At 32.3% G+C, this 115,343-nt stretch carries 97 protein-coding genes, 25 pseudogenes and 3 riboswitches (2 of these 125 running past the window's edge); of the genes and pseudogenes, 55 read left to right on the forward strand and 67 right to left on the reverse strand.

The genetic code is table 11. From position 1 onward, the window contains the following. On the forward strand, positions 1-135 hold the final stretch of the coding sequence (locus MHH59_RS29120) for a hypothetical protein (protein ID WP_033728670.1). It extends 147 nt beyond the left edge of the window; 135 of the gene's 282 nt are visible here — the last part of the coding sequence; its start codon lies off the left edge, out of view; it ends in the stop codon at positions 133-135. A 286-nt stretch (positions 136-421) separates the two neighbouring features. On the opposite strand, the gene MHH59_RS29125 is transcribed toward MHH59_RS29120, so the two are convergent. Next, a complete protein-coding gene (locus MHH59_RS29125; RefSeq protein WP_201055318.1) occupies positions 422-616 on the reverse strand; it encodes a hypothetical protein in 195 nt (64 codons plus the stop codon). Positions 617-700: 84 nt separating this feature from the next. Here MHH59_RS29125 and MHH59_RS29130 point away from each other — a divergent pair. The 6 genes and pseudogenes from MHH59_RS29130 to MHH59_RS29155 form a co-directional block, all read left to right on the forward strand. Further along, positions 701-1,301: pseudogene (locus tag MHH59_RS29130) on the forward strand (Holliday junction resolvase RecU). A gap of 138 nt (positions 1,302-1,439) precedes the next feature. After that, positions 1,440-1,811, forward strand: a complete 372-nt coding sequence (locus MHH59_RS29135) for an ArpU family phage packaging/lysis transcriptional regulator (RefSeq protein ID WP_078179034.1) — start codon at positions 1,440-1,442, stop codon at positions 1,809-1,811. An 887-nt stretch (positions 1,812-2,698) separates the two neighbouring features. Next, a complete protein-coding gene (locus tag MHH59_RS29140; protein ID WP_033729712.1) occupies positions 2,699-2,977 on the forward strand; it encodes a hypothetical protein in 279 nt (92 codons plus the stop codon). Positions 2,978-3,348: 371 nt separating this feature from the next. Further along, a pseudogene (locus tag MHH59_RS29145) lies at positions 3,349-3,622 on the forward strand (hypothetical protein). 214 nt (positions 3,623-3,836) lie between these two features. Next, positions 3,837-4,031 carry a hypothetical protein gene (locus MHH59_RS29150; RefSeq protein WP_071748230.1) on the forward strand — a complete coding sequence of 65 codons (195 nt, stop codon included), beginning with the start codon at positions 3,837-3,839 and terminating at the stop codon, positions 4,029-4,031. A gap of 326 nt (positions 4,032-4,357) precedes the next feature. Next, positions 4,358-4,579 (forward strand): annotated as a pseudogene (locus MHH59_RS29155) (recombinase family protein); the annotation flags it as partial. Between the two features lie 143 nt (positions 4,580-4,722). On the opposite strand, the gene MHH59_RS29160 reads toward MHH59_RS29155, so the two are convergent. Then, positions 4,723-4,917, reverse strand: a complete 195-nt coding sequence (locus MHH59_RS29160) for a hypothetical protein (RefSeq protein ID WP_016096711.1) — start codon at positions 4,915-4,917, stop codon at positions 4,723-4,725. Positions 4,918-5,733: 816 nt separating this feature from the next. Here MHH59_RS29160 and MHH59_RS29165 point away from each other — a divergent pair. Continuing rightward, on the forward strand, positions 5,734-5,901 hold the full coding sequence (locus tag MHH59_RS29165) for a hypothetical protein (protein ID WP_158080635.1): 168 nt from the start codon (positions 5,734-5,736) through the stop codon (positions 5,899-5,901). A 135-nt stretch (positions 5,902-6,036) separates the two neighbouring features. Continuing rightward, entirely contained in the window at positions 6,037-6,267 is a 231-nt protein-coding gene (locus MHH59_RS29170) for a hypothetical protein (RefSeq protein WP_235661810.1), read from the forward strand. A gap of 1,401 nt (positions 6,268-7,668) precedes the next feature. On the opposite strand, the gene MHH59_RS29175 is transcribed toward MHH59_RS29170, so the two are convergent. Together MHH59_RS29175 and MHH59_RS29180 are read right to left on the reverse strand one after the other, a co-directional pair. Beyond that, positions 7,669-8,364 (reverse strand): IS6 family transposase, encoded by a 696-nt coding sequence (locus MHH59_RS29175; protein WP_113937274.1) that lies wholly within the window; start codon positions 8,362-8,364, stop codon positions 7,669-7,671. 100 nt (positions 8,365-8,464) lie between these two features. Then, the gene (locus MHH59_RS29180) at positions 8,465-9,322 is read right to left on the reverse strand and encodes a glycine betaine ABC transporter substrate-binding protein (RefSeq protein WP_002187328.1); all 858 of its coding nucleotides are present in this window, start codon (positions 9,320-9,322) and stop codon (positions 8,465-8,467) included. Between the two features lie 247 nt (positions 9,323-9,569). Here MHH59_RS29180 and MHH59_RS29185 point away from each other — a divergent pair, with 247 nt between their 5' ends. Both MHH59_RS29185 and MHH59_RS29190 read left to right on the forward strand, forming a co-directional pair. Continuing rightward, positions 9,570-10,775 (forward strand): quaternary amine ABC transporter ATP-binding protein, encoded by a 1,206-nt coding sequence (locus tag MHH59_RS29185; RefSeq protein WP_113937273.1) that lies wholly within the window; start codon positions 9,570-9,572, stop codon positions 10,773-10,775. Then, positions 10,768-11,598 (forward strand): ABC transporter permease, encoded by an 831-nt coding sequence (locus tag MHH59_RS29190; RefSeq protein WP_002144230.1) that lies wholly within the window; start codon positions 10,768-10,770, stop codon positions 11,596-11,598. The genes MHH59_RS29185 and MHH59_RS29190 overlap by 8 nt, the downstream gene beginning before the upstream one ends. A gap of 252 nt (positions 11,599-11,850) precedes the next feature. Here MHH59_RS29190 and MHH59_RS29195 read toward each other — a convergent pair whose 3' ends face one another. The 3 genes and pseudogenes from MHH59_RS29195 to MHH59_RS29205 form a co-directional block, all read right to left on the reverse strand. Next, positions 11,851-12,081 (reverse strand): transposase, encoded by a 231-nt coding sequence (locus tag MHH59_RS29195; protein WP_201055225.1) that lies wholly within the window; start codon positions 12,079-12,081, stop codon positions 11,851-11,853. Positions 12,082-12,143: 62 nt separating this feature from the next. After that, positions 12,144-12,339, reverse strand: a pseudogene (locus MHH59_RS29200) (IS3 family transposase); the annotation flags it as partial. Between the two features lie 461 nt (positions 12,340-12,800). Then, positions 12,801-13,176, reverse strand: a pseudogene (locus MHH59_RS29205) (hypothetical protein). A 203-nt stretch (positions 13,177-13,379) separates the two neighbouring features. Here MHH59_RS29205 and MHH59_RS29210 point away from each other — a divergent pair. The 4 genes and pseudogenes from MHH59_RS29210 to MHH59_RS29225 form a co-directional block, all read left to right on the forward strand. Continuing rightward, positions 13,380-13,937: pseudogene (locus tag MHH59_RS29210) on the forward strand (recombinase family protein); the annotation flags it as partial. A gap of 84 nt (positions 13,938-14,021) precedes the next feature. Continuing rightward, a complete protein-coding gene (locus MHH59_RS29215; protein WP_113937270.1) occupies positions 14,022-14,912 on the forward strand; it encodes an Rpn family recombination-promoting nuclease/putative transposase in 891 nt (296 codons plus the stop codon). Between the two features lie 524 nt (positions 14,913-15,436). Then, on the forward strand, positions 15,437-15,889 hold the full coding sequence (locus tag MHH59_RS29220) for a hypothetical protein (protein ID WP_113937269.1): 453 nt from the start codon (positions 15,437-15,439) through the stop codon (positions 15,887-15,889). A 15-nt stretch (positions 15,890-15,904) separates the two neighbouring features. Next, a pseudogene (locus MHH59_RS29225) lies at positions 15,905-16,027 on the forward strand (recombinase family protein); the annotation flags it as partial. A 122-nt stretch (positions 16,028-16,149) separates the two neighbouring features. Here the strand turns inward: MHH59_RS29225 and MHH59_RS29230 are convergent. From MHH59_RS29230 to MHH59_RS29245, 4 genes are all read right to left on the reverse strand, one after another. After that, positions 16,150-16,488 carry a DUF378 domain-containing protein gene (locus MHH59_RS29230; protein WP_113937268.1) on the reverse strand — a complete coding sequence of 113 codons (339 nt, stop codon included), beginning with the start codon at positions 16,486-16,488 and terminating at the stop codon, positions 16,150-16,152. Positions 16,489-17,032: 544 nt separating this feature from the next. Continuing rightward, entirely contained in the window at positions 17,033-17,236 is a 204-nt protein-coding gene (locus tag MHH59_RS29235; RefSeq protein ID WP_113937267.1) for a homing endonuclease associated repeat-containing protein, read from the reverse strand. A 111-nt stretch (positions 17,237-17,347) separates the two neighbouring features. Continuing rightward, positions 17,348-17,521, reverse strand: coding sequence for a hypothetical protein (locus MHH59_RS29240; RefSeq protein ID WP_001025956.1), 174 nt, complete (start codon positions 17,519-17,521; stop codon positions 17,348-17,350). Positions 17,522-17,675: 154 nt separating this feature from the next. Then, positions 17,676-18,104, reverse strand: a complete 429-nt coding sequence (locus MHH59_RS29245; protein ID WP_201055228.1) for a ferritin-like domain-containing protein — start codon at positions 18,102-18,104, stop codon at positions 17,676-17,678. Positions 18,105-18,321: 217 nt separating this feature from the next. On the opposite strand from MHH59_RS29245, the gene MHH59_RS29250 reads away from it, so the two are divergent. From MHH59_RS29250 to MHH59_RS29270, 5 genes are all read left to right on the forward strand, one after another. Then, positions 18,322-18,678 carry a carboxymuconolactone decarboxylase family protein gene (locus MHH59_RS29250; RefSeq protein WP_113937265.1) on the forward strand — a complete coding sequence of 119 codons (357 nt, stop codon included), beginning with the start codon at positions 18,322-18,324 and terminating at the stop codon, positions 18,676-18,678. A gap of 261 nt (positions 18,679-18,939) precedes the next feature. After that, complete coding sequence (locus MHH59_RS29255) at positions 18,940-19,341, forward strand: BlaI/MecI/CopY family transcriptional regulator (protein WP_113937264.1); 402 nt, start codon at positions 18,940-18,942, stop codon at positions 19,339-19,341. Between the two features lie 2 nt (positions 19,342-19,343). Further along, the gene (locus MHH59_RS29260) at positions 19,344-20,921 is read left to right on the forward strand and encodes a M56 family metallopeptidase (protein ID WP_201055230.1); all 1,578 of its coding nucleotides are present in this window, start codon (positions 19,344-19,346) and stop codon (positions 20,919-20,921) included. Between the two features lie 102 nt (positions 20,922-21,023). Continuing rightward, positions 21,024-21,962: a hypothetical protein gene (locus tag MHH59_RS29265; protein ID WP_113937262.1), complete on the forward strand. Its 939-nt coding sequence runs from the start codon at positions 21,024-21,026 to the stop codon at positions 21,960-21,962. 411 nt (positions 21,963-22,373) lie between these two features. Next, entirely contained in the window at positions 22,374-22,799 is a 426-nt protein-coding gene (locus MHH59_RS29270) for a DUF4879 domain-containing protein (protein ID WP_113937261.1), read from the forward strand. Positions 22,800-22,928: 129 nt separating this feature from the next. Here the strand turns inward: MHH59_RS29270 and MHH59_RS29275 are convergent. Continuing rightward, positions 22,929-23,123 (reverse strand): annotated as a pseudogene (locus MHH59_RS29275) (hypothetical protein); the annotation flags it as partial. A 90-nt stretch (positions 23,124-23,213) separates the two neighbouring features. Between MHH59_RS29275 and MHH59_RS29280 the strand changes: the two are divergent. Beyond that, positions 23,214-23,336 (forward strand): annotated as a pseudogene (locus tag MHH59_RS29280) (recombinase family protein); the annotation flags it as partial. 323 nt (positions 23,337-23,659) lie between these two features. On the opposite strand, the gene MHH59_RS29285 reads toward MHH59_RS29280, so the two are convergent. Together MHH59_RS29285 and MHH59_RS29290 are read right to left on the reverse strand one after the other, a co-directional pair. Further along, positions 23,660-23,959 carry a hypothetical protein gene (locus MHH59_RS29285; protein WP_113937259.1) on the reverse strand — a complete coding sequence of 100 codons (300 nt, stop codon included), beginning with the start codon at positions 23,957-23,959 and terminating at the stop codon, positions 23,660-23,662. A gap of 356 nt (positions 23,960-24,315) precedes the next feature. Then, positions 24,316-24,729, reverse strand: coding sequence for a GNAT family N-acetyltransferase (locus tag MHH59_RS29290; RefSeq protein WP_235661811.1), 414 nt, complete (start codon positions 24,727-24,729; stop codon positions 24,316-24,318). Positions 24,730-24,918: 189 nt separating this feature from the next. Between MHH59_RS29290 and MHH59_RS29295 the strand changes: the two genes are divergently transcribed. From MHH59_RS29295 to MHH59_RS29315, 5 genes are all read left to right on the forward strand, one after another. Further along, positions 24,919-25,827, forward strand: a complete 909-nt coding sequence (locus tag MHH59_RS29295) for an acyl-ACP desaturase (protein ID WP_340853518.1) — start codon at positions 24,919-24,921, stop codon at positions 25,825-25,827. A gap of 217 nt (positions 25,828-26,044) precedes the next feature. Beyond that, positions 26,045-26,506 (forward strand): CarD family transcriptional regulator, encoded by a 462-nt coding sequence (locus MHH59_RS29300; protein WP_002169666.1) that lies wholly within the window; start codon positions 26,045-26,047, stop codon positions 26,504-26,506. Positions 26,507-27,062: 556 nt separating this feature from the next. Further along, on the forward strand, positions 27,063-27,227 hold the full coding sequence (locus MHH59_RS29305; RefSeq protein ID WP_070169564.1) for a BC1881 family protein: 165 nt from the start codon (positions 27,063-27,065) through the stop codon (positions 27,225-27,227). Between the two features lie 272 nt (positions 27,228-27,499). Further along, a complete protein-coding gene (locus MHH59_RS29310) occupies positions 27,500-27,733 on the forward strand; it encodes a hypothetical protein (protein WP_103945655.1) in 234 nt (77 codons plus the stop codon). Positions 27,734-27,927: 194 nt separating this feature from the next. Next, the gene (locus MHH59_RS29315) at positions 27,928-28,161 is read left to right on the forward strand and encodes a YuzF family protein (protein WP_113937257.1); all 234 of its coding nucleotides are present in this window, start codon (positions 27,928-27,930) and stop codon (positions 28,159-28,161) included. Positions 28,162-28,228: 67 nt separating this feature from the next. Here the strand turns inward: MHH59_RS29315 and MHH59_RS29320 are convergent, their stop codons facing one another. Beyond that, positions 28,229-28,504, reverse strand: a complete 276-nt coding sequence (locus MHH59_RS29320) for a hypothetical protein (protein ID WP_048560205.1) — start codon at positions 28,502-28,504, stop codon at positions 28,229-28,231. Between the two features lie 492 nt (positions 28,505-28,996). Between MHH59_RS29320 and MHH59_RS29325 the strand changes: the two are divergent. The 5 genes and pseudogenes from MHH59_RS29325 to MHH59_RS29345 form a co-directional block, all read left to right on the forward strand. Further along, positions 28,997-29,329 (forward strand): annotated as a pseudogene (locus tag MHH59_RS29325) (VOC family protein); the annotation flags it as partial. 146 nt (positions 29,330-29,475) lie between these two features. After that, a complete protein-coding gene (locus tag MHH59_RS29330) occupies positions 29,476-30,447 on the forward strand; it encodes a hypothetical protein (RefSeq protein WP_340853523.1) in 972 nt (323 codons plus the stop codon). A gap of 129 nt (positions 30,448-30,576) precedes the next feature. Beyond that, positions 30,577-32,013: an IS4 family transposase gene (locus tag MHH59_RS29335; RefSeq protein ID WP_016093924.1), complete on the forward strand. Its 1,437-nt coding sequence runs from the start codon at positions 30,577-30,579 to the stop codon at positions 32,011-32,013. Positions 32,014-32,182: 169 nt separating this feature from the next. Further along, the gene (locus tag MHH59_RS29340; protein WP_235661812.1) at positions 32,183-32,371 is read left to right on the forward strand and encodes a hypothetical protein; all 189 of its coding nucleotides are present in this window, start codon (positions 32,183-32,185) and stop codon (positions 32,369-32,371) included. 134 nt (positions 32,372-32,505) lie between these two features. Continuing rightward, positions 32,506-32,730: a hemolysin XhlA family protein gene (locus MHH59_RS29345; protein ID WP_016093737.1), complete on the forward strand. Its 225-nt coding sequence runs from the start codon at positions 32,506-32,508 to the stop codon at positions 32,728-32,730. 506 nt (positions 32,731-33,236) lie between these two features. On the opposite strand, the gene MHH59_RS29350 is transcribed toward MHH59_RS29345, so the two are convergent. After that, the gene (locus tag MHH59_RS29350; protein ID WP_078178978.1) at positions 33,237-33,458 is read right to left on the reverse strand and encodes a hypothetical protein; all 222 of its coding nucleotides are present in this window, start codon (positions 33,456-33,458) and stop codon (positions 33,237-33,239) included. A 592-nt stretch (positions 33,459-34,050) separates the two neighbouring features. Beyond that, positions 34,051-35,433 (reverse strand): alpha/beta hydrolase, encoded by a 1,383-nt coding sequence (locus MHH59_RS29355; protein ID WP_340853526.1) that lies wholly within the window; start codon positions 35,431-35,433, stop codon positions 34,051-34,053. Between the two features lie 286 nt (positions 35,434-35,719). Here MHH59_RS29355 and MHH59_RS29360 point away from each other — a divergent pair, with 286 nt between their 5' ends. Further along, positions 35,720-36,019, forward strand: a complete 300-nt coding sequence (locus tag MHH59_RS29360) for a hypothetical protein (RefSeq protein WP_258550633.1) — start codon at positions 35,720-35,722, stop codon at positions 36,017-36,019. Positions 36,020-37,129: 1,110 nt separating this feature from the next. After that, positions 37,130-38,203 (forward strand): tyrosine recombinase XerS, encoded by a 1,074-nt coding sequence (gene xerS, locus MHH59_RS29365; RefSeq protein WP_016097047.1) that lies wholly within the window; start codon positions 37,130-37,132, stop codon positions 38,201-38,203. Between the two features lie 745 nt (positions 38,204-38,948). Here xerS and MHH59_RS29370 read toward each other — a convergent pair. Then, positions 38,949-40,433 carry a WD40/YVTN/BNR-like repeat-containing protein gene (locus tag MHH59_RS29370; RefSeq protein WP_308027094.1) on the reverse strand — a complete coding sequence of 495 codons (1,485 nt, stop codon included), beginning with the start codon at positions 40,431-40,433 and terminating at the stop codon, positions 38,949-38,951. 262 nt (positions 40,434-40,695) lie between these two features. On the opposite strand from MHH59_RS29370, the pseudogene MHH59_RS30935 reads away from it, so the two are divergent. Further along, positions 40,696-40,782: pseudogene (locus tag MHH59_RS30935) on the forward strand (DUF4878 domain-containing protein); the annotation flags it as partial. Positions 40,783-40,963: 181 nt separating this feature from the next. Here MHH59_RS30935 and MHH59_RS29375 read toward each other — a convergent pair. From MHH59_RS29375 to mgtE, 3 genes are all read right to left on the reverse strand, one after another. Next, positions 40,964-41,857 carry a cation diffusion facilitator family transporter gene (locus MHH59_RS29375; protein WP_078204001.1) on the reverse strand — a complete coding sequence of 298 codons (894 nt, stop codon included), beginning with the start codon at positions 41,855-41,857 and terminating at the stop codon, positions 40,964-40,966. Positions 41,858-42,711: 854 nt separating this feature from the next. Beyond that, on the reverse strand, positions 42,712-43,809 hold the full coding sequence (locus MHH59_RS29380) for a phosphodiester glycosidase family protein (RefSeq protein ID WP_002169385.1): 1,098 nt from the start codon (positions 43,807-43,809) through the stop codon (positions 42,712-42,714). A gap of 160 nt (positions 43,810-43,969) precedes the next feature. After that, entirely contained in the window at positions 43,970-45,298 is a 1,329-nt protein-coding gene (mgtE, locus tag MHH59_RS29385) for a magnesium transporter (RefSeq protein ID WP_002204015.1), read from the reverse strand. A gap of 277 nt (positions 45,299-45,575) precedes the next feature. Then, a riboswitch (M-box (ykoK) riboswitch) is annotated at positions 45,576-45,743 on the reverse strand. Positions 45,744-46,263: 520 nt separating this feature from the next. Continuing rightward, a riboswitch (M-box (ykoK) riboswitch) is annotated at positions 46,264-46,440 on the forward strand. A gap of 188 nt (positions 46,441-46,628) precedes the next feature. On the opposite strand from mgtE, the gene MHH59_RS29390 reads away from it, so the two are divergent. After that, positions 46,629-47,756: an FtsW/RodA/SpoVE family cell cycle protein gene (locus MHH59_RS29390; protein ID WP_033729126.1), complete on the forward strand. Its 1,128-nt coding sequence runs from the start codon at positions 46,629-46,631 to the stop codon at positions 47,754-47,756. 104 nt (positions 47,757-47,860) lie between these two features. On the opposite strand, the pseudogene MHH59_RS29395 reads toward MHH59_RS29390, so the two are convergent. The 9 genes and pseudogenes from MHH59_RS29395 to MHH59_RS29435 form a co-directional block, all read right to left on the reverse strand. Next, a pseudogene (locus MHH59_RS29395) lies at positions 47,861-47,941 on the reverse strand (serine hydrolase); the annotation flags it as partial. A 156-nt stretch (positions 47,942-48,097) separates the two neighbouring features. After that, complete coding sequence (locus tag MHH59_RS29400) at positions 48,098-49,084, reverse strand: choloylglycine hydrolase family protein (protein WP_033729127.1); 987 nt, start codon at positions 49,082-49,084, stop codon at positions 48,098-48,100. Between the two features lie 107 nt (positions 49,085-49,191). Next, positions 49,192-50,721 (reverse strand): annotated as a pseudogene (locus MHH59_RS29405) (DUF3887 domain-containing protein). A gap of 851 nt (positions 50,722-51,572) precedes the next feature. Next, entirely contained in the window at positions 51,573-51,953 is a 381-nt protein-coding gene (locus MHH59_RS29410) for a hypothetical protein (RefSeq protein ID WP_144513798.1), read from the reverse strand. Positions 51,954-52,321: 368 nt separating this feature from the next. Then, positions 52,322-54,157: an FtsX-like permease family protein gene (locus MHH59_RS29415; protein ID WP_201055232.1), complete on the reverse strand. Its 1,836-nt coding sequence runs from the start codon at positions 54,155-54,157 to the stop codon at positions 52,322-52,324. 16 nt (positions 54,158-54,173) lie between these two features. Continuing rightward, positions 54,174-54,935 (reverse strand): ABC transporter ATP-binding protein, encoded by a 762-nt coding sequence (locus MHH59_RS29420; protein WP_078214731.1) that lies wholly within the window; start codon positions 54,933-54,935, stop codon positions 54,174-54,176. A 284-nt stretch (positions 54,936-55,219) separates the two neighbouring features. Next, a complete protein-coding gene (locus MHH59_RS29425; RefSeq protein WP_340853535.1) occupies positions 55,220-56,296 on the reverse strand; it encodes a HAMP domain-containing sensor histidine kinase in 1,077 nt (358 codons plus the stop codon). Then, positions 56,293-56,979, reverse strand: coding sequence for a response regulator transcription factor (locus MHH59_RS29430; protein ID WP_098791782.1), 687 nt, complete (start codon positions 56,977-56,979; stop codon positions 56,293-56,295). Before MHH59_RS29430 ends, MHH59_RS29425 begins: the two co-directional genes overlap by 4 nt. A 1,251-nt stretch (positions 56,980-58,230) precedes the next feature. After that, positions 58,231-58,716, reverse strand: a complete 486-nt coding sequence (locus MHH59_RS29435) for a DUF6241 domain-containing protein (protein WP_002130387.1) — start codon at positions 58,714-58,716, stop codon at positions 58,231-58,233. A gap of 944 nt (positions 58,717-59,660) precedes the next feature. Here MHH59_RS29435 and MHH59_RS29440 point away from each other — a divergent pair. Next, positions 59,661-59,993: a hypothetical protein gene (locus tag MHH59_RS29440; RefSeq protein WP_340853539.1), complete on the forward strand. Its 333-nt coding sequence runs from the start codon at positions 59,661-59,663 to the stop codon at positions 59,991-59,993. Between the two features lie 363 nt (positions 59,994-60,356). Here the strand turns inward: MHH59_RS29440 and MHH59_RS29445 are convergent, their stop codons facing one another. The 5 genes from MHH59_RS29445 to MHH59_RS29465 all read right to left on the reverse strand — a co-directional run bounded on the left by MHH59_RS29445 (position 60,357) and on the right by MHH59_RS29465 (position 65,746). Then, positions 60,357-60,524, reverse strand: a complete 168-nt coding sequence (locus MHH59_RS29445) for a hypothetical protein (protein WP_186317327.1) — start codon at positions 60,522-60,524, stop codon at positions 60,357-60,359. A gap of 386 nt (positions 60,525-60,910) precedes the next feature. Then, positions 60,911-61,663 (reverse strand): DUF4362 domain-containing protein, encoded by a 753-nt coding sequence (locus MHH59_RS29450; protein WP_340853542.1) that lies wholly within the window; start codon positions 61,661-61,663, stop codon positions 60,911-60,913. 515 nt (positions 61,664-62,178) lie between these two features. Further along, positions 62,179-62,958, reverse strand: a complete 780-nt coding sequence (locus MHH59_RS29455; RefSeq protein WP_340853544.1) for an alpha/beta fold hydrolase — start codon at positions 62,956-62,958, stop codon at positions 62,179-62,181. A 774-nt stretch (positions 62,959-63,732) separates the two neighbouring features. Beyond that, positions 63,733-64,224, reverse strand: coding sequence for an MgtC/SapB family protein (locus MHH59_RS29460; protein WP_016127973.1), 492 nt, complete (start codon positions 64,222-64,224; stop codon positions 63,733-63,735). Positions 64,225-64,249: 25 nt separating this feature from the next. Beyond that, positions 64,250-65,746 (reverse strand): amino acid permease, encoded by a 1,497-nt coding sequence (locus MHH59_RS29465; protein ID WP_080448148.1) that lies wholly within the window; start codon positions 65,744-65,746, stop codon positions 64,250-64,252. 88 nt (positions 65,747-65,834) lie between these two features. Continuing rightward, positions 65,835-65,980, reverse strand: a riboswitch (cyclic di-AMP (ydaO/yuaA leader). Positions 65,981-66,177: 197 nt separating this feature from the next. Between MHH59_RS29465 and MHH59_RS29470 the strand changes: the two are divergent. The 5 genes and pseudogenes from MHH59_RS29470 to MHH59_RS29490 form a co-directional block, all read left to right on the forward strand. After that, a pseudogene (locus MHH59_RS29470) lies at positions 66,178-66,627 on the forward strand (LysE/ArgO family amino acid transporter); the annotation flags it as partial. 141 nt (positions 66,628-66,768) lie between these two features. Beyond that, positions 66,769-67,014: pseudogene (locus MHH59_RS29475) on the forward strand (hypothetical protein); the annotation flags it as partial. Positions 67,015-67,232: 218 nt separating this feature from the next. Further along, positions 67,233-68,354, forward strand: coding sequence for an IS200/IS605 family element RNA-guided endonuclease TnpB (gene tnpB, locus MHH59_RS29480; protein ID WP_340853547.1), 1,122 nt, complete (start codon positions 67,233-67,235; stop codon positions 68,352-68,354). 92 nt (positions 68,355-68,446) lie between these two features. Further along, positions 68,447-68,542, forward strand: a pseudogene (locus MHH59_RS29485) (IS6 family transposase); the annotation flags it as partial. 117 nt (positions 68,543-68,659) lie between these two features. Beyond that, the gene (locus MHH59_RS29490; protein ID WP_061675670.1) at positions 68,660-68,914 is read left to right on the forward strand and encodes a DUF1093 domain-containing protein; all 255 of its coding nucleotides are present in this window, start codon (positions 68,660-68,662) and stop codon (positions 68,912-68,914) included. A gap of 236 nt (positions 68,915-69,150) precedes the next feature. Here the strand turns inward: MHH59_RS29490 and MHH59_RS29495 are convergent, their stop codons facing one another. From MHH59_RS29495 to MHH59_RS29520, 6 genes are all read right to left on the reverse strand, one after another. Then, on the reverse strand, positions 69,151-69,654 hold the full coding sequence (locus tag MHH59_RS29495; protein WP_061675672.1) for a DM13 domain-containing protein: 504 nt from the start codon (positions 69,652-69,654) through the stop codon (positions 69,151-69,153). Between the two features lie 76 nt (positions 69,655-69,730). Next, entirely contained in the window at positions 69,731-70,810 is a 1,080-nt protein-coding gene (locus tag MHH59_RS29500) for a sensor histidine kinase (protein WP_033728918.1), read from the reverse strand. Beyond that, positions 70,807-71,520, reverse strand: a complete 714-nt coding sequence (locus MHH59_RS29505; RefSeq protein WP_033728919.1) for a response regulator transcription factor — start codon at positions 71,518-71,520, stop codon at positions 70,807-70,809. Before MHH59_RS29505 ends, MHH59_RS29500 begins: the two co-directional genes overlap by 4 nt. 530 nt (positions 71,521-72,050) lie before the next feature. After that, complete coding sequence (locus MHH59_RS29510) at positions 72,051-74,255, reverse strand: N-acetylmuramoyl-L-alanine amidase family protein (RefSeq protein ID WP_340853548.1); 2,205 nt, start codon at positions 74,253-74,255, stop codon at positions 72,051-72,053. An 899-nt stretch (positions 74,256-75,154) separates the two neighbouring features. Next, entirely contained in the window at positions 75,155-75,322 is a 168-nt protein-coding gene (locus MHH59_RS29515) for a hypothetical protein (protein WP_201055239.1), read from the reverse strand. Positions 75,323-75,826: 504 nt separating this feature from the next. Next, positions 75,827-77,386, reverse strand: a complete 1,560-nt coding sequence (locus tag MHH59_RS29520; protein ID WP_201055240.1) for an FAD-dependent monooxygenase — start codon at positions 77,384-77,386, stop codon at positions 75,827-75,829. Positions 77,387-77,615: 229 nt separating this feature from the next. Here MHH59_RS29520 and MHH59_RS29525 point away from each other — a divergent pair, with 229 nt between their 5' ends. Both MHH59_RS29525 and MHH59_RS29530 read left to right on the forward strand, forming a co-directional pair. Further along, positions 77,616-78,314, forward strand: coding sequence for a MarR family transcriptional regulator (locus tag MHH59_RS29525; RefSeq protein WP_201055244.1), 699 nt, complete (start codon positions 77,616-77,618; stop codon positions 78,312-78,314). A gap of 561 nt (positions 78,315-78,875) precedes the next feature. Beyond that, entirely contained in the window at positions 78,876-79,469 is a 594-nt protein-coding gene (locus MHH59_RS29530) for a TasA family protein (protein ID WP_033707526.1), read from the forward strand. A gap of 371 nt (positions 79,470-79,840) precedes the next feature. Here MHH59_RS29530 and MHH59_RS29535 read toward each other — a convergent pair whose 3' ends face one another. The 7 genes and pseudogenes from MHH59_RS29535 to MHH59_RS29565 form a co-directional block, all read right to left on the reverse strand. Beyond that, positions 79,841-80,095, reverse strand: coding sequence for a SunI/YnzG family protein (locus tag MHH59_RS29535; protein ID WP_033728921.1), 255 nt, complete (start codon positions 80,093-80,095; stop codon positions 79,841-79,843). Positions 80,096-80,596: 501 nt separating this feature from the next. After that, a complete protein-coding gene (locus MHH59_RS29540; RefSeq protein WP_002144117.1) occupies positions 80,597-80,743 on the reverse strand; it encodes a hypothetical protein in 147 nt (48 codons plus the stop codon). A gap of 283 nt (positions 80,744-81,026) precedes the next feature. Next, on the reverse strand, positions 81,027-81,869 hold the full coding sequence (locus MHH59_RS29545; RefSeq protein ID WP_061676092.1) for an arylamine N-acetyltransferase family protein: 843 nt from the start codon (positions 81,867-81,869) through the stop codon (positions 81,027-81,029). A 269-nt stretch (positions 81,870-82,138) separates the two neighbouring features. Continuing rightward, positions 82,139-83,737, reverse strand: a pseudogene (locus MHH59_RS29550) (methyl-accepting chemotaxis protein). A 570-nt stretch (positions 83,738-84,307) separates the two neighbouring features. After that, positions 84,308-85,129, reverse strand: a complete 822-nt coding sequence (locus tag MHH59_RS29555; RefSeq protein WP_061676090.1) for a peptidoglycan-N-acetylglucosamine deacetylase — start codon at positions 85,127-85,129, stop codon at positions 84,308-84,310. Between the two features lie 73 nt (positions 85,130-85,202). Then, entirely contained in the window at positions 85,203-85,709 is a 507-nt protein-coding gene (locus tag MHH59_RS29560; RefSeq protein ID WP_061676089.1) for a DUF3902 family protein, read from the reverse strand. A 57-nt stretch (positions 85,710-85,766) separates the two neighbouring features. After that, positions 85,767-86,373 (reverse strand): annotated as a pseudogene (locus MHH59_RS29565) (D-serine ammonia-lyase); the annotation flags it as partial. Between the two features lie 263 nt (positions 86,374-86,636). Between MHH59_RS29565 and MHH59_RS29570 the strand changes: the two are divergent. Continuing rightward, positions 86,637-87,191, forward strand: coding sequence for a helix-turn-helix domain-containing protein (locus MHH59_RS29570; protein WP_061676088.1), 555 nt, complete (start codon positions 86,637-86,639; stop codon positions 87,189-87,191). A gap of 149 nt (positions 87,192-87,340) precedes the next feature. Here the strand turns inward: MHH59_RS29570 and MHH59_RS29575 are convergent, their stop codons facing one another. Continuing rightward, positions 87,341-88,768, reverse strand: a complete 1,428-nt coding sequence (locus tag MHH59_RS29575) for an S-layer homology domain-containing protein (RefSeq protein WP_201055251.1) — start codon at positions 88,766-88,768, stop codon at positions 87,341-87,343. A gap of 637 nt (positions 88,769-89,405) precedes the next feature. On the opposite strand from MHH59_RS29575, the gene MHH59_RS29580 reads away from it, so the two are divergent. After that, positions 89,406-91,061: an S-layer homology domain-containing protein gene (locus tag MHH59_RS29580; protein ID WP_340853554.1), complete on the forward strand. Its 1,656-nt coding sequence runs from the start codon at positions 89,406-89,408 to the stop codon at positions 91,059-91,061. Positions 91,062-91,676: 615 nt separating this feature from the next. Here MHH59_RS29580 and MHH59_RS29585 read toward each other — a convergent pair. Together MHH59_RS29585 and MHH59_RS29590 are read right to left on the reverse strand one after the other, a co-directional pair. Beyond that, complete coding sequence (locus tag MHH59_RS29585; protein ID WP_078204018.1) at positions 91,677-91,886, reverse strand: hypothetical protein; 210 nt, start codon at positions 91,884-91,886, stop codon at positions 91,677-91,679. A gap of 640 nt (positions 91,887-92,526) precedes the next feature. Then, entirely contained in the window at positions 92,527-92,826 is a 300-nt protein-coding gene (locus MHH59_RS29590) for an ArsR/SmtB family transcription factor (RefSeq protein ID WP_061676085.1), read from the reverse strand. Between the two features lie 571 nt (positions 92,827-93,397). Between MHH59_RS29590 and MHH59_RS29595 the strand changes: the two genes are divergently transcribed. Continuing rightward, entirely contained in the window at positions 93,398-93,799 is a 402-nt protein-coding gene (locus MHH59_RS29595; protein WP_201054913.1) for a DUF4878 domain-containing protein, read from the forward strand. Between the two features lie 56 nt (positions 93,800-93,855). On the opposite strand, the pseudogene MHH59_RS29600 reads toward MHH59_RS29595, so the two are convergent. The 4 genes and pseudogenes from MHH59_RS29600 to MHH59_RS29620 form a co-directional block, all read right to left on the reverse strand. After that, positions 93,856-94,191, reverse strand: a pseudogene (locus tag MHH59_RS29600) (SMI1/KNR4 family protein); the annotation flags it as partial. 434 nt (positions 94,192-94,625) lie between these two features. Continuing rightward, positions 94,626-94,817 (reverse strand): annotated as a pseudogene (locus MHH59_RS29610) (HNH endonuclease); the annotation flags it as partial. Positions 94,818-95,352: 535 nt separating this feature from the next. Continuing rightward, on the reverse strand, positions 95,353-95,865 hold the full coding sequence (locus MHH59_RS29615; protein WP_340853560.1) for a DNA-binding protein: 513 nt from the start codon (positions 95,863-95,865) through the stop codon (positions 95,353-95,355). Between the two features lie 21 nt (positions 95,866-95,886). After that, positions 95,887-96,237 (reverse strand): hypothetical protein, encoded by a 351-nt coding sequence (locus tag MHH59_RS29620; protein ID WP_033707514.1) that lies wholly within the window; start codon positions 96,235-96,237, stop codon positions 95,887-95,889. Positions 96,238-96,469: 232 nt separating this feature from the next. Between MHH59_RS29620 and MHH59_RS29625 the strand changes: the two genes are divergently transcribed. The 3 genes and pseudogenes from MHH59_RS29625 to MHH59_RS29635 all read left to right on the forward strand — a co-directional run bounded on the left by MHH59_RS29625 (position 96,470) and on the right by MHH59_RS29635 (position 98,879). After that, on the forward strand, positions 96,470-97,513 hold the full coding sequence (locus MHH59_RS29625; protein ID WP_016093774.1) for a tyrosine-type recombinase/integrase: 1,044 nt from the start codon (positions 96,470-96,472) through the stop codon (positions 97,511-97,513). Positions 97,514-97,724: 211 nt separating this feature from the next. After that, positions 97,725-98,050, forward strand: a pseudogene (locus MHH59_RS29630) (helix-turn-helix domain-containing protein). Positions 98,051-98,171: 121 nt separating this feature from the next. Further along, positions 98,172-98,879 (forward strand): IS6 family transposase, encoded by a 708-nt coding sequence (locus MHH59_RS29635; RefSeq protein WP_340853563.1) that lies wholly within the window; start codon positions 98,172-98,174, stop codon positions 98,877-98,879. A gap of 178 nt (positions 98,880-99,057) precedes the next feature. Here MHH59_RS29635 and MHH59_RS29640 read toward each other — a convergent pair whose 3' ends face one another. Together MHH59_RS29640 and MHH59_RS29645 are read right to left on the reverse strand one after the other, a co-directional pair. Further along, positions 99,058-99,249, reverse strand: a complete 192-nt coding sequence (locus MHH59_RS29640) for a hypothetical protein (RefSeq protein WP_016093776.1) — start codon at positions 99,247-99,249, stop codon at positions 99,058-99,060. Positions 99,250-99,608: 359 nt separating this feature from the next. After that, positions 99,609-99,887, reverse strand: coding sequence for a hypothetical protein (locus MHH59_RS29645; protein WP_002187120.1), 279 nt, complete (start codon positions 99,885-99,887; stop codon positions 99,609-99,611). Between the two features lie 739 nt (positions 99,888-100,626). On the opposite strand from MHH59_RS29645, the pseudogene MHH59_RS29650 reads away from it, so the two are divergent. After that, positions 100,627-100,995, forward strand: a pseudogene (locus MHH59_RS29650) (helix-turn-helix domain-containing protein); the annotation flags it as partial. Positions 100,996-101,334: 339 nt separating this feature from the next. Here MHH59_RS29650 and MHH59_RS29655 read toward each other — a convergent pair. The 7 genes and pseudogenes from MHH59_RS29655 to MHH59_RS29685 form a co-directional block, all read right to left on the reverse strand. After that, a pseudogene (locus MHH59_RS29655) lies at positions 101,335-101,884 on the reverse strand (polysaccharide deacetylase family protein); the annotation flags it as partial. A gap of 104 nt (positions 101,885-101,988) precedes the next feature. Next, positions 101,989-102,399 (reverse strand): disulfide bond formation protein B, encoded by a 411-nt coding sequence (locus MHH59_RS29660; RefSeq protein WP_340853565.1) that lies wholly within the window; start codon positions 102,397-102,399, stop codon positions 101,989-101,991. Positions 102,400-102,440: 41 nt separating this feature from the next. After that, positions 102,441-102,848, reverse strand: a complete 408-nt coding sequence (locus MHH59_RS29665) for a thioredoxin family protein (RefSeq protein ID WP_340853567.1) — start codon at positions 102,846-102,848, stop codon at positions 102,441-102,443. 11 nt (positions 102,849-102,859) lie between these two features. Next, on the reverse strand, positions 102,860-104,965 hold the full coding sequence (locus MHH59_RS29670; protein WP_340853568.1) for a peptidase domain-containing ABC transporter: 2,106 nt from the start codon (positions 104,963-104,965) through the stop codon (positions 102,860-102,862). Between the two features lie 313 nt (positions 104,966-105,278). After that, a complete protein-coding gene (locus MHH59_RS29675) occupies positions 105,279-105,467 on the reverse strand; it encodes a hypothetical protein (protein WP_340853570.1) in 189 nt (62 codons plus the stop codon). A gap of 995 nt (positions 105,468-106,462) precedes the next feature. After that, entirely contained in the window at positions 106,463-106,840 is a 378-nt protein-coding gene (locus MHH59_RS29680) for a 4'-phosphopantetheinyl transferase family protein (protein WP_340853572.1), read from the reverse strand. Between the two features lie 20 nt (positions 106,841-106,860). Continuing rightward, a complete protein-coding gene (locus tag MHH59_RS29685; RefSeq protein ID WP_340853574.1) occupies positions 106,861-107,160 on the reverse strand; it encodes a hypothetical protein in 300 nt (99 codons plus the stop codon). 346 nt (positions 107,161-107,506) lie between these two features. Here MHH59_RS29685 and MHH59_RS30940 point away from each other — a divergent pair. From MHH59_RS30940 to MHH59_RS30945, 5 genes and pseudogenes are all read left to right on the forward strand, one after another. Then, positions 107,507-108,566 (forward strand): annotated as a pseudogene (locus MHH59_RS30940) (transposase); the annotation flags it as partial. Between the two features lie 590 nt (positions 108,567-109,156). Then, positions 109,157-109,756 (forward strand): ArsR/SmtB family transcription factor, encoded by a 600-nt coding sequence (locus tag MHH59_RS29690; protein WP_340853576.1) that lies wholly within the window; start codon positions 109,157-109,159, stop codon positions 109,754-109,756. A gap of 2 nt (positions 109,757-109,758) precedes the next feature. Next, entirely contained in the window at positions 109,759-111,012 is a 1,254-nt protein-coding gene (locus tag MHH59_RS29695; protein ID WP_340853578.1) for an MFS transporter, read from the forward strand. A 508-nt stretch (positions 111,013-111,520) separates the two neighbouring features. Then, positions 111,521-111,757, forward strand: coding sequence for a helix-turn-helix domain-containing protein (locus MHH59_RS29700; protein ID WP_340853579.1), 237 nt, complete (start codon positions 111,521-111,523; stop codon positions 111,755-111,757). Between the two features lie 385 nt (positions 111,758-112,142). Further along, a pseudogene (locus MHH59_RS30945) lies at positions 112,143-112,250 on the forward strand (IS3 family transposase); the annotation flags it as partial. A 187-nt stretch (positions 112,251-112,437) separates the two neighbouring features. Here the strand turns inward: MHH59_RS30945 and ltaE are convergent. The 3 genes in view from ltaE to MHH59_RS29715 are tightly spaced (at most 15 nt apart) and all read right to left on the reverse strand, a layout consistent with a single transcriptional unit that may run on beyond the window. Beyond that, positions 112,438-113,475, reverse strand: a complete 1,038-nt coding sequence (gene ltaE / locus MHH59_RS29705; protein ID WP_340853581.1) for a low-specificity L-threonine aldolase — start codon at positions 113,473-113,475, stop codon at positions 112,438-112,440. 15 nt (positions 113,476-113,490) lie between these two features. Further along, positions 113,491-114,720, reverse strand: a complete 1,230-nt coding sequence (locus tag MHH59_RS29710) for an ATP-grasp domain-containing protein (protein ID WP_340853583.1) — start codon at positions 114,718-114,720, stop codon at positions 113,491-113,493. Continuing rightward, positions 114,695-115,343, reverse strand: the 3' portion of a protein-coding gene (locus MHH59_RS29715; protein ID WP_340853585.1) for a cysteine synthase family protein. The gene runs 404 nt beyond the window's last position; only the last 649 of its 1,053 coding nucleotides appear in the window; its start codon lies off the right edge, out of view — the gene reads right to left on this strand; the stop codon is at positions 114,695-114,697. The genes MHH59_RS29710 and MHH59_RS29715 overlap by 26 nt, the downstream gene beginning before the upstream one ends.

A 115,343-nucleotide genomic window follows, 5' to 3' on the forward strand; every position in this document is an offset into this window, starting at 1 on the left:
AAGTACTTTTATATACGCACGACAGATAATACTATCATCGATTTGTGTTTAAGTGAGTTTCCTGAAGTGTTTGCTGTGTACGAGGGATTCACTGAAGCGCAGATCAAGAAGATATACAGAGGAAGATTACAATAAAAATGCTGGTTTATAAAAAAAGAGAAGCGCTTAATCAGGACGCTCCCCTTAATGCCAATACACAATAACTATCCTATTATACTGTATAAGCGTAAAATATTTAACAATTACCTTTATGGTAAAAATTTCATTTTTCATTAGTTTAAAACCCAAAAAGAGAACTTAATAAAGTGCTCTTGTGACGAGATTATCCATTTGTAAAGACTATTTCAATGTATAGAGAGAGGAACACAGAATATTATATGTATGCCCAGTTAATTGAGTGCTTTTTACAAACAAAGAGCAGCTAGCAAAAGCTAACTGCTCGGTTCTCCAAGGGGGAACAAGGAGAAAATCTAATGTCATCTACAGTATTGACGGAATATTGGGTTTTATTCAAGGCTGGTTCCAAAAAAAGTGACATACCGCCAAAATATAAAATTATTAAAAGGACAATTACTATGAAAGCAATAAAAGAAACTTTCTTCCATGAATTTTTCATCAGTAGACCTCCTTTATGAAGAATATTAACATTCTTTCAGAATCTGAACAAAATAATCTTTTGAATAGAAAGCGAGGAATAAAAATGGGACAAGGTAACCGTGGAATGGCATTTGAAAAGATTATCAATCTAGCGAATGAAATGTATCAAAGAGGGAGAGTGGCGCTTATAAACAAGCGTCCGACTCCTGTGAAGGTGTTAAAAAGTAAAGGTGGCCGTGTACTAAATGGATTCTATGAAGCTAAAAGTACAGTAGACTATGACGGCGTGTATAAGGGACGAGCTATCGCATTTGAAGCGAAGTCTACAGAAAATGCTAATCGCTTTGATTTAAAGAACATTGCGCAGCACCAGTTGGATTATCTGGAGAAAGCAGAAAAGATGGGAGCAATATGCTTCTTTCTTATAGAGTTTAGTAAGGATAAGTCGGTATTTGTTGTACCACTATCAATCATCCAATCTTATGTAAGGATGTCGCGACAACCAAAGGGCAAGAAGTCTATACCGAGAGCAGACAGAACGAGCGCCAGTTGATTACTTGCAATACATCGATGAACAAGGAATAATTCCAGCGATGTTAGAAGGCATGATTCAAATTGATCAGGACCATACAAGGGTAGCAAATAACATTGAAGCAGCAAAAGAGAAGATGAATAACAAGAAACGTAAATTGCTAAAGGCTTAATGGATAGCGGTACAATGACTAACAGTGTGGTGGGGGCTGTATTGTAGTCATCGTTCCCTTATTCAGTAATTTGATAGTAAAATTTCACGTACCTGACGTGAATGTAAAAACCTAAATTTGAAATAGGGGGATTCCAACTTGGAGAGACAATTATCTTTGTTACCGGATATCGATGATAAGAAAGTACAGAAGGAAGTAGTGAGCATTTTAAAGGAATACAGGGCACTCAAGATGCGATTTAGTAATGAAGTGGAGCAAGAAGGAATCAGCTTGTTTCCGGAAATACGTGATTCAAGGAACACGAGTAAATGGAAGGTGCAGCAGGTTGAAAAGGCACTTAACAATTTATTAGATGAAGATGAGCGTAATATTGTAGAGCGGAAGTTTCTGACAAACGAAAGGGTAAAAGACTCGGATGTTTATCATAATCTACTACTCAAGAAGACATATTTCTATGAGAAGAAGCAAAGTGCGGTTAAATTGATTGCTACGGCATTAGGGATAATCTAAAAATAGCGAACAAAATGCGAACTTTTTGGGGGACTAAATAAAACCGTGAAAATTATAAGCTATTCCTATAAACAGTTCTTTGAAAAGAGAATACGTTTTGGGGATAGCGTTCCCATTATAATAACGTTACTCGGTGACGCGGAGGCTAGAGGGGATAAGAGCTTCCCGAAATTATTTATATTTTACTTCTCATTGAGTGTATAAACGTACCGCCTTTCGTTTGTAAACTCATAGGTAGTAAAATCACACCTGTCATGTGAATTCTTGATTTCTATGTTAAAACTGGATTGTTTTACAAGTGGGGATGTTGGTCTGTTCGATTGAATGGACCGCGTCTCCTAGCAAAAAGAAATAACTCAATTATATTGGTAATTGCTCACGACAGTAACTAGTATAAGTCAGGTTGTTCTTCTTAAACGATTAAACGAGCAGAGAGCTTTCGCTCTTTGTTTGAGCCAATACAGCGGTATATTCCCCTCCGTCCCTCTAGTGTATTGGTTCAAACAAGGCGTCGGAATAAATATACACGTCTTGATATTAATCCTTTAAGCGTTGTGTAAACGAAATTGGTGAAAATGACATTAAGTAGCCGAAGTATTGAGCCGACTCCACGGAGTATAAACGAGAAGATTCTTAGTCTTCTCCCAGTCACCGAACTAACCAAATGTAAAGCATGTAGATGTTATATAGTGTTGCGGTGGCTTGGAGAAGGTTGACAGTTATCTTGACCTTGGAAGAGGAACTTTTGCCATTTTTTTTAATTTCTCTCTATTAAATATGTGAACTATGGGGAGTTTTATAAAACATAACTTTTGAATTATCTAATAAAAGTATATATAATTATACTGATGTTAATGTATTGACTGGTTAAAAATGGGGAAAGAAAAATGAAGATTAAATTTGATGTAGTTAAAGATGAAAATTTTGATTTTACTTTATTAGAAACAAAATTGCTGAAAACTTTTAAAGAAGTAGATAATGTAGCAATAATTGAAAAGGTTGAAGATAAAATTTTTGAAAAAGATGATGTGCAAACCCATTTGGCGGAGATTACTATTAATGTTACAGGAAAGAATATTGGATATAGATCAGCTTCAGCTAGTATATTCATTGTTCTAGAAAGTCTATCAATAGAGCTATTCAATATTTATATTAGTATACATTAAGCATCCAAAACGGGTGCTTTTTTCTTTGTTATATAGAAATTACACATTAAACCAGTAAAACTTTGAATGAGACAAGCATATACTAATAACTGAACACGACGTATCCATTCTTTATAATCGTATCGGACGAGCACCTTATAGGGCTCTTTTTTTATTGCACATAAGGAATTCCCAAACATACAATATCGAGTCAATGCCAACCAACTTATTCCTTTTCCGAGAGCTATATATATTCCGCTATAAAGCTCTTTTATGTTGCGCCATTAGAACGGGCTGGGCATTGTCGTATATTTAATACTCAGAAGCTTAGGGCACTTTATAGTGTTCTTTTTTTATTGAACAAAATGGATATTTAAATAGGAGGATGAACGATGGAATTAACATTAGAAGGTTTAGAAGAGTGTTTTAATGAGGCTGCAAATGCAGATGCTAACTATGTAGCTGTACAGATCGAAATGGACGAATTCCCTAGTTGATGAGTTAATAATTAATGATAAACACAATATTACTTTAAAATTAGAGTATTACAAGAAAACTTACAATGAAGACTTAGAGCATAGATACGCTCCAGGTATTCGTATTGTAGGTTATGCGTATGGACATACGTTATCTGGGATTCAACGTGAATTAGGATTACTACCATAGTAATGATTAAACCAATAGCAATTATCGTAGGCGCTGCCGTTATATTGGTTTAGCGTCTTATTTGTTATTAAGGGATGAAATAGATTTGAAACTTAAAGATTAGATAATAATATTATTACTTTAAAATGCAGAAAGTAGACTAGTAAACAAGCTGCTTTTGTTTTTAAGCATAGAATATGATGAATCTTAAAGTTAAGAGGAGGTAATCATATTTATGGGATGTAATTGTAATTTCAGACATTGCAGAGATTGTAATAGATTTTGGGATGATTTAATGTTTTGCAGACGCAGACATAGAGATTGTGATGACCGTCGTTGTAGACGTGACCGCGACTGTGATTGTGATGAATGTCGTCGCAGACGTAATCATGATCGTGACTGTGATTGTGATAAGCGTAAGGATTGGTAAAGTCCTTTGAATGAGTGTGCTTCTTTACAGCACTCTTTTTTTTATTTATAGGTTTTCTAAATTGCTACTTACTAAATATGAAGAATATAGTTGCGATTCGGTTTAAGGTCTAACAAAACAAACGAACACAGCGAACGAAAATAGAGGATAAAACGTCCGATATGGGTGTACTTATTTTGAATTATGTTTGTTCACAAATTAGACATATTTAGAACCCTTATTTTCCAACAACCTATTTGTTCGGTTTACATGTACGGAAATTAAATGCTGTTATTAAGCTATAGTTAATTTACGGACACTTAAACGGACAAAAGGGGAGAAACGGAATGATTCTCGGATATGCTCGTGTACCAACACAAGATCAGAACTTAGCAAGGTAACTCAAACAATTGAGTGATTATGGATGTGATTATGTGTTTGAAAAAAAAGTTAGTGGAGCTACAACAGACGGACCAGAGTTATTACGCATGTTAGAGAATCTGCGTGAAGGTGATGTAATTGTAGTTACTGAATTAGCACGTATTACAAGAAGTACACAGGACTTATTTAATTAAGCTCGTTTCTAATCAAGACATAAAATACTCATTAAAAAATCGATTTCTTAACGTACAGGAAATCGACTTTTTATTTATAATCCCTTCATCCAATTCTTTCTACATTTTAGGCATCTTTGCAGCAGGACCATCTAGAATTAGAGTGTAAAAAATGTATCTTGAATAGTAGAACGAAAAGATTGGCAACGAATTTGTTTTGCCCAAAATGCCGTTTCTGCTTCTCTTTCTTGTAATGTCATGTTAGTTCTAAAGGGAGAAGGAAGAATAAGAGCAGTTACAGCTGGTATTGAATGAAAAGTTATATTATCTAGCTTTAGAAATTTTCGCCACATATTAAGATCACTCCACACATCCTCTGGTCCAGGGCTCCATCCTTCAAGAAGACGATGGTAGGTATCTATGCGGTGTCCAGCAATCGTAGGACTAAAATTTATATGACTCTTTCAACATACGATCGCGAGTCTCAAGTTCCTCCAATGATCCCTGAATGGCCATCATTTGTTACTTATTCACAATAGCCATATAGCGGCTATGTACAAAATCTGCTTTGGATAAAGCTTGCTCCATGTATTGTAAGTGATCAGGAAACCATGAATCATCGTCACTCAGATAACATACAAATTTTCCTTTTGCCAATTGTAATGCCTCATGTCGATAAATTTCTCCGTTCCTTGCACTTGAGCCTATAAAAACAGAGAAGAAATCTTTAATCAAGCTCCTGCTTTTCAGCATGAAATACACCAAAACAATTACTTGAAATATTATTCATTTATTAATCTGAGTATGCTTTTTTAACTTTGCAACAGCAACCATAAATGCTCCTCATAATAAATATAAGGTTATTTTATATATACATAGATTTTATTCATCGTAAGCCTACTGAAAATAAGAAAAGACGTAAAAAGACAGTGGCTTATATTGTCATGCAATTTAAACTTTTAAAAGGGTGAATGGGGTATCGAAAGCTGTACAGTTATCTTTTAAACAAAGGAGTCAAAGTTACTCTGTCTCAAGTAAGACACGCCTTATGTAAGGTCAGCTCAAAGTGAAAAATTGTCACTTATTATAAGAAACAAAAGCAAGAACTCAATACGTTTCCGAATATATTAGAACGCTCTTTTATACCTAGTACGAAGGAAAGACCAACAGTGGTTGAGGAAATACAAATTATATTAGGTAGATTGGCAATAAATAGTGATTTATCACAGCTAGCAGAGGAAGAAAAGCGGCAATATTATCATTTTGTATGCAGAAAATATGGACTAGATCCATTTACAGAGTCGTTTGCTTTTATTCGGTTTAAGGGAAGTAAGTGAACTACAGCTATAGGTGCAGTTCCTATTAGTACAGAAGTTGGAAGAAAACTTAGTCCCGCTCAGTTAGCTCATACACTGATGACTTGTGCAACCAAAGTAAAGAGACGAGCGACAGTATCACTGTGTTGTTTAGCTATGATGGATGAAACAGAAGTAGGTATACTTTTTGGTGTAAAACGATTTGATATACAATCCGTCATCGAAAATAAAGATTTACCTCTACAATCCAAACAATCTTATGGCGGTTATACATTTATGGTAAAAGAATCAATGGGAAAATCAGAACTATTTGAGAAAGAAAAAATAAAAAAAAGAAGTGACTGTTTTGACAGAGTCATAATGGTACATCAAAAACTTCATGAATAGAAGAAGTGCACCTATTATCATATAGAATTTGTTGTGAAAGATGAAAGAAACAAGCAAGCATACAATATTGATGAAGTATGGCATTATATATATTTCTTATATTAGCACTTATTTATTTGTCAATTCTCCTTTGTGTGAAAGTAGAGTGCACGAAAATGAAAGCGGAACGAATCTTGAGATTACTATTGAAGAGGGTGTGCTTATTTATTGAGTTGTAGTGCATAGATACTATAAGAGAGCATAGGATACACATATTTTTAGAGGAATTATGTAATAAGTGACATATGAAGAAGACAATGTTGCAAATATGAGAGGTTGAAAAGAAAGCTCTCAAACCAATGTAGTTTTAAGAATAGTAGTAAATAAAAAACTGTATCTAGCCTGAAAAATACATCGAAGGGATAGCAACGGTATTTAAAGTATCTGGGGATATATTGTAAGGAAGGCAGATGTTCAATGAGTATATGCTTATAAAAAATACTGTAAAAAAACTATTGTATGTTAAAAAATTATATGTTACATTGATGTTACAAAAATATTACTTTATGTGACTTTTGTTTCATTTTGTTTTCTTGTTATTTATTTTTCGTTACAAATCATATACTAAAAGCGTTATTTCTATGTGCGTAAGAGTGTGTGTAGTAAGAAGTCTGAGTTAGAACTTCATACATTATATTAAAAATCCTTTCTGTCTTAAAAGAAGAAGAATACCAACTATATAGGGGTTTTTAGGTAATGAGATTATATAAAATGTACTTCCTTCCCCACATAATTTAGTACATATTTAAGGTTCAGTCTAATTGCTGCACAGCTACTTTTGCATTTGAGTGTATCGAAATAAATGAAGAGATTGGTAATTATAAACAGCATTAAAAAATTAATCTCGAGATGGATTTAAATAGAGTGATTGAGGTATATAAAGTGAAAAATTCTTATAAAGTGTTTATATGTATTTGGATAATTATTTTGTTGTTTTTTGTAATTTATTTTGGATATAAAATGACATCTGATAATAATCAGGTATCAATACAAGAAAAACAGGTAAAACAAGAAGTTCAAAAAATGTCAGAATAATCAAATGAGAGAGAAATAGAATCCTTTGAAATATTCTAAAAGAAATCAGTAATAAAAAGAGGGCAGTTACGTACTAGCGGGTTCCCTTTTGAGGTGCAAACATTGCAAATCATATCACATTTTTGTCACTAATATCAATGGGATTCTCTAATTAAGTAACAATAATAAACGCAGAGGAGGGATAGCTTAATAGCTATCCCTTCATCATAATATCATTTAAATAAATCTTCTATTATATTAGCAGGGGATAGTGATAGAAAAGTGGGTTCTGGTGCAAAGGTTGTATTTATTTGAAAGAGGTATATAGATTCCTAATGGAATCTATTCTTATGCAGCCATTCCGAATAGTTGATGAATAAACTTCACTTCATTTTGGACAGACTTGTCCCGTAAAATAAGTTGGCCTTTTTTAATGATATGCATCGCTTCTATTCCTAAAAGAATAGATTTAGCTGTACGAAAAGAGTTCAATCCTAGCATTGAACGAACTCTCTTTTTAATAAAACGATGATCTTGCTCTACAATGTTATTAAGGTATTTTACCTGCCTTATTTGGATGCCCACAGGCATCTTTTTCTCTGTTTTCAACTCTTCAATCGCTATAGGAAAGGCCGGGTTTTTGTCCACTGTAATCACACGGGGCTTTGAAACATGAAAAGACTGCAAAGCTTTCTTGAAAAAACGCTTTGCAGCCCTATGATCTCTTGTTTTACTTAAATGAAAATCAATTGTATATCCTTTTGAATCAACAGCACGATATAGGTACATCCATTGACCTTTGACTTTCACATACGTCTCATCGACTCGCCAAGAATCATTGGTTGACTTAAGATGACGTCGTACTCGCTTATCTAATTCGGGACCATATTGATGAACCCATCGCATGATAGTTGTATGAGCCAGGGATAGCCCGCGTTCTTCCATCATTTCGACTAAATCACGAAAACTGAGGTTGTACCGTAGGTACCATCTCACGGTTAATAAAATAACATCCGGTTGATAATGTTTCCACTTGAATATAATAAAAAGAAAGAGAAATGATTATATGAAAACATCACTTCTCTTTCTTTGTATTTACGAGTGGCTCCAAAAAGAAGGAATGGTTGCCGTACCCCATAAATGGTTACTTTTTCATCCATGTATCTACTAATTTTTTATTCTTTTTTATCCATTTTTCAGCGGCCTGTTCAGGGTCATTCGATTCATTAATCATGGTCATCAACGTTCCGAGTTGCTCATCGGTCATGTTCCAGTTATCAAAATACTTTATAAGCTCTGGATAATCTTTTTCAAATCCTTTACGAACAGAGTAATAAATATCATCTTTTTCTCCATACACCTTTTTAGGATCTTTTAAATATTTAAGATCAAACTCTGAAAAAGCCCAATGTGGATTCCATAATGTTACTGCAATGGGTTTCTTTTGATTATATGCTTTTTTTAATTCACTCATCATAGCGGCTTCTGAAGATTGAACAAGATTTAGCTCTATCCCATATTTGTGTATCGCTTTATCTGTTAAGCCCATTAAACTGCTGCCAGGTTCAATACCAATGATTTTATTGTTAAATTTATCCTTATTCGCATTCAAATCCTCAATACTATTGATATCTGTCATGTATGAAGGAACAACTAAACCAAGACCAGTACCTTTATACCACGCTGACTTTATTACAACATCATCCTTATATTTTTCATATAATGGCTTATCAGTAATTGGTAGCCAGACCTCTAAGTTGGCGTCCACATCTCCTCGTGCTACCCCGGTCCAAACGGCTGCCTTTTCTAAATATAACAATTCAACTTTATAACCTTTTTCCTCAAGTAATACTTTCCACATATTTGCGGTAGCTATGTTTTCTTTCCAACTCGTTACACCAATTTTAATTTTTCCCTTTGCATTACTGTTCGCGCCACTACAAGAAGTAGTAATTATGCTAATTAATAATAGTATGCACAGAAGCCATATTTTTTTCTTCATCAAGCTCCTCCTAGTCTCTATGATTAGATATTTCTTCTTTAACTAACGTAGAAAATTATTTCAGTAAAGCTAAATACTTTATAATTATAAATAAATATTTTATAATTATAACTATGAATAATATAAACTAACTATTAATAGCTTAACAAAAAAATAAAAAAAAGTCTTTGATGAACTATTGTAATGTACTATTTGGTTTAGAAATAGTTACAGTATTTGTTTAGAGTCAAAGAAAAGGAGTGAAAGAATGAAAGAAACGAAATTACGTGTTGAAAACGTTACGAAAGTATTTGGAAAGAATCCTTCTAAAGGAATCGCTTTACTAAAAGAGGGAAAAAGCAAAGCTGCTATATTAAAAGAAACTGGTATGAATATTGGCGTGAACCAGGCAAAATTCGATGTTTATGCTGGTGAAATATTTGTCATTATGGGATTATCCGGTAGTGGGAAATCTACACTTGTTCGTATGTTAAATCAGTTAATCAAACCGACTTCTGGCCATATATATATTGATGGTGAAGATATCGCAACAATGGGAAAAGAATCTCTTCGAAAAGTAAGAAGAAACAAAATGAGTATGGTATTTCAAAAATTCGCCTTATTCCCTCATCGAACGGTTTTACAAAATGTTGCATATGGTTTAGAAATACAAAAAGTATCAAAAGAAGAACGAGAAACAAAAGCGTTAGAATCTCTAAAATTAGTAGGTCTAGAAAACAATAAAGATAGTTATCCGGAACAACTTAGCGGTGGTATGCAGCAGCGTGTTGGTATCGCAAGAGCACTAACAAATAATCCAGATGTCCTACTGATGGATGAATCATTTAGTGCTTTAGATCCGATTATTCGAAAAGAAATGCAAAATGAATTATTAGAACTGCAAGATAAAATGAAAAAAACGATTATTTTTATTACACACGATCTAGATGAAGCACTCCGAATTGGTGATCGTATTGCTTTAATGAAAGACGGAGAAATTGTTCAAATTGGAACACCAGAAGAAATTATGGTGAGCCCTGCAAATGAATTTGTAGAGCAATTTGTTGCTGATGTAAATTTAGGAAAAGTTTTAACCTCTGAATCCATTATGAAAAGACCGGAAACCTTATTAATTGATCGCGGTCCACGTGTTGCACTCCAAATCATGAAAAATGCTAGTGTTTCTAGCGTATATGTAGTGAATAAGAAACATGAGTTTTTAGGTGTCTTAACTGCTGATAATGCTAGTAAAGCTGTTAAAAGACAGGTTCCGATAGCGGATTTATTAGTAACAGACATTCCTCCTGTTTATTTAGATACTCTATTAGAAGAAATGTATATAAAAATGGTTAAGGCAAAGTTACCTCTTCCTGTTCTAGATGATAAACATAGATTACGAGGGATAATAAAGCGTGAAAGTATTATTCAAGCTTTAGCAGGAAATGTAGAGGAAGAGGTGAATGATAATGAATAGTATTCCACGTATTCCTTTAGGAGAATGGGTTGATACACTTGTTACAAGTTTGTATCAGCATTTCGAAGGGTTTTTCAAAGGATTTTCTTTTATTATCGGAGGATTTGTTGATTTATTAACAAATCTATTAATATTTATCCCAGCCATTATTTTTATTACAATCACATGCCTATTAGTTTGGTACACCTCCCGTAAAATTTCACTTATAGTATTTTCTTTAATTGGATTTCTGTTTATCCTTAACGTTAACTATTGGGAACAGACCATGCAAACACTAGCGCTTGTCTTGACGTCTGTTATTATCTCTATCATTATAGGTATACCAATTGGGATTTTGGCATCTCAGAACGAAAGGTTTTCCAAATTTTTAAAACCAACTCTTGATTTTATGCAAACAATGCCTGCATTTGTTTATCTTATTCCGGCAATTACATTCTTTGGTGTTGGAGTAGTACCAGGTATTATTGCATCTGTTATTTTTGCAATGCCACCTACTATTCGCTTTACTGAGTTAGGGATTAGGCAAGTACCAGAAGATTTAATTGAAGCAGCTAATGCCTTTGGTTCAACATCGTCACAGAAACTATTCAAAGTACAGCTTCCACTTGCAACTGGAACAATCATGGCTGGTGTAAATCAGAGTATTATGCTTTCTCTATCAATGGTTGTCACTGCATCTCTTGTCGGTGCACCAGGTCTTGGCGTAGACGTTTATCGGTCGGTTACACAAGTTAATATAGGTATGGGCTTTGAAGCAGGCCTTGCTATTGTAGTAATTGCAATTATATTAGATCGAATTACACAAGGTTTTCATAAAAAATAATTATAATGTACATACTAAAAGTTATCATTTGAAACCGCGAGAAATTTATTGCTTAAAGCTGGTGCAAGTAAGGTAATATTAGTTGGTATTATCCCTTTTAAGTAGATAGTGTAAAAAGACTACATTCTTAATGTGGAATGTTACACTATACTTGAAGGGATATTTTAATGGCAAAAAAAGAACAACATTTCAAAAATATGCAGAGACATTTAAATTGAAAGCTGTACATTTGTATAAAAATGATGGACGGAGCTATGATGCGATTGCTAAAGAACTACGAATGCCAATTGCTACTCTATTGAAAATGTGGGTAAAACAAATTCCCAATGGTAACGCACTTTCTCCATATTCACTTATCCAATGATAAAGAGCATTCGAATGGATAGATAATTCTTTTGAAACCTCTTTCACAAACATATTCTCTTCCAATAGTAATTGGACTGCAGCCAATTTAAATTGACGATTATAGACTTTTCTACTCATAAACTGAATCACCTTTTTCTTTTAACTTAGTGTGCAATTTATTGTAGCATCTCCAATCCTTTTTAATTCCAGTGATATCTATAATGATTAAGGTATGTCATATATTTCTTTATCTCTTGTTTCAACTCAGTAAAACACTCGTAAGGTTTTATATATGCTTTATCTTTCAGATAGTCCAAAAACGATTCTTGTGGTGATTTATCCCAACAGTTTCCTCTTTTTCACTAATTTATGGTGGGTAGGACTTGTGTAGTGAGAATCTTAATCAGATTACCATATTCATGAACAGATACATCCAATTATTAATATCTTAATGAATACGAGATAGAAGAAGAGTAATTTCAATTTCTATTAATGTTTCATGAAGTACTGGATATCTAACCACATTAGTATGGCGAGGGTTTAGTTTTTTAAAAATTAAGAATAGTCAGTCTTGATTGTATCAATTTACTATATATTACATTTATGTAAGTATTGTTATAAGAGCATTTTTTAAAACTTTCCCCTAATAAAGTTTTGAAAGAGTTGTCTCAGTATTCTCCATGTTGTAAATATGCCAAGAAAAGAGAATCCATTTGGGTTCTCTTTTTCTTTTAAATTTGAGTCCTTAACCTCAAATTTAAAAGACGCATTAATAATTGTGATAATTTAACAGAAAAATCACCTTAACATACAGCAAATACAAAAAAGACCGGATATAATATCCCGGTCTTTACTTATTATTGATTAATTGAATTTTCACAATATTTCTTTGCAATTGCACTTGCCATATCAATTGCCCTTTGTAGAGTAGCGTGTTTAGAACTAAAATCATAAGGCTCAAATCCAAATTCTTCATAAATTTCAAAGGAGATGCTTGTTACAAGTCTATACTTTGAAGGGATAGCTTCATTATCAATTGTTAAATGGAAATCATAACGATCATCAAAACATAATAGTTCAACTTTGAATGTATTATGTGTGCTTGCTTGGCGAAATTGATAATACTCAACTGGATATAAATAATCACCTTCATTTTTGTAGTTAAAGTCTTTAAAAAAAATCTTAATCAACGCCCCTCGTGTGTTTTTTGGGGATATTCCCTATTTTTATCATAAACTCTTACCTATTACAAAGTACATAATTATTAGATTTATTATTTATAGGTGTTTCAAAAACAATGGTTTTTGATAATTGTGAAATGAACAAAATTTAATCTTTGCAAATCGCTTAACTACGTTATCAAAACTATTGTCAAAATCATATTAACTTTAACTCCCCTTTATGATAAAATTATCTTGTAAAGGTTAGGTGATTTCATGAATTCATACATTTATGGCTACGCAAGGGTAAGTACTCAACAACAAGATTTGATTCGTCAACTAGACATGCTTCAAAATTATAACTGTACTGAAATTTTAACTGAAAAAGTAACAGGTACGAAAAGTGATCGTCCAGAGCTTACTCGATTAAAAGATAAAATTAGACCAGGTGATACATTAGTTGTTGAAAGCTTTTCTAGATTAGGAAGAAGTACCAAAGATTTAATTGAACTTGTTGATTTTTTTGAGAATAAGGGAGTTAAGCTAATTAGTATCAAAGAGCAATTTGATACTAATACACCTCAAGGAAAATTAATGTTAACAGTATTTCAAGCATTCAGCCAGTTTGAAAGAGACTTAATTTCTCAACGTACACAAGAGGGACTTGAAAGTGCAAGAGCAAGGGGGAGAGTCGGTGGACGTCCTCGTGTTAAGGATAGCTTCATTCAAAGGGCATTAAAGTTATATGATTCTAAAGAATATAGCATACAAGAAATTGTAAACATGACAGGTATTAGTCAGGCTACGCTTTACCGATACATACGAAAAAATAAATAAACTGAAAAAGATGAATTTGCTTATATAAAGAATTATATTATAAAATAGTAAGAAGAATAGAAAGACAGGGAGAGGAAACCCATGTCCACAAAATTAGTAAATTTACGTATTGATTTCGCTTTTAAACAGTTATTCGGAACGAAGGGAAACGAAGAGATTTTAACTGGATTTCTAAACGCTATCCTAGAAGAATCTTTAGATGTACCTATTGTATCTCTACAACTAGAAGATCCACATCTTCATAAATCTTATGAAGATGATAAGTTATCCATATTAGACTTATTAGCAACACTAGATAACGGAACACAAGTTAATATCGAGATTCAATTACGGAACACACATGATATGGTCAAACGCTCTTTATATTACTGGAGTAAACTCTATACATCCCAAATGCAAGAAGGGATGCCGTATCGTTCACTACGGAAAACAATTACCATTAACTTATTAGATTTTATATTATTCTCCCAGGATGATTCATTTCACACCATAGGACAATTATGGAATCCCCAAAAGCAACAGATACTAAGCGATGATATTGAAATTCATTTTGTAGAAATTTCAAAATTGGTCAAACAATGGCGTGAAGAAAAAGTAAATCCATGGGAAAATGCATTTGTTCGCTGGATGTTACTATTACCAGCACATGAAGATGAACATTTAACTCAAACATTGGAGGAGATTGCAATGAATCAAGATCCAATTTTACAAAAAGCGATGAATAAGTGGGAAAATATGAGCCATGACTCTTCTTTCCGAACAGCTTATGAAGCTCGTGAAAAGTTACTTCTAGATGAGCAAGCTAAGTTAGCACATGCTCGAGAAGAGGGCTTAGAGGAAGGCATTGAAAAAGGTATTGAGAAAGGGAAAATTCAATTAATTCGTGGTATGCATAAAAATGGTATGCCATTAGAAGACATTGCAAAATTCACAGGTCTAAGTACAGAAGAAATACGAAAATTACTATTGTAATACGTATTATTACAAAAACTTTGCGAAAAATATCGCAAAGTTTTTTATTTAGTCCTTTAAACATCAACTCCTTAAAATGTTTTTCCTTTTTTATACAGTTCGCTTTTAATTTATATTAGTGTGATTTTAAAAGTAAGTTGTACCGTTGGTAAAAAGTTTGATTAAAAATCCTATATAAGGGTTCACCATATATCATAAAGTTTACTATGTAAAAATGTTATATTCTTAAATACATCGTAGACTTTCTAATCTAATTATTGCTCTTTATGCTATAAAACAAGACTTCATAACAGAATAAAATCATATTCTCCTATAGCTATAGTAAAAAGTTTTCATATTAAATATTGGTAATTTTCTGCATAAATATTATCAATTTACATTTTTTTGTATTGATGCTAATGTGATTGTAATGCGTATCGTTCGCAAAAATATAATGATTTGCAATTATATGAAAAACACCCTTGTCTACTACAAATAATTGTATATTATTTGTGTACCATAATTATTTAAGGGGGATTAAAAATATGAAACGATTTAATCATAATTTAGACATAAAAAAATTAACAGGGATTGCATTAGCGAGTGCTATCGGTTTTAGTGGTCTTGGTGTTTTGGGGACGAGTGTAAGTGCCGCTGAAAATACAAATTATGTAACTGTAAACCAAGGAATTAAAGCTGAAGATATGTCTATGAGACAATTACAAGATGCTGTACAACAAAAAAATGACCCTTTTATTAATCAAGTTAAAATATTCATAAATAAGCATTTTCAAGAATCTGAATTTTTATGGGGGAAAGTAAGTAAACAGTTAAAAATTGATATAGTCGATTTATTGGTAGGAAATGAAAAAGATTACTCCAAGAAAGTCGATGCTGGCCTTAAAAATCATTTTAAAGAAGTACCCGCTTTATTAAAATTAGCTAGCCCTGGATTCGTAAAAGATTTAATTAAATTACTAGATTACTTACCAGAATAAAATGCAGCTATATTTTTAGAAGAAACTCATTCGAATTGGAAGAGTGGAGAAATAACAGCTGTTATCTTTATGGAAAAGTTAGAACTAAAGAAAAACACACTTTATAAAATAATGAAAGAACATAGAGAAGCAACGTAACATCTATCTTATAAGAATTGCTACTTTACTCCTATTAGTAAGTAAGCAGGTACTCCCATGAATTATCCAAAATAAAAAAGTCAAAGCCATGTGGTATACATGGCTTTGGCTTTTTTATTGTATTAATCTTCATCTAATGTATTATGGTTATTCTTATAAACGTCCGTAGAAGTTCTGTTTAAATTTGTTATATGTGTTTCCTCACCAAATTCAGTACTATAATTAGGTTTTCCATATTCTTTACGATTCATCTCTTGATTCGCATCTTTCATCGGTTGAAACAACTGTGTTAAGCACATTAATCCACTTAGTCCAACAAGAGCAAAGATTACTCTTGCTAAAAAGGCATTCTGTCCACCAAATATTGTTCCTACTAAATCAAACTTAAAGAAACCAATTAGCCCCCAATTAATAGCACCAATAATAACTAAAGCTAAGGCAATTCGCTGTATAGTTCTCATGGATATAACACCTCCTTCTGTCTCAACTTTTAAAACTATGTACAGGAATACTATGTATTATTCCTGCTTGAATCGTTAGCTTTCATCTTCATTTAAAGTGATAGCCCATAATTCAACATAATTACATTCAAATGCCATAATATAAACTTTGACAAATATTTTAATGTTTTTATTGTTTAGTACTGCCATAAGACTGGATGATATTACGGTTATCTGTACTGTAATACTTAATATGGGTACTTTTTGCATCATATTAGCTATCATGTTAGTTGCTAGGATTCAATCTTATCATTAGAAATTAACAATGGTTTCATACACAAAATATCTAATACATACTGAATTTATTATTTTTATTTCTACAAGGGCTTCTTTATATTATAGAAATTAACCTTTCCTAAAACGGCTTGCTTCTTCTATTTTGCATAATATACAGCAGTACGTTCATACTACATATGAGCCGTTAAAAAGCTCATATAAATGGCTAACGTTTCATAACAAGTGGACAAAGCAGACAGTTTATTGAACTGACTGCTTTGTTTATTTTTTATATTTTATCTGCCTTTTTTCTTGGTTGGAAACCAGCTTGCCTTAGGGACTCATTCCAACTGCCAAAATACCTTACATATGTGGATAAGGCAGGCATATTAGGATCTTTTAATATTTCTTTGGCAGTCGGTAATTTTTGATAGGCATGAGCCCATTCCTTTAGCCTGGATAACAAAATCCTTCTTGTATACATATTGAGCATGTAACCGCCTTTTCATAGTTCTTCATTTATGAATTACTTTAATAAATCAAAAAAATAATACATACTGAAGATATTAAAAAGGCAAGCATCAAAATGTGCTTGCCCTTTCTTCTAACGACGATGTTCCACAAGATCAATTACACCTAAAACAACGTGAGCTAAACCAAATCCAAATACTGTATTTGCAATCATCTTATTGGATCCACGAGTTTGCTTCAAAGCATAGCCCGCAGCTGTAACTGCTGTACCTAATGTAGTCGGAATTAATCCTTCACGAATATTCATAGTAACGTCCTCCTAGTATCGCAGTTAGTAATACTGCTTTAATACTTTGGAATTAAAGTACTAAAACAAGTATTAGTATTTTCCTGTCTTGTGAAAATATGTGGAGTTATTTTAAATATCTTCTTTTAATTATGATACAGCGTAACTAAAAATGTTAATGCATAAGTTGTTTTAATACATTTACATGTTCCCTATCTTTATCTAAAATATCATGTATTAACATATGACTTTCTGGATCTAAATCACCTTGTACAATTTCTTCTGATATTTGAACACCATAATAACCTTCGCCCTTTAACGCGCTACTTACAGTTCCTTCTGTTGTATCTGGTACTGTAAATTGACTTATCAAACCTTGAAGAGAGCCAACTATTCCTTCATTATCAACCGGAACTCCTCCAAGATTTTGTATTCTTTCTGCTACTTTTAAGGCATGTTGTTTGTGATCTTGTTGTATTTTTTGAAATTCCTTTTTTATTTCTGGATCTTTTAGCTTCTCTATATAATGCTCATAGGCATGAATACCCATGTACTGCCCTTTTAGAAAGGCATTTAATGTATTGACTACACTCTGTTTTTCCATATCATCACTTCCTTTTTACGTTATCCTTTTACAGAAGTCGATCGATTATCCATACGTGTGTACAATACTATTAGTTAATTTTTTGTTATATCGTGCCTCTAAATCCTTTCTCCTCTTTCACTCACTTTGAAATAAATATCATTTATGTTTAATCACTTCCCATTAGGTTCATACTAACTTTTGTTTAAAAAATATGAGAAATGGAGTTGGATTAAATATGGAATTTGAAGGTAGAAATTCTACTGAATCTTCACTTCTTCATTATAAATATGGTCTGGGTTTATTTACTGAGAAGATGCCTAAACTAGCTGAACAATTTAATTCCTTTACAGAGGAATGCTTTAAAGAAGGCACCTTATCCAAAAAACAAAAACAGTTAATTGCTCTAGGTATTAGCCTTTATTCTCAGGATGAATATTGTATCATTTATCACATTAAAGGATGTCTAGATCAAGGAGCTTCAGAACAGGAGATCTTTGAGGCGGTGGGAGTGACAGCTGCATTTGGTGGTGGTGGCACTATGAGTCAGGCAGTAACTCTTGTACAAGAATGTATGCAAGAGTTACTGCAGTAATAGGAGTATCATCATGGATTGAGGAATTTGTTACTATTCTCTTATTAACATAAGAGAATAGTAACGTGCTTTTAACTTCAAAAATAGTCTCAATCCTTAAGTTGATGGATGAGTGGCGGGCCCCCTTTTACAAGGTGATTTTTATAATCTACATTTTGTTAAATTAATCCTTTTTAATTAAGAGGTTGATTTATAAGTATTACATATGTAATACTTTATTCATATGGATTACACGTGTAGTCAGAAAGGGGATATATATCTATGAAAAAGTTACCTAGAATTTCAGAGGCAGAACTAGAAGTCATGAAAGTATTTTGGACCCAAATAACACCACTAAGTGCAAAAGAGGTGGTGGAGCATCTTAAAGAACAAAATGATTGGAGTCCTAAAACAATTCGAACATTAATGAATAGATTAGTAAAAAAAAATGCGCTTTCTTGTAATCAAGAGAATAAAAGAATGTATACATACACAACTTTAATTTCACAAGATGCTTATTTACAAGAGGAAACAAAGTCATTTCTAAAGCGGTTTTATGGGGTTGCTTTGAAGCCTTTACTTGTGAATTTTATAAAAGAAGATAAGCTCTCTTCTGAAGATATTCAGGAGTTGAAACAAATTTTGGATGAAAGAAGCGAAGTTAATAAAAGGAAGGATAAATAATTATGCTGTATGCATTTTGGAATATTTACCTTCCAGTAACGTTTGAGTGGATTATAGACACTTCCGTTATGGCAAGCATATTAATTATCTTACTATTATGCTTGAAAGTGGTACTAAGGAATCGATTGACAGCAAGATGGCACTATTTGATCTGGTTTATCCTTATGATACGATTAATTTCACCTTGGTCTCCAGATAGTTCCTATAGTATATATTCGTTACTTTCAAAAGAAATTAAACCAATTCATTCCGTTTTACTGAAAAATCCAGAAGGGGTAGAAGGAGTGAATAGTACAGTAAATACAACATCTGATTTTACTGTACACAATTCGCAAGAATCTAATACTAATGTTACAGATGATACGAATTATGGCCCTAAGTATGAGACGTCACCGATATCAGTTTATGAAACGATTTCCTATATCTGGTTATTGGGAATTCTATGCTGTATTTTAGTAACGTTAGTTGTGAATAAAAAACTATCTCTCTATATACGAAAACAGCCCCTTATAACAGATAAAAGAATCATAGATATCTTTAATAGCTGTAAGCATGAAATGAAAATTAAAAAAAACATTCCGCTAATTTTTGCTGGTAAGCTTCCCAGTCCAACACTTGTCGGGATAAGAAAACCTTGTATTTTACTTACAGAAAAACATATCGATACGTTAAATGATAATCAATTAAGATTTATTTTTTATCATGAATTATCTCATTATAAACGAAAAGATGTGGGAATTAATCTGATTATGCATCATCTAGTGATACTGCACTGGTTTAATCCAATTATTTGGTATGCTAGCAAGTGTATAAGAGAGGATCAGGAAATTGCATGTGATGCACTAGCTCTTACATATGTAAATTCAGAAGATAATTTGGAGTATGGACATACCATTATCGCCTTATTGGAGCAACGTACGAATTGTTATCCAATACCAACAGTAGCAAATTTAAGTCGAAATAAACATAATTTAAAAAGGAGAATTGTAATGATTAAAAAGTTTAATAAAAAATCGTATCGCTTGTCAGCTTTGGGGATAGTGTGTGTAATTGGAGTATCTACATTCGCTTTAATGAATGCAAAGGCTGAAGAATCTTCTTCAAAAAAAGCAGAGTCACAAATTATAAAATCCGGTGAACAAAGTACGGAAAAACAATTAGTAAAAAATAAAGAAGGTAATCAATCTGAGCAAAAGAAAACGGAACAAGGGAATGAAAGTGAGAAAAATATTTCCCTTGAACAAAGTGACGTAGTAAGGGGGGATAATACAGGTGAAAGGAATGAATTGATAAGACATCAAGAAGGGCGTACTGATATGAAGAAAGGTATTCCTGTAACACTTAAACTTACAGAAAAGCAAAGACAGTCTCTTATTGATAGAGGGTTCCCTAAAGAGCAAACGGCTGAAGAATTTAAATCAACAAATCTTGTCCTAGTATCTTTGGTGAAATCTGTAGTCAATGAAGAGGGAATTGCAGTTCGTCCACCTCATGTTGGAGAAGTGGATGTAATACCTGCGGAGGAATACGAAACAAAATATGGAAAAACGTACTATGTCTACTTCCAGGCATGGAAGTAGACTGAAGGTTTATAAAATAGTAAAAATGTTATCTGAAACTGAATATCTAGATGTAAAAATGCTAGTTGAAAATAAAATAGTTTAATTAAGGGAAAGAATAAAATGATTATTAGAGTAATGAAGAGGATTATTAAATTAATACAAGCGAAAAAAATAATAAAAGAACGTTATATAACTTCATCTGTTGTAACAATTTTTAAAGTTGATAAATTTGAGTATGGATACGCTGCAGTAAGCCAAGAGCACATTCATTTATTCAAGTATGATAAGGAAAAGGAAGATGTTGTAAGGGTTCAAGCTTACCAGCTAGCGGAGTTTGACAGGGTAACTATTGAACATTTTGCTTTTAAAACACTCATGAAATTTATTGGTACAAATCGTACATTTATATTCACACCAATGCAACACTTTAAGGGTATAGAACATTTAATCCACTCCATTCCTTCTATCCAAGTTGTTACAATAAAACGCATATGGTTTCGTAAAATTATAGGATTCCGTTCCCTGCATAAATGGAAAATGTCTTTAGCTGTTATAGGTTATATACTGATCTCTGTCATGAGTATTAATCTCATTATGAATGAAGGAGAGAGCGATTCTAAAAAAGAAAAGCAAACATTAACAGCTAATCAGCAAATATTGGAAAATAGAATAAAAGGTGTTGTAGATCAAGTAATTGGACAGAAAAGGCTTATTAAATTAGAAATTAAAAAGGATATGAATTCAAAAGAAGCGGATAAACAAATAATTAATTTATCCTTACAAAGTAGGGAAGGTGTTACATTCTCAGATATAAAACATAGCATTTTAGATGACACGGCTAATATGTTATATAACTTAGCTTCTGATAGAGGTATTAATCAAATCAATTTCTCTTGGAAATTGCCACCGATAACAGAAAATACAAGTTTGAGAAATAATGCTCTAAAAATAACTTTTGATTATAAAGGAATACAAAAATACAGGCATGGGGCAGGTAATGAAAAAGAATTAACTAAGATAGCAATTAGGTACTGGAGCCATCCTAGTTTAGATGAATAAGAAAAAATAAAAAAGAATATAGATATTAAACCCTATAGAATAGACATTTGAAAAAGGGCTTTTCTATAGGGTTTCTCTTATATTATAAGAGAAAATTGAAAATAACAAAAAAAGTTGCAAAAAAAAATTAAAATTCTATTAAGTAACCTGTACATAAAGTTTGTAAGCGAAAAAGGTATATATTCGTTCAAATAAAGGGAATCACTATACAAGTCTGACTTAACAAAAGTTACCCCTATTATCGAGTTTTTATCTTGAAAGCAACGGATATATTATCATACATGTCAATCAATATGCTAAATTACATATCTAAAAAAGTATAATTTGTTAACATTTTCAAAATAAGGGTTATTCTTATAAAATTCTGTTAATATCAAACTTGTACCTATATAGAAAGAAGGGGATGTTTATATGTTTAAAAAAGTTATATTAGGGATATCATCATTAGCAATGGCATCGGTAGTTGGTTTAGGAATGGCATCGGAGGCATCTGCAGGACCAGCGGCACCTCTAACTTCTTTAAGTGTAGTGAAAGTAGAGTCACAATTGGGTGGGGTTGAATACATTACTCCTAATAGTTTTAGTACAACTAAAGATCATGGGGGAAGTTACTTATATGTTTACACAAAAGAAATAGGGTATGGCCAGTTTCCTTTTGCTAAAATGAATGGATTTGATGTGAAAAATATTGGTTCACAAATAATTGGTGGTAATCCTATTGTAGGTTGGGAATATAAATGGGATGCATCAAATCATCAAGAAGGGACTTTTGAATATCAAAAGACTTCAATAAACTATCCAAGAGATACGTGGCGTACTTCACTATATATTAAATAGTCAGTTTTATATATTCGTAGCATAAAAATCCCTGCACCTTGTGTGGGGATTTTTTCATAAAGAAAAGACACCCTAAGGTGCCTTCCTCCGACTTGAACCACTTTACTTTTAATAATATGTTTTGGACTTCTATCCAAATACAATTTTATCATATTTTCCGAAAAATAAAAGCGGATTCAATAACCTGCTTAATGGTTTTATATCACCATTTACTTGTGGAAGGAAATCGCCTTTAGCGTATATAGGAAAGAATAGTATTGGAGCTGAGTTTCCTGGCTCATCATAGTACTTCTTAGCTTTCTCTAAAACTTCTCTCTTACTAAATGGGGTAGTGACAGAGTAGTTGTCATAGACCGCAAAATAAGTAAGGTTGAACCAACAGTAGCCTTAAAACCACCTATTATCATAATTAATATAGAAGAAACTTATTCTAAATGGAGAAGTGGGGAAATAATAGCTATTATATTTACGGAAATGTTAGAGCTAAAGAAAAATACGTTTTATAAAATAATGAAGGAATGTGAGAGAAAAAAGTAGCATCTTTCCTATGGAAAATCCAATTTTTCCCTAGCTGAAAGAATCCTGGTTTTTTTGCACCAGAACAGTATTATATATATCGAGAAAAAATAAAAGACAACTCTAATTAAGAGCTGTCTTTTTGTGTAATAAATTTCACAAAATCTGAAGATATACAAACGACTATAATACATTATGGTTATTATTATAACAAAAACGAATAGTATTTTGAATAAAAAATATTTGAATGAGTTTTTGAGCTTTTTGTTAACAATGTTCAAAAATAAACTTTTTGTAAAGGTTTTCTTTGAATATGATTATTTATTTTAAAAATATAATCATGATTATTGTATTTCAATGGTTTCCTTATAAACCTTAGCTATATATTTAATAAAATCAATGACGGGATAGTGTATGAGTGAACGGTGCTGCGCAAATAGAATCCCTTCTTTTTCCATTTCGAAAATGAGTTGTTCCATTTTCAACTCTTTTTGTTGTATCTTATTAAAATTTTGGTATACAATGTTTTTCCATTGATAGGATGAACCATGAAAATAACTCTCTCCTTTTACCCTGTGACTAAATATTATTTCTATTTTTTCTCTACGTTGTTTTTCCTTCATATGAGCTTCCGTTGACTGCATGTTTATCGCCTCTTCCCTTGGAGCTGTATACTGTTTCCAAAAATAAGGTCTAACTCATCATAGCTAATGTACAGTAATCTTGTTGGGAATTATCGTTTAAGGCTATCTCATCAACTGTATTTGTTTTTCAAGCGCTTAATCTAATAAATTGGATCTTACGTCTAAATAAGTTGATAATGTGTATAAAATACTATCAATCTTTATTTAACAATAAATAGAAAAACTCCATTTTGAAAAAAGATTGATCAAAATGGAGTTTCTTTTATAGCTAGGTACGAGTTTTTTATAAAAAAGTTTGATTATTTTAATACTCCTTATTGTACTAACGCACTTGTAATAAATAGTTTCTCAACACATTAATGCTCCTTATGCCTTTTCAATGAAAATTCATAGCGCATTGTATGTCTTACATCTTTGAATCCTTGCTTTTCATATAAAGTAATAGCGCCAATATTTTCAGATAGTACATTTAACTCTAAGTAATCTAAATTTCGATTTTCAGCCCATTTTTTTGCTTCTAATAACAAAGCGGAACCAATTCCTTGATTTTGATATTTGGTTCCAACAATTATATCAGTAATAAAAGCGTATTTATGTTCAACCAAACACTTATAGGATGGTGTGATTAGTTCTTGAATAAGTAAAAAACCTACTGTACCATTATCGATTTCAGCTATTAAAATATCCGAATCCTTTTCATTGATTGTCTTCCTGATAAACTCTACATCCTGCTTAGCAGGCTTTATATATTTCGGCTGAAAGTTTGACATTTTTAAAGTATCCCTTTTTATATGAAAAAATCATATAAAAACATAGCGCTCTTAAGGAGTTTTGTTACAAATTTATTATGTTGGGCTTAAAAAAAGGAAAGTAATATTTATTTGTAGAAAATTTTTAAGGATAAAAATGAATGTAAAAATAGGATGACTATCTATGATAAGAAAAGGGGCCACTTATATATGCTAACCAATGATTTAGATTTCCGATTAGAACCACGTTTAAAAGAACTGTATGAACAACATAAAATAAGAGCGCAAAAGATAGACTGGGGGTATCATGAGTTTTTACCTTGGGATAAGGGGATGGACTTTAAAAGAGTTCCTTGGGATGAAAGCCAAGTTACTCTTCCTTCTGGTGTAATTACAGCTATTGAAACAGCTTTATTAATAGAAGTAAATTTACCATGGTTTACAACGTATTTATCTGCAACTTTTAAAGGATCCCTTTCTGTTATTACGGACTTTATTCATACTTGGACTTCAGAAGAAGATCAACATTCGAATTTGTTGGAGACATATTTACTACTGACTCGAAGTGTGGACCCTAAACGATTACATGAATTAAGAAAGTCAGTCGTTGAGGGTGGATTTGAACCTGATTTTCACACACCAATCGAAGCAATGACATATACGACCCTACAAGAACTTGCAACGATGGTGTTTTACAATAATGTAGCTAAGGTTGCAAGTAAGCATGATCCAGATCTTGCTACATTATTACGCCGTCTTGCAAAAGATGAAACTCTTCATTATGCGTTTTATCGAGACGTCATTCGAACACATTTGGAATTGGAACCTAATTATTGCTATCATATTGCCAATGTGATTAAGAATTTTAAAATGCCAGGTGCCGTCATGCCTGATTTTGAAAATAGAATGGCTGTGATTGCAAAAGAAGCGAATTATGGACCACTACAATATTTTGATCAAGTACTTGATGTAGTGGTTGATTATTGGGGGTTAAAAGACTTACGCCCCATTGCACCCCTAGCTGAAAAAGCAAGAATTGAGATTTTGGAGTACCACACAAGATTGAAAAAAATACGGGATCGATTTGGTCGTTTTCAAGGGAAAACGGATCTATGTTAATTAATCGATATTTTAGGATGTATATGGGCAAATTGACCGTCCCTTTATTGAGAATCTGACACACTCCCTATTGTTTTGGGGGTGTTTTTATTTAATTTAATTTTTAAAGAAAAAAGTAGTTGACACTAAAAATAATTTTATGATATTATAAAATATTTGATAAAAAAACACATATATGTTAAGGTTAAGAAGGTTACCATATATGGAGGTGGATTATATGTTTCAAATTGGCGATAACATTGTTTATCCAATGCACGGAGCAGGTATAATTGAAGCCATAGAAGAAAAAGAATTCTCAGGGAAAAAACAACAGTATTTTGTTATAAAAATGTCAATCAGTAATATGCAAGTCATGATTCCTATGGGTAAAATATTAAGTTCGAGTATACGCCCAGTTACTGATATACTTGCATTAAAACACATTATACACATTTTTCAGCATGGAGAATCAGATGAATTACTGCCGTGGAAACAAAGGTATAAAGTGAACACGGACAAAATAAAAACGGGTGAAATACAAGAAGGTGCTGAAGTTGTACGTGATCTAATGCGTATGAAAAAAGAAAAAGCACTGAATACAAGCGAAAAAAAAATGTTGGATAACGCACATGAATTTTTGATTAGTGAACTGGGATTAATTAAAGGGATCACTGAAAATCAATTAAAAAGTTTCTGTTAAGGTTCATTATAGATAATGTATTACATCCCCCGAAAATATCCTGAATTTTTCGGGAATATGATGATTATTAAAAGTAAATCATTTCAAAGACATTCAACTTCTTCAACTCACTTTTAGAGTAGGAACCTCTTTTGTTATTACTTCAATCTAATCCATTTTTATTTTTACATTTCTTTTACGAACGTTCGAAGTTTCATCAAATAACTCGATCAAATAGTCACTTGATTTTTGCAATCCTGATTCACACTGGCACGGACAAGGAGCCGTAAGGATGAAAGAGAGGTAGGGCTTTCATTGTTTTAGGTATATATATCTAAGTCATTATTTCTAGAAGAAAAAATAATCAATCTCATCTCTATCTTTAAGAATTTTCTACATTTACTGAGACAGTGAATAGTAATTGTTTATCTTCTTTTCATAAAAGAGATACGCGAGTTGGTAACATCTAAATATATGGTCAACGATACAAATTGATGGGATTTCTAGAACTAGAACCCATTTTTACAATTTATTTAACATAATAAGATGAAATGAAACAATAAGAAGGAGTGAAGATATGAAACGCATGCCAACGCAAGAATTAAGTAACGAGTTAAAGAAGCGGAAAGGGATTACTTCTATTAAGATTGAGTCTTATGAAAAAATTGAAGTTGGTGGAATTGTTGTAGATGGACCGGCTGTTATTTTAATTAATCAAGAATACCTAAAAATTGTTGAATGAAGAAAAGGATGATCCTTTACGAAAAGGGATGATCCTTTTTGTTTGCTGCAGCTAATATGGGATATACATAACTTTCATCTAATGTATTGGGGTTAAAAGGAAGGAGAGGGTCGGGATTATCATAGTGGTAAGCTTAATATTGGTAGGATTTCTTTTTATGTTATATAAATTAGTTGCTTAAAAAAACTAATTATTTGAACCGATAGATTGTTTTCTTTTTAAGGGCGAGATTTATTTTATAGGAAAATTGATAATTTTAAGGAGGAATTTAGATGTATGCAAGGAAACAACGCATAAAATACGAGAAGATGTCAAAGAACTATGAACGGATTTCTTTAGTTTCGTTGCTCCTATTAATTGTACTTGTTTGTAGTAGTGTAATTATCATAGGAGCTACAGGGGGGGAATATGGAGTGTTTTTGTTGGTAGCGATTTTACTTAACGCACGTATTACGAAAGAATCTCAAAAAAAGTATGAGCAGTATGCTAATAAAGGGCATATTTAAAATAACACATATTTTGAAAAGAACAACCTGAATGTACATTCAGGTTGTTCTTATATCATCACCTATTAACTAGCAAAAGGAACCTTATTAAAATGTTAGTTTCGTTCCTATAATGAATTATCCTTCTAGCATATTTAAAAGATTTACATCATATATTAAGAGAAAGAATGTAAGTTAGAAAGGAGTCTTATAGAATGAGTTATTTAGAGGGAAATGACTTGAGTGAACAAAATATGGTAAGTGTACCTAATCCCTACGTATATCAGACATTACAATCGATAATTGGTAAACATGTGGTTATTGAAACTGTAAGAGGCAATGTAAGGGGAGAGTTAAAGGATGTGAAACCAGATCATTTGCTTATTGAAGATACAGTACCATATATTGTACGCATTCAACAAATTGTATGGATTATGCCAAAACAATGATCAAATTACATCTAATTTGATTTATAACAAATTGGTTTCATAGACGACCAAATAAAAACACAGGGTTTTATCTCTGTGTTTCTTCAAATTTTCGTTTTTGGATATATGCTTGAGCATGAATAATTTCTTTCTGCAGTTCTTTTAATTCTTCCGTAGATCCCGTTTCAATCCTCATGTACGTAGTAACTAGACTAATCATCATATCCATCTTCTCTACTATATTTTGAATGACCTGTTCAGATTGCTCTTTTTTAGGGTGTTGTATTGCTATTAATACATTTTCTATATAATTGTTCTTTCTTTGCTGGATATCATAAATAAACTGTTTCGTGTTTGAGTTCATTTGTTTTCCCCCGTTTTGGATATATTTCCATTCTATCATATTTGAATGAAAAATATTGGATCCCCCTAAATTTACACCTGTCTCGCACATCTCCTTAAATATACAAACTAATCTAAATATGTCATTTTTGTGTCTAAACGTACAATTTTCTTTTTTTGATATGGTGACCCCATGCCCATCAACTTAAAAATATTAACTACCCCCAAGAGTAAAAAATGCTATCCCTTCTTTATATTCTTACTAAAAGAATAGCGTTTTTTCAGTATTTAAATATGATTTCATCTGAATTTAATGGAGGTTTCTCCTACAAAAGTAGTAGAATTTTTATTTGAATTTGCTACCTCAGTTGGATTTATCATACTTCAATTTCGATATAATAATAAATAGGTATATTGGATATAGAGATACATTACAATGATTATACATACTTCAGATTTAGAATTACAGTAACTACTCAACCCGTAGTTACCAATAAAGAAAGGAATAAGCAGAATGATACAGAACATATACGAAACTCATTTACATGTAAGAAATTTAGAAAAGGCGATAGATTTCTATCAAAATAAGTTAGGGTTAGCATTAGCAAGAAAACTACCTAAAAGAAGAGTGGCTTTCTTTTGGGTAGGAGAAAATAGAAAACAATTGCTTGGACTATGGGAAGTACACACTATTAAAGACTTTGAGACGAAACACTTTGCTTTTGGTGTAGATTTAGAGTTTTTAAAGACTTCTAAATTATGGTTAGAGAAGCGTGGAATAGAAGTGGTAGGAAGTCAGGAGAAAGGAAATCAAGAGCTAATTGTCCAAAGATGGATGCCGGCTGCAAGGAACCAAAAAAATAAATGAAATTGTATCCATAAACCGAAAAAAGTGAAGCAAACGTCAAGTAACTCCAAAATCAACTTTTATTGTATATTTTGGAGTTACTTGACGTTTACTGTTATCAAATTTATAAGTGGGGGCGATGTTTCATGATAGAATCAATTACAATAAATGAATTGCAAGAAGCTCAAAAGCACACTAATTTTGTAATTTTGGTACCCAAATTGCCAGATACATACTCAATTGACAATATATCTTTAAGAAAAGAATCGAGTACAGTACGCTCTTCCATCCGTTTTGAAATAAAGAATGAGAAAGGAATCATAAGAATTAAACAGTTTTTTTATGATTGGGCTATACCTGTTATAACAGCTGATACTAATTTAATATGTCAAGGTAAATCTTTTAATATAAATGGTATTGTTGGGTTTATAGGGACAGATTATAAAGGAAACCAAGCAGCATGCTATGCAAAGTGGTTTACGAATATTGAATTATCTGTTTTAAAAGGTGTTTATACAGAAAAAGACATTTTGTTAATTTTAAAAACGTTAGAGCCAGTTAATGAATCTTTTATAGAAAGTTTAGGAAAACAATCTTTTTCTACTAGTAGCTTTACTTCGCGTTTTAAAAAACCAAAATGGGATAATGAGGATGAAGTTACACGAGTTGATTGGTTTGAAAATGATATGACTTTTCTAAAAGAGTTAATGATTGAACTACCTATATCGCCCCCACAAATATTTGATAATTATTTTTTAGATTCCATTGGATATCGAGATCATCATTCTGGTAAAGAAATGCATCTTTTATATAGATCTCAATTAAATTATACGGATGGAGTATGGCTTTGGATTGCTCCTAAAAATTTGTCAGACCCATTACCTCCACGTACTGGAAATAGGATTGGAAAAAGACAGAGTTGGAATATAAAAAAATTAAGTTGTGATTTTTTAGGCAAGCAAGTTAATGAACTCTTTTTATGTAGACAAAATACTTCTTATAGTGGTTGGATGATACATTGGGAACAAGACAACTATATATATCACCTGTATATAAGACCTTCTACTACATTGAAAATTAAACAGATTAAAGATTTTTTAACTTTATCATATTCTTAAATAACTTAACTTTATTTAGACCAATAGGGGGCACCGTACATCACCCTCAACTTAAGAGGTTTTAATACCCTCAAATAAAAAAAAACGTTATCATTTTTGTAGAAATATGCAGAAAGGATGACGTTTTTTATGAATCTTTCGATTCAAAGTGAACTACAATTATTTGCTGAAGAGTTATATGAACATCTTACCCCTTCATTTTTAGAAGATCTTGCTAGAGAACTAGGTTTTGTACAACGGAAACGTAAATTTTCTAGTCATGATTTGGTTACTATATGTGTCTGGATCAGTCAACGGATAGCGAGTGATTCTTTAGTGAGACTGTGTAGTCAACTTCATGCTGTTACAGGAACACTCATGAGTCCAGAAGGACTCAATAAGCGTTTTAATAAAAAAGCTGTTTGCTTTTTAAAACACATTTTCTCTACATTATTAAAAAGTAAGATTTGTGAAACATCAGCCATTCCAAGCTCTTCAATCGCTTATTTTCAACGAATTCGTATTTTAGATGCAACGATTTTCCAGGTACCAAAGCATTTAGCTAGTGTGTATCCTGGATCAGGTGGTTGTGCTCAAACAGCGGGTATAAAAATCCAATTAGAATATGATTTACATAGTGGCCAGTTTTTAAATTTCCAAGTGGAACCAGGGAAAAATAATGATAAAACCTTTGGAACAGAGTGTTTAGCAACATTACGCCCTGGTGATCTATGTATTCGGGATTTAGGCTATTATTCACTGGATGATTTAGATCAAATGGACCAACGTGGTGTGTATTATATATCACGGCTCAAATTAAACAATAAGGTGTATATCAAAAATGAATTTCCTGAATACTTTCGAAATGGGACAATAAAAAAACAGTCTCAGTACATCAAAGTTGATTTAGAACACATAATGGATACCTTAAAATCAGGTCAGGTCTATGAAATAAAAGATGCTTATATTGGAAAGGATAAAAAACTATTCACCCGGGTAATTCTGTATCGATTAACAGAAAAACAACTTCGCGAGCGTATGAAAAAACAAGTGTATACAGAAAGTAAAAAGGGCATTACATATTCGGAAAAAAGCAAACGATTGGCCGGCATGAACCTATATGTTACTAATATACCTTGGGAGATTGTTCCTATGGAACAAATCCATGATTTTTACTCTCTCCGTTGGCAAGTCGAAATAATCTTTAAAACTTGGAAATCCTTATTTCAAATTCATCAGTGGCAAAATATTAAACAGGAGCGATTAGAATGCCATGTTTATGGAAAACTCATTGCCATTTTTTTATGTTCTTCTACTATGTTTAAGATGCGACAATTAATTTTACAAAAGAAGAAACAAGAATTAAGTGAATATAAAGCAATTGGAATGATTCAAGATCATTTACACATTTTATATCAAGCCATACAGCAAACCACCCAAGAAATAACAAAGATTCTAATCCGCCTGTTCCACTTACTCCAAAAGAACGGCCGGAAATCTCATCGATATGAGAAGAAAACAGTCTTTGATATTTTGGGTGTTGTCTATGAGTATAATGAATTGAGAAAACAGAAAAAAGCTGCATAATTTTTAAAAACGATACCTATCAAGGTATATTTGGTATGATCATTTTTAAAGACACGAAATATTTCAAGAGTTTTTTCGTTTATATGAACGAAAGCTCATTTTGTTTCCTTTCTTAAGTTGATGGGCATGTATGGTGACCCCATACCTCTCAAGCTAAGGTTTGGTATGGGTGGGAGAGTTGCAAGCAATTAATCATCAAATGAAAAAATCAATAAAAGCGATATATTTTGCGACTACAAGAGAAGAATTAGAAAGGGTAAAAGCAGAAATTGGAGCAAGACTTAAACTACTTGAGGAACAATTAGTGGCACAAAAGTCGGTCAATCGAAAACGAATAAACCAAAGAGGAGCAATTTAATATGTCGGTCTTTTTTATTTTGTATTAATTACGGCTTAGGTAAAGAAATATCTTTTACAAATTCACACTGAATAGGGTTGTCTCATAATATATAAAGATTGTTGTATTATTTTTTTAGAACAGGATGTGAATGTATGGAAGATGTATATGCAAAAATCGACAGCCTAAAAGCAGAGCAAAAAGAAATCATGCGAGATATTCGTAACTTGGAAACTCGTACAACTATAAATGAAAAAGATATTTCTACAATCAATAAGCAATTAGAAAAAATCAGTCTGAATACCACATGGATTTTACGAATTGTTATTAGCGCAATAGTTATGGCAGTTCTAGGGTTAATAATAAAAGGTGGTATTTAGGTTGTTTGTATAAAAGTATTTGCTATAGAGGGACAAGCGTCTCTCTTTTTATTTTGAAATGAGGTGGACAAAGTGGAAGAATGATAGGAAGTAAGAAGCGATGTTCAACAAGTTCTCAGTGTTATCAGCTTTGATGAGAAATATCATGTTGGGCATTTAACAAAACCTCTTAATCAGTTATGATTCTGATTCTTACAATGGTCTTAATTAGATTACAAAACGGAGTAATTGGAAAACAGGCGCGAATAGAGAGGGTAACTACAATTGAAGAGTTCAGGGGTAAGGGCTTTAATAGATAAATGTATTTATTTTATTCAAACCAAACTGAAGTTGAAGTAATGAACAGAGGTTTAGATAATTTTGTGGCAATTCCAATTAATGAAACAGTAGAAAAAATAAAATGGGACATGTCCAGATCCTCTTTTGTCAACATCTACCCCCCCCCTTAAAAAGTGAGGGAGGAGTTTTTCTGTACAGTTTAAAAATAATTAAAAACAAGAGGATGGTTAATAAAGTGGAATTGTTGTGAAAATAGTAGGATATATACTTTGAGGTGTATATCCTATAGAGGGATGATATTGTATGGTTTCATAATAAGGTATAGCGGGATGTTGATAGTATGGCATATGCTGCATTGCATGATATACTGCATGCATTGTTGATTGAGCTCCATGGGTTGTATAGACTGAGCCAATTGCCCTGTTTTTAATACAGTAAGGATTTATCATAATAATTCACCTCAGTTAATAATTAAATTGACATTTATATAATATGTCTAAAAACTAAACGCGGTCACATCAGGATTATGCAGATTTATAACGATAGTGAGATAAACCTAGTCATATCAAGTATTATCAATACAGGTATACTCTTTTGATAATATGGTTGTTTGACACATTATAAGGCTTTTGAATGTCTCATATACACTTATCAAAATTAAAAAACATCTTAACGTTGTTAAAATATGAGTATTCTCTAAACTAGAATCCTTTAAACGGGCCATTGAGCATTTTGGAGAATCTGAATTAGTATATAGGTTTTGGAACGATAAGTCCGGAAAAGGTAACTTGATTTCAAAGCATCCAGAATCCACTTAAAAAAGTAATAAAAAACACTCCTGAAAATTTTGTAATGCAGTTATAACTGGATAGCAATGGGTGCTACCCCATTATAAAATAAGAAAGAGTCCTGGATGTTCAGGACTCTTCACTACTTTAATTACTATTATGTATATATTTTTTTATTTCTCTCATGATCCTCCGCTTTAGTAACAACCCCTTCACGCAATGATGATTGCATGAAGATTTTTTGGAAGTTTACTTATTTTTTTGTCTCATTGACCCAGTTAATAATGTCCTGAATGACGTACTCGGGAACATTTGCAGGGATTTCATACTCACTAGGAAGACTTAAATCACCATCTCCTTCTGTAAAGGCATGGTTCAATTTCGGATATGTTTTGAACTGAATATTCCCGCGGTTTGAGAGTCCTTCTTGCCATCTTGTAAATTCATCTTTTACTGTTACTTGATAATCGCGTGCTCCTTGCAGAATCAATAATGATTCTTTAAGTGTTTTTGCTTCCTCAACAGGACGCCAGCGAGCAACATCATACATGAAATGCGGGGATGGATAATTGTAACCGGCTGGTGGGTGGTCTGGATCAAAAGTAGGATCCTGGTAATAGGCGAATTGTCTTTTTAGTTCATTGATTACTTCCTTTGGTGCCCCGAGGTATTGATACTGATCAATGAGCACATCAGTTATAGGTCGTGCGGGTGGTGCAAGTAATATACTGCCTCGAACAAGTGAAGAAGGTGCTTTGCTCAGTATACGCGGCATCGCGCCACCTCCTTGGCTATGTCCGAGAATGAAAATGTTACTTGGGTCAACGCCTTCCTGCTGCGCTGCTGATTTTGCTGCGTATATGGCATCTTCTGTTGTATCTCGGTCTAAGGTAATAGGTTCTTCACTCATCTTTAATGTGTGTTCTAAGGAACGTTTTTCATAGCGTAAGACTGCAATTCCGTTAGATGAAAGGCCCGCTGCAAGGTCTCTAAACAATTTTGTCCCCATGTTTGTACTATCACGATCATTCATACCAGAACCATGAACAAGAACAACAACGGGCACCTTTTCACCAGGCTTATGTTTCGGAATCGTTAACGTGGCTGGTAAAGGGTATGTAGAATTTCCAATTACGATTTCTCGTTCTTGATAGGAGGCAGGTCGATCATAGATAGGATGCGGTATGGCATATGTTTTTTTAGGTGTCCTTTGCCCAACTTCATCTACTTTCCCGCCTGGTGTGAATTTAAGCAAAACTGGAATCGTAGTTCCTTCGAACTCTATTGGAATCTCAACTGTCTGATGAACCAAGTTACGTTCTTTTACTTCTGCTGTTCCTATGTTTTTAATCCCACCACCACTACTTTGTGTCCACCAATCTTGCAATTTTTGTGCCGTAAACTTCGATTGAAAAGCAGCGGATGTTAATTGCAGGGCTTCTGCATATTTACCATGCTGGAGATATTCAAAAAATAATGTTGTACGATCGGTTAAAGTGATTTGTTTCTTTTCTACAGATTGTTCCGCGCGTGTATCCGCGTGAATAGGCGATGTAATTGGAAAAGATGAAACCCCTAAAGATAAGAGAAGGGTAATGGAAAGTGCTGATTTTTGTATGTTCCGTTTTTTTGTCATGTTTTAACCTCCAAAATGCGATAGTAAGAAATTGGGGTGGTAATTAGTGGAATGGTTCCCTCTTGGAGTTTCGGTACATGTAAGGGGGAATCCTGCATAAATATCATAAAAAGCACGTTTGAAATAGTAGGGGATTATAGCAACGTATAGATACACGAACCCGCGATATACCATAGAAATCAATAGTTTTTCAGACAACTATTACAACCTCGTTATGATGTAGGGGAAGAAAAGCAATAAGAGATGGAGGAATAAGATGTAGAAATTTTTGTGGATGATTTCTACAATGTGTATCGCTTTAGGATTGGTAACAGGGTGTAGCAGCAAAGGTCACGTTTATACTCAAATAACATACGAGGATAAGGAGTTTGACCAGAAGATAGGAAGCGAAACAAAGGGAAATAATAATGAACAGGATAATTATGAAACCATATCCGTGCCTGTAAAAAAAGAAGAGTATACGGGTAAAATACAGCACCCAGAATTGATTGAGCAAACGATGAGGCCAGTACCAGGGGAAAATAAGAAGCAATACAAGAACAAAATCGTTAAAGCGACGATATCATTTGGTGGGAACTATGGTTAGTTATGTTGATACATACGAGTCATGTGGTGTGAGTTTTTATTGTAATCGTGTAATAGTAGGGAAAGGTAGGTTGCTGGAAACCCGCTGGAAACCCGCTGATATAAAGGTATCCACAATCAATTACTTATAATCAGTTTACATAACATATCTTATCAGAAGTTGTGGAAATTAAAGCGAAGTCTGTCTCAAAATGAAAAGAATTCTTATCTTATTGAGACAGTTAAAAGAATTTCAAAGCTATGTTTTCAATTCTGTATTATAATTAAATTGGGCTCAACTTTTACATAAAACAAGAGTAACAAAGAACATTTTTGAAGTAAAAAGCAATAAAAGAAACCATCTCTTTCGATATTATAAACACCTCAGTTTCGAGTATAATACAGCCGATTTAGCCCTAAGGGCTTAACTGAGCTGTTTTGTCTTAAATTTATCTAATTTTGAGTTTTTATGTTGTTTACACTCTATTAGTAAACGTACAATAAACAAAGATATGTAAAAGCGGACAGAGCTGGAATAAAAAATATTACTTACTGATGAAAAGTGAATAATGAATTCTGTTGGATGAACATAAAAGAATGGAAAGAAGGGAGAAAAAACATACCTCAACAACTTCGCGCGAAATACCAATTTTACGAACAATAAGAGAGTCTTTTAAAAATATAATATAGCATCTAGGGATTTCGAGCCTATATCCATGAATTTTAGTGTATTGCTTTGAAGTTATATAATAATAATCAAATGCCGATCTACACATAAAGAATCTATATAAACAATTACATATTAATTTACACAAGTTTATCTTACGTTGACCTGATTAACTATAATTAATTTAAGCAATTCACATTTTATAACGCTCTGTATATATTTAATCAATTTCATTGTATATACAGTTATATGTAGATTTTTCACCTGTTTTTATAGCGTAATACAAATTTATAGTTTGGTTCTCTATAATTAATACTAGAACAATTACAATATAACCTATTTATTTTTGCACGCATTTTAGTAATCCATAATTTAATTATGTAAATAAGTCTGTGTAAAAATTGAATTTAATGCGAACTTGTGTTCGTGTATCTTTTCTGTTATAGTGTATATGAGGTGATTTTTATGGAATACAGCAAGCAACGTCAAAAATCCGTACATCGTAAGAAATTATACAAGAATTTAAATGAAATGCCCTTTTACATAGAAGAATTTGTGGAGTACAAAGAATTGCATGATGCCTCTCCCTCCACCCTACTGAATTATGTATATGATTTTAGAGTCTTCTTTAATTGGCTATTATCTGAACAAATTATTGAATTTAAGCCGATTAAAGACATATCCTTCTCTGATTTGGAAAATTTAAAGAAAAAAGATGTTGAGAACTTTATGAGGTTTCTAAAACTACAACAAAACATGCAGAATTCCTCTGTTAACAGAAAAATTTCAGCCTTAAAGTCTTTATTTAAGTACCTTACCTCCCTATCAGAAAATGAAGATGGAGAATGTTATTTTTATAGAAATGTAATGGCTAAAATAGAAATACATAAAGATAAAGAAACATTAAATGCTCGTGCAAAACGTATGAGATCTAAAATATTCCATAATGATGACGATCAAGAATTTTTGAATTACGTTAAGTACGAACATGAAAAATCTTTAACAAAACATCAGTTATTCTATTTCCTAAGAGATAAAGATCGTGATGTAGCTATCCTTTCCCTTTTTCTTGGTAGCGGTATTCGTGTAAGTGAATTGGCCGATCTTCGTATGGAAGATATAAACTTAAAAGAAAGACTAATTGATGTAATCCGAAAAGGAAACAAAGAAGATTCTGTATGGATTACACCAATTGCATTGAATGATTTAGAAAAGTATATGGAAATTAGAGATAACAAATATGCTCCAGGGAAAGAATTAAAAAATGTATTTTTATCGAAATATAAACATACTGCACAGCCTCTTTCAGTTAGAGCTATCCAAGATATTGTAGAAAAATATACTAAAGCATATGGAAAAAGAATGTCTCCCCATAAATTAAGACATACATTAGCGAATAAATTATATATGGAAGAAAAAGACTCGTTACAAGTGATGCAACAACTTGGGCATACCAGCCAAGATACGGCCTTATTATACACACAGCTTGGAGAAACAACTATTAAAGATAGCTTAGGCAGAATAGGAAAAAATAAATAATAAAAGTTCAGCAATGCAAAATTGCTGAACTTTTATTATTTTCCCTGCTAGAGTTAGTGGTTTTAAATGTCATGCATTATTCATTACATATTTAATTTTATTATATAAAAAATACATAGTTAAAATTCTACTTTAATTGGTATATAAAAACTCTCTCTTGTTAGATTAGATAAATGAAAATTTTAGATTCCTACAATTGTTGTTTACGTTAAATGTGAATTTCACGAACACTTGGGAAAATGGGAGTTACCCCCTTCCCCCATCTGTTGTAGAAAGACATGAAACTCCAAACTATTTAAACAAGAAAGTTTAAACTAAAATTTTTTAGATTTACAGAACTAAACTCATCAAAAGTCAGCTCTTTTTTCATTTTTTTGGTGATTACTCTTTTAAGTTGATAGCGATGTGGTGATACCCGTTTAGAACGATATCTTTGCCCTAAAAAAAATCGAACCATAAATTTGCCGGCAAGCTTATGGTTCGATTTAAATTATTTACTTTTAGTAACTACTCAGCCCCTCTATGAAAAAAAGCCAGAAAAGCATCTTTTTAAATGGGCGAGAGGGACTGGCCATGCATAGAAGCGGTCAGGGCCTTTTCCTGCCACGCGCAAAGCTTTAAAACAAAGAAAGGCAGCGAGGTGTAGGTCCATTTTATCTTCATCGCTGGAATTATACCCCTTACCAAACTTCTAAATGAAATGTATAGCTGAGTAGTTACCTTATTTTTTAAAAAAACATTCTGACTATTTCTTTTTCACTTCTTCTACAAATTCCCATGTCTCTCCGTTATCTTTTGATTGATAAAGTGCACTACTATCGCCATTGTAGTCTCCATCTGCCCCTTGTCCAACTAACATATTAAAAACCCCATCTTTCTCATATGGCATACTAGGAGAATCAAAAGGACTTATTGTGGACTGTGTATGATCTAATTTCACTTCATGCGGCGGATATTCTACCTTTTTGAAAGATACCCCCCCATCATCTGTGCGATATAACTCTCCCTCATTACCAGAAGGTCTAACTGCTCCTAAAAACCCAAGTTTATCATTTATAAAAGTGATCCCTGATACACTACCAATCCCCCTATTAAATGGGTCTGGATTGATAACCTCCCATGTTTCCCCTTCATCACTAGTCCTACTTAATGAATAAAAGGCGCTCCCTAATGCTTTATCTGTCATATTTAGTTTATAACCAACTTCTTTTGATAGGAAAAACTGTTCTTTTTCATTCTTTAAATCTTGTTGTTTCTTCTCTTTAAACCTATCTTCATTTGGAGGCGTCTTTGATTTACTCCAACTTGCGTCACATATTAAATTATATCTAGCAGGGACTAGCTCTTTCTCTTTTCCAGGGACATATATAGATACAGTATATCCAATGATATCAGAAGCTGCTTCTTTAAGACTCTGCCCCTTACCATCCTCAGTAATATTAATAATTCCCTCTGTATTGGATCCCCAATTTCTTTTTCCATAATAAATCAACCCATACTTACTTTCATTCCACTTTCTAACCGTTTGCTTAACTGGAATCGCCTTAACCGTTTTAATTAAAGGTTCTACTAATTTATCATCATCATAATCAGGCTTTGCATATCCGTCTCGTATTATAGTAATATCTTCTGATTTCTTCTCATTATAAGAGATTAAATAAGTTTCTTCTTTCCCATCAACATTTTTCCCATAAACAAATGTATCAAACGCTGTGATTGTTCCATCTGAATGAAATGTAAGATCAAAATCAGTTGCCATATACAATTTCTTTGGCAAAGGATATTTTTTATTTATATCTTCAAAAATACCTTCTACTCCAGATTCATATATATTATTATGTTTAAGTTTAACTGACCTTTCATGTTTTAACCTTTCTATAAACCATGCCAATTTGCCATTGTAATTTATTGCACTTTTATAAATCTGCATCCCATAAAATGATGTAATTGCAACAATAATGATAATAGAAATGGATCTCCATGCTATTGAATTAGTTAATTTTTTAGTTTCATATTCTCTATTTTTTATCACCCGCATTGTAGTAAATGTAGTCATGGATATAAAAAGTACTATACATAATAACAAAATATAAATATTATAATTCATCCTTCCGTACTTACAGTATAAGGCTAACTCATAACAAAAAATCCCGTATACAATTATTAGTATTGGATTTGTTACTAATGACAGAAGTATCCTTTTTGCATTTTCCTTAAATATAGAAATCACTCCTAATTACATGAATTACTGATATTAAGTATACTTTATTGTAAAGTAACAAAAAGCTATTTAATCTTGCCGCCAAAAATACAATAGACATCTGTCTATGTAAATGGCAGATGTCTATTAAAGCCGTTTAAAAATCTAGTTGTTTCATAGACAATGGATTTTTGAGTGAATACTAAAGTTGCTTCATTTGAGAGACAAATATTGAAAATGAACCCTCATATATTAATTCATTCCACTCAATGATATTTATCTTTCAGATTTTGTTGATGCTTTGTATAAAAAAGATTCAAAGGTAATTGTAATTGAATTAGAGAAAATACGCGAAGGTTGGGAAATTAGTAAATCATAGATAAAAGCGTCCTATATTTTAATAGGACGTTTTTTCTTCTATAAATAATGTATTTGAGATGTATTGTACTCATAACTATAAATGTTTTTTAATTATGGACATTATACAAGTCGACCAATTCTCCAATATCTAAAAAGGACGGTTTAACTACTTACTTATATCTATCTATAATTCAATAAACCTACTTCTCCTCATACCATGGGTTTAAATGAATTAGTACTTCATATATTTCTGGGTTCTGATTTATAATAGTAGTTTTTATATCCCTACAAATATCATGTCCTTGCTGGATGCTTAAATGTGCCGGAACACTAATTCTAATATCAATTAATACATAGTGACCATGATCACGTGCGCGCATTCTATCAATTCTTTTTACAAAAGGATGGGCCTGAATTATTCTCTTATATTCACTACATTTCTCGGTAGGAATACCACCTTCCATTAATATATATATTGATTCTTTCCCCATACTAATCGCTAACTTTAATACGAAAAAGGAAACGATAATACCAGCTAAAGGATCCCCATATGCTGCATATGGAATGGAATAGATATTGTTTATCAAAGCAATACCAATTCCAATTACAGCTGCAATTGAGGCATAAACATCAGCAAGATGATCATAAGCAGTTGCTATAAGCCCTTTGCTGCTTGTTTTTCGACCAATTCGTATTGTGTATACATATAAAATTTGCTTCCATATTAATGAAATAATCGCTGCTATAAAAGCAATTATATGGGGTTCTGTCGCTGGTTCAAATAATGACTTTATTGATTCATAAGCCATAAATAAAGCCGCTAAAATTAAAATCACAGCTACAATTCCTGATGATATAACTTCTGCTTTACCATGTCCATAAGGATGATCTTCATCAGCTGGCTGGTTTGAAATTTTCATTGATCCCAATGAGGTTACGGATGCTACAACATCGGCAGCATTATGAATCCCGTCGGCTAATAATACCTGACTTTTGAAAAGTAAACCGACTATAATTTTGATGAGAGTCAGAAATATATTGCTAATTACACTAATCCATGCTGCCAATAAGGACGTTTTTTGGTTAGCATTCATAGTTATCCCCACCTTAACTTTACTCTTGTTTCAAAATATTATTGTTTAATTCAATTGTGTAGTTATAAGTCTATGTCTCATCATTTTAATTTCTTTCATACATTACCCAATAATAAGTGTGTGGGTCTATACAAACATTTTCTCCTATCAGTAAAGGTTTAAAGCATAACTTACTTTGTTCTTTTATCCTTATTTGTTATGAAGTGTAAAAAGAGTGACACAAAATGCCATGCTTTTTTATTCCTTTTACGTTTAGTATTGGAGTTACTTTAACATCCTTAAAATAGTAATTATGATTGAATAAAAAGACGAGAGTTGGAAATTAGGAAATCATAGAAAAAACGATCTATAAGATGTAATACTGAATCTAAAATAATTAAAGATAAATAAGATATACTACACGACGACGCATGTTGTTTAACAATGTAGTTTTAAGGTGTATTATCCCTTTGCTTGATACACCTATTGTTTATGTTTTTTATCACCCTTTTATCATTACAAACATCAAAGCGACTAATGTGTTGCTTTGATGTTTGATGAAATGTTTTCAGGTATGATTACTAATTCATTCTGCGCATTAATCTTTACTCATCTGATCACAACAATTATTTTTACAGGTTGTCCATTTCACATAGCTGTAGCAAATACTATAAGATTAAAAGCATATAATTGAATATGAGTGTAAACTGTATACATTATTTATCCTTCTTTTAACTTCTTGGAGATTTTCCATATGATTGAGTATCTCTATACGCTTTTCTTTAATGAATGTTAAATGATAAAACTTTCAATTTTATGACGCTCTTTGTATGTTAGTTTTTAAAATTTAATTAATCCTTCATTTATTTAAGAATTCATAAATCAGTTGAAATATTTGCATCAAATTCATCTGATTTTTTAGTATCTATTTTTTTCCCATCTATTGTCACCCTTATTTCTTGTTTTTGGTTTGCTGTTACCATCCAAGCATTCGGTAAATAACGATCTTCATGGGATAATGTAGAAGGTGAATTTATAACCTTTCCTCCTAAATATAGCGTAGCAGAAGAACCTCCATCCATAGCCATTGCATTTATTGCTCCTTTTTCATATAGAATATCTTGACACTCTTTTAACGTGGCTCCTATGCTATGTGTTTGTCTACCATCTATCACTAGAAACATTATTGTGCCATCTTCTTTTTGAGCCATAATACTTCGTGGAGCAGAACCCCAACCACCGTCTCCTTCTGTGATCATTTTTTCTCCATTTACAATTAACTGTGGCATAAATCCTGCTGCTGAAACGACTTGTTTATCCAAAAGTTGTTGGGTAGAATAATTTCCTGTTATCATTTGTCCAAACTTTGTTAAACCGGTAATAATTGTAGGGGTATTTTTATCTATATTTGTATCAATAGCTTTTCCATTTTCTATTACTATTCCAGTTGCAACATTTCCTCCACCTCTTCCTGTCTCATCAGCAAATCCACTTGCATTCACAGCAACAAGTGCATGATTACGTTTTGCCATTACACTAATTTTTTCTCCCCTGTTAGCTCCTTGTGTTCCTTGATGGCTAACAAGTTTAACATTGAAGGGATTGCTAATGGTAATTAACTTTCCTTCGAAAAGAAAACGACTATCTTTATTACTTTTAATTGTTTCTACATCAATTTCTAATGGCTGATTTTTTAATTCTTCTAATCTTTTTCCTGCTATTTTTTTATAAATGGCCTCATCACTATTTGACCATTTTGGATGATTAATTCTATCTTGCAGTTTATCTAGTTCCTTTTGGGATAGGAATGTATATTTCGCATATTGTGGATGCTGAGAAGTTAGTATACTTCCAGCAATTGTTACACGAAGATCTCGGCCATAGTTAGTACCAAATAATATTCCTATGCCAATAAGCATGAAAATAGAAAAAAGAAGCAAAATTCGTTTGAAGATTTTTCTTAGATGTTTCATAGGTTTCTCCTCCGGCATTAATTACATTCAATGAATCCTTTAAGATATTATTTGCCTAAAGACAAAAGTGTTTGTTTCCCTCATTCTCGAGTTCCCCACTGTGTCTTGGCAAGCAAAGCAAAATACTTATTCTACATTTCGTATTTATTTCAGTGTATATTTACAAATTTAATAACGTTTTTGCAACCATGAAATAAATTACTAATCCTGTTCCGTCAACAAATGTTGTAATAAATGGACCAGAAACGACTGCAGGATCTAATTTTAATTTTCTCAGAATCAAAGGTAAAACAGCTGCAACAAGAGAGGCCCAAATAACAATAAATAATAAAGTGATTGCTACAACTTGTGCAACTTCTGTTCCAACTCCTAGCATATAAGCACGAGTGAGCCCAGCTACCCCAAGTGCAAGTCCAAGAAGCATGCCAATTGCAAATTCCTTTTTCATTACACGGAAAATGTCTTTAAATTTCACCTCTCCAATACCGATTGCACGAGTAATTGTTGCTACAACCTGTGTTCCTGTATTTCCTCCAGTACCTACTAATAACGGTACAAAGAAAGCTAAGGCAACTACTGTTTCAATTTCGTCTTCAAAATACTTTAGTACTGTACCTGTATATGCTTCAGCAACAAAAAGAAGCAATAACCATGGTAGACGTTTGAAGAAAATGCTCCAAATACTAGATTCAAAGTAAGATTGATTTAACGGTTCACTTCCGCCTAACTTTTGGATATCTTCTGTAGCTTCTGCTTCCATAACATTCATTACGTCATCAAATGTTATAATACCAATCATTTCATTATTTGCTGTTGTTACGGGTAATGCTGCTAAATTATAATTCAGTAGCTTTTTTACAACTTCTTGCTGATCAACTTCAGCGTGTACTGAAATTACCTCTTGAATCATGATAGTAGATAATATCTCTTCATCTGCTGCTAGTAATAACTCATGTATGGAAACGATTCCCTTAAGATAACCATGACTATCAAGAACATAGATATAAGATATTGATTCTACATTTTCAGAATGTTCCCTAATGTACTTCAATGTCATTTTTACTGACCAATTCCCTCTAACTGCAACAAAATCACTTGTGACAAGACTTCCTGCCGTTTCAGGTTTGAAAGCCATTAATTTTTTTACATTATGTTTTGTAATTTTATTTAAATACGCCATTAATTTAGCTTGTTTTTCCGGATGAACCTCTAAAAGTAGATCTACTGTTTCATCAATCGGTTGTAAATCTAGTAACTTTTTAGCTTTGTTTTCAGATAAGTGAATTAAGATATTATATTTTTCTTCTGTACTCAAATGTTGAAGAATTTTTGAGCTTTTTAATACAGGAATCTTATCTAGTAATATGACTTGATCTTCAATTGAAAACCGTTTTACTTCTTGCGCAACATCATACGACGGATGACGTAAAACTTTCTCTGCATCCAAATTATTTTGGGTTACAAGTAATTCATTTAATAATTTCTTCATGTTAACTCCTCCTTATATTGCTAAGGGAGACTCTAGAGTTTCATGAGTGGCTTTGTGTTATTTTATCTGTCTAAAATTTTTATTAGAGCATTAATAGTTACATTGCAATCAATTTATTATTTAGAACTACCTCCTTTTTGAATATAGACAAGATAAAAATAAATAACATTAAACAAAAAAACCTTTACTCAAAAAGGAGTAAAGGTTTTTTACAATACAAATAAATGATTATTAAGACAGCTCTGCAAAAATCCCAGAGATGCCTTTCTATCAAATCGTATACCACTCCCTCGTTGAGTTTTAGCACTGTATAGCATAGGTTTTTATAACCAGCTACATTAAAAAGGGCCTTAATCCGACCGTTCCTGTTGACCCATTGGCGTCTCTCGACATTTTTGGGCAGCAGCGTTTCTCTATACAGGAGCCTCACCTAACAAAGATTATTGAATTACTTCAAAATTTAAACCAGAATTTAATATTTGTCAACTAACTTTCGATTCGATTCATAATAAATTTTTTTTTAGAGAAATGTAATTCGACTCTATTGTAAATTTGAAATTCAACTTAAAGGATATAAAATTTATATACAATTAGTTCGAAGAAACGTTATAAAATATATGAAATTTCGTATAGGAAACTTATTGTTTATGATTAATTTGTAACTTTATAGCAGGAGTTGAATTATTAGTCATACCGTACTTCAAAAGAACATTCTTCAAAAATCTTATTTTATGATTAAAATCTTCTTTACTGTTTATCAAATTTATATGGTTAAACTACTTAATCAAATTATACACTACAGGCCGAAAATAAGTATCTATACGAGATGATTAAATACATTTTCTTGCATTATTTCTCAAAATTCATAAAACAATAAAGAATATAAAATTAGCAATATGCTTACTTGACAAGCAAAAAAAAAGTATTTATGCTGGCTACACGAAACAAATACATAAAATTTATATTGCTAAACCTGTTAGGTGAGGCTCCTATACAAACACAGGCTATTGCCCAAAAATGTCGAAAGACGCCAATGGGTAGAACAGGAATTGTCGGATTAAGGCTCTTCTTAAGATAGCTAAGTAATCAATTTCCATTACTTTACGTTGTATAGTGCCAAAGCTCTACTAGGGGGAGGAAAGCTTTATTTAGTCATGCCAATTTAAATCCCCCCTAGTATGTAACTAGGGGGGATTTTTGCGTAAGAAAACAGGGTGTAAGCTATAGAATCTTTCAAAACAAAAATACTATTTAGTAGTTGATGAGAACAAGATTCTACTCATTAGCAAATGTAATATTAAGTGTTAATGTAAATCAGGAGGATATTAAAATGAAAAAAATATTAAAACTCGATTATCTATTGCTCCTCCCTCTATTCATAACATGTACTTTAGGTATTATCATGATGTATAGCGCGAGCTCCATTGTTGCTGTTCAACATTACGGTTATAACAGTAGGCATTTTGTTGATTCTCAATTAACAAAGCTATTTTTAGGAACAATAGGGTTGATAGTTTGCGCTATTCTCCCATATGAAATATGGAAAAAACGAATTGTCTCTATCTGTATTATGGTTGGGGGAATTTTTTTATTAATTATGGTTTTGTGGAAAGGAAAAGTGGTAAATAATGCTCAATCATGGATCTTTGGAATACAGCCAGCTGAATTTCTTAAATTAGGAACAATACTTGTAACAGCCCGTTTTTTTGCATTTCGACAAGAACAAGCTAAAAATATTTGGAGTGGTAGCGGAAAACTTTTATTTTTTTTAGCTGCAATTTTTTTCCTAATCTATAAACAGCCAAACTTAGGATCTGCACTTTTAATATTAGGTATAGGTTTTAGCATATTTCTTTGCTCTGGAATAAATGTAAATCTATTAATTAAAAGAATTATAATCGGTTCTATTTTTTGGTTACCTTTTTTATACTTTTTAATTCAATTTAGCTTGTCAGAAGTTCAAAAGACACGTATTACTACAATTCTCAATCCCTTTGTTGATGCGCAAGGAAAAGGATATCAACTTGTAAATTCTTTTATTGCCATTGGCTCTGGAGGAATTACTGGACGTGGATTCGGAAATAGCATTCAAAAAACCGGCTATCTTCCAGAACCACATACTGATTTTATAATGGCAATAGTTTCTGAAGAACTAGGGTTTATTGGTGTATTTATTGTATTGGCAGGGGTTTTGACTATCGTTCTTCGTTCCTTAAAAATTGCACAACTATGTGTAGATCCATTCGGAAGTTTTATAGCAATTGGTATAGGATGTATGATTGGTATGCAATCCATTGTAAATTTAGGTGGTATTACGGGACTATTTCCTCTTACTGGTACCCCATTTCCATTTGTTAGTTTTGGTGGAAGTTCTTTAATGGTCAATTTAATAGCAATAGGAATATTGCTTAATATTTCAATTTTCAATAAAATTAAGTTTAATAATTATAATATATAATTCTATTTTTTAGAGATTATAAAATTTAACCTCATTGAGCAATCTATGTTCAAATAATTTCTAATTAGGTTTTTAACTGTATGAATATTAATTTTAATACCAAAAAAGGCAGGAGCTTTTGGTGAAAACTTGTTAAATAATTGTTTAATCGATGTATGTGTCTTTTCATTATATGTATTATTCATCTCAATCACATACCCTTCACCTAAAATGATTAGAAATATATTGACTTGTTATTTTCCTTATATTGAATTTAATTGGATCACTGTTGTATTGTCGTATCGCCTATAAAAAAAGAAAACTTAATTAAGTTTTCTTTTTTTATGTTATTCCAAATCTGATTAGTTTTCATAAAGTATCTTATGTTTCCGCTGGAACGGATAAGTTTTAATTTCATCTGTATCTAAATTTTCATGAAATAAATGAATAGCTATAATTTGTCTACAATCATAGGTATGGTAATAATATGTACCAGACTCCATACACATTGCGCTTGTATAAATGGTATTATCTAATGTACCTTCTTCCGTTATTACTCCACCTTTTGGAACCTCACAATTTGATAAGATATGAAAAATGGCCGATATGCCCTCTTCTTCGTTATCTATACCTTGAATATTTTGTTTGCCATACGCTGCCCGAACAAACCTTGATGGTGGGGTGAAATCCCCAGGAAGTCCCATCGAACCTGAACCTTGTCCAAAAGCACTTAATGGTACATCCCCCCATTGTGTTGGCGCATATGGCTGCGATTTAAGACCGATATATTGTCTTAAATTTTGTAAATGCCAGTTAAACTCAGGACTATTGGTCATTACCCCAAGAGGATTATCATATATTTTTAGTCCTTCAGTTGTCGGCTCTATTACAATACAATCTCCCCATTTATCCGCTAAAATCCAATGTAGCGGTGGAGTAACCCCTAAAACAGGTAATGGTACATCCAAAAAGGAAATACTATCTACAGAGTTCTTTAACTCTTCGACAGAATTGAATTGTGTGAGACTCCATGCCACAAAATCAAATGGAGCCAGATTCGTTTTATTTTCATCTATACTGTTACTATAACTTGCGAATCCTGGAAAATAGAGTGTTGCACATGTCATACCTGATTCATTTACTCCGTCCGCCAGGATGATCCTTCCTTGATGGTTAATCCCCATCCCTACAACAGCTTGTTTCGCCTCGATGGTTTCACCAGTTATATTGTTCCATTGATAACTTCGAGGAACTATTATTACTTCTTGATTGAAATCTAATGTAAAATCCATCGTTCTTGCAAAAAGATGCTGACCGCTTTTTGTCTGTAATGTCAAACTGGTACACATAAAGAACACCCCTTTATTTAGTTTATTTGAACAAAAACCATTTAATTTCTATCCTTAAGTTAATAGGCATGTATCGTGACCTCTATTAAAAAATATGGTTGCTAATTTTATTTCAATCTTCCTTGCACCCAAGCAGCAATATCATTTATAACATACTCAGGGATATTAGCAGGACTATAATATTCATCCGTTTACTTAACTCCCCATCTCCTTCTGTAAAGAAGTGATTTAACTTTGGATATAGTCGATAATCAACGTTATCTCGCTCTTTTAATTGTTCTTTCCAAAGAGGAATTTCGATTTTTGATTGAACTTGATAGTCTCTTTCTCCTTGAATAATAAGAAGCGGTGTCTTTTGTTCTTTTGACATTTCTGCTGCTTTAATTTTACGAATAGAATCCCAAAATACTGCTGATCCTAAATAAAAATCTTTTGGAGGATTCTGACTAGAGAAATTGGGATCATTTAATAATTCAAATTGCGATTTGTAAAATTTATATTCATCGGGTTTCATTGCTCCAATGGAAAAAAGATACTCAAATTGATCTAAAACAACATCTTGGATCGTACGGGCTGGTCCGCCCATCACGATTGCCCCAGCAATATTTTGATTTTGGTCTTTTTCAATCATTTTCGGAAGCATCATTCCACCTTGACTATGACCAAGAATATAAATTTGATTCTTATCTATCATAGGTTCATTTTGAAGAAAATGAGTCACAAGAAGAGCATCATCTGTTGTCTCTTTATCAACTGTATAAAAAGGACTGTATTATGTTTTCAATCCATGTTCATAAGTTCGTTTATTATAGCGAAGGCCAGCAATTCCTTTCGAGGCAAGACCTTCAGCTAAATCGCGAAATGGTTTTAAAGCAAACGCTGTTTCATCCTGATCGGTTGCTCCAGATCCTTGCACAAGAATAACTGCTGGGAAAGGACCCTTACCTTTTGGAACAGACAATGTTCCTGGTAATGGAAATGCACCACTTCCAACTACTACTTCTTTATCAACAAATGATTCAGGCTTACTATATGATGGACGCTCTGCAACAGGACTAAACGACATGCTGAGTTGAAAATCGTCTATTTTTCCAGATGGATCTAGTTTAATTAGTAAAGGTACAGTAAATTGTTCAAAAACTAATTTAACTTCTACATTCGCATGCACGGAATTTGTCTCTTTTTGTATTACCTCTCCAATTCCTAGAAAAGAACCTGCTTGTAATTGCAATGGGAGTCCCTCCCAATAGCTCTTCAGCCATTCTTCGGATATTATTTTCTGTAATGACCTTGAGGTTAAATCAAATGCAGATTTATAATCTTCACTATTCATATGGCGAATAAATGAAAGAGTAGTAGATATAATAGGATTTTCATCATTAATATTGTCTACTTTTTTATAGTTGTGTTGTTTCCTTTAATGTCGGAATAAATTGATGGTTAAACGGATTATTATATGTATTGGGATATACACTTGTTTTCAATACATCCATATTCCGTTCCTCATACAGACTTGAAGCAATCGCGAAATTTTTAGGTAAAGTTACTTCCTCCGCATATGAAACTGAAGGAATCGTTATTGTACAAATTGCACTGACAAGTAATAACTTATTACCTATTCTTTTTTTCTTGCCCATATTTATTGATTCTCCCTTCAAAATTTAAATTTTTTAATACAGTATGCCAAATACTATAAGGGAAATAAAAATTATCAAAGAGATTAATAATCTACTTTACGATTCCCCCTAACAAATTAAAAAACTATTATAAACAAACTTCAATAAAAAATGCCTTCCCCCTCTTTTTATAACTCGATTTTTTGATTAGATGGATGTTATCTAAAACAGAATTATTTATTGCATGTGCTTCGTGCTGATTAACTCTATAGTCGATCGTCAGCAGACAATCGACTATAGATTCTTATAATTATTGTGTTCGCTAAATGAGAATTTAACGAACACTTGGGTGATATGAGTTAATCCCCCTTTCTATCTCAGATGTAAATGTAAAAGGACATGAAACTCCAAACTATTTAGACAAGAAAGTCTAAACTTTCGCTTTTAGATATTGGTTGGGACAAGAAACTCTAAAACTAAATTTTATAGATTTACAGAACTAACCCCATTTAATCTTGTTTAAGATGCTCCCATTCTTACCTAATGACTTATACCATCCTTCTTGTTAATCCGTTCATATAAATGTAATGATTCAAATGGATTATGGGAATTACATTATCTTGAAGGAAAACTTTTTCCCCCCAACAATTCATATATGATTCAAAAGGTCTATGTATTTTTGAAGTCCTTCAAAATGTTATCTTGATCCCTTCGACACATTGATTTTTATAGAAATATACCTACTTCAAAAAGCGTACCTGTTGGGACAAAAAAAGAATCCTTTTCATAATAAGGATTCCTAATTAAAAATATGTATTTTTTGCATCCACATCAATAAATCAAATATGGATTATACGTTTTTAATTCTATTATTAATTCTTTGCTGTAATTGTAATCGTCATACCTGATTTAAGTGTGACGTTGTAAACTCGATTATCATTCAAGTTGGTTAATTGTGTTTGGATTTCATTAGCTGTTTCTTCATCATAAGAGATTTTAACAACTGTTTCATGAATCGGCACTTCATTATCCAAGTTATCATCTACCCAATACAGAAGTCCTTCTTTTTCTGTTGTGTTAAATCCTATTTTAATTGCCTCCTCCAAAGTGCTTTCAGGAGTTAAATCATTTGGGTCATTAGGGTCTTTTGTAGCAATCCTGCGCTCAGATGCTGTAACACCGTTTGTTAAAATAATTGAAGCGGTTTTTGATTTTATCTTATCAAACTCATTTTTAAACGTATTATCAAACATATTATCAATTATCTCCCTTATATCGATTAGTATAAAATGTAATGATCTAATAAAATATTCTATAGAATTTATTGATTTCCTTTGTATTAATCACTTCATTTGTAGAGTTTTGAGTATGTAATTTAGTTCATATTTTTGTAAAATTCATTTTTAAAATATGAACATTAAACATGTTTTAAAATTTGTACCTTTATGAACATTGGTCATTTTTTAGGACGGATAATATTTAAAAAGTAAAACTAAGTTTATATCTTTTTATAATTTGTAAAACACACCATTAAATATCCAAATAAAAACCCAGTGATTTCATGCACACATACTGATATCACTGGGTTTTATAAGTTTAACATTTTGTATGTTTTGTAAAACTAATTTTCTTTTGGAAGTACAATCCTTTTATACAATTGAACTGTAGTAAAATAGTAAATCAAGTAAATTACTACAAAAATAATAATTGGTACCCAAATACGATTGTACGGATCAGGCAAAAGAACGCTGAACATGTTCATACCAACTAATACGTGAACAATACCCACAATTGCTGGGACTAAGAATACAAAGAATAACTCCTTATAAATTGATTGTGCTAATAACTCTTGGCGAACACCGATTTTACGAAGCATTTGATAACGTGTACAATCTTTGAATGCACCAGACAGAACTTTAAACATCAAGCAACTTGCCATCATTGCTAAGTACGCAATTCCGACGAAGAAGCCCATGAACATCAATCCACTGAGCATACCATGAAGAGAATTATACATTTGATATTTACTCTTCAGTTCTTCAGGTTTCATACTTGTATATTTAGCTAACTGTAATTCGTCAAGTTGTTTCCATTCTTTTAAATATGATTTAAAATCATCTGTTTTCCCCATAAACATAGTACTTTCTGGACCCTTTATACTATGGTACATGTTTTTGTCTACAATTTTTATTTTATGATCAGGATATATATACTTTGGCTGGATTGTTTGGAAAGCGTCGCTCCATTGTTGCGGTGTCTTCTTCACGTTTGCACCAATTGGCAACTCTTCTGAAACTCTCTTTGTTTTCCCAAACTCTGCTCTTTCATTTTTATTTTTCAATACTAAAGGACGATTTTTCTCTAAATCCTCTTTTAAATAATAAATCGACTGACCTTCTATTTTGTAATGATATTCAAGCTTCTCTGTAAATAAGATAGTATTCAAAATTTTCTTTTCTTCAGCTGTTGGATTATGAACGACTGAATCGTAAATTTCACTACCATTAACTATTTTTATTACGTTGTTTTTAAATGCCATACCACACGCAATTCCGCCAGTGCCAAGAGCCACTAAGATTGCTACCGTGGCAAGCACATTTGTTAGGCCGTTAATGCGGAAATTTAATTGTGCAAAAGTAAAAGCATTGAGACCTTTTTCACTACGTTTTTTATTACTCTTTAACTTATTAATCATAACTGGGAGAAGTGATCCAAATAACATGTAAGTACCAACGGTTGCTGTGATTAATCCAACGGCCATTAATCCCAGACCCATTAGCGGGTTTGCATATTTCATATAGATTAGTGATGCATAACCAATACCCAATAAAATCACACCAAGGATTGCAACTACAACTGTCATTTTTCCTTTTATGGCGACACGTTCTGTTTGTTCATCTGCATGTACAAGTTGCAGTACAGAAATACGAGATAATTTAATACTATTTATAATTGCCGATAATACAAATAGTGCAAAGAAGAAGACGCAAGTAATAGCTATAGATGGCAGATAAAATGCTTTATAACCTTCGCCAGCAAACTCGAGTTGTTTCATTAATAGCTGACCGATACCTTCTGCGAGCCCTACACCAACTGTAATTCCAATCACAAGAGATGCGGCACCTAATATAATTGTTTCGATAAACATAAGTAAGGTAACTTTATGCTTTTTTGCTCCTAACATCATATACATACCAAATTCTTTTTGGCGAAGAGATGATAAGAACGAGTTTGCATATAAAATATAAAAAAATGTGATAAACGCTAACAAAAAGGACCCAATTTTAAATACAGACACAATATCCCCAATAGAAGAGTTAGATTCAAGGAACGCCTTATTGAGTGCTAATGTTTGAAACATATAAAAAGTTGAAATAGAGACAATAAGACCAACAAGTAAGACAATGTAATCTTGCAACTTACTTTTTAGGCCTGACATGGAAAGCTTAAATAACATGATTGAACTTCCTTCCTTACGCTTTTTGTGTGCCTAAGTCTGCAAGCACGTCTAAAATTTTTTTATAAAATTCATCACGTGTACCACCGCGATGAATTTCTTTATATAGCTCACCATCTTGAATGAATAAAATACGCTGACAGTAACTTGCACTGTACGGATCATGCGTAACCATCATAATAGATACCCCTTGCTCTTTATTTAAGTTTGTCATCGCATCCAGTAAACTCGTTGCATTTTTAGAATCAAGCGATCCTGTTGGCTCGTCCCCTAAAATAATTGCTGGTTCATGCACTAACGCACGTGCTGCTGCTGAACGTTGCTTCTGTCCACCAGATACTTCAGATGGATACTTTTGAAGTATTGCTGAAATGCCTAACATATCAGCTACCTTTTCTACTTTTGATCCGATATTTCGTGATGAAACACCTTGAAGGGAAAGTGGAAGAGCGATGTTTTCGTAAATAGATAAATTCTCCAATAAGTTAAAGTCTTGGAAAATGAATCCTAACATTTGTGAACGGAAATCGGAAAGCTCACCTTGTTTCATTTTCGTAATATCTATTCCTGCAATTTCAACAACGCCGCCCGTTGCTTTATCTAACGTTGAAATTACATTTAATAATGTCGTTTTACCAGAACCAGATGGTCCCATAATTCCGACAAACTCACCCTCTTGAATTGAGAATGATACACCTTTTAACGCGTATGATTGGTTCTCACCTTTTTTACCGTACACTTTTTGGACGTTTTTCACGTCTACAACTGGTTTCGTCATATATATCCTCCTACGTTTGTTTTTTCATTTCTTTAAAATAAGTTGCTATTCTTATTTGCTACTAACAAAATAGGCATGTTGCATCTACCTTTTTCATGAGGTTGTCACGATGTATCCACTTGAAAGCTGTAAAGAAAATTTTCTCTTTAATTTCTCCTCTCTCCTCATCGCTTTGAATACATACATGATAAACTATGAAAATTAGGAAACACCCTGTAAAATCCTTAAGAATTCTTAAGTTTTATAAAAAAAAGCTTATGGAATCTGTAATTCCATAAGCCAATCTATTTGATTGGATGTTCAACAATAAAGGACATCCAGCCGTCTTTATATTTTGCATATATATTACCATTATGAAGTTCAACAATTCTTTTTGAGATAGCAAGCCCCAGACCATTTCCTTGGTCATCTTTTCTTGCCTGGTCCCCCCTGAAAAACCTTTCAAACAATTTATTTGGATCGCTAACAGGCGGCTTCTCGACTTTATTTGATACTTTCAAAATTGCCTTGTTACCTATTAGTTCAAGACATATTGATAATTCAGATGGTTTCATGCTGTACTTTATCGCATTCATAAACAGATTTTCATAAACACGTACCATTTTTTCTATATCTATGAAGATAGGTATTGTTTCTTCCGTGATTGATTTTTGAACGATTAAACTTTCCTTTTCAAATATAGGAATGTATTCTCCAACTATTTGTTCTAACAAACCTGATAAATCAACTTCATTAAAGTTTAACTTAGTATCGATGCCTGATAAACGGGTATACTCAAATAGTTCATCTATTAGATATTTCAATCTCTGTGATTTTAAATATGTGGTTTCGAGATACTCCTGTAATTGTGTTTTACTGTCGTATTGCCCTCTTTTTAATAAATCTACATAGCCGATAATAGATGTCAACGGTGTGCGTAAGTCATGAGATACATTGGTTATAAGTTCATTTTTTGTACGTTCCAATCGCCTTTCCTGTTCAAATGTATGCTCCAATTCCTTAGACATATAATTTATATTTTGAGCAAGTTGGGTCAATTCGTCCTTCCCCTTAATCCCAATTGTCAAACCCAGTTTTCCATTGGCAATATCATTCACATTATCAGAAATGAGCTTCAAATATACTATTTTCTTTCGAACCAATATCAAAAAAATTATTATAAAAGTAAAGATTGCGAACGCGATTAAGAAGAATATTGCGAAATAGAATGCAAACATACCCAAACGGTCGTATTTTATAAATAATGGTACTATGATGTATAGAAAATTGAGGATTGTTAAACCAAACGAAGCAAAAAAACTAACTGCAACAGCAACAAGAAGTTTTATAATGATCCTATTTCTAAAACTAACATTCTTCATATTTTATACCCAATTCCCCAAACAGTTTTAATATAAATGGGATGTTTAGAATCCTCTTCAATTTTGTCTCTTATTTTTGTAATATGCACCATGACGGTATTATCTGATTTATAAAAAACCTCTTTCCAAATTGCTTCATATATTTTTGCAACACTCAGGACAATCCCTTTGTTACGGGCAAGTAGTTCGAGAATATCAAACTCTTTTGGAGTTAGCCTTGTTTCCTTTCCCCTTACCCATACTTGACGTGTATCTGTATTCACGGTTAAATCACCAATTTCTAGGATGCTTTTATTATGATTTATTGACGTATTGTATTTTTTAAACCTTCTTAATTGGGATTTTACCCTAGCGATTAATTCCAATGGATTAAACGGTTTTGTTAAATAATCGTCTGCACCAGAGGCTAGACCCTGAATTTTGTCTATATCCTCAGATTTTGCAGATAGCATAATGATAGGCATATTGCGGTCTTCCCTAATCTTCATACACGCTTCAATACCATCCATATTAGGCATCATAATATCTAAAATAATAAGATCAAACTCCTTTTCTTCTAACAGTTGTAAAGCTTCAATAGCATCTTCAGCCTTTTGAGTTTTCAGACCTTCATTTTCCAAATAAACAGAGATAAGATTTCTAATCTCTTTATCATCATCAACAATAAGAATTTTTGACTCCATATGATTCCTCCATATTTTTTCTCGTATTAAACAGCTAAAGACATAAGCAGGTGAGACATTTCTATCTTCTCTTTTTCTTAAGCTTGCAAACGGAAGACAAGAAATAACATAATGTATATACGTAATATCGTTCTCCCTAATATATTGTTCAATATTTACTACTGATCCATATACAATAAATAAGTTCCCTTTTTCTTTAACTTTTGCTTTTAGTAAAAAAATAAAATTCCTTATTATTTTCCACTAATAAAATAATTGTCTTGAGATTTCTTCTTTTAATTAATTTTTCTGTGAATACACCTGTACTCAATCCATATTTGACAATGTAATTTACTTTCTTCAAATCAATTCCTTCAATTATTTTGTCTCCAAGAAACCTTAAAATTGGAATGGCTGCACCAACTGATTTTTAGTGCATTATATACAGAAATAAGAAAGCGAATTGTTTTCATACCTAATCATCCCACAGGTTTGAACTCATAATCATACTCTAGAGTCCAAACCTTAAGAAAAAGGGGCAAAAGTTCTTAAGAATTCTTAAGCTTTCTACAGCATTTTGTCATAAGAATATATGACGACTCTCGAAATGTTAGCGGTATCCCCAATAACACTTACTATTCGTCAATCCGAAGGACAAAAAGAACTTGTAGGAATCCCTACAAGTTCTTTTTTAAATAATGTAAAAAAGTTAAAACAAACTATCTCATAATTTGAATCGGAGCAAACACTATAACCACGGGTTGATTATAGAATACAAAATTAATATATGACCTTTATATATTTGAAAATTATGTAAATTTAGAAAAGAATAACAAACAACGATCTTGACTCCATAAAAACTCTAATTATACATTTTGAATAAAACACTTTAAATCAACATACATTTCATAATAAATTAGTTAAAATATATGCATAGGTAAATAGAGAAGAATGGTGCATTCTTACAGAAAGGTATATATTTTTATTGGTTTATAATCTATACAAATAAAATATACATATAAATGTGTATAAATATAAAATATTAAATCCGACCTATCTCTCTATTTGTGTTTGTCATTGGCTATTCTGCTTTCTTGTTGTTTAAAATAAAAAGAGGAACAACTAATGTTCCTCTTTTAATCTCTAAGAATTTGGTATATGGACAGCTTATATTTTAAATAAAGTTCAAACGAAAATGAAATTTGCAACATTTCACCTATAAACACTAAAAACAAACAAAGAGCGATTTTTTCACCCTTTGTTTGTTGTAAATTATTTATTTAATTCAGCTTTTGCTTGTTTCAAGAGATACTCCTTTTCTTGCTCTGGCGTAGCCTCTTTATATGCTTTACCGTCGTTCCCATCTTTCCACTTACTCAACATATTATGCTCTTTAACTATTTGAGAAAAATCCCCGTGTTCCCATCGATCGATGATCATACGATACTCTCCTAAATGCTTTACATACATTGGAGTGCTTTTAGTGATTGCCTCTTTTACTTCTTGAATATTCTCGGCACTCATTTTGATAAAGCCCTCTTTCTTATCGGATAACACCTTTTGATTAGTCATTTTGAGCATTGTATCATTTATGCGTTTTTCAGCTTCCACTGCCACTTCGACTTTTTCCCCTTTAACCGAGTTGATCATTTCCTCCTCTTTGTGATTCCCGAGGTAATCCCCAACTTTAAAACCTGTTAAAACACCGATCGCTATACAAAAAATTAAAATCAATGATACTTTCGTTATTTTTCTCATTTATTAATCCTCCTTTACTATGAAGAGCCATTTGCAATATAACTTTTATAGAGCAGCTCGACATTTGCGCTCTTTAATAATTTAAGCATAAATTCTATGTTCTTTTTAAAAACAGGTATAATTTATCAGTGCAGTACAACAATTCCTTATATGATCCTTTTTTCCTTTTCTAATAGGTAACCTGCGCTTTCAACCAATTTGATTTCATCAATAAGAGAAAAAACAGTCTTTGATATATTAGGTGTCAATTACAATTGTACCATTTCTAAAGATCGAGCGGCTTAATTGAAAAAAACAAACCCCATTAGGATTTATGATGTATGTAAATTCTTAAATAATCTACACCACTCCCCTGAAAATTTCCTAAGTCTTAGTTTGATAGTGATGTGGAAGACCCCCCTTTTATAGTTTATAGAAGAAGTACATCAGTTATCTATTAAAACTATTATTTAAAAAAATTTCCTAAATGTTTTATTTATTCTACTTTCGTTTCACTTAATAAGGTAAGGAGCTAATTTACTAGATAACTTGATTAAATAGGGGTATCCCCACATTTTGGAAAACAACTACACTAAGAGTTTTCGATTCATTTTAATTATGTTGCATATAAAAATGGATTGTTTTCAGTAAATCGCGTAGCATTAGTGGCCAATTTTAATAGATTTTCTTCCTGTAATGTAACACAAATGATATTGTGTTGCATCCAAATACTCTTAGCGGAACAAGGTTCACATTATTTTATGTTGAAGTTTGCTTAACTTGTTTTTTCTGATTTGCGGTCTGTACCTCTAAGAGACAAGCTTGTCGAGGCTGATGGGGGTTCTACTCCAACAGCAGATCAATACGATCTGAGTGAGGCTCCGGAGGAAGATGCTCCAGCAACAAAAAGAAATAAGAGCATCGAGTCAAAAAAAACTTTAATAATTTGAGGAGGCTGTTTTATTATGGCAGGTTATATTTACGGTGGTTACAACGGTTATACATCAGAGGTTAGTGGTTTTACAGATAACAACTATTATGGTTCTGGAGCTACGACAGTAGATTTTACACAAATCAACCTTCATAGCGGTGGTACATGGAACTACACAATCGAATTACAACGTAGGGTTGACGGAACGTTTAAAACAACTGATACATTAAGCGGTAGCTTTTCACGTCAAGTAACAAGATCATTTAATATTACTGATAACTTACCAGGTGAGTATCGTATCAAAGGTAAACTTACAATGGGTAGTACTTCTACAAACTATACAGACGGTTTCATGATTTATCGCTAATAAAGACTAAAGGAGGTGCTAAGATGTTCGAAAATATCAAGGAATATCTGAGCAAACTGCCTCTGAATATACTATCTGTATTACCTTTCGAGAAGCTGGACAAGTATCTTTTTCGGTTCTGGTGCAAAAAATATAACACTTTTTCAGTCAATCTTTAAATTTTGGACATACTGATACTAGTGTCTTTTTGCCCATCCCCCGAAAAAACAAGACTATCCTTTTTTCGGTTCTGGTGCAAAAACTAACAGACTCTCGTAAGTAATCTTCTACACTTGGATATACTGATAGTATGTCCAAGTGTAGGAGATTACTTGCAAGAGCTTTAGAGTTTTTGCACCAGAACCCTTTTTCTTTAGTAACATATTATACTTTCTTATCGTGTCTGTTTAGCCAGGCTTTAGAAACTTCTTGTTCCCCAGATACTTCAATCTTAACTTCGCCATCTTCTTTGTATATCCGTTCAATGATTGGTACCGTCACCATTTGTTTTTCTTTTTGTGTTCGAAAAGTATCCAAGTTGATAATAGTCATGTTGCACTCTCCTTTAATGATTTCTAAAAAAAAGGCACCCGTATGAGTGCCCTTCCCCTAACTTGAACTACCATTTACTTTTAAGAAACATCGCTTAAAGAAAATAATATCATATTTGTTAATTTTTGAGAATGATAATTATTAACTGTTTGATTAAAAAATGTTTTAGACTATAGAGAAAAGTATTAGACTATTAAAAAATAGTTTTAGACTGAAAATATGCTTTCTGTACTTGAAGAAGAATGTGTTGGACGACTGGTGGGGTTCGAAGGATTGCAGAGTATAAGAAAACCGCCTGTGATGGCGGTCAATTTTTAACGTAGTAATGGAGTTCATGTAATCATCTAAAAAGTGCATCTTAACGAGGCGCATTAAAATATGTTGTTTTAATTTAACGCTTTTATGATGTTATCTACAAATATTTTATCGATTTCATGTCCTTGGTTTGTTTGTTCTGAATCCATAATTATTCCTTGTGATTTCTCTTTGTCAATCCACAAATAGTATGTTTGAATTGTTCCGCTTAAAAAGTGAACATTTACTTTGAAATTTGGCTTTTGTGTACTAGATGCATTTGAAGGTGTATCAAAGTTTGTAGTTTCGATAGCACTTACGAATGCTCCAACATCAAATTGCTTTACGAATATGTAAGTCTTATCCCCCTCAACTTCAATAAATTCAATAGATTTATTTTCTATGGAGTTTACTCCTTCACCATCCTTCGCTGTATAATGAAGTATAATACCATCTTCTGACTGTGCGCAATCTCTGAGCATATATACTAGACCATGCGTTTCTTGTGGAGTAACTAGTTTATTACATATATCTTTTCTATAGTTAGATTTGTACTTGTAAGTAAAAGTGAATTTTTCGTCTTTATAAGTTACAGTTTGTAAAGTTGGTACTTTTGCTTCCTCATCAGTTAAATAATTCTTAATTTGTATTTCATCATTTTTCTTATCTTTTACATTTTGAGAAAATATATCAAATCGTTCTAGGTTTCTAGATTTTTCTTTAGGTATATGTATAATAATCTCATTTTTGTTCGCTACAGTTGATGATTTCTCACTGCCATCGCCACAAGCAGATAAGGAAGCGAGTGATAAACATAATGCTCCAACAATTAATGTTTTCTTCAAATTGAGTTCCCCCCTAAAATATATTAATAATTTAATTATAGCAATATCACACTATATTTCCTAAAAAACTTAGCGCTTCGAATAGGTTATAGAATACATATTTCTATATCATAATAAATCACAAAAAAATGTGAGTTTGGGTAAATAGAGAAGAATGGTGCATTCTTACTTATTAATTAGCATTTAAATCGGAATATAATTTACTATTTTTCGATGAATTTATAGTTGTAATGAAATATAATTTTCCAATTAATCTCAAACTAGAAAAGTGTACCTTTTGTAGTATATAAAAAGAAGAATCCAAAATGGACTCTTCTTTTATAAATTTAAATGGGTAAGATTTAGATATGTCAGAGCATTCCTCAAATCATTCTGTAAGTAAATCCCAGAGTGGCACCTCATTCCCTAAATCGTTTCCGTGCCCCAATTACAGCAAATATTTTACTGTCCGTAAAGCGTACTCGATTATTACGCTATCGTCCCTCCGTTTTTTTGAATTTAGGTCAAAGTTTTAACTAAATAAATTGTGCCAATAGTTGGTTAAATTTCTCGCGTTCTTCCCAGAAAAGGCCATGACCACTATATTGAAACGGAACAAGCTGTGAATTTCTTATTTTTTCATTTAGTTCTTGAGCTTGTGCAAAGGGAATAACTTTGTCATGAATGCCGTGAACGATTAAAGTAGGAACATTAATTTTCGGAAGATCCGCATGTAGCTTCTCATCTCTTAATGCAGTTATAATAGCAGCTGTCGACCAACTTGCTGCTTGTAGTCCCATTTGCAAAAACCAGTCCGAAAATGGTTTAGTTATATACTGAAAGAAAAAGCCATCTGTTACGTCCTGCATCATTTTAGGTCGATCATTTAAGGTTTCTTTAAGATAGTTATTAGCAGTTTCTGCGGTAAATCCAGTTGGAGCGGCCGCATCAATAAGAACAAGCTTTGATACCCTAAAACCATTGTGACGAGACATATATCGAATTGCGATAGACCCACCGGTAGAGTGACCCACAAGAGTAAAATTGTTTATTTGAAGTGTAGCAACTACTGTGCGGATATCATCTGCAAGTCTGTTAAAAGTATAGCCGCTCATTGGTTTATCCGAATTGCCAAATCCCCTCCAGTCTATACCAATACAGCGATAGCCCATAGTAGGAAGAATATTAAACTGATATTCAAACTGTTTATGGCTTAACGGCCAGCCATGTAAAAATACGAGGGTCTTATTTCTCCCAGGGTTAATATCTTCTACATATAAATTCACACCTGACTCTACGGTAACAAAGTATCCCATGAAGATTCCTCCCTAGTTAATATAGTTACAACAATAGATATTCATTTTGGTTAACATAAATGAGTACCAATTCAAGTTATAGGCCAGGGAATCGAAACGGGACGGGCTTTATTGAACTAAACGTGCGTTCGAAAAGGTTTACCTTTTGAAAGGAATAAAACAAAAAGGAACCGGCTATGGTTCCTTTTTGTTTTGCATAATTTTTTATGAAATAACTCATTTTCTTAAAAAATATTTTTCAACGTTTTTGAAAATTGAAATTAGATCTTGAAATTGGCTTGATGACTGTAATTGTTCTTTGATTACTTTGTAGAAAGTATTTTTCATCAGTTCAAATATTGAATAAATTGCCCACTAATTATTTCTCTATTTGCCCATCTGGAATAGGTCTCTTTTATTATTATTGATAACGTTCGTGAACTACTCGCCACTTAGCAAAGCTTGAAGTGGGAGCTTCTCAATTCCACGACGAAAGTACCCTTTCGTCTCCCTGAGCGTTACTTCGGGGTGTTCCACCCCTAGATGTCCAACGCTTGGACGCTCTTTTGGTACGGTTGATATTTTACGCAGGAACCGAATGACTTGGTTTTCGCACTCTATTTTCTTCCTGCAACCTCATATATCAAGTTATCAAAGAACTTCATATAGCTAGTTTATCAAAAGTTTTTGGCTATGCCAAACCGAAATTCATCTCCCATCTACCGCTGGGCTACGCCCTTCACACGCTTGAGGAAGGAGAATTCTTTCGGGGAATTCGTTAAAATTAGCTTCTCTTTAACAATCTTTTTTCTCTGATGATTTATGTTTTACTCTATAAGAGAGAGCGGTAACTTGTTGGGAATATTTAAAACCTTTTTCAGATTTTTCGGAAACCCATTTTGAAACAGGTCTTAGTAAACTATTTATGCTGACAATAAGAATGGTTCCTGTTATAGCTATAAGTAAATAGCCGCTACCTGCTAATGTTCCTACAGCCGCAGAACACCATAAGGTTGCTGCGGTATCCAGTCCTCGAACTGTCAATCCATCTTTCATAATAACTCCAGCACCTAAAAAACCAATCCCGCTTACAATTTGAGAAGCTATTCTTGTAGGTGTATTATCAGTTGGAGTGAGTACACTTAATAGTACAAAAAGTGCAGCACCAACGGAAACAAGTACATTTGTACGTAATCCAGCAATGCAATTGTGCCATTGACGTTCTAAACCAATTATTGCTCCAACAAGTATTGCTACAAGTAACCTGAGTAGAATGTCTAGTTCCATATTTCTGTCTCCTTAATTTCCATCCTTAATGATCATCATGCTCTAAATTGACTTGTTGTAATGGAATCACCTTTGTTTTTTTTATAATTTTATAGCCGAACCAAAATACAAGAAACAGCAGTAAACCAATATAAGTAGCAAGTACTTCATACCAATCGACATGTGACCCTATAATGACTGAATAATTCTGTCCTAAAATAATAATAGTACATATTACAAAAGCTAAAATAGGACCGATAGGATACCACTTTGCTTGATACGGGAGCTTATTTAAATTCTTTCCTTGATGTAAAAAAGCCTGTCGAAAACGATAATGGCTTATAGCAATCCCTAACCATGCAATAAATCCACAAAGTCCCGAAGCATTCAAAAGCCATATAAACGCTTGCCCTTCTCCAAATAAAGAAGCTGCAAACGCTACGATTGCCACAGCCGTTGTCATAAGTAATGCATTAATAGGAACACCTTGTTTATTTACTTTTTTTAAACACTTTGGAGCTTTCCCTTCTCTTGCCATTACCCATAACATTCGGGTTGCAACATACATTCCAGAATTACCAGCTGATAGAACTGATACCAAGATAACTGCATTCATAATAGAAGCTGCAAATGCGAATCCAATTTTCTCAAATACTAGTGTGAAGGGACTCATTGTAATATTACTAATATCATTGTTAACTAGATTCGGATCTGTGTAGGGAACTATGACTCCAATTACGCAAATGGTAAGTATGTAAAATAAGAGAATTCTCCAAAAGATTTGCCGCACAGCTTTTGGAATATGCTTTTCAGGAGCTTTACTTTCTCCAGCTACAATTCCGACCATTTCTGTACCTTGAAAGGAAAACCCCGCAATCATAAACACACTAAAAATAGAAAGAAAACCTCCATGAAAGGGTGCATCTCCAATTGTTAGATTGTGAAATCCAATGGGATTTCCTTTGAAAATTCCAAATATCGTGGCTATTCCTAACATAATAAACACGACTATAGTAATAACTTTTACAAGTGAAAGCCAAAACTCCATTTCTCCATAATGTTTCACTGAAAGAATATTAATTCCAAACATAAACAGGATGAATAACGCACTCCAAAGAATAGATGGACTGTATGGAAACCAATATTTCATAAGAATAGCTCCTGATGAAATTTCAACTGCAAGAGTAATAGTCCAGCTAAACCAGTAATTCCAACCAATCGCAAAACCAAATGCAGGATCTACAAATTTAGAAGCATACGTACTAAAAGAACCAGATGTAGGCATATACGCTGCCATCTCTCCCAAGCTGGTCATCAACAGGTAAACAATACACCCCATCAACAAATAAGCTATAATTGCTCCACCAGGTCCTGCTGTATGAATCGTATTTCCGCTTGCTATAAATAACCCAGTCCCAATGCTTCCACCTATAGAAATCATTGTTAAATGTCTCATCCCTAATTCTCTTCTTAATTCAGAAGGCTGGGAATTAGAAGGGAAAGAAAAAAGTGGATTTTTCGTTTTTATGGGTGTCTCTTTCAAGTGTCTCATCCTTTTTTGAATTATTTTCCAGAAAAAGAGTATAAAAAAAGACACCAAAGTTCACCCAGTGTTTTTAAAAGTCACCATAGTATCCCCTCTCGAAACGCTTACGAGGTTAGCTGTCGGATTCGGGCCTTGAGAGTAGCCCTACCTTCATTTAAGAAGGATTCACCCCAAGTGCAATCGCACAAAATTTGGTTCCCCCGCTCCATATGGATTCAGCGAATAGTGATATGAATTTATGTACAATATATTACTCCTATGCCCTCTTGTTTGTAAACAAGAAAATAAACGTTTTTTCAGGGGTGGATTTTTCGCGCTGTACACTTTATTTATAATTTGAATTCTTAAATTAAGTTACATACTTTAAAAAAAGTGAGCATTACAAGTATAGTAATGCATGAAGAAGAGTTTGAATTAAATAAAAATACTGTGCCACATTTTTATTGAGTCTATTATCTACTATCGTTTTACAATTTGAATGGCTACGACTTAGCCTAATGATTGCTGGAATTTTGTTTTTACTTTACATGGGATACGTTATTTGGAGGTCTGAGTCAACTACAAATAAAACGAATAAAGCATTACCAATCCGTCAACAAATCATCTTTTCTTTATCGGTTTCTTTATTAAACCCACATGCCCTCTTAGATATAGTTGGTGTTATTGGGACAAGTGCATTAAAATATGTCGGAACGGAACAAGTTATTTTTACAATCACATGTATTACAGTATCTTGGATTTGGTTCTTTGGATTAACGCTCGCAGGTACAGTCATGAAGAAACTAGATGGTACAGGAGGTTTAATGAACATATTCAACAAATGCTCCGCCCTATTTATCTGGGGAACTGCCATTTATCTTTTTATTGGATTAACATAACGTACAGGGAACCGGTTAAAGTGTTTGTCCTTATAGTATAAAATACGATTCCGCTAGGAATCTACTAGTATCCGTGTTCTTCTTCATATATTTGGGCCAGAACCATAAATATATATGATTTTAATTAAAAAAGAGGGTATTATGGTGGGGAAAAATAGGATAGGTACATTTATATCGATTTTAATACCAGTTTTATTGATTGTATTCAATGTTAACTTTATATACAAACTTACTCTAACTGTACTTCCAGGACTCTCTATTTTTTTACCTATATTTCTTTGTCCAATTGGATTTCTCTTAGCCATTTTGTCTCATATAGTAGATAAAAATACTGGAGCAAAGATCGGGATAATATTAAATGTGGTAGTATTTTTGATTCCTTTTATCATTTTAGCCAAGAAGACTCCTTCCTCAAGGAACGTGAAGGGCCACAGCCTAGTGAGTAGGTGGGAGATGAATTGGCTTCGGACAAGGGATGGCAAGAGCCATCTTAATTGTTCGACAGGTAGTAAAGTGTTACTTGACAAATTGTCATGATCATTTTACTATATGCCGAATATACGTTCGGTATATAATAGATATATATCGAAATGGAGGTGAAACTTATGATTATCAATAAAGCATTTAAATTTCGTATCTATCCAAATAAAGCACAAACGACTCTAATCAATAAAACGATTGGTTGTTCTCATTTTGTATTCAATCATTTCCTATCTCTATGGGATAATGCATACAAAGAAACAGGAAAAGGTTTGACATATGGTACATGCTCTGCCAAACTTCCTGCCATGAAGAAAGAGTTTGTTTGGCTAAAAGAAGTGGATAGTATTGCTATTCAGTCGTCTGTTCGCAACCTTGCGGATGCTTATACACGTTTTTTCAAAAAACAAAACAGTTCCCCACGTTTCAAATCTAAGAAGAACAACGTACAATCTTACACCACAAAACAAACAAATGAAAATATTGCCGTTGTAGGAACCAAAATTAAACTGCCAAAACTAGGTCTTGTTCGATTTGCCAAAAGTCGTGAAGTAAAGGGACGTATTTTAAATGCTACGGTTAGAAGGAACCCTTCTGGTAGATACTTTGTGTCATTGTTAGTGGAAACAGAAGTGCAAGAACTCCCGAAAACACTTTCTTACATTGGAATGGATGTAGGGCTAAAAGACTTCGCGATTTTGTCAGATGGAACAACCTATAAAAACCCGAAGTTTTTTCGATCGTTAGAAGAGAAGTTGGCAAAAGTACAGCGTGTTCTTTCTAGAAGAATGAAAGGATCTTCTCGCTGGAATAAACAAAGAATTAAGGTAGCTAGAATTCATGAATATATAATGAATTCTAGAAAAGATTACTTGGACAAAATCTCAACTGAAATCATCAAAAACCACGATGTTATCGGTATAGAAGATTTGCAAGTATCGAATATGTTAAAAAATCATAAGTTAGCAAAAGCAATTAGTGAGGTATCATGGTCACAGTTTCGAACCATGTTGGAATATAAAGCAAAATGGTACGGCAAACAAGTCATTGTCGTATCGAAAACATTTGCTTCAAGCCAATTATGTTCTTGTTGTGGATATCAAAACAAAGACGTTAAAAATCTAAACCTACGTAAATGGGACTGCCCTTCTTGTAGTACACATCATGATAGGGATATTAACGCAAGTATCAATCTAAAGAATGAAGCGATAAGACTTCTAACCGCAAGGACTGCGGAGATAGCCTAATAAATTAGAGTTCGATAGAACTCTTTACTTAGGAATCCCCCACTTTCACTTCTAAACGAAGTGAAAGTGGGGGTAGTTCAATTGGATGATATATTGCTCATACGACCATCATGCGCTAGATTCATCAGTATAGTCTTGAATTAAATGAGAGAGTATGGCGTCAGTTTAAACCAACCAATGATTCTTGGTGAGTTGATGAGACGTATGTGAAAGTTAGAGGTCAATGGATGTAAATAGATACTTTCGTTTTAGTATCAGTAATAGTATATAAAATATCAAAACTGAAAGAATGTTAAAGGTGAACAATGAAAAAAATAATAGCAATCGTATCGATTTTTTTGGTGGGAATTATTGCGTGGAGTATTGCTGATAAAGAAGATTCATTTGGTATTAAAAGCTGGATGACATCAGAATATTATGTTCAAATTAATGGAGATGGGCAAGAAAAAACGACTGAAGTTGATGATGGTACAAAAGTTAAAGACACTTGGTATACATTGAAAGCGTATAATGCATATGAGAATGAAAAAATTGCGGGTGAATGCATATCTCCGTGTTGAAGTAGGTGGGAAATATAAAGATGAAGCTTATTATGGAATTGATAGATATGAAGAAGTAAAACCTGAAGATATACCTAAAAAAGCAAAAGAAAAGTTGGATAAAAAAAACTAATTACATAGAGGTCACCATACAGTGGTCTGCCCCCCATTTGTCAATTCAAATGGGGCAGACCTATTTTTTTCGTTAGCTTGATAGCGATGGGGCATGTACACACCCCACATTTTTATGTTCTTTCTTACTTTTCAAAATAAGCCGCACCAAAGTTTTCATTAAATCTCTTACACCATATAGAAACCGAACCATATGTACTTATATCTATCCCTTCAGGAATTTCATAGTTTTGGTCTCCTTTGTTTCCCTTTAACTTTCCTAATTCAATATACCGATGGTTGTTAACGTCTTCATTATCTTTCAAACGATTCGTAGGAACTAATACAACTCGAACATCTGGCCCGTTAGAAGTTGAAAAATTGGAAAGTCGTAAAATACGTTTTCCATTCGCTAATTGATGGATTGTTGCTGTTCCAGTTGTTTCATGGACACCATTTTGAAACTGACCTTCACTTATTACTCGTTCTTGTTCTTGTTGTTGTTTTGTTTCGTTTGATTGTATTTCTGTTTGTGGCAATGCTTCATTCACTTGCTTATCAATAAATAATTTCTCGGGGCGGAACAAAGACCATAAAATTCCTCCGACAATTATAAAACCTCCTATAATCAATACATGTTTTCTTTTCATAAAATAAAAAACCTCCTGTAACATACTGTATAGTAGTATGTTAACAAGGAAGTCTTTCATTTCTATAATATAAGTATTACAAAAGTCTTTCAGCGGTCTTATTTTTTTCTGATGTGATGGGAAGAGTAAACCAAAATTCACTTCCCTGTTTGCCATCTAAGCGATTTCTCACACCAATTTCTCCTTTATGCATTTCAATCAATGATTTTGCAATGGCTAATCCGAGTCCGGATCCACCAGATTGTGAACTTCTTGATTTATCCGTTCTAAAAAAACGCTCAAATATGCGTAATTGGTCATTTGGAGTAATTCCTTCTCCTTCATCGCGCAAAATGAATTGGACTTGTTGCTTTTTTTTATTTTCCTTTACAATCAATTCGATTGTTCCAGAAACAGGGGAATACCGAATCGCATTATCTAACAAATTACTGATGACCCGTGCTATTTTACACGGCATAATTAAAAGTCGAGGTAATGTATCAGGAACCTGCAATTGTAAATCGATCTGTTTGTTTGCTAATAAGAAAGAATGTGACTCTAGTACATCTAAAAGAATTTTGTCCATATGTGTAAAACTTGGATGAAAATCTACTTGTCCAATTTCTAACTTTGAAAGGTCAAATAAGTCATTAATTAATCCACTTAATCGATTTATTTCTTTTAAGGTCGTCTCTAAGTACTGCTTTCTCGTTTCAGGATCTTCAATTAAGTTATCTTGTAATGCTTCTATCATCAATTGTATGCTAGCCATAGGCGTTCGTAAGTCGTGTGAAATATTCGTAATCAGCTCCTTACGTGCCTTTTCCCCTTCTTCTAACTTAGTAAACCCTTCTTCTAAATTTTTAGCCATCCGTTGAAAGGCTGTTGTTAATTCTTTAAACTCCCGTGGTTCTTTTCCAATTATGTACATCGTTTCAAATTGTCTATCGCTAAATTGTTTCGTTAGTTCAATTAAATTTTGAATGGACCTCATGATAGGGCGTGTCATTAACCAGTAAATAAACGTTGAAATAATCAGTCCGACAACCGCAATTACTGTTAATAGCCGTGTTTGTTCTGGTTCAAGTAACATTTGCGTTTCACTATACCATATAGCAATTACCAAGATACTGGTACTTAATAAATTCATCAATAACAATTGAATACGTAAACTCATGCTTCATTTCCTCCATTTGGCTCAAAGCGATATCCTATTCCCCAAACCGTATGAATCCAACGATTCTTTGTCGTATGCTTTTCCAGCTTGTCACGTAAACGACTCACTAACACGGTTACTGTGTTTGTACCCCCTTCATGTTCAAAATCCCAAATAAGTTCAAGAAGTTGCGAACGGGAAAACACTTGTTTTGGATGCTGTGCCATGACATAAAGTACCTCGAATTCTTTCACAGTTAATTCCACGTTATTTTCACAAACGAGTACACACCTTGTCTTTGGATAAATTTTTAAATCTGGAAATTCTATCACTTCTGATAGATATTCTTTTGCTTGTATCGTTACCTGGCTGCCTCTTCTTAATATAATTTGAACCCTTAATACTAATTCACGAGGTGAAAATGGTTTTGTTACATAATCATCTGCACCCATTGTTAAGCCTAAAATTCGATTTCTTTCCTCTCCCTTAGCAGTTAACATAATAATAGGAACATTTGATTGTTGACGAATTTCCTCGCATAATTCCCATCCATCTTTTTTGGGCATCATCAAATCTAAAATAATCAAATCTGGTTGATATTGATGAAATACATCCCAGCCTTCCATTCCATTGATAGCTGTATATACTTCATATCCTTCTCTCTCTAGGTACCGTTTGCATACTTCTCGAATGTTTTCTTCATCTTCTACGATTAAAATTCTTTTTTTCATATATAATCCTCTCTTCTTTTTTACCAATCACAAAAGAAATGTTTCTCTTATTTACTTTAATCTAATAAATCTATGGAATCTGGATATACAGTTGCTATAACTGACAGTACTGCTAGGTTAGAATCCATTGCCCTGGTCTTATATTCACTAAAAATTATTAAAAGTGATTCTATAATACAGATGGTCATTTTAACATTTTGCTACTTGTATGACTAGATAAGTTCTGTTTATGTACCATCCTAAAAGAATAATTACGGGGGGGTGTTTAGTTTGTGGCGCATGGAATAGAGGTAACAATTGTATAGAAAGATTTGTTATATTTAAAAGCCTATATATGTACCTCCTATCCATATGGACAGGAGGTACATATATAGCATCATTCTTTACTTAATACTTTCTAACTTCCGCTGATGATTCATACCTGGTGAAGTTGTATTCTCAAGTTTTAAGATAAACTCAGCAGAAATAATTAGGTTGAGGGATTTCATTTGGAAAATCATATTTATAAAAAATAGACTCTCTTTGGATCATTAATAACCTTTGTGTCCATGACTGTCAAATTTATAAGTCTTTCCATTAAGTTCAACTGTAGCGTTTTGATAAATTGAGCCATCTTCTTTGGCATAATAAGTAAAGTATCCGAAATAAGGGAAATGGTACCCACCACCAACATTGAACCATCCTTTCTTAGCTGCTCCAGAATCATCGAAATAATACCATTTACCATTGATTTCTTGCCAACCCGTTTGCATTTTACCCTTATTGTCATAATAGTAAAGCTTACCTTCTATTTGGTGCAACCCTGTCAGCAGAGCTTGTCCGTCATTATTAAAATAGTAAGTTTTTCCGTCAATGGTTTGATGGCCATCGAAAGTAGAGTGTTTGCCTTTTTCGAAATGATAATTTTTCCCATCGATTACCTTCCAACCTGAATAGACAGCTCCATCCTCTAAGCTATAATATTGGATTGATAGGGGGGAACCAAGTTTTACACTGACTCCTGGATTTATTACAGAACCTGTTAGCTCGAAGGCCACTTGTTTGCCGTTAAGAGTTACAGTAGTTGGAGTACTTAGTGCTTTTCCATTCAGATCGGTAGCTCTTTCAAGTACGCCTTTGTCGGAAAAGTGAAGAATGACATGTTGATCATCTAGACGCAGTTGATTTTTATTAACACTGAAATCTTTAAAGTAGTAAAGCTTACCTTCTATTTCTTGCAGACCTTCTTTAACAAACGCTCCAGAAGCATCAGAATATTGCTCACCTTTCCAGGCTGATCGTTGCAGAACACCAGAATCATTGAAGTGATAGTTCTTATCCTCAATCTGTGCATTAGATGAATTTGGCAACGCCATCTCGTTAGACGCCGGATTAAAATGATACGTATTGCCCTTAATTTCCTGCCAACCCTTCAAGAGAACTCCTGAAGCATCTGTATAATAGTAGCTATTACTTCGGTTTACCCAACTATTCGTTATCAATTTTCCAGAGGAATCGTATGCTGTCCATATAGAGGTATCACTTTTATCATGTTCGAACTTTACTCCTTCATATTTCTGTTTCTCATGTTCTTTACCAGGGTACCAGTCGATTAACCAGTTGTTAACTTCATCATTGTTTATTGCAGTGAAACTAATTTCAGATTTGTAACTCCAATCTGTACCGAATTTATGACCATAAGCATTACCAGCCAGACGTACTCCATTCTTGTTTACCAAATGAAACTGCCATTTATTATTATATGAAGCGGGGGCTGAGACAAGTTCAAACAATTCATCAGCACCAAACGAATCTGAATATTGGATCCCTCTATTGTCTTCTCTCCCTGAAAGATATTTTGACCCTGCTTTCACCAATACTTTATTGGTCCCTTTTTTATAGGGGATAATTTTATAAGGTTCACCGTGATTTAGTATACTATCTGGTAGTGTAATAGGTGTCTCTAGGGTATTGGTAATCTCAGCAAATACATTAGTTGATCGGTCATTAAAATCTGCTTGAGCTTTAGGATTATTCGTAACATAATTAGAAAGAACTTCTCTACCTACTGGATGTGAAGTCAATGTTGCTACCTTCTTTTGTTCATCTGTTAAGTAAGAAAAGCGGTCCACCCCTAATCCTTTAAAACCGTCAAGAGAATCTGCTCCAAATTTCTTCTTATAAAATTCGTCAACAAGTACTTTATTTTCACCGGATGTTTTTTCTACGTATATGGTGATACCTTGATTAAGCGCAACCCCGGTTTTTCCTTCATCCAATTGCGCCTTTGTAATGTAAAGAAGATCGTGCTCTGATACAGATTCTGCAAAGGGTTTCAAATCTACAATTGTACCGGGTTCTGTAATCTTAAGCTGTTGCCCCGATTTTAAGTCTTTCATCTCACTTTTTCCATCTGGATAAAGTACTTTAATCGTTCTAGTGAAATTGGAATCTCCTTTCGTATGATGCATAGAAATATTAAATTCCCCAGATTTAAAGTTAGGAGCTCTGTAAGACACATTCTCTGCATAGGGGCCAGTGTAATTAGATAAGTCAGGCTCCCCTACAGATATCCCAAGCTTTTCATAAATATCAGCTACAATACCTAATGAAGTAATAGTCACATCCAACACCGTGGCTAAACCTGCGCTAGCTTTGTTCTCTGCAACAGGGGCTAAAGAAAAAAGAATACCTAATGCAGCTGTGGCAGGAATTAATTTCTTACCAATTCTAATTGTTTTAAAGTTTTTTTTCATTTTTGTTTTCCTCTCTTAGTAGAATTTAGTTCAGATTGCTTTAACACAATGCTGTTCCTCACTCTCTACTTGTACTTTTTATTAACGACTGATATAACATCAATATCAGTAAGTTCATCTTAGTTTAAAAATCTTTCATTTCTCTTTCACAAATGTTACAAAAGTCTTTCATAAATCTTTTTTTATTTTATGTATATATTATGTTGCTTTTATGGTGGGTAGTTTGAGTGAAACTAATTGGGGTCTTATCAACAAAATGCGGTTGTACAAGTACATGAAACTCCATACCATTTAGACAAGAAAATCTAAACTAAATTTTTATAGATTTAAAGAACTATACCCATTTAATCTTGAGTGAAAAACTCCCATTCTTACCTAATAACCTATACCATCATGCTTACTAATTTATTCATATAAAGATAATGATTTTAAGTGGATTATGGGAGTTACATTAGTTTGAGGGAAAGCTTTTTTCCCGACAATTCATATATGATTCAAAGGTCTATGTATTTTTGAAGTCCTTCAAAATGTTATCTCGAACCTTTCGACACATTGATTTTTATAGAAATTCCACCACTTCAAAAGGCGTACCTTTTGAAGTATTAGAATACTCCTGAAGAAATAAATATGTCACTTTGATCGATAATTTGCATATATGTTAAGTGTTATTTTGCACATCCAACTTTAAAAACCCAGCTACCTTCACATCAAAAGATTAGCTGAGTTTCTTAATTATTTACATCTAATTATTTATAGAATTATTTGGTTCCACCTAGTAAAAAAGCGTCTGTTCATTTTTCAACAATCGCGCCCTTTTATGGAACACTTAATGCATTGGTCCTACCAATGAAAGCAAAAAACACATGCTAAGGAATTTGTTAAGGAAACCAGGCGTTACGTTACTTTTTTAGGGGAGTAATTACATTGTTATAAAAAAATCTTTCCCATTTGGCTAACAAACCGTTCCCATTTTCACCTCGTTGTATTTTAATTTCATGTTTTTTATGGAATTCTGCAATTCTTTTATTATGTTCTTTCTGCCATTGATGAAGAGTAACTTGCTTCATTATTTTTCCTCCTTTCGTTGATACAATGATTATATATCTAGTGTTGGTAATTATCATATTTTAAATAATATTCTCTGTCCTTATTCAAGATAATGGTCAGATTGTGAAACAACAAAATCCTGCATATCATACAGGATTTTTAATCAATTTTTTTACAAATTAGCAACCTTTATTTTCAATCAAGGGTTTTGAAATGAAGCTGTGAGGCTACTTAGGTTGAGTGGATCGCATTGGACCGCGTTGAGTGTAGCTTTAAAATTCAATTAAAAATATTAGATGAAGCCTTATTTTATAGTAAATGAAAAACAACCATTTTAAACCAAACTTGATCAAAATGGTTGCCTCTATTCTAATTACTAATTTGATTTTTATAAAAAAAGATTGATTAGAAATTTTGTTCAAACATTGATGCGAAAAGATTCTTGTTAAAATCAAGCCATCATTCCGATTGATTAATTACAGATGGTTACACTTTTTTCAAAACATCGCAATTTTATTTTAAATCTACATCGGAGTAATTTTTTTGGTCATGTTTTCAAAGGCTGCCCGCCAGTTTGTTGTGATGATGTTTCCAATGTAACCGTCAGGTCGGATTAATATTAACGTGTCGTTGGTAATACCGTAGATTTTGGTCAGTTTTCTGGTGCTGTCATTAATGCAATTGACGTCGCCCCTACCCTCGTCGCCCACGATGTAGCTGCGCAATTCGGCACCTGCGGTTGCCCAAGCTAGCTTGGGCATTGCCTGTGCGGCATTAGCTCCGAAGGCAAGCAGAGTGAAATGGGGGCCTTGGTATATATCAAAGAGTCGTCGTACCCCGTCAGGACCGATACATGGTGCGTCCGGTGCTCTGTCGCCCACATGCAAGGTCTTAGTAGCTGCGGTATTTGATGCAAGAGGCCCGCCATGGTACGTGATTCCGATCTGTCGCTCCTCGTCTCCTCGCTTGAGACCGGACAGACGATACTTCTTGAGACCGGAATACAGCTCGCTGGATTTGCCGAGAACACGGGCGGCAATCGGCTGCCGCTCGGCCTCGTAACTATCAAGGAGGCTGTCTGAGGTGCCGGCAATGACCTGACCGAGTTTCCAACCGAGATTATACGCGTCCTGGACGCCAGTGTTGAGTCCTTGGCCTCCAGCCGGAGTGTGGACGTGGGCAGCGTCACCAGCCAAGAACACTCTTCCTACACGATAATGCTCAGCGAGCCGAACGTTTGGCCGGAAAACTGATTTCCAGGTGATGTTATAAAGCCTGAAACCGGTGAGCTTGTAAAAATAGGCTGCTAACGCGTTTTCATCAAGGTCCAGCGTCTCGTCTGGTGACAGCTTAATCATGACTTGGAACTGGTTGGAGTGGGGCAGCGGGCATGCTCCGACCGACTTGCCGTGAGTTCGAGGCCATATATGCCAGCGATTGCGCGAAAGTTCGTCAATTGTCCCATCGATAATAAGCATGCGGTCGGAGTCATCCGTTTCTCCGACGAATCGAATTCCTGCCGCTTTCCGGACCGTACTCGAACCGCCGTCGGCCCCGACCAGATACTTGCTACGGACCTGCTCTCCTGATGAGAGAGTAACCATCACCCCGTCAGCATCCTGTTCGAAGCCTTCCACTGCGGTATCGAACTCAATGTTTAGCCCCTGACGTTCGAGCAGGCGATGTAAGATAGCGTCAGTGCGATGTTGTGGCAGCAACAAAATGTTTGGATAAGGTATGTCGGGCGTCTTATTATTCTGGCTTTGCATACGCCATGGCACGGTAATCGGTCCAAAATGAAGTCCTACAAGTGGGTAAGGGCCACCTTCATTATGTGCCTCACCAAGTATTCCGAGATCTTCGAAAACTTCCTGAGTCCGTGGTTGAACTCCTTTAGCACGGGAGCCCTTGAAAGCATGAGGGGACTTATCAACTATACGGACACGAAGGCCGCGTCGTAGGAGATCCGCAGCCAATGTGGATCCTGTGGGACCGGCCCCAGCAATAAGTACATCAACACCCAGTTGTTCGGTAAAGTGAAACGACGACTTGCTTTTTGATGGATTAGGTACAATGTTTATCATCGTTTAATCTCCTCTCAGTGATATATAATATGCATGCAGCTACTTGTCTTTTGGATTCAAAATGAAGCTAGATATATTATTTCGTTGAAACAATAAGTTTCCTTGAAACAATAATACAAGAACTTCTCTGCTTGTGTCAATATTGTTTCAAGGAAACTTTATTTATACACCTTACCTTGATATACTTAGATATACTAACTTTAGGTTAACCATCATCGGAGGGAAAAATATGAACAACTATTCAGGAAAGCAAAATAAGGATCGCTTAATAAAGGCTTTGATGGTGTCAGTAAACGATCTACAACATAAATTCCAAAGGGAAGATGACGAAGAGAAACAGTGGCTCATTCAGAATAGTCCTACTCCTGTTATTGCTGAGCTCATGAAAGATATGACTGTTAAGATGTTGCATGTGCTTAGCGCTATTAGTCAGCTTGAGCCTGTCAACGGAATAACTATTTCAAAGCAATTCGGTTTTTCAAAAGGGAATGTCTCTAAAATCACAAGAAGACTTGCAGATAAACAAATCATTAATTTTGAATATATCCCTGATAATAAAAAAGAAGTTCTGTTCCGCACCACACCATTAGGCAGAGAAATTAACCGTTTGCATCAAGCCTTGCATGAACAAATTGATATTGGAGTCAATCATTTCTTACAAAGGTATAACGATGAGGAATTGCAATTCCTCATCAATGCCCTTCAAGAGACTTTGCACACATCGTGGATTCATACGGTGACAGACGAAAAATCAATCGCACTCAGTAAGAGAAATCTGTATAAAAAAGTAGAGATAGACACTTACAAAACGACAGTATCCGAGGAAATGAACGAAGTCATTGAGATGCTAAAGAAGCTGGATTCCCGTAACTTAAAGAAAGCAAAAGCGATTCTTAGTGATGTATTCTTTTCAGTCTACGAGGATTAATTTAAGGGGCTGCTGGTGAAATTTCATGGCGACCTGTTAGTTATATAACTGTTACTTTAGGAGTTATTTTTCACTATAAGTAAATATAAAAAAACTATCTTCTTTATATCAAAGAGTTGTTTTTAGCAGTATAAATGTTAGTTTTATGGAACCTTTATGAACTGAAATAATAGATAGCTAATGATGGTGCTTTTTCGGAGTAACGATAAAAGTCCAATTTCTCATTTTAATGCTGAGAAATTGGACTTTTTCATATTTATAGTGCAAAATAATGCTTAAAATCGGTGCAAAATAACTCCTAAAGTGACAATAAATAATTCTAATCATAAAGGGCAGTTAATATTAATTTGTTTTTGGCAGAGGTTTTGATAATTATAAATCCAACTTTTCTATTTTTGGGACGTTTAATTTACAGAAGATAGATAATAACATAATTTTCTCAATAAGGAATTTTCTGCTTTAAATATAATTTTTTCACAATTTATGGTATATCTGTATTGAGGGGACCTTTTCGGTTGATTAGGGAGAAAGATTATAAAAATGATATGGGAGGAACAAAAAATGTCATTGAAAAAAAAATTAGGTGTTGGAGTGGTTTCAGCCGCTCTTGGTTTATCTTTAATTGGTGGGGGAACATATGCATATTTTAGCGATCAAGTGGTGACAAATAATTCATTTGCTGCAGGTACATTGGATTTAGCTATGCAACCAACTACTTCACTTAACTTAGAAAATTTAAAACCAGGGGACAAAATATTAAAGAAATTCAATTTAAAAAATAGTGGTACATTAGATATTAAAGATATCATGATGAAAATAGACTATACTGTAAACGATTTAAAACAAAATAACACTACAGAAGATTTCGGTAAACATATTAAAGTACAATTTCTTTGGGATTGGGATCCTGCAAAAAGCCCTGCATACGAGACAACCCTTGCAGAACTAAAATCACAAAGCCCAGAGATTGCCTCCAAAAAAGTATTTCATTCTAAGTGGACTGAAACAGGAGGATTAAAACCTGGGAAAATGGATTGGTTTTGGATTAAGTTTATATTTGAAGACAACGGAACAGATCAAAACGTGTTCCAAGGAGATAGTATTGCTCTAAAAATGGAATTCCAAGCCAATCAAACAGATGGACAAGAAAGATAAAGTATTTATATTCAGGATTAATTTATATCTTTTGTTATTTATGAAGAATTGAATTTTAACTTCACATTTAATTAGTATTTGCTATTTTTACAAAGTACCCACTTTGGTGTCTTAGTTTAAAAAAGTACCCATTTTCTTGTCTCGATATATGGACAAGAAAATGGGTACTAAATGAAATGTATCTGTAGATAATTCAGCATTTTACACTTTAAAATCAGTTCCTACTTTCATGACTTTTTACAAACGACATGAATCTCTAAACTATTTCGAGAAGAAAGTACAAAATTTATTTACTGTCTATTTATCAACGTTTGTTAATGAGATTTTAGTTTAGACTTACATGCCGTTCTACACTTCTTATTAGAACTGTATTACTCAATATTAATTTCTTCTAAGATTATAGATGGATTAACAACAAATATAATGAAGTTTAAGTTTGTAGTATGTACTAGTATTCTATTCTTCGAGGAAGATGGAGTTCCAATATAAACAACATGATCGAGCTTATTATAAGGAACGTCATTCGTAGATATAGTAATTATATCTTTTAAAGGGATGGTAATCTCTGCTGATTGCCATGCAATCATTATACTATCTTGGGACTTTGTTATGCTAATTATTGACATTTTATATCAATCCTTTATTAATTTTAGATAAATAATTAACCAATTACCTAAATTATTTTAAATTAAACCATCTATCATGATATAAGGATTTTAAGAATTTGTGCTTATATATGCAAAATTACATGTACAAACTCCTTATTTTCATAAAAATACACTATATTAAAAACGATTTGACTACTATTAATCAATTTCGTTTCTTTTCAATTTAACAGTAATTAATTGAAAAAAAGCTGCTATTCTATTAGCGAATCAAATAAGGCATAAATTGATGAAAACAAAATCTTTGTAGACAATAGTGTGGGATTTTTTGACACATCTGCTCAATGAAAATAAAAAAGACCATTGTATTTTATAAAAGTTACAATAGTCTTTTTTTAAAATCTTATATCATCATATTTGATATTTATTATTTCTCTTTTCCTTTTTCCTCAATAATAAATTTTGAAACTAATTTCGATAAAGCTTCTACTTTTTATTTTGTTAGATTGATTCGATATCTCCTCAATTGATACTTAAGCCTATTATTACATTTATACCTTCTACTTTAAGAGTCTTACTTAGATTATCAATAAATATAGCATAAATGGAAAATAAGATACCCATAATTCCACCAGTAAGCCCTAATATGTATTCTGTTGTTCTTCTCAAGATTAACACTCCTTAAAATACAATATTATTCTATTAAAAGTAAAATACAAATCAGTTACTTTTATAGCTATATTGATTTATAATTTTATGAACGAAAAAAGCACTCTTTCGAGTGCTTTTTCTAATACTGCATAAAAAATTATGCTTTTCCACTCTTAAAACATATTGTAAATAAAGTATACTAACTATCTCAATTGAAATTATATAAAGGTATAAAAATGTAATTTTATTTAAACAAATCTATTTTTAAACGACAAAGAAATTTTATATGAGTTAGTTTAAGCTAGCCTCTTTCTAAAATTTTATCGAGGTATTTATCTAGAGAAATATTAAATACTTCTTTAAGAATCTGCTGATATTCTTCTTCATTTATAGTTCGTTTACTTTTTTGACCTTTTCTTGTTTCTGTAAAACTTTTTTTAGTAAGTGAAATATGTCCATCTTCAATTAATTTGCAGACAATGTATCCTTTGTTAAAAGGTGATTCGGGGTGCTCTACAATAATATTTTGTATAGCATTTACTTTGTTTGTATCTATTTCATCTAATGAAAATGCAAACCCAGTGCACCATGTATTAGTAGGTTCAGAATTAAGGAATTGGGCACTCTCCCCATTTTCTCCTTTTTTCATTTCTAGTAGGTAAGTTCCTTTTTCAGTATTCTGTTTACGAATACGATATTTTCCCGTTTGAGATGAGATCACTTCACCGCTAAATGGAACTGGGTGTAATGGAAGATGTGAGGCAAGTCCCCCATCTATGATGTATTTTTGATTATTATAATTTAAAATAATAATCACATGTCCATCGTCAGGCTTCCACTTATCACCACCTAAATCGTAGACCGTACCAGATATGCGATAGACATCAAATCCACAATCAAGTAAAAAATAATATAATACGGTATTGAGCTCGTAACATAGTCCTCCGCGTTGAGTTAATAGTAATTTTTCTTGAACATTCTTTCTAGTAATTTTCCGGATATTTTTGTTCATAACGTCTAAATTTTCATAAGGTATTACATATGCCATTTGCTGAAGAATTTCATGTAAATTTTCAAAGCTTACATCTTCTTTCGGAGATATCTGTAACCGTGAGAAAAAACTTTTTTGTAATTCAGTTAACACTGTGCATCACCTTCCATTTATAGAAAATTTAACCATTATCTATAATGGTACACTAAATAAATATATAATCAAGTGTAATAAAATAAAATCAAGTTCTTTATGGTATGTTTTTATATAAGACATAACATAAAGCTATTTATTATATGAAAATTTATCCAAAAACAAATTTCACGTTCCTTGAGGAAGGAGTCTTCTTGGCTAAAATGATAAAAAAGTACAGGCCTTTAATTGATTAAGGACCTGTACTTTTTTGTCATATTTGATATATTTTATTTCTCGTTTTTTTGCTCTTCAATAATAAATTTTGAAACTAATGCTGACAATGCTTCTACTTTTTCTTTTATTTTGTTAGATTGATTCGATATCTCCTCAATTGATGCTGCTTGTGATTGGATTGAATGTACAGTTTGAGTTGTTTCCTTAGCTACTTGTGTTGCAGTTTCAGAAACACTCGACATAGAGGCATTTACTTCTTCTGTACCGGCAGACATTTCTTCTGTCGCTGCAGATACTTCTTGAATTTGGCTAGTGATTTTATTAATAGCCACCATAATAGATGAGAATGCTTGATCTGCTTTATTAGCAGTTTCTTTTCCTTCCGAAGCTTTTTGTTGGCCTTTTTGCATTGCATCAACTGTATCTTTTGTATCTCTTTGAATTAATTGTATTAAATTATTGATTTCATTTGCGAATTTTTTAGACTTCTCAGCTAAATCCCCCACTTCTGCTGCCACCACCGCAAATCCTTTTCCATTTTCTCCAGCACGTGCAGCTTCAATTGAGGCGTTTAAGGCAAGAAGGTTTGTTTGTTCAGCAATATTAGTGATAGCATCCAGAGCTTTATCAATTTGCTGCGTACGTGTAACAAGCCTATCTATTACTTTGGATGTTTCTTCAACAACCTCATGAATACTATTCATTTGAAGTATAGATTGTTTTATCACTTCACTACCAGAATTGACTTGTTCTGTTGTTGTGACAGCCACTTCTGTAACCATTGCTGAAGATTCAGCTACTGTTTGAACTCCATTCGCAATTTCTTCCATTGATGATGAACTTTCTTGGATACTAGTAACTTGTCCTTCTATTTTTTCATCGACCTCAGATATAGTTTGAACAACCTCTCTTGATATATGAGATGCTCGTTTAGTATCTTGCAACATCCCATTGGTAGAAGAAATAACCTCTTGTGTTGTGATTTTTACTTCTCCAATTAATTGTTACAAGTTATCCAGCATACTATTAAAAGACTTCACAATGCTTCCCAATTCATTATTTGATTTATAAGAAGTGCGTATTGTTAAGTCACCTTCAGATACTCGCTCCATATCTCTTTCTAATAATACAATTGGTTGTTTGATTGCACTTTTAATGATATAACCAATAAAAATGACTATTGCAATTGCTATAATGGAGATACTAATAAACAGCATCATGGTATTTGTTGCACTGTCAGTATTATTTTTTTGTAATTGATCTGCATTATTATTATTAAATTGGATAAGTTCACGAATTGCCTGAATTGACTTTTTCATATTAGGATCAACCTCTTTTAGGTAATAAGCATATGCTTCTTCATTATTAGATTGTCCCAAATCTTGTACTTTCTTCAGTTGTGTTCTTAATTCTTTAAATGTTGTATAAAATGTTGTATACAATTCTTTTTCTTTATTAGAACTAACTCTAGTCTCAAACTTCTTTAATAACTGATCAGTTTCTGTACGAGCTACATCTATTTCTGTCAAAAGCTCTTTTATTCTTTTTTCATCTTTTGATAGAATAGTTTCCTTTACATTCATATTGATAAGATAATAATTAGACTCTATTGCTCCTATCCACTGAATTGGTAATAAACTATCTTCATACATAGTAGTAGAAGCATACTAACCTTTTTTAAGACCCCAAAATCCTAGTATAGATAATATTATACAAGCGACACTTGCTATAACTACCAATACGTTTAATGTTGTGCCAATTTTACTGTTTTTTAAAAACGACAATTAAATCCTCCTCATTGTTATATATTGATTAAATGATAATTATATAAAAATAAACGACAAAATGCGACATTTAATTATTTATAACCATTGGAAAATCCGTAAAAGCTTTTCTAAAATAACGTAACTATTTATTTTAGAATTGATACATGTTTTAGGTTTAATCAATTTCTGTAGTGATAATGTAGTAGTTAAATCTGAATTTAACTACTATTTGCACGGTGTAAGTTAATCTCCCCTCCAAGTAATAGTGTAACATCCATGTGTATACATGGTCTTTTTCACACTGTCTACCTAAAGGGGATAATATCAACTTAAATTAAATTAATAAAAAAATAGCCAGTTAAAAGAGCGTGTTTTCATTTATTAACTAAACACGCTCTTACATATATTTAAACCCTATATCATTTATTCCATTCTATAATTAATACATATTCTTTTTTATATCCGGTTATCATGCCAGAAGTTTATTGGAAAATGATTATTCTCATCATAAGCTTCAAATTCATAACCTTTTTCTTTTAATCCTTTTATAATTGCTGGAACTGCCGCGACAGATTGTGGATGAATATCATGCATTAAAACAATTTCTTTTGAAGACGTCGCACCTGCTAATACATTTTGAACAGTTTTTGCAGCTGCTACATCAACGGGTAATTTATTGTATTTCCAATCTAAAGAATCAATTGTCCAATCCCAAACTTTTAAATTATTCACGACTACTTCATTTCGAAGTAATTCATTTAAGCCAGGCATTGATCCATATGGTGGGCGTGTTAATTTCGGTGCGTTTCCAATAACATTTCTAATTAAAGATTGATCCTCTTTCATTTCCTTAACATATTCCTTAGTGGTGTATAACTTTTTAAAATCATGTGTCATGCTATGCATGCCAACATAATGGTTCTCTACATGCTCTCGTTTCACTAAATCTGGGAACCTTTTCACATTATCACCAATTAAAAAGAATGTTGCTTTTACATTATTTTTCTTTAATACATCTAATAGGTTAGCTGTATATTTTCCTGGTCCATCATCAAAAGTTAAATATACAACTTTTCTTTCTTTACCATCAAAACGACTAGGTATCGATTTTTTTAATTCATTTTTAGGTAGACTGCTCACTTGTTGAACACTGTTTACCTCTTTCGCATTTACCAGCTTAGGGTTCGTAATAGATTGAAACATGTAATAACCTATTGATACTAATATAATGGCAAATAATACACTTATAATTCGCTTTTTCTTAAGCTTAATTCTCATTCTATAATTCTTCTTTCTAATTTATTAACTGAGTTCATGTTGGATTATCTACTTTTATACTATTTAAATGCTACTACCATCCTGCACTTGCATTCATACCAGTTGCCATAAAAGTAATAAATAACGGCCAAAATAACGGCCATAACGTAAGAAGTATATTTAGAAGTATAAGTATACTATATACCCCAGGGAAATTATGATTTTTACGATTTACAAATACTAAAATCACTAATAATATTATGGGTATTAAATATAAAAATAGCATTAGAAACCAATACCATGTCATTAAAGTAAGACTCAATGGTCCTAATATCTCGTGTACAACTCCGAATGATATTCCTAATACTCCAAAACTAAAGGTTGTAATTATTGTTTTTAGAAGCACTTTAGCGAATTTTGAGTCGTACGTTTTTCTGCTATATAGACCTATCACAATATACAACGATAGATATGCCATTAATACACCTATCCAAATCAATAGCCAGTCTGCATCTAACATAAAGAAGACAAACAGCGACCAACACACCCCTACTATTGAAAAAACAAGGGAAATAATTATATTTTTTAAAACTGGTTTCATGTTCATTTCACATCCTTTAAAAACTTAAGAATACATTATTAGCTTGTATTCTTCTATTTCTACCGCTTTACTATAGTCTGTTGTATATTCAATAACAGTAATGCCTTTACTTCTAAGTAGATTCTTTTTCCACGTTCTCGCATCAGTTGACATATGGACAGTTACATTGAATCCTAACTTTACACTCATAATTCCAATGCTTAACCCTAAATTTCCGGTCGAACCTACTGCAATTGAATAATTTGAAAAGAATGTTCTAAACCTGTCACTATCTAATACGGAATAATCATCTTGTTTAGTTAATAAATGATGTTTCAAAGCTAAATCTTTGGCCTGTTTTAATACCTCATATACTCCGCCTCTTGCTTTAATAGATCCTGAAATGGGAAGATGACTATTACATTTTAGTAATAATTGTCCTGGTATTTCCTCTTTATATTCTTCTTGCAGATATTGTTTCATGGAATTAATATTTACTAGTGGCGATTCAATAATGCCATTCGCCTCTTGTGTTTCAGGAAAAACTTTTGCATTATTATGGAGCAAATCGTTTTAATCGATCTTCTGCATCTATAACATCCACTCTAGTTAAAGTACTAGCTAGAATAAAAGATTCAAAATCTGTCTTACTTGGGTTAAGCAAAAAAACTTCCTCGGTTTCAATTAATTTTTAAAAAAATGGATACTTCTTTCTCAAATTCTCTTTTGTTTCATTTGCAATTTCTCTCAGTCATAAACCCCCTTGTAAATATAATCAATCCATTTCAATCACTTCACGTCTTATTTAATATTCTTACAACGATATAAATGTTTGAAAATTAATCATAATTTATTATAATTAAGTATATATTAACAATGTATTAAGTATAAGTAAATAAAATTAATTTTAATTTAATAAATTTCACTCATTTAAAGGGGATTATGTATATGAACAATATTAATGTTGGTCAAAAAATTATGGGATTTAGAAAAGGTGCAGGATTAACTAGTAAACGTTTAGCTGAATTAGCTGATATAACACCTTCCATGTTAAGTCAGATTGAGAAAGGGATCACGAATCCATCATTACAAACACTAAAATTAATTTCTGTAGCATTAAATATTCCTTTATTTAATTTTTTCTTGGAAGATACCAATACAGAAGAATTAGTTGTAAGAGCGGAACAAAGAAAACAAATAACCTTCCCTGAAAGCGGTAATGTTTCGTATGAGTTATTATCTCCTAATTTAGATGGATCACTGGAATTGGCTTTAATGAATCTGCTACCTCAAACCGCTTCATCTATGGAGCCTGTGGCACATAAAGGCGAAGAAATAGCATTTATTATGGAAGGACAAGTAAAACTATATCTAAATGATGAGGTTCTACTTCTTAATCCAGGTGATAGTGTTAAAATCCCACCATACGCAAAACATAAATGGGAAAACACTTCTTTACACAAAGTCACTGTTATATTTGGAGTAACCCCACCATCTTTTTAATTTTAAATACTAGCGCATAAAAGTTAGAGGAAATAATTCTCTAACTTTTTTGTATACATAACTATATTTAAAAAAAGTAAAAAACTTGTCTCAAAATTATATGGGATTATAATCTAAACGATTAAGAGTAGTGAGAGAGACCTTTCTAATTACATACTTAAATTACTTTTTAATGCCCAGTATTTTTCTCCATTAGTTTCAAAAGAGAATTCTATCCATCCATTTGGATCTTCACGATAAATAAAGATGTTTGTTCCAGGAGTTACTGTACCAACTTTATTTTCATCGACTGCTACATCTGATTTACTTTTAATTTTTAAATGAAATGGATAAGGTACATGATAGTAAGCGGCTGATGATACAATATTTGCGCTCGAACCATCTTCATACATTTTATACGGTATTTCATTAGATAACGCTTCGACATCTAATGTTTCAGGGTTCTTCAGTAATTTTTTTGCATGTGTATAGTCTTTTGCACGGAACGGTTTAATACGCCCCATAATACCTGCAATTTTGTTAGCCCATCCTTTATCTGATGCATATTTCACGTTCATACCAGCTAACGTTGGTCCGTTATAATGCATACCATCTTCTTCTAAATATCTTTCTCGCACATAATTAGCATTATAAGCAATACTGTCGCTGTAGGTTGGTAAATATTTTGCATATTTAAACGGATCTCCATCATATGCACGTAATCCGAATAGATTATGTTTTTGATATGCAATTTCTGATTTTCCATATCCAGATTCTAAAATTGCATGAGCGGCTAAATATAGAGCATTTACACCATATTTATTTTGTGCGTTGATAAAGTCTTTCCCATGTCCAACTAATGGACTATCTGAATGGTATTGTGCAATAAAACTATCAATTTCTTGGGCAGTAATATTAGAAGCCACTGTTAAGTTTAAATCTTCATATGATGTAGCAGTAATGATTTCTTTGTCTTCTAAACCATTGTTTTGATTTTTTTGCAACATATCAGTTTTAGCAGTAAGTTGAGCGGCTTCAGCTCGTGTTATGAATCTATTTGGTTGCCAACCGTTATCAGTCCCAACTGAGATTTTTAAGTTAATTAAAATATTGGCGAATTTTTCACCCCAATGTCCTTTTAAATCCTCAAATTTACTTTGGCCATTATCATTTGTTGTACTCTGTAGTTTATAAGCATTTACTAGCATTGTCGCCATAGCAGCACGTGTAACTTTTCCAGTTGGATTGAAGATGCCATTCCCTTCTCCTTTAATAATGCCAGCTTTTTCAGCAGCAGCAATATAGGGAGTAGCCCAATGGTTTTGTGAATCTGTAAAGGAAGGTTTTGCATTGAAGTCAATTTTCGTACCCAAAACCCTTGTCATAATAGTCGCCGCAGAAGCTCTGTCTAATGAATCATTTGACCCAAAAATCCCATCTGGGTAGCCACTTAATACTTGCTTATCTACTAAATAATTTACAGATTCCTCTGCCCACTTTGGAACATCAGGAAATTTTTGAGTATCTGCAAATATATTAGATGAGTAGGATAGTAGACTTCCTGCAATAATTCCTGTAGCAATTAACTTGGATTTCATAAAATATTCTCCTTCTAAATCTTAATTTCTATCCATTCTCATGCATTTAATTTACATTATTCCTTTATTAAGAAATAAGAATAAAAAATTGCAATGAATGTTGGTTTGTTTATTGAATAATTAATCATATTTTTAATGGAAAATATATATAAGGAATTGTGTAAACAAAAGCTCTTTATTCAACAGAGTATATAGAGAAAAAGTTCTCTATCAATATACATCTCTTAAAATTTTATAAGCGTAACATACATTTAGTTCAATGATTGTAGTTATTTACATATAAGTGTCAATGAATAAATATAAGTTTATATTCAACTTTTTTATTAAATTCAAGTTGGTTTTGTATTCTTGTTAAACTAGTAAATACACTTGAGAATTAATATCAATTCATTATAATTAAGTATACATTAATAAGTCAATACATTATTAAATTTTAATAAATAAAATTAATTTATATTGATTTTTTATGTAAATGTTATACATTTATGTTAAAATTATTCATTGACACTCGTGCATATAAGTAACTATAATCGTTACACCAAATTGAATAGATGTCAGCATCATCACAAACATATAAATATAAAAATAAAAAAACTCAATTTGGTAATACAATAGATTGGTAGAGGTGTATATTTTTATGAAGCGCAAATTAATCACAACAGGTCTCCTCGCGGGGGCTATATTATCCTATTCTTCTAGTATTTTTGCGGATACTCAAAAGTTTCCTGATGTTCCAAAGTGGGCAGAGGAATCTGTAAATTATTTAGTAGATAAACAAGCTATATCAGGTTTACCAGATGGTACCTTTAGCTCAAACGCTACGTTAGATCGAGCTTCCGCCGCAACAATTATAACAAAAGCCTTAGGGATAAAAATTGATACAAAAGCCAAACCTTCTTTTACAGATACCCAAGACCACTGGGCTACTCCCTATATTGCTGCTGCTGAAAAAACTGGCATTATTAAAGGTGAAGGGAATGGACTCTTCAATCCATCCGGAAAAGTTACTCGTGCTGCCATGGCTACTATGCTAGTAAATGCTTATAAACTACAGAGTACAACAAATGATAATGGCCAAAGTAAATTTGAAGATTTAAAAGGACATTGGGGAGAAAAATATGCCAATATTTTGATTGACTTAAAAATTTCCGCTGGTACTGATAATGGTTGGCAACCAAATAGAGTGATAACACGTGTTGAAGCTGTTCAACTTACTGCTAAAACTGATATGTTGTCTAGAGAGATGAATAGTGAATTAAAAGAAAAAGACTATACAAATACAAATACTAATACTCTTCTAAATCAGCATCAAAAGCGTTCGGGTAAAGTAATTGAAAAAACAGAAGAAGGTTTAGTGGTTTCTGGTGAAAATTCAAGTGTATACGCTATCGTTTCTTCCCCTGAGGTCCTTAGAGATATTCAGATTGGGGATACCGTTACCATTTATGCACCTATTTTTATAGGATCAATACCAGGTCAACCAGATACAGCTAAATATGCAATTGTTCAAAAAGAAAATGAAGAAAACGTGCTAAAAAAACAATATAAAATGCACACTGGAAATGTAATCAATAAATCAAATGACGCTATTGAAATTTCTAGTGAAGATTCGACTGTTAGTGCTATCGTTTCTCCTGAAATCTTACAAGATATAAATATTGGAGATACCATTACTATTTATGGGGCATATTTTATGAATAATATGGCAACTGGTGAATTGTCTGCTAAAGCTCCAATCATCGAAAAGTTGGCAAGTAAGACAGTGACTCCTAATACAAGTGTAGATAAATCGAATTCTATATCAGAATTCGATAAAAAAGAACAAAATGCTCTGAATCAACACCAAAAACGTTCTGGTAAAGTAATTGAAAAAAAAGAAGACGGATTGGTGGTTTCCGGTGAAAACTCAAGTGTATATGCTATCGTTTCTTCCCCTGGGATACTTAAAGATATTCAGATTGGGGATACCGTTACCATTTATGCTCCTGTTTTTATAGGATCAATACCAGGTGAACCAGCAATAGCTAAATATGCAATTGTTCAAAAAGAAAATAAAGAAAACGTGTTAAAAAACCAATATATAATGCACACTGGAAATGTAATCAATAAAACAAAGGACACTATCCAAATTTCTAGTGAAGGCCTGACCGTTACTGCTGTTGTTTCTTCGGAAGTGCTTGAGAATATTCAAGTTGGGGATACGGTTACTATGTATGGTGCAGATTTTATGAGAAATCCATCAAATGATGAATTATCTGCTAAAGCTCCAATCATTGAAAAGTTGGCAAAATAAATATTAGGTTTCCAATGGGAAAATCCCCATACTAATAAGTATATAGATGCTATTTCTCTAATATCTATGGTTGTGTTAGTTATTTAAAATTGATATAAATTTGCTTTGTCTAAAGCTAAAAATAAGAGGCTTCTTACAATTAAGAAGCTTCTTGTCTTTTGTATAAGTGAATGGGATTTATAATTATTAAAATGGAACATTTTATCCCCTATAAATCTATTTATTTAGAATAATTTCATGGATATTTTATTATAAGCTAAGTAGTTTAAGGTTTCTTGTCCCTAGTTCAAAAAGTTTAGACTTTCATGTCACATTATTGAGACATGAAAGTACCTACAAAATTTATGATAATGGCTATTTATCAACGATTGTTCATGAGATTTTAGTTTAGAGTTTTATGTCTTTCTACAACAAGGATGTACAAAGACATGAAAGTGGGAACTATTTAGACAAGAAAGTCTAAACTTTCATTTTTGGAATTTGATTGGGACAAGAAAATCCAAACTAAAATTTTATAGATTTACATAACTAAATACATGTAATTTTGTGTGAACGTATAGGCTTAAATACTACGTTACTTTTATTTATAAAGAAAAGACACCCTAAGATGCCTTTCTACTCTGTAACAAATTTAAATACATAGTACATAAAAAATAGACAAGATAGATATGCTAGTCTGCCAGCGATCGATTCTCTCATAAATTTCATAAGTATGACTTTGACAAGCAATGATAAGAATAACGGTATAAACAGTACCATAGCAAGTTTGATCGCTATGTCATTTATTGTTGGATTAAATGGTTCGAAATTAATTATAATATTCACTTACCTTTCTTTTAACTGTTTATTTATATACTACAATTATATAAATAAATAATTAAAGGATACCATAAGGTTCCTTCCTACAACTGAACCATCTTAATTTTAAGCGGTTCTGGTGCAAATATAGGACACATTTCAAGGAACAATCAGGATTCCTACCGGAATTGTTCTTTTTTATCATATGCATGGCTTCTACTCCTATATGATATTACCCTATATAACAAAAAAAGCACCGCTATGGATGCTTTAGCCTACATATTCTTCAATTTTACTAAAGATTCCATTAATAGCAGGTACTACGCATGCAGATGCTACAATTGCAGAAATAAGTTTAACAAAAAATAAGCTTACAGTCATATTAACACCCCCTGCTCTAATAATAAGCAGGAAACATTACGTGAATTTTAAAATCTTATTATATTAATATTTTTTGTTTATCTTTGTTACAAAGATAAACACGTTCATTAAAGAGCGTGTTTTAATACTGCTACTAACTCATTTATACTTTTCATTTCTTCAATGAAGTCTTCATGTCTTGAATATAGCCAAGATGTTATACTATAACGTTTTTATGTTTTTTATAAAATAAAAAATAGGTGAATTGTAATCCCTGTTTGGGTGTACATCCACCTATTTTTTCAATTTAATTAGCATGACCCAGTATTTGTATGATTTTATCAGCTTTGGAGCTTTGAATATAATAGTACATCTCTAACCCTTTTCTTTCAGCTTTCAGTGCTTTCCCTTTCATTTTGGATAAATGTTGCGATACTGTTGATTGTGGAATATCCAAAATATTAGTTAATTGTGTTACATTTAATTTCTTGCTCTTAGCCAATTCACTAACAATTTGTAGACGTATTGGATGAGCCATAACTTTTAATAGTTCAACATTTTCTTCAGAAACTAAACCTTGTACATTATCATTATTAAATTTGTTCATAATACAACCTCGCATTCAATTTATATTTTATTCAAATTTTCAATGTATATTCCTAATATTATTATATTAAAATCCTCTGTGCGTTTAACTATGAATTAATTATATAATTTCAACTTGTGCTATGTGCGGAGTTAATATGTGTTTGTCGTGAAGTTTTTTAGATGTGTTTAGTAATTAAAAAAGCTACAAAGAAATTTTATCTCTTTGTAGCTTTGAATTAATGAATTATGCAGTATAAAAATACTAGTGCCATCAATATACCCATTTTTAAAGTAAAGATAAGTGAATCCGATTTTATGATTTTAAAAATGAATGTGTCTGTTATACCCCTATAACGCTGACTGATCAGAGCATACTCTGACATTATTATTATACTAGTGTATATAATTGAAATCAAAATTATAGTAATAGGTAGATTTCCCCTACTTCCCTTCACTTTTAATACCTTTAATATCATAAAAATAATATCTAAAAATATATAGTTTTACAGTTTTAAATTATTATATACTTATACAAGTAATTTAGCCCTTTTTAAGAGTTAAAATTACGTTATATATAAGGAGTGGTTTGAATGAAGAACAAATTTACACGTATGATCATGTTAATGGTGGTAATGGCCTTATCAGTTACAGCACTTGCAGCATGTGGAAATAATCGTGATCCCGAAGAAGTTGCTACGGCGTATTTCGAAGATGCAAAAGAAGGAAATGTAAAAGATTTTGGAGAGTTATTCACTCCTGAAGCGAAGAAAATCGTTGCTTTTGTGGGCGGAAATGCAGAACTAATCAAATCCGTTAGCAAGGATCTTAAAAGCTATAAAATTCGAAAAATCGAAGAGAAAAATGAAATTGCTACAGTAACTGTTGATGCTGTATATAAAGGTAATCCTAAAAAAGTAATCGTAATTGAACTAGAGAAAACGGATGATGGTTGGAAAATTAGTAAATCAAAAAAAAACGGTCTAGAATTCTAGGTCGTTTTTTAGTTTCCTCAATCTTCTTCTTCGAAATCACGTAGACTAGCAAGTAATTATGTAAGTGTTGAGCAAACAGGATATATTGCTTCCTCTATGTCTTCTTCCTCATGATCCCAGAATACGATTGTTGGTGAATCAGTGTTGTTTCGATAATTAAAGCATAGAAGATTGCCGAATGGATCTCTAGCAAAAGGATATATTTTGTCAGGTAATCTATCTTTCGTATTATTATATGTTTCTAGAAATGAATATTTTCTATCAGAATCTAAGGTTAAAAGATTATTAAGTGAATTTTCATCTTGATTTGGAATATTAAATGTATCTGGCGTTGGATATCCACCATCATATTCTTGTACACACTCAAGAAAATCATTAGGAAATTTAATATTTAACGAATTCCCCGAAAGAATTCTCCTTCCTCAAGCGTGTGAAGGGCGTAGCCCAACGGTAGGTGGGAGATGCATTTCGGTTTGGCATAGCCCAAAACTTTTGATAAACTAGCTATATGAAGTTCTTTGATAACTTGATATATGAGGTTGCAGGAAGAAAATTGAGTGCGAAAACCAAGCCATTCGGTTCCTGCGTAAAATATCAACCGTACCAAAAGAGCGTCCAAGCGTTGGACATCTAGGGGTGGAACACCCCAAAGTAACGCTCAGGGAGACGAAAGGTTACTTTCGTCGTGGAACTGAGAAGCTCCCACTTCAAGCTTTGCTAGGTGGCGAGTAGTTCACGTATTGTTCTAATTGTTTAATTTGGTCATCTGTTACTCTTTTTTCATTTACATTAATCCATGTAATGTGACTCACGGCTAAGTACCTCCCTATTTATCGCTATCTTTTCCCAAAATTTTATATCCACCTGTATGACCAGTATCATGATGAGTCTGATAATCTACAAGTTGCATCCTTCCAGTGTCTTGATGATGATGCCATGTATAATGCTCTGGAGTTTTTCCTATTTTAAATAATTGAATTTCTTCATCCGTAAATTTTAAAGCCAATTCAGTATTTTCATAATCTATTAGTTTAGGATTTTAAAAATACTTTAGTTTACTATAACCTAAATATGTATACTATATTTCTTGTTTTTTCATAATTTATTATAGTTTGATATGCTGTTTTTTATTATGTAAATTTCAAATAAAGCTTGTATGCTTTTTGATGTATTCCGCGATATATGTCTGCCCGAACTCTCTAGCATTCTCATAGGCCTACCAAGTTCCAAATGAAGTCTTTGTATTTATAATCCTGGGATCCTTACCTCTCATTTCTTTCTTTACACTTTTTTCAACTTAAATAAAACGCTCTTAAAATTATCTGTTATCTTTCCCTCTATTTTCTATATTATATATATAAACCCTTTTTTGTAATTACAATGAATTTTTTACGGAACGGACCCAAAAAAACGACCTCTCAAATTCATCTGTAAACAACATTGTCATCTTAGGTAATGTATTTATACCTGATAGTTAAAAAGTCTCTTAAAAATAAAAATAGACCACTTAGAACGTTTTTGTGTTTTTTAGAGGTCTATTCTCACTAGAATTTCTATTCTTCTATGTCTTCTTTTACTTCTGCGGATAAAATGTCTTCAGCAAACTTCTTGTAGCCATTATATCCTTTCTTTGCAGCCTTTTTCTTTATTGCTTCTACTACCTTTTCATCAAGATATAGACTTAAATGCTGCTTTTTTTCTTTCGACTCCTCTTTTGATCTATTTTCAATTCTTTCTTTGAAAATTTCCAGATCGTTTTTTAAGTACAATCGTTCAGTAGATTTCCCTTTAGCAATCTCTTTAAAGGGCAATATCCCATCTTTAGCTGCATTATGAACGTAAGTCTTAGATTTATTTAGAAATACAGCCGCTTCTTTTAATGTTAAAGAGTCTTTGTATAATTCCTCTAACCTTTTTACATCTTCTTGCTCAAAACGATATCCACCATCTGCTTTCCAGGTATCCAGATTGATAGGTTCGATGTGTTTATACTTAATTAAATAGCCTAATTGATTTTTTGTTAAACCTACCCTATCGCATACCTCTTCTAAAGATAAATAGTCCATTTCTCACCTCATCCGAAACTTTCATTCTAGCTGTTGTTTAAATTTTCTTAGTTGATACTTTGTTAAACCTGTTTCTTTTACTACATCTGTGATTGAGTACTCCTTATACTGCAGATACTTAAATGGATTTTCCATATAACGTTCTCGTACCTTATTAAATGTACTCTTTTTCGATAAAGAATTCAATTTCTCTCCTTTCTCTCGGATGGAATCGAAAATGGGACAACCTTTGCAATGTTTATAGTTTCTTTGTTTTGCCTGTTCTTGCTCATCTGTACAATTCACTGATAGGTTGTTCAGAGGGCAAATTGAACAATGGGTATCTTCTAAATTATAGATTTCATGTAAAATTTTCCGACGAAGATTAGTCAAAAAAATCTCCTCCTACCGCACTTGGATTGAAATGTACAAAAAAACAAATTAAACATTTCCATTATACATCAGCTAAACAGAAACGTTAAATATTAAGGTAAAAATATATATTTAAACATTTCATTTTATACCACAATAAATAACGCATTTATTGTGGTATAATTAGAATCATAAAAATTTATATACAAATTATTTGTTTAATATTTCATTCTACTAAAGGTTGTGTTTAAATTTGAATATTATAAATTACGAACATAGTAACCAACTTGTAAAATCAAAATCAGATTTTTTTGATAGCAGTCATTTTGAAAAAATTATGGGTATGGGCATCAGGAATATTGACTATTCTAAATTAAGTGAAGAATCATTGGTTTATTTATTTCTACACGATGAACCTTCTTTAACGAAAAAAAGAAGTGAACGAACAAAAAAGATTTATCTGCATGATTTGTCTCATTTTCTTCGCTACATAAAAGAAACAATCGGAACAATTCACGATTTATCCCATAATGAGATGGAAATCTACTTCTATCAACTAAGTAAGAAGTATGCTGCCACTACATTACGTCGAAAGAAAACGGTAGTCCAGCAGTTTCTAAAATACGTTTATGATAACACGGGTCTCTCAGATGACTATAGTAGTCGTCTCAAAAAAGTATCTGTAAAAAAAGAAGATCTGGTCAATCGTGACCTCTTTCCTGAAGAAGTAAATGAAATACTAGATGCACTGAAGAAAACAAGTTTCTTTATGTATACATTGTTTTTCCTTCTTACGACTACTGGACTCCGGATTGAGGAAGTTGCAAACGCAAAATGGGCAGATCTTGTATTCCATTCCTCATTAAATGCTTATCTCTTGCGTGTAGTTGGGAAAGGAAATAAAGCCAGGGAAGTTCGTATTTTTGAAGATGTACTCGACGATATCTGTCGCCTTCGTCAATTGCGTAAACAAACAAGTGAATTGGACGCCTCTAGTACATCTGCTTTTCTACCTAAAGCCGATGGCTCTTACTATAGGGCCGACTACTTATCAAAATATGTAGCAGAAAAGATTGAAGAAACAAACTTACCATTTTTACGTTACCGAAAGGATAGAATTACCCCCCATACCTGCAGACATTTCTTTGCGAATCATTTGATGGGAAAAGGTGTCGAACTTAAGAAAATACGTGACTATTTAGGACACGAATCTATTATGACGACGGAACGCTATTTAAGGGAACGTACAAGACGTCAAAACTTGGCCACAATAGATATAGGAAATTCATTGTTTTAGTAAACATATATAATAGGAAGATTCTCGATTTGATGTATCGATTTCTTCCTATTTTTTCGCGTATAGAATTATAAATGGCTTTCTATTATCACAACATTAAGACTAACTATTACAAATAAAAATAATTTATGACTTATTATAAGTCATAAGGATGCAATTTAACTTTTCTGTTTTACACTAACGTTATAAATCAGAAAGGAAATGTGATGATATGTCTCAACTAAGTAAGCGACTTGCTGAGTTGAGAAAAAACAGGGGTATACTCAATTCGATGTAGCATATCGCCTGAATATCGCACGTACCACATATGCCAATTGGGAATATGGAAAAACTGACCCAGACGCAGATTCAATCATGAGTATTGCAGACTTATACAATGTATCCATTAATGAATTGTTTGGACGAAACGCACCTCTAGAAAGTAAATTAGAATCAATTAAAGTAGCAGCGTCAGATCTATCCCCTAAAAAACAACAGGAAGTTTTTGATGTTCTTATTGATTATACTAATTTCATTAAAAAACATTTCACTAAATGAATTTAAATTTTTCGTATAGCACCTTTTATAGGTTCTGGTGCAAAAACTTCAAAATATCTAAAAAAAGTCTTTCAGACTTGGACATACTGATATTATTACTCTAAAAAAGGATGTGATTGGTATGGAAAAGCAAAATCTATTCAAGTGGAAACATTATCAACCGAATGTTATTTTATTAACCGTGAGATGGTACCTACGGTACAACCTCAGTTTTCGTGATTTAGTCGAAATGATGGAAGAACGCGGGCTATCCCTGGCTCATACAACTATCATGCGATGGGTTCATCAATATGGTCCCGAATTAGATAAGCGAGTACGACGTCATCTTAAGTCAACCAATGATTCTTGGCGAGTCGATGAGACGTATGTGAAAGTCAAAGGTCAATGGATGTACCTATATCGTGCTGTTGATTCAAAAGGATATACAATTGATTTTCATTTAAGCAAAACAAGAGATCATAGGGCTGCAAAGCGTTTTTTCAAGAAAGCTTTGCAGTCTTTTCATGTTTCAAAGCCCCGTGTGATTACAGTGGACAAAAACCCGGCCTATCCTATAGCGATTGAAGAGTTGAAGACAGAGAAAAAGATGCCTGTGGGCATCCAAATAAGGCAGGTAAAATACCTTAATAGCATTGTAGAGAAAGATCATCGTTTTATTAAAAAGAGAGTTCATTCAATGCTAGGATTGAAATCTTTTCGTACAGCTAAATCTATTCTTTCAGGAATAGAAGCGATGCATATCATTAAAAAAGGCCAACTTATTTTACGGGAAAAGTCTGTCAAAAATGAAGTGAAGTTTATTCATCAACTATTCGGAATGGCTGCATAAGAATAGATTCCATTAGGAATCTATATACCTCTTTCAAATAAATACAATCTTTGCACCAGAACCGTTTCAAATCTATTTCACCCCTTATCTTTCCTTAACAAAAAACAAGACGTCACCCAGATTACAGTAACGCCTACGATAATTGCTATAAACTTAATCAAACTCATTTATCCTTACACTATTTATTTCTTTGCCTCCATACCCCATTCTCTTTACGATAAGTATTCTTACCATTCATGAAGTCAGCTGTATTATCAGGAATGCTATATTTCTTATTCTTTTTCTTAGCCTTCTTCTTCAGCCTCTTCTCTTCTTGAACAGCTTGCAAGTCCGCCTTCCATTGTATCAACAAATCCTTTTCACGTCGCATCGAATTTGTACCCCTTGGATTAAAATGTACATCATATAATTAGATTCTACCTATTTATATAATTATTTAATTCAAATGTCCATTTTGTACAAAATAAAAGAGCACCCATAATCGATAGGTGCTCAAATATATGAAGTGGGGCAACCCCATACTCCAATATATGCTTGTCCTTATTAAAAGGTGCAAAATAAAAAGAGTACCCGTCATTAGGTACCCTTCAACAAATAAGTATGGTGCCCCAAGTTTCACCTCATATGATAACTCGTCACGAATTCATCATATGCTTGTCTTATTAGAATGTTCACTGTTTTAATGTGTAATTTCTATATAACAAAGAAAAAAGCACCCGTTTTGGATGCTTAATGTATACTAATATTAATATTGAATAGCTCTATTGATAGACTTTCTAGAACAATGAATATACTAGCTGAAGCTGATCTATATCCAATATTATTTCCTGTAACATTAATAGTAATCTCCGCTAAATGGGTTTGCACATCATCTTTTTCAAAAATTTTATCTTCAACCTTTTCAATTATTGCTACATTATCTACTTCTTTAAAAGTTTTCAGCAATTTTGTTTCTAATAAAGTAAAATCAAAATTTTCATCTTTAACTACATCAAATTTAATCTTCATTTTTATTTCCCCATTTTTAACCAGTTAATATATTTATATCAGTATAATTATATATACTTTTATTATATAATTCAAAAGTTATGTTTTATAAAACTCCCCATAGTTCACATATTTAATAGAGAGAAATAAAAAAACAAATGGCAAAAGTTCCTCTTCCAAGGTCAAGATAACTCCCAACCTTCTCCAAGTCACCGCAACACTATATATTAGCTACACGCTTCACATTTGGTTAGTTCGGTGACTTGGAGAAGACTAAGAATCTTCTTGTTTATACTCCGTAGAGTCGGCTACTTAATGTCATTTTCGCCAATTTCCTTTACACAACGTTGAAAGAATTTATATCAAGACGCGTGTATTTCTTCCTGCACCTTGTTTGAACCAGTACATTAGACGGAGGGGAAGGTTCCATTGTACTTGCTCAAACAAAGAGCCGAAGCTCCTTGCTCTCGTTTTGGTCATTAATAAGAATCGTGAGTAATTACTAATGAGCGAGATCACGTATACAACTTTGTACCAGAAACGCGATGTTCATTCAATCAAGAACAACCACCCCATTTCCATTTTCAAGAACCGACATAACAGAGTAATAGACTTATATTCATTATCAACCCAGAGGACGAATTCCGAGCTGAATAGTAAATATAAATAATTTCGGGAAGCTCTTATTCCCTCTAGCCTCCGCGTCACCGAGTAACGTTATTATAATGGGAACGCTATCCCCAAAACGTATTCTCTTTCCAAAGAACTGTTTATAGGAATAGCTTATAATCTAATAAATTTAGTTTATAAAGAGCTTGGTGTCACAAATATGCGATTGACTATTACATCAGATAATATCAAATTAGAAATTAAACCCTTCGTATTACAAGTAGAGCCATTGCAATTTCAAGAAGAGATTAAATACTTACATTCTCATATGAAATCCGGCACGATCCTTCCACATGTAGAAGGGATTTATTTTAAAAGTAATGTAGAGCCATTAACTTTTCATGCGGATCATGAATTTAAACAAAAAGTAGTTCAAATGGCCGCGGATGCTGGTATGGGCCAAGAAGAATTCTTATTGCAAGCTATAAAATCTTATATGAGAAATTTAGAACAACAGTAAATATTTATTAATAATAAGAAGCGTAGAAAATAAATCTTTCTACGCTTTTTTAGATTTATAAATTTCAAATTAATTTTCTTTATAGGGTAACACCAACATGCCCATCAACTTAAGAAGAATAAACACCCCTAAAATAAAAAAATGAGCTGACTTCTCAAAATAACTAACGATAGAGAATGAAAATTTTCATTTTGGGGTTATTTCAAAGTCTTAACTTAATAGCAATGTGACACTACCTCTAGTAGACATACAATTTCAGAAACACGCTCTTACAGATATTTAAATCCTATATGAACTGCTTATTCCATTCTGATTTTCTTTTAACTACTACATAACTTTTTATATACGATTATCATGGCAGAAGTTTATTGGAAAATGATCATTCTCATTATAAGCTTTAAATTCATAACCTTTTTCTTTTAAACCCTTTTATGATCGCTAGGACTTCAGCAATTGATTGTGGATGGATATCATGCATTAGAACCATTTTTTTGAAAATGTTGCGTCTACTAATACATTTTGAACAATCTTTGCGACTGCCGTGTTAACCGGTATTTCATTATATTTCTAATCTAAAGAGTCAATTGTCCAATCCCATACTTTTAAATTATTACTGACTACTTCACTTCTAAGTGATTCATTTAATCCTGACATCAATCCATAAGGTGGAAGCGTTACTTTTGGTGATCTTCCAATGACATTTCTAATTTAAGATTAATCCTCTTTCATTTTCTTAACATATTCTTGATTGGTGTATAACCATTTTAAATCATGTTTTATGCTATGTATGCCAATATAATGCCCTATATATGTTCTCGCTTTACCAAATCAGGGAACTTTTTCACATTATCTCCAGTTTTAAAAATGTAACTTTCACATTATTTTTCTTTCATTCCCATTAAACGTTTTGGTATAATTTTTTCTAAATTATTTTTAGAAAGGTTACTTACCTCTAGCTACTTCCTAAATATTATTCCTTATTTACTAATCTGCTTATGATTTTTTCAAACTTTGTAACAAAATCTTCTCGTTCATAAAAAATGATAAAACAAATATTATTATGAATGCTGTTAAAGACATAAGGGGAATTGTTATAAACCCTCCCCACTTACCATAGATTGTTAGGCAGCTACTTGTAACACTACAAAAGCTACTTTTCTGTTGAGTAAATTGAATATAATTATGGTAAGAAGAAATAACTATACCTATTCCTGAAAAATAACGAAGGTAATATTTTACATTCTTATCATTAATTAGTATTGAAATGAACATTAATAAAGGTATTGGATACATTAAAATTCTTTGATACCAACATAGACTGCAAGGAACGTAGCCCTTTACTTCACTAAAATATAAACTCCCTATTGTTGCTACTATTGAAACAAGAAAAGAAAAATACACCATATATTTACCCCTTTAAAAGATTAAATTGATTTAAAGTAAATTTATTCTACTAAAAATGACTTTAATTCAGCTTTAGATTGAACTCCCTCTATTCGATTGATTTCTTCCCCATTTTTATAATTTAGTAGAGTTGGTGTTTTTTGGATATTATTTTTTTTCAAAAATTCAATATCCATGTTTTCTTCAGATTCCATATTTATAGCAAATACCTTTTTTTTATCTTCTTTAATCACTTCATTTAAGAATGGCTTAGTAGTTTGGCAGGCTGTACAGCTAGTTTTGTAAACATATATATAAAAATTATCTTTCGAGTGTATTTTATCTTTATATTCTTTTATATAAATGTTTTTATAATTAGGTTTTTCTAAGTCTTTTGAAGTAAATATAAAAAAAAGCGAACCAATACTTAGTAGAATAATGAAAGTAGAAAACATGATCTTTTTTGACATTTTCTTCACCTCTAATTTAATTGTTTCTCAAATTCTTTTTGTATTTTGAGTATAGATTTTTCTTTAAAAACATATTTCTTATCATATTTAGTTATATACTCAGGATTATGAGTAATAAAAATTATTATTGCATTTAAATCTAATAAAGCATCATAAATTTTTATGAAGTTATCAGGATCCACATTACTAAGCGATTCATCTAAAAGCAGAACACTTGGTTTATGGAGAATCGCTCTTGCAAGGCATAATCGTTGTTTTTGTCCAGTAGACAAATTGGAATTACTATCATTTATTACAAAATTAAATTCTTTAGGAAGTGAAGTGATTACATCATAAATGTGTGCAATTTTGCAAGCTTTTATTATTTCATCTTCAGAAAAATTTTCACCCATACATAGATTTTCTTTAATTGTATTTTTGAAAAGAAATGGATTTTCATTTAAATATATAAGTTCTTTTCTTAAACTATTATCATTAACTTCATTAATATCAATACCATTAATATATATTTGCGATGGGCTAGTTTGATAAAGTTTGTTTAATAATTTTGAAAACGTAGTTTTTCCTGAACCACTTTCGCCAATTAAGATAACTTTTTCATTATCAAAAATATTCATGTTAACATTTTTAATAATACAGTGATCATTAATATGAAAGTTTAAATTTTGTATAGATATGTCTTTAATCCTTGTAATATCTGTCTGATGTTTGTTTTGAACTACTGGATAATTTATTACATCCGTTAACCTTTCCTTAGCCACTAATGATTTTTGAATTTCTCCTTGTAATTCAATTAAGCCTGTCAAGGAGCTTAGCATAAACATAGTTAACGAATTTATAAAAAGTAAATCCCCTAATGACATAGTATCCGCCATAATCTGTTTAGCACCAACATATAATAATATGATGGAAAATGAAGTTTGAACAAGTTTTTTAAGTCCATTATTATTCGTTATTGTAACTGCTTCTTTTAACGCCGAATTAAGTTCTCTATTAAATACTTTGTTAAATACAGAGAAAAAATATTCTTTCTTGTTTAAAGAATAAATATTAGGCATATTTTTTATAAATTGTATTAAAAAAGATTGTGTATCAGCATTCTTACTCATAGAATCTTTATTTCTTCTTTGGAGGATATCATAATACATTAAAGTAACCGCTATCAGAATTAATGTTAAAATAAAAACTGTAAAAAAAAGCAAAATATTAATACTATAAAGGACAAATCCAATTCCTAAAAAAATTACAGTATTTAATATGACTGAAACAAAGGCTACATTTAATAAATTTCTAATATAATAAATATCATTGAATCGCGATATAATGTCACCATCATCCCTATTTTCAAAAAAAATAATAGGTAATTTTAATATTTTCCGAAAAAATTCTTTCGATATAGATTGATCTAATTTTATTGAGGCTTTATTAATTATGTAAGTTCTTAGATAATCAAATATATTACTTAAAAAATTTATTCCTAAAAAAATTAAAACGAATTCTAACAGTAGGTAATCATAACTATGGGGAATTATCTGATCTATTACAAGTTTAAAGAAGAACGAATTACTAATAGAAAACAACACAAACAAAATAGATAAAAATAAGACAAACGAGATACTTAATTTATTATTTTTTATTAATTCCTTCAAGAAGTTCTGATGATAACCTGTTTTTTCAACAGAACTACTGTTTTTAGATTCAATTAAAAGAAATATGCCTGTAGTATGTTTTTTAAATTCCTCAATAGTAATTTTAGATATTTTGTCATTGCTCGGATCACTTATTACTAATTTATTTTTCTTTCTTTTATAAATAATTATATAGTGACCTTCATAAGATTGGTTGACCTCTTTATTTATTAAAGCTATACAAGGTCCTTCAATATGTTTTAATGCTTCTGCAATGTCTTCTTTATTTATCTCAACAGCTTTACATGAAAAATGATTAACTTGACTGAATAACAATATCAAATCTTTTAAATTAAATCCGTTCTTATAAACAACTTGATCCCTAAGATAATTAATACCATGATGCAAATGATAATATTTAAAAATAGATGCTACACAAGCAATTCCACAATCATATTCTTCTTGTTGTTTTGTATGTATGTATTTCATTTTCTATCACCTTTACAGAATATTAGGATTTTAAATTCAAGAAGTGCATATTATATAGCAACAGATTCCAAAATACTTCTTCTCTAAATAGATTTTGGAATCTGTTATAGAATATTTTAAAAAGGATTTAAGTCAATATGTATGAATAAATGAAAATTCAGATTATTATTCTACTATTATACTGACTTTTATAATTTTTGAGATTACTACAAATATTACAATGAAACAAAATTCATTTTATACATTATTTACACTCTGGATAGCAAAACTGGTCAAATATTTTATATACCTTAACATTTTAATATACATTAATTTAATAGGAGCAAAACTTATTCCATAAATCGCATGATTTTATATCATTGCGTTGACACAACACTAGTAACGCCTTACAATTTGGTCCTGCTCCTCCACCATCATGTATTACTGATTCATTTTTAGGATTAATGCCTCCAACATGTTTTGTTAATTCTTCTGTTTTTAGTTCACGCATAAGTTTATTCATCTGTATTCCTCCTTCAAGGTTTTTTTGTTACAATAATTACAATATAATACTATTTTTGGGATGTCAATAGTGATATTTAAATTTTAAGAATATTCTAATGTTCAGAATTCATTACTAATCTCGGTTTATAAAAAACAAAAATTAAATTAATTCCCATTAAAAAGGATATTCGATAGTAGTAGTTGAAAAACATATAAAAAGGAATACATTGAGGTAGCCTTACCATACTTTTTTCATTAACTATAAATACTACACTCTATAATATTTATTAACAAAATCTACTTAATATTTTCTTATTTTACAACTATACTTAATTAAAACGATAAAAAACCTCTTTTGTATTAATAGATTCACAAAAGAGATTCTTATTTTAATAAATTATCTTACAAGTTACTAGACTAATTTATGCCTTTCATACACTATTCTCGCCCCTAATACATCTATTATCCTTATGTTCACAAAATTTTTGTAATAACCTTTTAGGATTTCAATAAAAATCATCATATAAATACATTCTTTTTTTCGATAGAAAGATTGCAACAAGTTTAATACAGCCCTTTTTCTATCCTAATTTGGTGACTAATTGGATACTGAATGGAGTAAATTTTTTCAAGTTTTAAAAGCTTTCTTTGCTTTTGTTTCCAAATCATTATCCATGTATTTAACAGCTTGTACACCAATTCATCAAAAAAGCCTCCGCAAAGAATAAAAGTTCCGCTTCCCTGTATACCACCAAATAATTGCAAAATAAATTACCCATTGAAATGCCGATTAATGAATATATTACTTAGAAAAATGAGATGCATATTAAAATTTCGACTGACATTCTTTTAACATTGAGCCTTCGAATGTTTCCAATCCCAGTTAAAAAGGACTTAGGAAAAGTCCTTACCAATTTATTAATCAGTAAACCACTGCCTGTACTTATATAAATTCCTTGCAACCATCTTGTTGTTTTTGCACCTGCCCCTTTTTCAAACATATTTTTCAACTCTCTACTTTATGTCTTGAATAATATTATCTATACATTTCCTAACAATATTATTTGGAAAGCGATTTGACATAGCACATATAGAAAGTTTGTAATTAGAATCTATTGGATATTGTGTAAAGAAATAAGAAGCATTAATAATATCTTGTTCTACTATAATATCTTCTTTACTATTTTTTTTAATTGTAAATGAATCAAGAGGAATAGAGAGGCCTTTCCCTAAAGCTTTTATGTAACTTTCTTTTAATGTCCATATATCATAAAAATGATTTATTCTTTCAGTATATGGCTTAGCATTTAAATTTTTCACTTCCATAGCAGAGAAGAATTGTGAAACGAAATTTAATTTTATATTATGTATCTCCTCAACATCTATTCCCACAGGTGCATTATCAGTAATACCTACAATCCAATCACCTGAATGTGAAATATTAAAAAAAAATCACTTTTTCCTTTCCAATACGGTTTACCATATTTGTTATACTCATATTCAATATTTTGATTTAGGACTTTATATTTCTTACAAATTATAGATCTTATTAAGACATCACCTAACAACGATCTATAAGAATCTTCTTTGTTTACATAACTCTCTATTTTTCTTCTTTTATCTGCAGACACTATTTTTATTAAAATATTATATCTATTTTCATCTATAACTCGTGGCTTTTTTATTGCATATACACTAATCATCTTAGTCATTATCTCACTTTCTCAGTTGGATTTAATTTATATACTAAAACTATCCTAATGGTAGAAGAAGCTAAAAGATTAATTACTTAATGCTCTTACTAATAATACATGTATACCAAAACACTTCATACTATTCTAAAAATTTAATATACTTAAAAACTACATTTTTATTTTAATACATTCGACTATCGAATTACCACAATAATATATTTTCATATATTCTAGGAGAGTATACGATATTTTGTTTAAATAAATAGAATCGAAAAAAAGGAAGAACATTTCTTGATAGAATTGAGTTACCACACAAAATTCAAAGAAAAGAGATTTTCCCACGAAACAGTTTACATCAGAATTCATCGAAGCACTAGCCCAAAAAGAGATATTACGGACATTGTTTGTAAGTACTTAGAAAAAGCACTAAACACATTACCAGCAACAAAATTAACTATATTTTTAAACTAAGAAAAACATGCTCGCACCGGCTTCAATTCAAATAATTCACGTAATGGTTCATATTCTGGAACATTTCACACAGATTACGGGGATTTAAACAACCGACAGTCGCACCATATCAGCGCTTAATTAATACGCTAGAAGCGACAGTTATTCATCTCTTCCATAATCTCAATTATTATGACAGAAATCGCGCATTTAATTGAGATTATGTACGATCATTATTACACACTTCAAGCAATCTGAAACAAGACAAATATCGTGTCTAAACAAATAGAGGCTTTTAATCAACGTTCTTTACATGCACGTGTGTATGTAAAGGTAACATATTTCCCTCTGTGAAACCGCGGCAAAAGAAACTGTATACATCGCTGTTTAAATTTGTGAGAATAGCCCAGCCCAAAAGAAGTGCTTGCCTAACTGAGTCATCTTTTAACTGGTAAAAGCCCTTAGAAGAGCTAAAAGACCATGGTGTAGAGAACATACTTCTGTTTATTTCAGAAATCTTAAAAGATAGGACAGATGCTATCTCAAACGTGTTTAATCCATGTCGTACACAATTTATCGCACAAAGTTCGATTAGAAGAACGTCAAGTAGTGTATGCGAATTTCAAAACAGTTTATAAAGTCGCTTGTCAGAAATCTAGTCAGGAAGCACTTGATGTTTACTGTTCAAAATGGCCAAAAACCTATCCAAAAGTGGTGAAATCAATGCAAATAAATCAACACTTATTGAAGTTTTACAGCTTCTCAAAGTATATTTTTAGCAGTATTTATTCGATGAATTTAATCGAGTTTTTTAATAAACAGATCAAAAAAAGACAAAGCGTAAAGAACAATTTCCAAATGAAGAATCAATGGGATGCTTCCTAGTCTCGTAATTTGAGGACTATAATCAACTCTTCAAACAAAGTTTTTTTACTAAGAGTGACATTTTATCTGAAAAGGGCGAAAGGGAACTTATACAAAAATATTTTTGCTCCCCGCGAATTAACAAATTTATTTTAATTTTTAATAATTATATATTAACCTTACAAATACTAGTACCTATCCTTCATATTGGTGTTATCCGTTTTACAAATCCCTTAATCCCCATCCTCCCTATGACAAATAAAATAGCTTATTATTTATTAATTCTCCACACTTAAAACCTTGATTTTAAAATACAATTTCATTATTTAGTATTTATCAAATCTATTTTTTTCGAATGTAATTATCACAATCTTAAGGGATTTTCCAAAAATCAATTGAAGAAGTACTCCATTTATAATGCTTATACTAATTAAAATATCATATTAAGTTAGCTTATAATAGTCTGATTAAATTACGAACCCTAACAAATATAAAGATTCTAGCTTTATGTATAATCATTCTCAAAGTTTTTACATAAAGAGACGCGCATAATAATTTCCCTATCGGTATTCTAAATTCAAATAAATTATAGTAATAAATCTTATTATTATAATTTATTTTGTCTATTGACAATTTACTGAAAAATCAGGTATGTTTATGTCAAGAAATACTGACTAGTCAATTGAAAGGAACATGTTTAATGAAACAACAAGATTTATTAATTCTAAATAACTATGAGCAATTGAAGGTATTAAGCGATCCTTTAAGAGTAAAAATTCTTTCCTATTTAATTGAGGAGCCTCTTTCTGGACAACAATTATCTAAAATAATTGGTTTATCTCGATCGAAAATCCATTATTACTTACGTGATTTGGAAAAAAACAAATTGATTCAACTAGTAGAAGAGAATAAAAAAAGGAATATGACTCAAAAAATATATCAAGCAGTAGCTAAAAGTTTTATTCCATCTAACGACCTCTTGCCGTTTTCTTCAGAATATGGAAAAAGCCGTAGGCTGGTAACAATTGCAACTTTAAATCGCGCGAAAGAGCGCGCTTTGGCAGCTCCTGAAAGCGCATTTATAACAACTTCTGAAAAACCAAACGAATGGTGTAGAGTATCAAGTCAATTAGAAGTGAGAACAACTAAAGAACATTTTGAAGCATGGGTTGCGAAATATCATACTCTATTAAAAGAGCTTGAGGACATTAATGATTTAGAGCAATGTGATGCTAAGTGGTTCTATGTAGCAACAGTTGGCTTCCAAATTGATAAACCGTATTTTAAAGGAGATGACTAAAAGTGAGTGAACCTGTTCTACAAAAAACAAAAGTTAAGATAAAAGATACCTCATTGATAAAAGAACGCTCTTTCGTTTTACTTTGGATTGGTACGTTTTTTACTGGGTTAAGTTTTAGCATGTTTTATTTTGCTGAAGCCTGGTATGTAGTAAAGATGTTAAATTTAGAATCTTCGTTAGGAATCATTTATATTGCAGGTGCCATTCCTAGGATTATATTTATGTTGCTAGGTGGCGTATTAGCTGATAAAGTGAGCCAATCCAAAGTTATGTTCTTTTCAGATTTTACGAAATCACTAATTGTTGGAGCACTTGTCATTTTATTAATGTTAACAGGTGAAATACATTTATGGACTTTAATCTTTTTTGCATTAATTTTTGGCGTACTAGATGCTTTTTTTTGGCCAGCTTCGAGTTCAATTATTCCTGCAATTGTTCCCAAAAACTCACTAACAAGAGCTAATTCAATTATTCAGACTACTAGCCAATGCACTTCTATTTTTGGACCAATGGTAAGCGGCATTATTATTGTAAACTTTGACTATACAGGCATTTTTGGATTGGTTGCTAGCTTTTTATTACTAGGGAGTATTTTTGTATTATTCATTAAGATTGATAGCAAAAATACTAATATAGAAAATAAGCAGCCAATTCTTCAAAGTTTAAAAGAAGGCATTAGTTATGTACAAAAAAAACCCGTTTTAAAAGCTTTCGTTTTAAAAACTCTATTCTTAAATCTTTTTTTTACAGGTCCATTAACTATTGGTCTCCCTATTTTCGTTAAAAATGTGCTCAAAGGGAATACTTTATATTTTAGCTTACTTGAATCATGTTTAGCTATAGGAATGGTCATTGGATCTGTCATTTTGAGTATATTGAATCTTAAGAAAAAAAGAGGCATTGTAAGTCTTAACTCACAAATGCTACTAGCACTTTGTTTTTTATTGTTTAGCTTTTCTTTTGAATCATGGCAAAGTATTACTATTGCTATTTTTCTAGGAATTTCAATGACTGTTTCCTCCATATGTGCTGTCTCACTTATTCAAACTGAAACAGATTCAGATATGACCGGTAGGGTAATGAGTATTCAAACACTTTCTTCTATGGGGCTTACACCAATCTCATTTGGGTTAACATCATTACTCCTTTCACTTGGAATAAATATACAAATAATTATATTTATCGGGGCGTTATCTTTATTAATATTTACATTTATTCTTTATTTTAAAATACCTATATTACGTGAAGTGGACTAAAGTGTTTGCATTATAAAATTCTAAATTACATCTTAAAAGTTGGAGTCGTCCAGATCTTCTTATCATCGACGAATTAACAACCAATATATTCCATAACAATAAGAACAAGGTGATGCACTTATTGTAACTTCCACTAAATATTTTATTTAGTGGGAAAAATTTGTGAGAGATGAAGTATAAGTTACGGCCATGTTAGCCGATTTTAACATCACGCAACGATATTTTATTTTAAGGGGGATTTATATAGGCTTCGTGTGAAGAAAAAGCTGAAATACAGCCAATAACATTAAACCGCTAATACAGTAGAATTTATTTCTGTTAAAAAAGAGTGAATTTGAATAGGTTATTAACACCCTACATAAAAGCATCATCATTTCTTATTCTTTAAATATTCATATAACATATTTAAAGAATAAGAAATAGACTCCATTTAAAAAAAGATAATATGCTCCCCATGAGGTAGAGAGATAAAAAATAAAATCTGTTTATTTAAGGGGGAGTATTTTCTATGGATCGAATGAAATATTCTAAACTTGAAAAATTGATTATTTTATCTATTTATAAAGATAGCCATCATTCAATAATTAACATTACGGCTATCTTTTCTGTTGATTTCGAATTAAAAAAAAGATATGAAATGAATGGTGAAGATTGTTTAACGCTTAATGTACATCGTTGGATTAAAGTCTGTGATTCGTCGAAAAACAACGCGTTATGTTCCCTCACCCGCACAATATGTCGCTGAAAATCGACTCAATCGTAAGTTTACTGCAAGCAGCCAAATGAAAAATGGGCAACAGGTGTCATCGAGCTTAAATTAGGGAACTGAAAGAATATATATTTAAGCGCCATTTTTAATCTTTACGATGCCTCTATTATTTGTTATGTATCGGGACATTGAAACAATAATTAATTGGTATTTCAAACATTCGAATAAATTATCACTATATTAAAATAATATTAACGTAGTGATTGAAGATATTAATATACATCACATGGGTTTAAGAGAAAAATTGAAAAAAAAATATAATTCATAGTATGTCACGTATAGGAAAATGTATAGATAATGGACCAATGAAATCGTTTTGAGGACCGTTATAGTGTGAAGGGTATTAACTAAAAATTATGAAGCATTACAACAAGCAATAGCTAATTATATCAAATACTACAATAACAAACGTTACCAAGAAAAATTAAGCAGCTTAACCCCATTAGAATACATGGTTCAAGCTGCTTAAAGTATTATTCTTATTTCCACTTTCTACTTGACAGTATGCTGTTCAAATATGAGTCAAAATGAATTGTACCTATTTGAAATAGACCTTTTATAAATTTCGTTATTTTAACACTCTAGTATAAAAAACATTCCATTATCTAAAGAGACTTTTAAAAAATAATTCATTCCAAATCCTTACTTTCAATAAGTTAATCTTTTAATATATCTGAAATAACCTGTAACGCTTGATCTAGATCCTTCTTAGTAATCCCTGCATGTGTTACTGCACGAATACGCCCGTGTCCAAATTCACCTATATTTACTCCTTGTTGATGAGCTTTTTGAACAAAATCATTCAAAGTAAATTTATTTCCTTTTAATTCAAATATAATAATGTTAGTATGAATAGAATTTAAATCAATATTAATACTTGGAATCTTTTTTAAACCTTCTGCAAAGTATTGAGCATTTGTATGATCCTCTGCCAATCGATCTACCATTTCGTTAAGAGCCACAATCCCTGCTGAAGCTATAATACCAGCTTGACGCATACTTCCTCCCAGCATTTTTCTTATTCTTCGGACTTTTTTAACAAATATTGAACTCCCTACTACAATAGAACCTATTGGAGCTGAAAGACCTTTAGATAAACAGAACTGCACTGAATCAGAAAATTTAGCAATCTCTGAGGGTGATATATTTAATGCTACTGCCGCATTAAATATCCGAGCACCATCCATATGAAGAGGAATACCTTTATGTTGAGTATAGGCATAAAGTTCTTCTAAATACTCAAGTGGCAACACTGCACCACCACAACGATTTTGAGGATTTTCAATACAAACTAATGAGGGTAAAGCAAACTGAGGATCCTCTAGATCATCTGGAAATGCCTTTTCTAAATCGTTAATTAATAAACGCCCGTCTCTCTGTGTCTGAATCGGTTCATAGACAATACCTCCACAAATGGTTGCACCACCAGCTTCATATATATATATATCTGATTCATTACCAACTATAGCTTTAGTCCCACGGGGACAATGTGCCATAAGTGTCGCTAGATTTGCCATGGTCCCACTAGGCATAAAACACCCTGCCTCTTTATTTAATATTCTAGCTGCTAATTTTTCCAATTCATGAACAGTTGGATCCTCACCATAAATATCATCTCCTAAAACTGCATTCGACATTGTTTTTAGCATTTTGTCAGTTGGTAAAGTAAATGTATCACTTCTTAATTCTATCATTTTAATCGCTCCTTTTTAATTTCCTACCATTATTTCTAGTTTTTCTATAGATTTATTAAGTCGTGCTTCCGTTTCTTCATACGAATTTCCTTCAACTATTACATAACCTAGTCGATCATAGGCATTTTTTGGTGAGATAACCTTATCCCCTCGATTAATATTAATATTGACTTGGTTGACACCTTGAAGTGTTCTAACTTTTTCAATACCCCTAATATCATTTAATATTCCATCTAAATCAGAAACTATAAATTTAATTCCAGCATATTTCTGATAATTTAATATTGGTTCTTTATATTTCCCTACTGCCAATAGTAGTTGATATTCTAACATATCAATTCCTGTAGAAATTTGAATAAGTTTGGGTATCATTCCTCCAGCAAGCCTTGCATTAATTTCTATAATAGCGCAACCCTGAGGAGTAAGCTTGACCTCTGTATGAGTTGGTCCATTAGTTATTCCTACTGCTTTAAGTGCGTCTTCAACAGTGTTTTGAATTTTCCGAGTAACATCAATTGGTAACTTTGCTGGAAACACATGTTGATGCTCCACGAAGTGTGGAAATCCTATCAATTTTTTTTCAGTAATACCAACGCATATCCCCTTTCCCTCAAAAGAAAATATTTCAACACTATACTCTGGAGCATCAATAAATTCTTCTAAAAGGACTGTCTGTGCTGTTGCTTGTCCACGGGAATTCTTTTTCCATGATAAAATTTCTAAGGTTTGCTCTTTAACCTCTGCAACAGTTTTACAGAATCGTACTCCATTTGAACCACTATCATCAACTGGTTTTACAATACAAGGAAGACCAATAATATTAAGAGATTTATTTATATCTGAAATAGAAGTAACTTCTTCAAATTTTGGTTGCCTAACTTTACCCTCTTTTAAACACTTTCTTGTTTCTAGCTTATTTCGACAGTTACGTATCGCTTGTACAGAATTCCTAGGTAGACTATATTTATGCGCTAATTCAGATACAATTTCTAAATAAAATTCACTGGTGGTAGTAATACCTTGAATTTTATCTACTTCTAAATTATTATTTATAGTTTCGTATAAAATTTCAATGTTATTCGTATCACAGGTGAATATTGAACATTCTGCCTTTTCTAGGCCAATATATCGATCTGGATTATTAGTAATAAAGACAGGTGAAAAACCACATAATTTAGCTTTATTTAAAGCTAGCATCCCAGTCCCCGTTGTATTAGCTTCAATAAATACAAGTATGTTCTGCATTTCTTGCTTCTCCTTTCAAGGTTGCAAAAGACCATGATTTTACTACTGAACCATATGGTACTTCGCCTGGATTAACTGGTAACGAAAATACATCAATGTCTTTATCCTTCAAATATTTATCATTAAAAATAGTATTAAAATATCTATCACCACGATCAGGAAAAATTGCCACGACTTTTGATTCCTTTGATATTTTATGACTAAACCAACGAGAAACTGCATAAACCGAACCAGAACTATTTCCAGCAAATATTTTTTCTTTATGTGCTAACTCTAATGTTGCAGAAAAAGCTTCTTCATCATTTAACCAATGAATCTCATTGATGATAGAATGTTCTAAATTTGGTGGAATCAAACTATTTCCTAATCCTCCCTGCAAACGATAGGGTTGATCAGGTTGTCCAAATAAGACGCTGCCCACACAATCCACTGCTACAACATGCAAATTAGGATTTTTTTTTCGCAATTCCTTCGCAGTTCCACAAAGTGATCCACCGCTTCCTATTGATCCTATTAATACATCCACATGATGTAAATCCCCAATAAGCTCATTTGCTAATTCGCTATAAGCGTTGGGGTTTTCTGGGTTTTCATATTGACGTGGCCAAAAGGCTCCTGGATAA

This window comes from Bacillus sp. FSL E2-0195 (genome assembly GCF_038003645.1).
Lineage (GTDB): Bacteria > Bacillota > Bacilli > Bacillales > Bacillaceae_G > Bacillus_A > Bacillus_A mycoides.

What these genes read in the sequence shown, in the direction of transcription:
- MHH59_RS29235 (WP_113937267.1), bottom strand. Translation starts at nt 17,236, where the DNA reads ATGCTCAATATGTATACAAGAAGGATTTTGTTATCCAGGCTAAAGGAA.
- MHH59_RS29445 (WP_186317327.1), bottom strand. Translation starts at nt 60,524, where the DNA reads ATGACTATTATCAACTTGGATACTTTTCGAACACAAAAAGAAAAACAA.
- MHH59_RS29415 (WP_201055232.1), bottom strand. Translation starts at nt 54,157, where the DNA reads ATGTTATTTAAGCTTTCCATGTCAGGCCTAAAAAGTAAGTTGCAAGAT.
- MHH59_RS29190 (WP_002144230.1), top strand. Translation starts at nt 10,768, where the DNA reads ATGAATAGTATTCCACGTATTCCTTTAGGAGAATGGGTTGATACACTT.
- MHH59_RS29690 (WP_340853576.1), top strand. Translation starts at nt 109,157, where the DNA reads ATGAAACAACAAGATTTATTAATTCTAAATAACTATGAGCAATTGAAG.
- MHH59_RS29250 (WP_113937265.1), top strand. Translation starts at nt 18,322, where the DNA reads ATGGAATTTGAAGGTAGAAATTCTACTGAATCTTCACTTCTTCATTAT.
- MHH59_RS29425 (WP_340853535.1), bottom strand. Translation starts at nt 56,296, where the DNA reads ATGAAGAATGTTAGTTTTAGAAATAGGATCATTATAAAACTTCTTGTT.
- MHH59_RS29315 (WP_113937257.1), top strand. Translation starts at nt 27,928, where the DNA reads ATGAGTTATTTAGAGGGAAATGACTTGAGTGAACAAAATATGGTAAGT.
- MHH59_RS29230 (WP_113937268.1), bottom strand. Translation starts at nt 16,488, where the DNA reads ATGAGAACTATACAGCGAATTGCCTTAGCTTTAGTTATTATTGGTGCT.
- MHH59_RS29300 (WP_002169666.1), top strand. Translation starts at nt 26,045, where the DNA reads ATGTTTCAAATTGGCGATAACATTGTTTATCCAATGCACGGAGCAGGT.
- MHH59_RS29350 (WP_078178978.1), bottom strand. Translation starts at nt 33,458, where the DNA reads ATGATAAATCCTTACTGTATTAAAAACAGGGCAATTGGCTCAGTCTAT.
- MHH59_RS29430 (WP_098791782.1), bottom strand. Translation starts at nt 56,979, where the DNA reads ATGGAGTCAAAAATTCTTATTGTTGATGATGATAAAGAGATTAGAAAT.
- MHH59_RS29150 (WP_071748230.1), top strand. Translation starts at nt 3,837, where the DNA reads ATGGGATGTAATTGTAATTTCAGACATTGCAGAGATTGTAATAGATTT.
- MHH59_RS29335 (WP_016093924.1), top strand. Translation starts at nt 30,577, where the DNA reads ATGAATCTTTCGATTCAAAGTGAACTACAATTATTTGCTGAAGAGTTA.
- MHH59_RS29595 (WP_201054913.1), top strand. Translation starts at nt 93,398, where the DNA reads ATGAAGAACAAATTTACACGTATGATCATGTTAATGGTGGTAATGGCC.
- MHH59_RS29265 (WP_113937262.1), top strand. Translation starts at nt 21,024, where the DNA reads ATGATTATTAGAGTAATGAAGAGGATTATTAAATTAATACAAGCGAAA.
- MHH59_RS29635 (WP_340853563.1), top strand. Translation starts at nt 98,172, where the DNA reads ATGGAAAAGCAAAATCTATTCAAGTGGAAACATTATCAACCGAATGTT.
- xerS (WP_016097047.1), top strand. Translation starts at nt 37,130, where the DNA reads ATGGAATACAGCAAGCAACGTCAAAAATCCGTACATCGTAAGAAATTA.
- MHH59_RS29665 (WP_340853567.1), bottom strand. Translation starts at nt 102,848, where the DNA reads ATGTCAAAAAAGATCATGTTTTCTACTTTCATTATTCTACTAAGTATT.
- MHH59_RS29260 (WP_201055230.1), top strand. Translation starts at nt 19,344, where the DNA reads ATGCTGTATGCATTTTGGAATATTTACCTTCCAGTAACGTTTGAGTGG.
- MHH59_RS29710 (WP_340853583.1), bottom strand. Translation starts at nt 114,720, where the DNA reads ATGCAGAACATACTTGTATTTATTGAAGCTAATACAACGGGGACTGGG.
- MHH59_RS29160 (WP_016096711.1), bottom strand. Translation starts at nt 4,917, where the DNA reads ATGTGGCGAAAATTTCTAAAGCTAGATAATATAACTTTTCATTCAATA.
- MHH59_RS29700 (WP_340853579.1), top strand. Translation starts at nt 111,521, where the DNA reads ATGGATCGAATGAAATATTCTAAACTTGAAAAATTGATTATTTTATCT.
- MHH59_RS29195 (WP_201055225.1), bottom strand. Translation starts at nt 12,081, where the DNA reads ATGAGTAGAAAAGTCTATAATCGTCAATTTAAATTGGCTGCAGTCCAA.
- MHH59_RS29220 (WP_113937269.1), top strand. Translation starts at nt 15,437, where the DNA reads ATGAAACGATTTAATCATAATTTAGACATAAAAAAATTAACAGGGATT.
- MHH59_RS29455 (WP_340853544.1), bottom strand. Translation starts at nt 62,958, where the DNA reads ATGGGATACTTTGTTACCGTAGAGTCAGGTGTGAATTTATATGTAGAA.
- MHH59_RS29560 (WP_061676089.1), bottom strand. Translation starts at nt 85,709, where the DNA reads ATGAAACCAGTTTTAAAAAATATAATTATTTCCCTTGTTTTTTCAATA.
- MHH59_RS29380 (WP_002169385.1), bottom strand. Translation starts at nt 43,809, where the DNA reads ATGAAACATCTAAGAAAAATCTTCAAACGAATTTTGCTTCTTTTTTCT.
- MHH59_RS29375 (WP_078204001.1), bottom strand. Translation starts at nt 41,857, where the DNA reads ATGAATGCTAACCAAAAAACGTCCTTATTGGCAGCATGGATTAGTGTA.
- MHH59_RS29310 (WP_103945655.1), top strand. Translation starts at nt 27,500, where the DNA reads ATGTATGCAAGGAAACAACGCATAAAATACGAGAAGATGTCAAAGAAC.
- MHH59_RS29675 (WP_340853570.1), bottom strand. Translation starts at nt 105,467, where the DNA reads ATGAATAAACTTATGCGTGAACTAAAAACAGAAGAATTAACAAAACAT.
- MHH59_RS29410 (WP_144513798.1), bottom strand. Translation starts at nt 51,953, where the DNA reads ATGTTTGATAATACGTTTAAAAATGAGTTTGATAAGATAAAATCAAAA.
- MHH59_RS29670 (WP_340853568.1), bottom strand. Translation starts at nt 104,965, where the DNA reads ATGAAATACATACATACAAAACAACAAGAAGAATATGATTGTGGAATT.
- MHH59_RS29590 (WP_061676085.1), bottom strand. Translation starts at nt 92,826, where the DNA reads ATGAACAAATTTAATAATGATAATGTACAAGGTTTAGTTTCTGAAGAA.
- MHH59_RS29575 (WP_201055251.1), bottom strand. Translation starts at nt 88,768, where the DNA reads ATGAAATCCAAGTTAATTGCTACAGGAATTATTGCAGGAAGTCTACTA.
- MHH59_RS29240 (WP_001025956.1), bottom strand. Translation starts at nt 17,521, where the DNA reads ATGAATATTCGTGAAGGATTAATTCCGACTACATTAGGTACAGCAGTT.
- MHH59_RS29505 (WP_033728919.1), bottom strand. Translation starts at nt 71,520, where the DNA reads ATGAAAAAAAGAATTTTAATCGTAGAAGATGAAGAAAACATTCGAGAA.
- MHH59_RS29580 (WP_340853554.1), top strand. Translation starts at nt 89,406, where the DNA reads ATGAAGCGCAAATTAATCACAACAGGTCTCCTCGCGGGGGCTATATTA.
- MHH59_RS29180 (WP_002187328.1), bottom strand. Translation starts at nt 9,322, where the DNA reads ATGAAGAAAAAAATATGGCTTCTGTGCATACTATTATTAATTAGCATA.
- MHH59_RS29330 (WP_340853523.1), top strand. Translation starts at nt 29,476, where the DNA reads ATGATAGAATCAATTACAATAAATGAATTGCAAGAAGCTCAAAAGCAC.
- MHH59_RS29440 (WP_340853539.1), top strand. Translation starts at nt 59,661, where the DNA reads ATGGCAGGTTATATTTACGGTGGTTACAACGGTTATACATCAGAGGTT.
- MHH59_RS29420 (WP_078214731.1), bottom strand. Translation starts at nt 54,935, where the DNA reads ATGACGAAACCAGTTGTAGACGTGAAAAACGTCCAAAAAGTGTACGGT.
- MHH59_RS29295 (WP_340853518.1), top strand. Translation starts at nt 24,919, where the DNA reads ATGCTAACCAATGATTTAGATTTCCGATTAGAACCACGTTTAAAAGAA.
- MHH59_RS29290 (WP_235661811.1), bottom strand. Translation starts at nt 24,729, where the DNA reads ATGTCAAACTTTCAGCCGAAATATATAAAGCCTGCTAAGCAGGATGTA.
- MHH59_RS29305 (WP_070169564.1), top strand. Translation starts at nt 27,063, where the DNA reads ATGAAACGCATGCCAACGCAAGAATTAAGTAACGAGTTAAAGAAGCGG.
- MHH59_RS29460 (WP_016127973.1), bottom strand. Translation starts at nt 64,224, where the DNA reads ATGGAACTAGACATTCTACTCAGGTTACTTGTAGCAATACTTGTTGGA.
- MHH59_RS29495 (WP_061675672.1), bottom strand. Translation starts at nt 69,654, where the DNA reads ATGAAAAGAAAACATGTATTGATTATAGGAGGTTTTATAATTGTCGGA.
- MHH59_RS29530 (WP_033707526.1), top strand. Translation starts at nt 78,876, where the DNA reads ATGTCATTGAAAAAAAAATTAGGTGTTGGAGTGGTTTCAGCCGCTCTT.
- MHH59_RS29400 (WP_033729127.1), bottom strand. Translation starts at nt 49,084, where the DNA reads ATGTGTACCAGTTTGACATTACAGACAAAAAGCGGTCAGCATCTTTTT.
- MHH59_RS29525 (WP_201055244.1), top strand. Translation starts at nt 77,616, where the DNA reads ATGAACAACTATTCAGGAAAGCAAAATAAGGATCGCTTAATAAAGGCT.
- MHH59_RS29520 (WP_201055240.1), bottom strand. Translation starts at nt 77,386, where the DNA reads ATGATAAACATTGTACCTAATCCATCAAAAAGCAAGTCGTCGTTTCAC.
- MHH59_RS29355 (WP_340853526.1), bottom strand. Translation starts at nt 35,433, where the DNA reads ATGACAAAAAAACGGAACATACAAAAATCAGCACTTTCCATTACCCTT.
- MHH59_RS29215 (WP_113937270.1), top strand. Translation starts at nt 14,022, where the DNA reads ATGTCCACAAAATTAGTAAATTTACGTATTGATTTCGCTTTTAAACAG.
- MHH59_RS29535 (WP_033728921.1), bottom strand. Translation starts at nt 80,095, where the DNA reads ATGTCAATAATTAGCATAACAAAGTCCCAAGATAGTATAATGATTGCA.
- MHH59_RS29685 (WP_340853574.1), bottom strand. Translation starts at nt 107,160, where the DNA reads ATGACTAAGATGATTAGTGTATATGCAATAAAAAAGCCACGAGTTATA.
- MHH59_RS29125 (WP_201055318.1), bottom strand. Translation starts at nt 616, where the DNA reads ATGAAAAATTCATGGAAGAAAGTTTCTTTTATTGCTTTCATAGTAATT.
- MHH59_RS29570 (WP_061676088.1), top strand. Translation starts at nt 86,637, where the DNA reads ATGAACAATATTAATGTTGGTCAAAAAATTATGGGATTTAGAAAAGGT.
- MHH59_RS29515 (WP_201055239.1), bottom strand. Translation starts at nt 75,322, where the DNA reads ATGAAGCAAGTTACTCTTCATCAATGGCAGAAAGAACATAATAAAAGA.
- MHH59_RS29615 (WP_340853560.1), bottom strand. Translation starts at nt 95,865, where the DNA reads ATGGACTATTTATCTTTAGAAGAGGTATGCGATAGGGTAGGTTTAACA.
- ltaE (WP_340853581.1), bottom strand. Translation starts at nt 113,475, where the DNA reads ATGATAGAATTAAGAAGTGATACATTTACTTTACCAACTGACAAAATG.
- MHH59_RS29435 (WP_002130387.1), bottom strand. Translation starts at nt 58,716, where the DNA reads ATGAGAAAAATAACGAAAGTATCATTGATTTTAATTTTTTGTATAGCG.
- MHH59_RS29285 (WP_113937259.1), bottom strand. Translation starts at nt 23,959, where the DNA reads ATGCAGTCAACGGAAGCTCATATGAAGGAAAAACAACGTAGAGAAAAA.
- MHH59_RS29510 (WP_340853548.1), bottom strand. Translation starts at nt 74,255, where the DNA reads ATGAAAAAAAACTTTAAAACAATTAGAATTGGTAAGAAATTAATTCCT.
- MHH59_RS29185 (WP_113937273.1), top strand. Translation starts at nt 9,570, where the DNA reads ATGAAAGAAACGAAATTACGTGTTGAAAACGTTACGAAAGTATTTGGA.
- MHH59_RS29555 (WP_061676090.1), bottom strand. Translation starts at nt 85,129, where the DNA reads ATGAGAATTAAGCTTAAGAAAAAGCGAATTATAAGTGTATTATTTGCC.
- tnpB (WP_340853547.1), top strand. Translation starts at nt 67,233, where the DNA reads ATGATTATCAATAAAGCATTTAAATTTCGTATCTATCCAAATAAAGCA.
- MHH59_RS29490 (WP_061675670.1), top strand. Translation starts at nt 68,660, where the DNA reads ATGAAAAAAATAATAGCAATCGTATCGATTTTTTTGGTGGGAATTATT.
- MHH59_RS29170 (WP_235661810.1), top strand. Translation starts at nt 6,037, where the DNA reads ATGATGGATGAAACAGAAGTAGGTATACTTTTTGGTGTAAAACGATTT.
- MHH59_RS29390 (WP_033729126.1), top strand. Translation starts at nt 46,629, where the DNA reads ATGAAAAAAATATTAAAACTCGATTATCTATTGCTCCTCCCTCTATTC.
- MHH59_RS29245 (WP_201055228.1), bottom strand. Translation starts at nt 18,104, where the DNA reads ATGGAAAAACAGAGTGTAGTCAATACATTAAATGCCTTTCTAAAAGGG.
- MHH59_RS29360 (WP_258550633.1), top strand. Translation starts at nt 35,720, where the DNA reads ATGTGTATCGCTTTAGGATTGGTAACAGGGTGTAGCAGCAAAGGTCAC.
- mgtE (WP_002204015.1), bottom strand. Translation starts at nt 45,298, where the DNA reads ATGAAGAAATTATTAAATGAATTACTTGTAACCCAAAATAATTTGGAT.
- MHH59_RS29255 (WP_113937264.1), top strand. Translation starts at nt 18,940, where the DNA reads ATGAAAAAGTTACCTAGAATTTCAGAGGCAGAACTAGAAGTCATGAAA.
- MHH59_RS29270 (WP_113937261.1), top strand. Translation starts at nt 22,374, where the DNA reads ATGTTTAAAAAAGTTATATTAGGGATATCATCATTAGCAATGGCATCG.
- MHH59_RS29660 (WP_340853565.1), bottom strand. Translation starts at nt 102,399, where the DNA reads ATGGTGTATTTTTCTTTTCTTGTTTCAATAGTAGCAACAATAGGGAGT.
- MHH59_RS29320 (WP_048560205.1), bottom strand. Translation starts at nt 28,504, where the DNA reads ATGAACTCAAACACGAAACAGTTTATTTATGATATCCAGCAAAGAAAG.
- MHH59_RS29500 (WP_033728918.1), bottom strand. Translation starts at nt 70,810, where the DNA reads ATGAGTTTACGTATTCAATTGTTATTGATGAATTTATTAAGTACCAGT.
- MHH59_RS29140 (WP_033729712.1), top strand. Translation starts at nt 2,699, where the DNA reads ATGAAGATTAAATTTGATGTAGTTAAAGATGAAAATTTTGATTTTACT.
- MHH59_RS29640 (WP_016093776.1), bottom strand. Translation starts at nt 99,249, where the DNA reads ATGCGACGTGAAAAGGATTTGTTGATACAATGGAAGGCGGACTTGCAA.
- MHH59_RS29645 (WP_002187120.1), bottom strand. Translation starts at nt 99,887, where the DNA reads ATGAAGATTAAATTTGATGTAGTTAAAGATGAAAATTTTGATTTTACT.
- MHH59_RS29345 (WP_016093737.1), top strand. Translation starts at nt 32,506, where the DNA reads ATGGAAGATGTATATGCAAAAATCGACAGCCTAAAAGCAGAGCAAAAA.